Origin of the sequence: Pseudomonas sp. FSL W5-0299, assembly GCF_005930655.1 — a bacterium.
GTDB lineage: Bacteria > Pseudomonadota > Gammaproteobacteria > Pseudomonadales > Pseudomonadaceae > Aquipseudomonas > Aquipseudomonas mandelii.
This window is the reverse complement of sequence record NZ_RXHX01000011.1, coordinates 1-112320: the sequence shown is the minus strand read 5'-3', so window position 1 is coordinate 112320 and position 112320 is coordinate 1. Positions and strand designations below refer to the sequence as shown.

The 112320-nt window shown below is 59.2% G+C and carries 111 protein-coding genes, 1 tRNA gene and 2 pseudogenes (1 of these 114 only partly in view); 64 read left to right on the top strand and 50 right to left on the bottom strand.

The window, feature by feature from the left end; genetic code table 11:
• From aspS to nadA, 16 genes are all read left to right on the top strand, one after another.
• Positions 1-637: the final stretch of an aspartate--tRNA ligase gene (gene aspS / locus FHL16_RS16215; RefSeq protein WP_042932630.1), read on the top strand. 1139 nt of this gene lie to the left of the window's left edge; 637 of the gene's 1776 nt are visible here — the last part of the coding sequence; its start codon lies beyond the left edge, outside the window; its stop codon occupies positions 635-637.
• 120 nt (positions 638-757) lie between these two features.
• A complete protein-coding gene (locus FHL16_RS16210; protein ID WP_008072427.1) occupies positions 758-1504 on the top strand; it encodes a YebC/PmpR family DNA-binding transcriptional regulator in 747 nt (248 codons plus the stop codon).
• Between the two features lie 126 nt (positions 1505-1630).
• A complete protein-coding gene (gene ruvC / locus FHL16_RS16205; protein WP_008147379.1) occupies positions 1631-2155 on the top strand; it encodes a crossover junction endodeoxyribonuclease RuvC in 525 nt (174 codons plus the stop codon).
• Between the two features lie 115 nt (positions 2156-2270).
• Positions 2271-2885: a Holliday junction branch migration protein RuvA gene (gene ruvA, locus FHL16_RS16200; RefSeq protein WP_077748709.1), complete on the top strand. Its 615-nt coding sequence runs from the start codon at positions 2271-2273 to the stop codon at positions 2883-2885.
• On the top strand, positions 2886-3947 hold the full coding sequence (gene ruvB / locus FHL16_RS16195; RefSeq protein ID WP_008147374.1) for a Holliday junction branch migration DNA helicase RuvB: 1062 nt from the start codon (positions 2886-2888) through the stop codon (positions 3945-3947).
• Between the two features lie 126 nt (positions 3948-4073).
• Positions 4074-4541, top strand: a complete 468-nt coding sequence (gene ybgC / locus FHL16_RS16190; RefSeq protein ID WP_010457477.1) for a tol-pal system-associated acyl-CoA thioesterase — start codon at positions 4074-4076, stop codon at positions 4539-4541.
• On the top strand, positions 4531-5226 hold the full coding sequence (gene tolQ, locus FHL16_RS16185) for a protein TolQ (RefSeq protein ID WP_008147369.1): 696 nt from the start codon (positions 4531-4533) through the stop codon (positions 5224-5226). The genes ybgC and tolQ overlap by 11 nt, the downstream gene beginning before the upstream one ends.
• Before the next feature lie 23 nt (positions 5227-5249).
• Complete coding sequence (tolR, locus tag FHL16_RS16180) at positions 5250-5702, top strand: protein TolR (RefSeq protein WP_161807482.1); 453 nt, start codon at positions 5250-5252, stop codon at positions 5700-5702.
• Positions 5702-6781: a cell envelope integrity protein TolA gene (tolA, locus tag FHL16_RS16175; RefSeq protein WP_010457470.1), complete on the top strand. Its 1080-nt coding sequence runs from the start codon at positions 5702-5704 to the stop codon at positions 6779-6781. Before tolR ends, tolA begins: the two co-directional genes overlap by 1 nt.
• Positions 6782-6810: 29 nt before the next feature.
• Complete coding sequence (gene tolB / locus FHL16_RS16170; protein WP_187699818.1) at positions 6811-8079, top strand: Tol-Pal system beta propeller repeat protein TolB; 1269 nt, start codon at positions 6811-6813, stop codon at positions 8077-8079.
• A gap of 52 nt (positions 8080-8131) precedes the next feature.
• Positions 8132-8629, top strand: a complete 498-nt coding sequence (gene pal, locus FHL16_RS16165; protein WP_003178634.1) for a peptidoglycan-associated lipoprotein Pal — start codon at positions 8132-8134, stop codon at positions 8627-8629.
• A 6-nt stretch (positions 8630-8635) separates the two neighbouring features.
• Positions 8636-9475, top strand: a complete 840-nt coding sequence (ybgF, locus tag FHL16_RS16160; protein WP_077748707.1) for a tol-pal system protein YbgF — start codon at positions 8636-8638, stop codon at positions 9473-9475.
• 167 nt (positions 9476-9642) lie between these two features.
• Positions 9643-10290 carry a 7-carboxy-7-deazaguanine synthase QueE gene (queE, locus tag FHL16_RS16155; RefSeq protein ID WP_077748728.1) on the top strand — a complete coding sequence of 216 codons (648 nt, stop codon included), beginning with the start codon at positions 9643-9645 and terminating at the stop codon, positions 10288-10290.
• A gap of 1 nt (position 10291) precedes the next feature.
• Positions 10292-10984 carry a 7-cyano-7-deazaguanine synthase QueC gene (gene queC / locus FHL16_RS16150; RefSeq protein ID WP_010457444.1) on the top strand — a complete coding sequence of 231 codons (693 nt, stop codon included), beginning with the start codon at positions 10292-10294 and terminating at the stop codon, positions 10982-10984.
• A 63-nt stretch (positions 10985-11047) separates the two neighbouring features.
• A tRNA-Lys gene (locus FHL16_RS16145) sits at positions 11048-11123 on the top strand.
• Positions 11124-11395: 272 nt separating this feature from the next.
• Entirely contained in the window at positions 11396-12454 is a 1059-nt protein-coding gene (gene nadA / locus FHL16_RS16140; protein ID WP_077748706.1) for a quinolinate synthase NadA, read from the top strand.
• Between the two features lie 137 nt (positions 12455-12591).
• Here the strand turns inward: nadA and FHL16_RS16135 are convergent, their stop codons facing one another.
• The 12 genes from FHL16_RS16135 to arcD (FHL16_RS16080) all read right to left on the bottom strand — a co-directional run bounded on the left by FHL16_RS16135 (position 12592) and on the right by arcD (FHL16_RS16080) (position 27085).
• Entirely contained in the window at positions 12592-13080 is a 489-nt protein-coding gene (locus FHL16_RS16135) for an RDD family protein (RefSeq protein WP_077748705.1), read from the bottom strand.
• Positions 13081-13174: 94 nt separating this feature from the next.
• The gene (locus tag FHL16_RS16130; protein WP_003175786.1) at positions 13175-13387 is read right to left on the bottom strand and encodes a cold-shock protein; all 213 of its coding nucleotides are present in this window, start codon (positions 13385-13387) and stop codon (positions 13175-13177) included.
• A 404-nt stretch (positions 13388-13791) separates the two neighbouring features.
• Positions 13792-14916, bottom strand: a complete 1125-nt coding sequence (gene gcvT, locus FHL16_RS16125) for a glycine cleavage system aminomethyltransferase GcvT (protein WP_077748704.1) — start codon at positions 14914-14916, stop codon at positions 13792-13794.
• 38 nt (positions 14917-14954) lie between these two features.
• On the bottom strand, positions 14955-16331 hold the full coding sequence (locus tag FHL16_RS16120) for an L-serine ammonia-lyase (RefSeq protein ID WP_010457430.1): 1377 nt from the start codon (positions 16329-16331) through the stop codon (positions 14955-14957).
• A 103-nt stretch (positions 16332-16434) separates the two neighbouring features.
• Positions 16435-19287, bottom strand: a complete 2853-nt coding sequence (gene gcvP / locus FHL16_RS16115) for an aminomethyl-transferring glycine dehydrogenase (RefSeq protein WP_077748703.1) — start codon at positions 19285-19287, stop codon at positions 16435-16437.
• A gap of 11 nt (positions 19288-19298) precedes the next feature.
• Positions 19299-19682, bottom strand: coding sequence for a glycine cleavage system protein GcvH (gene gcvH, locus FHL16_RS16110; RefSeq protein WP_010457426.1), 384 nt, complete (start codon positions 19680-19682; stop codon positions 19299-19301).
• Between the two features lie 367 nt (positions 19683-20049).
• The gene (locus FHL16_RS16105; RefSeq protein ID WP_077748702.1) at positions 20050-21558 is read right to left on the bottom strand and encodes a sigma-54-dependent transcriptional regulator; all 1509 of its coding nucleotides are present in this window, start codon (positions 21556-21558) and stop codon (positions 20050-20052) included.
• A gap of 243 nt (positions 21559-21801) precedes the next feature.
• Entirely contained in the window at positions 21802-22164 is a 363-nt protein-coding gene (locus FHL16_RS16100) for a DUF5064 family protein (RefSeq protein ID WP_077748701.1), read from the bottom strand.
• A gap of 12 nt (positions 22165-22176) precedes the next feature.
• Entirely contained in the window at positions 22177-23106 is a 930-nt protein-coding gene (gene arcC / locus FHL16_RS16095) for a carbamate kinase (RefSeq protein ID WP_077748700.1), read from the bottom strand.
• A 179-nt stretch (positions 23107-23285) separates the two neighbouring features.
• On the bottom strand, positions 23286-24296 hold the full coding sequence (locus FHL16_RS16090; RefSeq protein WP_017340452.1) for an ornithine carbamoyltransferase: 1011 nt from the start codon (positions 24294-24296) through the stop codon (positions 23286-23288).
• Between the two features lie 69 nt (positions 24297-24365).
• Positions 24366-25622, bottom strand: coding sequence for an arginine deiminase (gene arcA, locus FHL16_RS16085; RefSeq protein ID WP_010457415.1), 1257 nt, complete (start codon positions 25620-25622; stop codon positions 24366-24368).
• 35 nt (positions 25623-25657) lie between these two features.
• The gene (gene arcD, locus FHL16_RS16080) at positions 25658-27085 is read right to left on the bottom strand and encodes an arginine-ornithine antiporter (protein ID WP_077748699.1); all 1428 of its coding nucleotides are present in this window, start codon (positions 27083-27085) and stop codon (positions 25658-25660) included.
• Positions 27086-27512: 427 nt separating this feature from the next.
• Here arcD (FHL16_RS16080) and arcD (FHL16_RS16075) point away from each other — a divergent pair, with 427 nt between their 5' ends.
• The gene (arcD, locus tag FHL16_RS16075; RefSeq protein WP_077748698.1) at positions 27513-28940 is read left to right on the top strand and encodes an arginine-ornithine antiporter; all 1428 of its coding nucleotides are present in this window, start codon (positions 27513-27515) and stop codon (positions 28938-28940) included.
• 128 nt (positions 28941-29068) lie between these two features.
• Here arcD (FHL16_RS16075) and FHL16_RS16070 read toward each other — a convergent pair whose 3' ends face one another.
• The 5 genes and pseudogenes from FHL16_RS16070 to gap form a co-directional block, all read right to left on the bottom strand.
• Positions 29069-30400: a CoA transferase gene (locus FHL16_RS16070; protein WP_077748697.1), complete on the bottom strand. Its 1332-nt coding sequence runs from the start codon at positions 30398-30400 to the stop codon at positions 29069-29071.
• A gap of 163 nt (positions 30401-30563) precedes the next feature.
• Positions 30564-31319, bottom strand: a complete 756-nt coding sequence (locus tag FHL16_RS35020; protein WP_370654441.1) for a methyl-accepting chemotaxis protein — start codon at positions 31317-31319, stop codon at positions 30564-30566.
• A 102-nt stretch (positions 31320-31421) separates the two neighbouring features.
• A pseudogene (locus FHL16_RS35015) lies at positions 31422-32429 on the bottom strand (PDC sensor domain-containing protein); the annotation flags it as partial.
• A 560-nt stretch (positions 32430-32989) separates the two neighbouring features.
• Positions 32990-33454, bottom strand: a complete 465-nt coding sequence (locus FHL16_RS16060; protein WP_077748695.1) for a methylglyoxal synthase — start codon at positions 33452-33454, stop codon at positions 32990-32992.
• A gap of 15 nt (positions 33455-33469) precedes the next feature.
• Positions 33470-34471 carry a type I glyceraldehyde-3-phosphate dehydrogenase gene (gap, locus tag FHL16_RS16055; RefSeq protein WP_077748694.1) on the bottom strand — a complete coding sequence of 334 codons (1002 nt, stop codon included), beginning with the start codon at positions 34469-34471 and terminating at the stop codon, positions 33470-33472.
• A gap of 220 nt (positions 34472-34691) precedes the next feature.
• Here gap and edd point away from each other — a divergent pair, with 220 nt between their 5' ends.
• The 11 genes from edd to FHL16_RS16000 all read left to right on the top strand — a co-directional run bounded on the left by edd (position 34692) and on the right by FHL16_RS16000 (position 48285).
• Complete coding sequence (edd, locus tag FHL16_RS16050) at positions 34692-36518, top strand: phosphogluconate dehydratase (protein WP_010457401.1); 1827 nt, start codon at positions 34692-34694, stop codon at positions 36516-36518.
• The gene (locus tag FHL16_RS16045) at positions 36515-37465 is read left to right on the top strand and encodes a glucokinase (RefSeq protein ID WP_077748693.1); all 951 of its coding nucleotides are present in this window, start codon (positions 36515-36517) and stop codon (positions 37463-37465) included. Before edd ends, FHL16_RS16045 begins: the two co-directional genes overlap by 4 nt.
• A gap of 183 nt (positions 37466-37648) precedes the next feature.
• Positions 37649-38380, top strand: coding sequence for a response regulator (locus tag FHL16_RS16040; RefSeq protein WP_010457397.1), 732 nt, complete (start codon positions 37649-37651; stop codon positions 38378-38380).
• Positions 38370-39839 carry an ATP-binding protein gene (locus FHL16_RS16035; protein ID WP_042932631.1) on the top strand — a complete coding sequence of 490 codons (1470 nt, stop codon included), beginning with the start codon at positions 38370-38372 and terminating at the stop codon, positions 39837-39839. The genes FHL16_RS16040 and FHL16_RS16035 overlap by 11 nt, the downstream gene beginning before the upstream one ends.
• 228 nt (positions 39840-40067) lie before the next feature.
• Positions 40068-41327, top strand: coding sequence for a D-mannose isomerase (locus FHL16_RS16030; RefSeq protein ID WP_077748692.1), 1260 nt, complete (start codon positions 40068-40070; stop codon positions 41325-41327).
• A gap of 117 nt (positions 41328-41444) precedes the next feature.
• Positions 41445-42746 carry an ABC transporter substrate-binding protein gene (locus FHL16_RS16025; RefSeq protein ID WP_010457391.1) on the top strand — a complete coding sequence of 434 codons (1302 nt, stop codon included), beginning with the start codon at positions 41445-41447 and terminating at the stop codon, positions 42744-42746.
• A 148-nt stretch (positions 42747-42894) separates the two neighbouring features.
• Positions 42895-43803 carry a carbohydrate ABC transporter permease gene (locus FHL16_RS16020; RefSeq protein ID WP_010457390.1) on the top strand — a complete coding sequence of 303 codons (909 nt, stop codon included), beginning with the start codon at positions 42895-42897 and terminating at the stop codon, positions 43801-43803.
• Positions 43796-44641: a carbohydrate ABC transporter permease gene (locus FHL16_RS16015; RefSeq protein WP_077748691.1), complete on the top strand. Its 846-nt coding sequence runs from the start codon at positions 43796-43798 to the stop codon at positions 44639-44641. Before FHL16_RS16020 ends, FHL16_RS16015 begins: the two co-directional genes overlap by 8 nt.
• A gap of 2 nt (positions 44642-44643) precedes the next feature.
• Entirely contained in the window at positions 44644-45804 is a 1161-nt protein-coding gene (locus tag FHL16_RS16010; RefSeq protein ID WP_010457386.1) for an ABC transporter ATP-binding protein, read from the top strand.
• Between the two features lie 172 nt (positions 45805-45976).
• Entirely contained in the window at positions 45977-47323 is a 1347-nt protein-coding gene (locus FHL16_RS16005) for a carbohydrate porin (protein WP_010457384.1), read from the top strand.
• 107 nt (positions 47324-47430) lie between these two features.
• Positions 47431-48285, top strand: a complete 855-nt coding sequence (locus FHL16_RS16000) for a D-hexose-6-phosphate mutarotase (protein WP_010457382.1) — start codon at positions 47431-47433, stop codon at positions 48283-48285.
• Positions 48286-48438: 153 nt separating this feature from the next.
• Here FHL16_RS16000 and FHL16_RS15995 read toward each other — a convergent pair whose 3' ends face one another.
• The gene (locus tag FHL16_RS15995; RefSeq protein ID WP_169858048.1) at positions 48439-49299 is read right to left on the bottom strand and encodes a MurR/RpiR family transcriptional regulator; all 861 of its coding nucleotides are present in this window, start codon (positions 49297-49299) and stop codon (positions 48439-48441) included.
• A 239-nt stretch (positions 49300-49538) separates the two neighbouring features.
• On the opposite strand from FHL16_RS15995, the gene zwf reads away from it, so the two are divergent.
• The 4 genes from zwf to FHL16_RS15975 all read left to right on the top strand — a co-directional run bounded on the left by zwf (position 49539) and on the right by FHL16_RS15975 (position 53299).
• Positions 49539-51008, top strand: coding sequence for a glucose-6-phosphate dehydrogenase (gene zwf / locus FHL16_RS15990; protein ID WP_010457378.1), 1470 nt, complete (start codon positions 49539-49541; stop codon positions 51006-51008).
• Positions 50995-51708, top strand: a complete 714-nt coding sequence (gene pgl / locus FHL16_RS15985; protein WP_077748690.1) for a 6-phosphogluconolactonase — start codon at positions 50995-50997, stop codon at positions 51706-51708. The genes zwf and pgl overlap by 14 nt, the downstream gene beginning before the upstream one ends.
• A gap of 17 nt (positions 51709-51725) precedes the next feature.
• The gene (locus tag FHL16_RS15980) at positions 51726-52391 is read left to right on the top strand and encodes a bifunctional 4-hydroxy-2-oxoglutarate aldolase/2-dehydro-3-deoxy-phosphogluconate aldolase (RefSeq protein WP_010457374.1); all 666 of its coding nucleotides are present in this window, start codon (positions 51726-51728) and stop codon (positions 52389-52391) included.
• A gap of 182 nt (positions 52392-52573) precedes the next feature.
• A complete protein-coding gene (locus FHL16_RS15975; RefSeq protein ID WP_077748689.1) occupies positions 52574-53299 on the top strand; it encodes an intradiol ring-cleavage dioxygenase in 726 nt (241 codons plus the stop codon).
• Between the two features lie 2 nt (positions 53300-53301).
• On the opposite strand, the gene FHL16_RS15970 is transcribed toward FHL16_RS15975, so the two are convergent.
• Both FHL16_RS15970 and FHL16_RS15965 read right to left on the bottom strand, forming a co-directional pair.
• A complete protein-coding gene (locus FHL16_RS15970) occupies positions 53302-54483 on the bottom strand; it encodes an aminotransferase class V-fold PLP-dependent enzyme (RefSeq protein WP_077748688.1) in 1182 nt (393 codons plus the stop codon).
• 28 nt (positions 54484-54511) lie between these two features.
• Complete coding sequence (locus FHL16_RS15965; RefSeq protein ID WP_010457368.1) at positions 54512-54748, bottom strand: DUF3820 family protein; 237 nt, start codon at positions 54746-54748, stop codon at positions 54512-54514.
• Between the two features lie 203 nt (positions 54749-54951).
• On the opposite strand from FHL16_RS15965, the gene FHL16_RS15960 reads away from it, so the two are divergent.
• The 4 genes from FHL16_RS15960 (at position 54952) to FHL16_RS15945 (ending at position 58627) form a co-directional block, all read left to right on the top strand.
• Complete coding sequence (locus FHL16_RS15960) at positions 54952-55419, top strand: ferritin-like domain-containing protein (RefSeq protein ID WP_010457366.1); 468 nt, start codon at positions 54952-54954, stop codon at positions 55417-55419.
• Between the two features lie 158 nt (positions 55420-55577).
• Complete coding sequence (locus tag FHL16_RS15955; RefSeq protein WP_077748687.1) at positions 55578-57566, top strand: FUSC family protein; 1989 nt, start codon at positions 55578-55580, stop codon at positions 57564-57566.
• Positions 57553-57759 (top strand): DUF1656 domain-containing protein, encoded by a 207-nt coding sequence (locus FHL16_RS15950; RefSeq protein ID WP_008151119.1) that lies wholly within the window; start codon positions 57553-57555, stop codon positions 57757-57759. Before FHL16_RS15955 ends, FHL16_RS15950 begins: the two co-directional genes overlap by 14 nt.
• Before the next feature lie 10 nt (positions 57760-57769).
• The gene (locus FHL16_RS15945) at positions 57770-58627 is read left to right on the top strand and encodes an efflux RND transporter periplasmic adaptor subunit (RefSeq protein WP_077748686.1); all 858 of its coding nucleotides are present in this window, start codon (positions 57770-57772) and stop codon (positions 58625-58627) included.
• Between the two features lie 195 nt (positions 58628-58822).
• Here FHL16_RS15945 and FHL16_RS15940 read toward each other — a convergent pair whose 3' ends face one another.
• Together FHL16_RS15940 and FHL16_RS15935 are read right to left on the bottom strand one after the other, a co-directional pair.
• A complete protein-coding gene (locus FHL16_RS15940) occupies positions 58823-59293 on the bottom strand; it encodes a MaoC family dehydratase (RefSeq protein WP_008151121.1) in 471 nt (156 codons plus the stop codon).
• A gap of 41 nt (positions 59294-59334) precedes the next feature.
• Positions 59335-60279, bottom strand: coding sequence for an alpha/beta hydrolase (locus tag FHL16_RS15935; RefSeq protein WP_010457358.1), 945 nt, complete (start codon positions 60277-60279; stop codon positions 59335-59337).
• A gap of 235 nt (positions 60280-60514) precedes the next feature.
• Here FHL16_RS15935 and fadD2 point away from each other — a divergent pair, with 235 nt between their 5' ends.
• Both fadD2 and fadD1 read left to right on the top strand, forming a co-directional pair.
• Entirely contained in the window at positions 60515-62203 is a 1689-nt protein-coding gene (gene fadD2 / locus FHL16_RS15930; protein ID WP_010457356.1) for a long-chain-fatty-acid--CoA ligase FadD2, read from the top strand.
• A 383-nt stretch (positions 62204-62586) separates the two neighbouring features.
• Positions 62587-64287, top strand: coding sequence for a long-chain-fatty-acid--CoA ligase FadD1 (fadD1, locus tag FHL16_RS15925; RefSeq protein WP_010457354.1), 1701 nt, complete (start codon positions 62587-62589; stop codon positions 64285-64287).
• Positions 64288-64492: 205 nt separating this feature from the next.
• On the opposite strand, the gene FHL16_RS15920 is transcribed toward fadD1, so the two are convergent.
• On the bottom strand, positions 64493-64870 hold the full coding sequence (locus tag FHL16_RS15920) for a hypothetical protein (RefSeq protein ID WP_010457352.1): 378 nt from the start codon (positions 64868-64870) through the stop codon (positions 64493-64495).
• 200 nt (positions 64871-65070) lie between these two features.
• Here FHL16_RS15920 and FHL16_RS15915 point away from each other — a divergent pair, with 200 nt between their 5' ends.
• From FHL16_RS15915 to def, 3 genes are all read left to right on the top strand, one after another.
• Complete coding sequence (locus tag FHL16_RS15915; protein WP_010457349.1) at positions 65071-65262, top strand: CsbD family protein; 192 nt, start codon at positions 65071-65073, stop codon at positions 65260-65262.
• Between the two features lie 171 nt (positions 65263-65433).
• On the top strand, positions 65434-66390 hold the full coding sequence (locus FHL16_RS15910) for a YihY/virulence factor BrkB family protein (protein WP_010457347.1): 957 nt from the start codon (positions 65434-65436) through the stop codon (positions 66388-66390).
• Positions 66387-66926: a peptide deformylase gene (gene def, locus FHL16_RS15905; protein ID WP_010457345.1), complete on the top strand. Its 540-nt coding sequence runs from the start codon at positions 66387-66389 to the stop codon at positions 66924-66926. Before FHL16_RS15910 ends, def begins: the two co-directional genes overlap by 4 nt.
• 54 nt (positions 66927-66980) lie before the next feature.
• Here def and FHL16_RS15900 read toward each other — a convergent pair whose 3' ends face one another.
• Positions 66981-67460 (bottom strand): GNAT family N-acetyltransferase, encoded by a 480-nt coding sequence (locus tag FHL16_RS15900; protein WP_077748685.1) that lies wholly within the window; start codon positions 67458-67460, stop codon positions 66981-66983.
• A gap of 824 nt (positions 67461-68284) precedes the next feature.
• On the opposite strand from FHL16_RS15900, the pseudogene FHL16_RS35010 reads away from it, so the two are divergent.
• Positions 68285-69052, top strand: a pseudogene (locus FHL16_RS35010) (PAS domain-containing protein); the annotation flags it as partial.
• Positions 69032-69604: a methyl-accepting chemotaxis protein gene (locus FHL16_RS35005; protein ID WP_238706180.1), complete on the top strand. Its 573-nt coding sequence runs from the start codon at positions 69032-69034 to the stop codon at positions 69602-69604. The pseudogene FHL16_RS35010 and the gene FHL16_RS35005, both read left to right, overlap by 21 nt.
• 70 nt (positions 69605-69674) lie before the next feature.
• Here the strand turns inward: FHL16_RS35005 and FHL16_RS15885 are convergent, their stop codons facing one another.
• The 3 genes from FHL16_RS15885 to FHL16_RS15875 all read right to left on the bottom strand — a co-directional run bounded on the left by FHL16_RS15885 (position 69675) and on the right by FHL16_RS15875 (position 71513).
• The gene (locus FHL16_RS15885) at positions 69675-70229 is read right to left on the bottom strand and encodes a hypothetical protein (RefSeq protein WP_077748727.1); all 555 of its coding nucleotides are present in this window, start codon (positions 70227-70229) and stop codon (positions 69675-69677) included.
• 162 nt (positions 70230-70391) lie between these two features.
• Positions 70392-71024: a glutathione S-transferase family protein gene (locus tag FHL16_RS15880; protein ID WP_010457337.1), complete on the bottom strand. Its 633-nt coding sequence runs from the start codon at positions 71022-71024 to the stop codon at positions 70392-70394.
• Positions 71025-71081: 57 nt separating this feature from the next.
• Positions 71082-71513 carry a PACE efflux transporter gene (locus FHL16_RS15875; protein ID WP_010457335.1) on the bottom strand — a complete coding sequence of 144 codons (432 nt, stop codon included), beginning with the start codon at positions 71511-71513 and terminating at the stop codon, positions 71082-71084.
• 121 nt (positions 71514-71634) lie between these two features.
• Between FHL16_RS15875 and FHL16_RS15870 the strand changes: the two genes are divergently transcribed.
• The gene (locus tag FHL16_RS15870) at positions 71635-72507 is read left to right on the top strand and encodes a LysR family transcriptional regulator (protein WP_077748683.1); all 873 of its coding nucleotides are present in this window, start codon (positions 71635-71637) and stop codon (positions 72505-72507) included.
• A 104-nt stretch (positions 72508-72611) separates the two neighbouring features.
• Here FHL16_RS15870 and FHL16_RS15865 read toward each other — a convergent pair whose 3' ends face one another.
• Positions 72612-73643 carry a LacI family DNA-binding transcriptional regulator gene (locus FHL16_RS15865; RefSeq protein WP_077748682.1) on the bottom strand — a complete coding sequence of 344 codons (1032 nt, stop codon included), beginning with the start codon at positions 73641-73643 and terminating at the stop codon, positions 72612-72614.
• A 215-nt stretch (positions 73644-73858) separates the two neighbouring features.
• Here FHL16_RS15865 and FHL16_RS15860 point away from each other — a divergent pair, with 215 nt between their 5' ends.
• Both FHL16_RS15860 and FHL16_RS15855 read left to right on the top strand, forming a co-directional pair.
• Positions 73859-74392 (top strand): gluconokinase, encoded by a 534-nt coding sequence (locus tag FHL16_RS15860; protein WP_010457327.1) that lies wholly within the window; start codon positions 73859-73861, stop codon positions 74390-74392.
• Between the two features lie 82 nt (positions 74393-74474).
• On the top strand, positions 74475-75827 hold the full coding sequence (locus FHL16_RS15855; protein WP_077748681.1) for a GntP family permease: 1353 nt from the start codon (positions 74475-74477) through the stop codon (positions 75825-75827).
• Between the two features lie 122 nt (positions 75828-75949).
• Here FHL16_RS15855 and alaC read toward each other — a convergent pair whose 3' ends face one another.
• A complete protein-coding gene (gene alaC, locus FHL16_RS15850) occupies positions 75950-77161 on the bottom strand; it encodes an alanine transaminase (protein WP_010457325.1) in 1212 nt (403 codons plus the stop codon).
• 138 nt (positions 77162-77299) lie between these two features.
• Between alaC and FHL16_RS15845 the strand changes: the two genes are divergently transcribed.
• From FHL16_RS15845 to FHL16_RS15835, 3 genes are all read left to right on the top strand, one after another.
• Positions 77300-77962 (top strand): LysE family translocator, encoded by a 663-nt coding sequence (locus tag FHL16_RS15845; RefSeq protein WP_077748680.1) that lies wholly within the window; start codon positions 77300-77302, stop codon positions 77960-77962.
• Positions 77963-78031: 69 nt separating this feature from the next.
• Positions 78032-78520 carry a GyrI-like domain-containing protein gene (locus FHL16_RS15840; RefSeq protein ID WP_010457321.1) on the top strand — a complete coding sequence of 163 codons (489 nt, stop codon included), beginning with the start codon at positions 78032-78034 and terminating at the stop codon, positions 78518-78520.
• A gap of 313 nt (positions 78521-78833) precedes the next feature.
• Positions 78834-79322, top strand: a complete 489-nt coding sequence (locus FHL16_RS15835) for a GNAT family N-acetyltransferase (protein ID WP_010457320.1) — start codon at positions 78834-78836, stop codon at positions 79320-79322.
• Positions 79323-79457: 135 nt separating this feature from the next.
• On the opposite strand, the gene FHL16_RS15825 is transcribed toward FHL16_RS15835, so the two are convergent.
• On the bottom strand, positions 79458-80063 hold the full coding sequence (locus tag FHL16_RS15825; RefSeq protein ID WP_077748678.1) for a pyridoxamine 5'-phosphate oxidase family protein: 606 nt from the start codon (positions 80061-80063) through the stop codon (positions 79458-79460).
• Positions 80064-80070: 7 nt separating this feature from the next.
• Entirely contained in the window at positions 80071-80556 is a 486-nt protein-coding gene (locus FHL16_RS15820) for a GNAT family N-acetyltransferase (RefSeq protein WP_077748677.1), read from the bottom strand.
• A gap of 140 nt (positions 80557-80696) precedes the next feature.
• Between FHL16_RS15820 and FHL16_RS15815 the strand changes: the two genes are divergently transcribed.
• The 4 genes from FHL16_RS15815 (at position 80697) to FHL16_RS15800 (ending at position 83302) form a co-directional block, all read left to right on the top strand.
• Positions 80697-81122, top strand: coding sequence for a YybH family protein (locus FHL16_RS15815; RefSeq protein WP_077748676.1), 426 nt, complete (start codon positions 80697-80699; stop codon positions 81120-81122).
• Between the two features lie 81 nt (positions 81123-81203).
• On the top strand, positions 81204-81548 hold the full coding sequence (locus tag FHL16_RS15810) for a YciI family protein (RefSeq protein WP_010457311.1): 345 nt from the start codon (positions 81204-81206) through the stop codon (positions 81546-81548).
• Positions 81549-81575: 27 nt separating this feature from the next.
• On the top strand, positions 81576-82067 hold the full coding sequence (locus FHL16_RS15805) for an SRPBCC family protein (protein ID WP_010457306.1): 492 nt from the start codon (positions 81576-81578) through the stop codon (positions 82065-82067).
• Positions 82067-83302, top strand: coding sequence for an RNA polymerase sigma factor (locus tag FHL16_RS15800; RefSeq protein ID WP_077748675.1), 1236 nt, complete (start codon positions 82067-82069; stop codon positions 83300-83302). Before FHL16_RS15805 ends, FHL16_RS15800 begins: the two co-directional genes overlap by 1 nt.
• 120 nt (positions 83303-83422) lie before the next feature.
• Here FHL16_RS15800 and FHL16_RS15795 read toward each other — a convergent pair whose 3' ends face one another.
• Positions 83423-84277, bottom strand: a complete 855-nt coding sequence (locus FHL16_RS15795) for a LysR family transcriptional regulator (protein WP_077748674.1) — start codon at positions 84275-84277, stop codon at positions 83423-83425.
• Positions 84278-84367: 90 nt separating this feature from the next.
• Between FHL16_RS15795 and FHL16_RS15790 the strand changes: the two genes are divergently transcribed.
• Positions 84368-84802: a multidrug/biocide efflux PACE transporter gene (locus tag FHL16_RS15790; RefSeq protein ID WP_042933029.1), complete on the top strand. Its 435-nt coding sequence runs from the start codon at positions 84368-84370 to the stop codon at positions 84800-84802.
• 154 nt (positions 84803-84956) lie between these two features.
• Here FHL16_RS15790 and FHL16_RS15785 read toward each other — a convergent pair whose 3' ends face one another.
• Positions 84957-85715: an SDR family NAD(P)-dependent oxidoreductase gene (locus FHL16_RS15785; RefSeq protein WP_010457302.1), complete on the bottom strand. Its 759-nt coding sequence runs from the start codon at positions 85713-85715 to the stop codon at positions 84957-84959.
• 121 nt (positions 85716-85836) lie between these two features.
• On the opposite strand from FHL16_RS15785, the gene FHL16_RS15780 reads away from it, so the two are divergent.
• Positions 85837-86733 carry a LysR family transcriptional regulator gene (locus FHL16_RS15780; protein WP_077748673.1) on the top strand — a complete coding sequence of 299 codons (897 nt, stop codon included), beginning with the start codon at positions 85837-85839 and terminating at the stop codon, positions 86731-86733.
• 129 nt (positions 86734-86862) lie between these two features.
• Here FHL16_RS15780 and FHL16_RS15775 read toward each other — a convergent pair whose 3' ends face one another.
• Both FHL16_RS15775 and FHL16_RS15770 read right to left on the bottom strand, forming a co-directional pair.
• Entirely contained in the window at positions 86863-88479 is a 1617-nt protein-coding gene (locus FHL16_RS15775) for an inorganic phosphate transporter (protein WP_077748672.1), read from the bottom strand.
• Positions 88480-88692: 213 nt separating this feature from the next.
• Positions 88693-89715 carry a transporter gene (locus FHL16_RS15770; protein ID WP_077748671.1) on the bottom strand — a complete coding sequence of 341 codons (1023 nt, stop codon included), beginning with the start codon at positions 89713-89715 and terminating at the stop codon, positions 88693-88695.
• Positions 89716-89990: 275 nt separating this feature from the next.
• Here FHL16_RS15770 and FHL16_RS15765 point away from each other — a divergent pair, with 275 nt between their 5' ends.
• Positions 89991-91613, top strand: a complete 1623-nt coding sequence (locus FHL16_RS15765; protein WP_077748670.1) for a methyl-accepting chemotaxis protein — start codon at positions 89991-89993, stop codon at positions 91611-91613.
• Positions 91614-91821: 208 nt separating this feature from the next.
• Positions 91822-92151: a hypothetical protein gene (locus FHL16_RS15760; RefSeq protein WP_077748669.1), complete on the top strand. Its 330-nt coding sequence runs from the start codon at positions 91822-91824 to the stop codon at positions 92149-92151.
• Here the strand turns inward: FHL16_RS15760 and FHL16_RS15755 are convergent.
• The 3 genes from FHL16_RS15755 to FHL16_RS15745 form a co-directional block, all read right to left on the bottom strand.
• A complete protein-coding gene (locus FHL16_RS15755; RefSeq protein ID WP_010457290.1) occupies positions 92148-93341 on the bottom strand; it encodes a GAF domain-containing sensor histidine kinase in 1194 nt (397 codons plus the stop codon). The genes FHL16_RS15760 and FHL16_RS15755 overlap by 4 nt on opposite strands.
• 137 nt (positions 93342-93478) lie before the next feature.
• Positions 93479-93784, bottom strand: coding sequence for a PepSY domain-containing protein (locus FHL16_RS15750; protein WP_077748668.1), 306 nt, complete (start codon positions 93782-93784; stop codon positions 93479-93481).
• Between the two features lie 155 nt (positions 93785-93939).
• Entirely contained in the window at positions 93940-95067 is a 1128-nt protein-coding gene (locus FHL16_RS15745; RefSeq protein ID WP_010457286.1) for a glycerophosphodiester phosphodiesterase, read from the bottom strand.
• Positions 95068-95302: 235 nt separating this feature from the next.
• Here FHL16_RS15745 and FHL16_RS15740 point away from each other — a divergent pair, with 235 nt between their 5' ends.
• The gene (locus tag FHL16_RS15740; protein ID WP_010457284.1) at positions 95303-95629 is read left to right on the top strand and encodes a DUF2025 family protein; all 327 of its coding nucleotides are present in this window, start codon (positions 95303-95305) and stop codon (positions 95627-95629) included.
• A 113-nt stretch (positions 95630-95742) separates the two neighbouring features.
• Here FHL16_RS15740 and FHL16_RS15735 read toward each other — a convergent pair whose 3' ends face one another.
• Entirely contained in the window at positions 95743-96072 is a 330-nt protein-coding gene (locus FHL16_RS15735) for an antibiotic biosynthesis monooxygenase family protein (RefSeq protein ID WP_077748667.1), read from the bottom strand.
• Positions 96069-96776 carry a CTP synthase C-terminal region-related (seleno)protein gene (locus tag FHL16_RS15730; protein WP_077748666.1) on the bottom strand — a complete coding sequence of 236 codons (708 nt, stop codon included), beginning with the start codon at positions 96774-96776 and terminating at the stop codon, positions 96069-96071. The genes FHL16_RS15735 and FHL16_RS15730 overlap by 4 nt, the downstream gene beginning before the upstream one ends.
• Before the next feature lie 15 nt (positions 96777-96791).
• Here FHL16_RS15730 and FHL16_RS15725 point away from each other — a divergent pair, with 15 nt between their 5' ends.
• Positions 96792-97733, top strand: coding sequence for a LysR family transcriptional regulator (locus tag FHL16_RS15725; RefSeq protein WP_077748665.1), 942 nt, complete (start codon positions 96792-96794; stop codon positions 97731-97733).
• A 7-nt stretch (positions 97734-97740) separates the two neighbouring features.
• On the opposite strand, the gene FHL16_RS15720 is transcribed toward FHL16_RS15725, so the two are convergent.
• Together FHL16_RS15720 and FHL16_RS15715 are read right to left on the bottom strand one after the other, a co-directional pair.
• Complete coding sequence (locus tag FHL16_RS15720; RefSeq protein WP_077748664.1) at positions 97741-98277, bottom strand: DUF1003 domain-containing protein; 537 nt, start codon at positions 98275-98277, stop codon at positions 97741-97743.
• 139 nt (positions 98278-98416) lie between these two features.
• On the bottom strand, positions 98417-99025 hold the full coding sequence (locus tag FHL16_RS15715; RefSeq protein ID WP_077748663.1) for a TetR/AcrR family transcriptional regulator: 609 nt from the start codon (positions 99023-99025) through the stop codon (positions 98417-98419).
• Positions 99026-99238: 213 nt separating this feature from the next.
• Between FHL16_RS15715 and FHL16_RS15710 the strand changes: the two genes are divergently transcribed.
• Entirely contained in the window at positions 99239-100315 is a 1077-nt protein-coding gene (locus FHL16_RS15710; protein ID WP_077748662.1) for an MBL fold metallo-hydrolase, read from the top strand.
• Positions 100316-100428: 113 nt separating this feature from the next.
• Positions 100429-101958, top strand: coding sequence for an amidase family protein (locus FHL16_RS15705; RefSeq protein ID WP_077748661.1), 1530 nt, complete (start codon positions 100429-100431; stop codon positions 101956-101958).
• A 101-nt stretch (positions 101959-102059) separates the two neighbouring features.
• Here FHL16_RS15705 and FHL16_RS15700 read toward each other — a convergent pair whose 3' ends face one another.
• From FHL16_RS15700 to FHL16_RS15690, 3 genes are all read right to left on the bottom strand, one after another.
• A complete protein-coding gene (locus tag FHL16_RS15700; protein ID WP_010457272.1) occupies positions 102060-102332 on the bottom strand; it encodes a hypothetical protein in 273 nt (90 codons plus the stop codon).
• An 11-nt stretch (positions 102333-102343) separates the two neighbouring features.
• On the bottom strand, positions 102344-102661 hold the full coding sequence (locus FHL16_RS15695) for a helix-turn-helix domain-containing protein (RefSeq protein ID WP_010457271.1): 318 nt from the start codon (positions 102659-102661) through the stop codon (positions 102344-102346).
• 93 nt (positions 102662-102754) lie between these two features.
• Positions 102755-103522: an AraC family transcriptional regulator gene (locus FHL16_RS15690; RefSeq protein WP_077748660.1), complete on the bottom strand. Its 768-nt coding sequence runs from the start codon at positions 103520-103522 to the stop codon at positions 102755-102757.
• A gap of 112 nt (positions 103523-103634) precedes the next feature.
• Here FHL16_RS15690 and FHL16_RS15685 point away from each other — a divergent pair, with 112 nt between their 5' ends.
• Together FHL16_RS15685 and FHL16_RS15680 are read left to right on the top strand one after the other, a co-directional pair.
• Positions 103635-104450: a sulfite exporter TauE/SafE family protein gene (locus FHL16_RS15685; protein WP_077748659.1), complete on the top strand. Its 816-nt coding sequence runs from the start codon at positions 103635-103637 to the stop codon at positions 104448-104450.
• A 110-nt stretch (positions 104451-104560) separates the two neighbouring features.
• Positions 104561-105724 carry a hypothetical protein gene (locus FHL16_RS15680; protein WP_077748658.1) on the top strand — a complete coding sequence of 388 codons (1164 nt, stop codon included), beginning with the start codon at positions 104561-104563 and terminating at the stop codon, positions 105722-105724.
• An 8-nt stretch (positions 105725-105732) separates the two neighbouring features.
• Here the strand turns inward: FHL16_RS15680 and FHL16_RS15675 are convergent, their stop codons facing one another.
• Positions 105733-106722, bottom strand: coding sequence for a hypothetical protein (locus FHL16_RS15675; protein ID WP_077748657.1), 990 nt, complete (start codon positions 106720-106722; stop codon positions 105733-105735).
• A gap of 347 nt (positions 106723-107069) precedes the next feature.
• Here FHL16_RS15675 and FHL16_RS15670 point away from each other — a divergent pair, with 347 nt between their 5' ends.
• A complete protein-coding gene (locus FHL16_RS15670; RefSeq protein ID WP_077748656.1) occupies positions 107070-108167 on the top strand; it encodes an HNH endonuclease in 1098 nt (365 codons plus the stop codon).
• 160 nt (positions 108168-108327) lie between these two features.
• Here FHL16_RS15670 and FHL16_RS15665 read toward each other — a convergent pair whose 3' ends face one another.
• From FHL16_RS15665 to FHL16_RS15650, 4 genes are all read right to left on the bottom strand, one after another.
• Entirely contained in the window at positions 108328-108861 is a 534-nt protein-coding gene (locus tag FHL16_RS15665; RefSeq protein WP_010457265.1) for a BRO-N domain-containing protein, read from the bottom strand.
• Between the two features lie 430 nt (positions 108862-109291).
• Positions 109292-110542 carry a ribonucleotide-diphosphate reductase subunit beta gene (locus tag FHL16_RS15660; protein WP_017340233.1) on the bottom strand — a complete coding sequence of 417 codons (1251 nt, stop codon included), beginning with the start codon at positions 110540-110542 and terminating at the stop codon, positions 109292-109294.
• A gap of 517 nt (positions 110543-111059) precedes the next feature.
• Positions 111060-111344, bottom strand: a complete 285-nt coding sequence (locus FHL16_RS15655) for a hypothetical protein (RefSeq protein ID WP_077748655.1) — start codon at positions 111342-111344, stop codon at positions 111060-111062.
• 188 nt (positions 111345-111532) lie between these two features.
• Positions 111533-111796, bottom strand: a complete 264-nt coding sequence (locus FHL16_RS15650; RefSeq protein ID WP_010457261.1) for a DUF2790 domain-containing protein — start codon at positions 111794-111796, stop codon at positions 111533-111535.
• Positions 111797-112320 lie beyond the last annotated feature (524 nt).

Below are 112320 nucleotides of genomic sequence, written 5' to 3'. Positions count from 1 at the left end.
CAACGTGATCCTCGATCGTGTTGGCGCGGTCGATGGCGACATCGTGTTCTTCGGCGCCGACAAAGCCAAGATCGTCAGCGAAGCCCTGGGCGCGCTGCGGATCAAGGTCGGCAACGACCTGGACCTGCTGACCTGCAAGTGGGCGCCGATGTGGGTTGTCGACTTCCCGATGTTCGAAGAGAACGACGACGGCAGCTTCACCGCGTTGCACCACCCGTTCACCGCGCCGAAGTGCACCCCGGAAGAACTGGAAGCCAACCCGGCGATCGCTCTGTCCCGTGCCTACGACATGGTTCTGAACGGCACCGAGCTGGGTGGCGGTTCGATCCGTATCCACCGCAAGGAAATGCAGCAGACCGTGTTCCGCCTGTTGGGTATCAATGAAGCGGAACAGGAAGAGAAGTTCGGCTTCCTGCTCGATGCCCTGAAATACGGCGCGCCGCCGCACGGTGGCCTGGCTTTCGGCCTGGACCGTCTGGTCATGTTGATGACCGGCGCCCAGTCGATTCGTGAAGTGATCGCTTTCCCGAAAACCCAGAGCGCGGCTGACGTCATGACTCAGGCACCGGGTGCTGTAGATGCCAAGGCATTGCGCGAACTGCACATTCGTCTGCGCGAAACACCAAAGGCTGAGTAAAGCTGACCGCAAAGGCGCATCCTTCCGGGATGCGCCTTTTCTTTAGGTCGAGATTTTTTGTTGCTGGCCGACACAACGTGCGCGGCGGGCGATGTTTCAAAGAGAAATTCGGAGCGAGATATGGCGGGTCATTCCAAGTGGGCGAACATCAAGCACCGCAAAGAACGTCAGGATGCCAAGAAGGGCAAGATTTTCACCAAGTGGATTCGTGAGCTGACCGTTGCGGCCCGTCAGGGCGGCGGTGATCCGGGTTCCAACCCGCGCCTGCGCCTGGCGCTGGACAAGGCGCTTGGTGCGAACATGAGTCGCGACATCATTGATCGCGCAGTCGCCCGCGGTGCCGGTGCAGCCGATACCGACGACATGGTCGAACTGACCTACGAAGGCTACGGCCCGGGTGGCGTGGCGGTGATGGTCGAGTGCATGACCGATAACCGTAACCGCACCGCAGCTGCTGTTCGCCATGCGTTCAGCAAGTGCGGTGGCAACCTGGGGACTGACGGTTCGGTGGCTTATCTGTTTGAGCGCAAGGGGCAGATTTCCTTCGCGCCAGGTGTCGATGAAGACGCGCTGATGGAAGCGGCCATGGAAGCTGACGCCGATGACGTGGTCACCCATGAAGACGGTTCGATTGACGTGTTCACCTCGTTCGCCGGCTTCTACTCCGTGCGTAACGCGCTGGAAGCGGCAGGTTTCAAAGGTGATGATGCGGAAATCGTGATGCTGCCGACCACCAGCGCTGAACTGGACCTGGAAGGCGCCGAGAAGGTGCTCAAGCTGATCGACATGCTTGAAGACCTGGATGACGTGCAGAACGTCTACTCCAACGCGGATATTCCAGAGTCGGTGGCCGCACAGCTGGGTTGATTGATCTGCAATACTCTTGAAGCCGGAAGTGCAGGCGGTGATGTTTTACCGCCAGGCATGTCCGGCTTCTGCCTTTACGCCGAGCAAGCAATTGCCGGCAGGCATCATTTTTGAGCTGCAGGCGTTATGACTTTAATTCTTGGTATCGACCCCGGTTCGCGCATCACCGGTTATGGCGTGGTACGCGATACCGGGCGTGGTTGCGTGTATGTGGCGTCGGGCTGCATTCGCACCGGGTCCGGCGAACTGCATGAGCGTCTGCAAATCGTTTATCGCGGTGTGCGTGAAGTCATCCAGACCTACGGCCCGGTGACCATGGGCATCGAAAAAGTCTTTATGGCGCGCAATGCCGACTCTGCCCTCAAGCTTGGTCAGGCCCGGGGCGCAGCGATCGTGGCGGGTGCCGAAGAAAGCCTGGAAATCGCTGAGTACACCGCAACCCAGGTCAAACAAGCAGTGACCGGCACCGGTGCCGCCAATAAAGAGCAAGTGCAGATGATGGTCATGCACATGCTGAAATTGACCAGCAAGCCGCAAATCGATGCTTCGGATGCCCTGGCCATTGCCATTTGCCACGCGCATACCCGTTCCAGCCTGTTGCCCCATGGCCTGGGAACGGCACGCAGTCGTGGCGGGCGCCTGCGTCTCTGATAGCATCAGCAATCATTTTTAGCGAATGAGGGTTTTGCGCCTGTGTTGTCGGCGCAAACCCCTTGTTCTGTCAGTCGCCAGTCATTGATCTGGCCAACGCTCAAGGATCTGAAACGTGATTGGACGCTTGCGCGGCACACTGGCTGAGAAACAGCCGCCGCACCTGATTCTGGATGTAAACGGTCTGGGGTATGAGCTGGAAGTGCCCATGACCACGCTCTATCGCTTGCCGTCGGTCGGTGAACCACTGACCTTGCACACCCATTTGGTCGTACGTGAAGACGCGCAGTTACTCTATGGCTTCTTCGGCAAGCGTGAGCGAGACTTTTTTCGCGAGTTGATCCGTCTCAATGGTGTGGGGCCGAAATTGGCCCTGGCATTGATGTCGAGCCTGGAAGTGGATGAACTGGTCCGTTGCGTGCAATCCCAGGACACCTCGGCGCTGACCAAGGTGCCGGGCGTGGGCAAAAAGACGGCCGAGCGTTTACTGGTGGAACTCAAGGACCGCTTCAAGGCTTGGGAAACCGTGCCGGCGATGTTCGCCTTGGTGCCGAACCAGCCGGGCGGGCCTGATGTGGCGCCGGTTGCCACCGCCGAAAATGACGCGGTCAGCGCGCTGATATCCCTGGGCTACAAGCCGCAGGAAGCCAGCAAGGCGATTTCCGCGATCAAGGAGAAAGGTTTGAGCAGTGAAGACATGATTCGTCGTGCCCTGAAGGGAATGATCTAAGTGATTGAAGCTGATCGTCTGATTGCCGCCACGCCCGGCCCTCGCGACCGCGAGGAAGTCCAGGACCGGGCGATTCGCCCCGTCAGCCTGGCCGAGTACATTGGCCAGCCGACCGTTCGCGAGCAAATGGAGTTGTTCATCCAGGCCGCACGCGGGCGTAACGAGTCCCTGGACCACACGCTGATTTTCGGCCCGCCGGGTCTGGGTAAAACCACCCTGGCCAACATCATCGCCCAGGAAATGGGCGTGTCGATCAAGAGCACTTCGGGCCCGGTGCTTGAGCGCCCGGGTGATCTGGCGGCGCTGTTGACCAACCTTGAACCCCACGACGTGCTGTTTATCGATGAAATCCATCGGCTCTCACCGATCGTCGAGGAAGTGCTGTACCCGGCCATGGAAGATTTCCAGCTCGACATCATGATTGGTGAAGGGCCGGCTGCGCGCTCGATCAAACTGGATCTGCCGCCGTTCACCCTGGTGGGGGCGACGACGCGGGCCGGCATGCTGACCAACCCGTTACGCGACCGCTTTGGCATCGTCCAGCGCCTGGAGTTCTACAACACCGCCGACCTGGCGACGATTGTCAGTCGTTCGGCGAACATCCTCGGCTTGCCGCTGGACCCGGAGGGCGCCTTTGAGATCGCCCGTCGTGCCCGTGGCACGCCGCGGATCGCCAACCGTTTGTTGCGCAGGGTTCGGGATTTCGCCGAAGTGCGTGCCAAGGGCCACATCACCAAACCGATCGCCGACCTGGCCTTGAACCTGCTGGACGTCGACGAGCGTGGCTTCGATCACCAGGACCGGCGCCTGCTGTTGACCATGATCGAGAAGTTCGACGGTGGGCCGGTGGGTGTGGACAGTCTGGCCGCGGCGATCAGCGAAGAGCGTCACACCATTGAAGACGTGCTGGAGCCATATTTGATCCAGCAGGGCTACATCATGCGCACGCCGCGGGGGCGAGTGGTCACTCGGCACGCGTATCTGCACTTCGGTTTAAACATTCCGTCACGATTGGGCGAGATGCCCGTTGTAGACGAGTTCCTCGATGCGGTAGACGATTAATCACCTTTCGGGCCGATTTATTCGGGATTTGCGCGGTCCTAGGACCGTGCTTTTGCCAGAAAGCCGCGAATCAATGAAAAACAGTTGCCTGGCCGGATTGGCAACCTGAGGAGTAAGCACTAGAGTATGCGCGCGCAAAACGGGCTTGAGCCTTTCGCACTTCGTTGTCGCGTTTATTACGAGGACACCGATGCGGGCGGCATCGTGTATTACGTCAATTACCTCAAGTTTATGGAACGGGCTCGAACCGAGCGGCTCCGGGATCTGGGCTTTGCCCAGTCCCAGCTGGCAGGAGAGGACCTGTTGTTTGTCGTGCATTCCAGCGAAGCGCGTTATCACGCGCCGGCGCGACTGGACGACGAACTTCTGGTAAGCGCTGAAGTAATCGAATTGAACCGTGTCAGCCTGCGCTTCAAACAGCAGGTCAGGCGAGCCACGGATAATGCGCTGCTCTGCGAAGGGCAGTTTCTGGTGGCCTGTGTGCGCACTGAAAGTTTAAAACCCCGGGCCATTCCCGAAGCTCTACGTGCGGCCTTTGCCGACGTGAGCGGCGCGGGTACACACTCAAAGCAGGAGATAAAGCGTGGAAGCTAACGTCGTCGACCATTCCTCCATGTGGAGCCTGGTCAGCAATGCCAGTATCGTGGTGCAACTGGTAATGCTGATCCTGGTAGCCGCATCGGTGACCTCATGGATCATGATCTTTCAGCGCAGCAACCTGCTGCGCGCTGGTCGACGTGCCCTGGAGAGCTTTGAAGAGCGCTTCTGGTCCGGCATCGACCTGTCCAAACTCTACCGTCAGGCCGGTAGCAACCCGGACCCGGATTCGGGCGTCGAGCAGATCTTCCGTGCCGGTTTCAAGGAATTCTCCCGTCTGCGTCAGCAGCCAGGCGTTGACCCGGAAGCGGTCATGGAAGGCGTGGCCCGTGCCATGCGCGTCGCCATTTCCCGCGAAGAAGAAAAGCTCGAACAGAGCCTGCCGTTCCTCGCTACCGTCGGTTCCGTCAGCCCGTACATCGGTCTGTTCGGTACGGTCTGGGGGATCATGAACTCCTTCCGTGGCCTGGCCACTGCCCAGCAAGCGACCCTGGCCACCGTGGCTCCGGGTATCGCCGAAGCACTGATTGCTACCGCGATCGGCCTGTTCGCAGCCATCCCGGCCGTTATCGCTTACAACCGTTTCGCTGCTCGCAGTGAAACCCTGCTGGGCCGTTACTACACCTTCGCCGATGAATTCCAGGCGATCCTGCACCGCAAAGTGCACACCAGCGAAGAATAAGCAGGTAATTTCCAATGGCTTTAATCGCTCGAGCTCGCAAAAAGCGCAAGCCGGTTGCCGAGATGAACGTGGTGCCTTACATCGACGTGATGCTGGTGCTGCTGGTCATCTTCATGGTGACCGCTCCGATGCTCAATCAGGGCGTGAAAGTTGATCTGCCCAAGGTTTCCAGCGAAGCCTTGCCGCAGGACAACAACACCCAGGTCCTGACCATTTCGATCAAGGCTGACAAGACCTACTACTGGAACCTTGGCAGCGAAGTCGACACTGAAAAGCAACAGGACAAGGCCATGACCTTGCCGCAGATGACTGACGCGGTTACCAAGATCATTCGCGCCGGTACTGAAGGCGGCAAGCGCACCCAGGTGTTCATCCGCGGTGACAAGACCGTCGATTACGGTTCCGTGATGGGCGCCATGGGCGGGTTGCAGAAAGCCGGGGTCGGTAATGTTGGCTTGATTACCGAGGCACCCTGATGCAGCAAATGCGAGAGCCGTCCGCCTCGGAAAGCTACTTCTGGCCTAGTGTCCTGGCGATTGTCTTGCACGTGCTGGTGTTCGGCATGCTGTTCGTCAGTTTCGCCTTCACACCGGAGTTGCCGCCGGCCAAGCCGATTGTCCAGGCGACCTTGTACCAACTGAAATCGAAAAGTCAGGCGACCACCCAGACCAATCAGAAGATTGCGGGTGAGGCGAAGAAATCCGCCGCGCGTCAGACCGAAGTCGAACAGATGGAACAGAAAAAGATCGAACAGGAAGCGATCAAGGCCGCGGAACAAAAGAAGGAAGATGCGGCTCAAAAAGCCGAAGAATCCAAGAAGGCCGACGAGACCAAGAAAGCGGAAGAGGCAAAAAAGGCTGATGAAGCCAAGAAAGCCGATGAAGCGAAGAAGACCGCCGAAGCCAAAAAGGCCGAAGAGAAACAATTGGCTGATATAGCCAAGAAGAAATCTGAAGAAGAAGCCAAGAAAGCGGCTGAAGAAGAGGCCAAGAAAGCGGCCGCTGAAGAAGCCAAGAAAAAGATTGTCGAAGACGCGAAGAAGAAAGCCGCGGAAGACGCCAAGAAGAAATCCGAAGCTGAAGAGGCGAAGAAGAAAGTCGCCGAAGACGCGAAGAAGAAAGCTGCTGCCGATGCTGCGAAGAAAAAATCGCAGGAAGCGGCGCGTAAATCCGTCGATGAGAAAAAAGCTCAGGCCCTGGCCGATCTGCTTTCCGACACGACGGAGCGTCAGCAGGCCTTGGCGGATGAAACGGGTGATGAAGTCGCGGGTAACTTCGACGATTTGATTCGCTCGCGTGCTTCCGAAGGTTGGGCGCAGCCACCGTCGGCCCGCAAGGGCATGAAAGTGATTCTGCAAATCAACATGCTGCCTGATGGAACAATCTCCGGCGTATCGGTTGCCAAGTCCAGCGGTGATGTACCGTTCGACAGTTCAGCGGTAGCGGCGGTAAAAAATATTGGTCGATTGACCGAAATGCAGGGTCTGAAGCCAGCTGATTTCGCACCCTATCGTTCATTCAAGATGACATTCACACCTGAGGATCTAGCCTTGTGAGAAACCTTCTTCGAGGACTGCTTGTCGTCATGTTCTGCTTTGCAGGACTGGCCACCGCAGATGAAAAAAATATCCTGGTCAGCAGTGGTAGCTCCCAGGCAACTCCAATTGCCGTAGTGCCATTCGGTTTCCAGGGCGGCACCGTGCTGCCGGATGACATGGCCGAAATCATCGGCAACGACCTGCGCAACTCGGGTTACTACGCGCCGATTCCAAAGCAGAACATGATCAGCCAGCCGAGCCAGGCCAGCGAAATCATTTTCCGTGACTGGAAGGCGATCAACGCTCAGTACATTATGGTCGGCAGCATCGTTCCAGCGGGCGGTCGCCTGCAGGTTCAATACGCTCTGTTCAACGTCGCCACCGAACAGCAAGTGCTGACCGGCAGCGTGTCGGGCAGCGTCGATCAACTGCGTGACATGGCGCACTACATCGCCGATCAGTCGTTCGAAAAACTCACCGGTATCAAAGGTGCGTTCTCGACACGCCTGCTGTACGTGACGGCCGAACGTTTCTCCGAGAAGAACACGCGCTACACGCTGCAACGCTCGGACTATGACGGTGCCCGCGCCGTGACTCTGCTGCAATCGCGCGAGCCGATCCTGTCGCCGCGTTTCGCACCGGACGGCAAGCGCATCGCTTACGTTTCGTTCGAGCAGAAGCGTCCGCGTATCTTCATGCAGAACATCGACACCGGTCGCCGTGAGCAGATCACCAACTTCGAAGGCCTCAATGGCGCGCCTGCCTGGTCGCCGGATGGCAATCGCCTGGCATTCGTACTCTCGAAAGACGGTAACCCGGACATCTACGTGATGAACCTGGGCTCGCGTCAGATCTCTCGCGTCACCAATGGTCCCGGCATCAACACCGAACCGTTCTGGGGCAAGGATGGTTCGACCATCTACTTCACCTCCGACCGTGGCGGCAAGCCACAGATCTACAAAACCAGCGTCGGTGGTGGCGGTGCGGAACGCGTGACCTTTATTGGTAACTACAACGCCAACCCTAAACTTTCGGCTGATGAAAAGACCCTGGTGATGATTCACCGCCAGGATGGCTTCACTAATTTCAAGGTGGCGGCCCAGGATTTGCAGCGCGGTAGTGTAAAGATCCTCACTGATAGCACTCTGGACGAGTCGCCTACTGTTGCGCCCAACGGCACCATGGTAATCTACGCCACCCGCCAGCAGGGCCGGGGAGTCTTGATGCTCGTGTCCATTAATGGACGCGTAAGGCTCCCGCTTCCTACCGCACAAGGCGAAGTCAGAGAACCTTCCTGGTCCCCTTACCTGAACTGACGCGGCGCTACACGTTTTACTTAACACACTGGGGTTCATTAGGAGTTTCACGATGGAAATGCTGAAGTTTGGTAAATTTGCTGCGCTGGCTCTGGCCATGGCTGTAGCTGTAGGTTGCTCGTCCAAAGGCGGCGACAATGCCGGTGAAGGCGCTGTTGATCCAAACGCTGGTTACGGCGCTAACACTGGTGCCGTTGATGGCTCCCTGAGCGAAGAAGCTGCTCTGCGCGCAATCACTACCTTCTACTTCGAATACGACAGCTCGGACCTGAAGCCAGAAGCCATGCGCGCTCTGGACGTTCACGCCAAAGACCTGAAAGCAAACGGCGCTCGCGTTGTTCTGGAAGGCAACACCGACGAACGTGGTACTCGTGAGTACAACATGGCACTGGGCGAGCGTCGTGCGAAAGCCGTTCAGCGTTACCTGGTACTGCAAGGTGTTTCCCCAGCTCAGCTGGAACTGGTTTCCTACGGCGAAGAGCGTCCAGTTGCTACCGGCAACGACGAGCAGTCCTGGGCTCAAAACCGTCGCGTCGAACTGCGTAAGTAATTCGTCATGCGAACGTGCCGTCGTGCTGTAACTGTTTTGGCTCTCAGCCTCGCACCGCTTGCGGTGTGGGCTGCGGTTCCTGTGGTCGATAACGACTCCGGCTATAACAATAGCGGGAGTAGCAATCCGCCTGCGGGTTACGGTACGAACGGCGCCTATGCCGGGGGAGGGGTTTCGACCCCTGTCTCGGCACAGGGCGAGCTGTTCAACCAATTGCAATCCATGCAGGAGCAGATTTCACGCCAACAGGGTGTGATCGAAGTTCTGCAGAATGATGTAGCGCGCATGAAGCAAGAGAGCCTGGAGCGATATCAGGATCTTGATCGGCGCATAGGAACCGGCGTTGCACCAGCCGCGACTCCTGATAATTCTTCCACCGGTGGCAGTTTGAATGCCCCCGGTGCCGCCGCTGGCGCAGGTGCAGGAGCGGCCGCCGCTCAAGCACCTGCTGCGGGTAGCGAACCGGCTGATCCGGCGAAGGAAAAACTGTATTACGATGCAGCCTTCGACCTGATCAAAGCCAAGGACTTCGACAAGGCCAGTCAGGCTTTTGCCGCATTCCTGCGCAAGTACCCGAACAGCCAGTACGCGGGCAATGCCCAATACTGGTTGGGCGAAGTCAATTTGGCCAAAGGCGATCTGCAAGGTGCAGGTCAGGCATTTGCCAAGGTTTCGCAGCTATACCCCAAGCACCCCAAAGTGCCTGATTCGCTGTACAAGCTGGCTGATGTAGAACGCCGCCTCGGTCACACCGACAAGGTCAAAGGCATTCTGCAACAGGTTGTGTCCCAGTATCCGGGCACTTCCGCTGCGCAGCTGGCCCAGCGTGATCTGCAAAAAATGTAAGGGCTGCTTGACCCGTTTTGAAGAAACCCGCGCCTATCGCGGGTTTTTTCGTTAGAATTCACGCCCTTTTTCTGAAACACGCTTTTTGGGATCTGCGCGTTGGCGGGGTTCCTTGAAGTGCCTGACGGAGGCGGACAGCCTGTTTAGCTGTTATGCCCGTGGCGACTATGCAAGACACATTGAGAATCACCGAAGTTTTCTACTCGTTGCAGGGTGAAACGCGGACTGCCGGGCTGCCCACAGTTTTTGTGCGCCTGACCGGTTGCCCATTGCGTTGCCAATACTGTGACAGCGCCTACGCGTTCACCGGCGGCACCATTCGCCCCCTCGACGACATCCTCGAGCAAGTGGCCGGTTTCCGTCCGCGTTACGTCTGTGTCACCGGTGGCGAGCCGCTGGCGCAACCCAATGCCATCCCATTGCTCAAGCAGTTGTGTGACGCCGGTTACGAAGTGTCGCTGGAGACCAGCGGCGCGCTCGACATCTCGGCGGTCGATCCACGGGTCAGTCGCGTTGTCGACCTGAAAACCCCAGGGTCGAAAGAAGCACACCGCAACCGCTACGAAAACATCGAACTGCTCACGCCCAATGACCAGGTGAAGTTTGTCATCTGCTCGCGGGAAGACTACGACTGGGCGGTGTCCAAGCTGATTCAGTACGGCCTGGACACGCGTGCGGGCGAAGTGCTGTTTTCGCCAAGCCACCATGACCTGAATGCGCGGGATCTGGCTGACTGGGTGGTGGCGGACAACCTGCCAGTGCGTTTGCAATTGCAGCTGCATAAATATCTTTGGAATGACGAGCCGGGGCGCTGAGATGACTGAACAACTGAACACTGCTGAAAAACGTGCGGTCATCCTGCTGTCCGGCGGTCTCGACTCCGCGACGGTCGTGGCCATGGCCCGCGCTGAAGGCTACAGCTGCTACACCATGAGCTTCGACTACGGTCAGCGGTCACAAGCAGAGTTGTACGCCGCAGAACGAGTTGCCCGCGACCTGGGCGTGGTCGAGCACAAGGTGATCGGCCTCAATTTGAACGGTATGGGCGGCTCGGCACTGACCGACAGCAGCATCGACATTCCTGAAGAGCTGGGGGAAGGCATTCCAGTCACTTATGTGCCGGCGCGCAATACGGTGTTTCTGTCTCTGGCGCTGGGTTGGGCTGAAGTGCTCGGCGCGCGCGACATCTTCATCGGCGTGAACGCGGTGGATTATTCCGGTTACCCGGACTGCCGTCCCGAATTCATCGAGTCCTTCGAGCGCATGGCCAATCTGGCGACAAAGGCCGGTGTAGAGGGCAATGGCTTCCGCATCCAGGCGCCACTGCAGAACCTCAGCAAGGCACAGATCGTCCAGGCAGGCGTGAAGCTGGGGGTCGATTACGGGCTGACCGTTTCCTGCTATCAGGCGGACGATAATGGTCGTGCGTGCGGTAAATGCGACAGCTGCCGACTGCGTGCAGAAGGCTTTGCAGCGGCCGGCGTGAGCGACCCAACACCTTATTTTTGATTTATTTCAAATTAGGTGTTGAATAGTCCTTAAAAATCAGTATTATACGCGCCACCACACAGCGGGTCGTTAGCTCAGTTGGTAGAGCAGTTGGCTTTTAACCAATTGGTCGTAGGTTCGAATCCCACACGACCCACCATTTTTATAGCAGTTTTAAAAGTCTGGAAGGCCCACGCAAGTGAGGATTTCCGGATTTTTTTTTGTCCGCGATTTGACCTCGGCTCAACGCGGGGTTGCACCGCGTGACGCAGGTCAGAATCATCTTTTGCATCCACGGGATATTCTGTAGCCTTGCGCAGCCTCAACGATGTCCGTGCCTGATGATACTCACTCTCCCGGCGGTACCCTGAAGGGTCCGGAGCCGGGTGTATACTCGACTTTCGCGCGAAAGCGCCTGCAGGTCTTGCGAACATGACGCAAATTTCCGAACGCCTTCTGGTTCAAGCCCACCTCGACGCCAAGCAGCCCAAGCCGCTGACCGTTGAGGAGGAAGCTTTTTACCGTGCCGCCATCGCTGCCGAGCTCAAGGCTCAGGACGCGGTGCTGGTTGCTCACTTCTATTGCGATCCGGTGATTCAGGCCCTGGCCGAAGAAACCGGTGGTTGCGTCTCCGACTCACTGGAGATGGCGCGCTTCGGCAGTGCTCACCCGGCCAAGACTGTGCTGGTCGCCGGTGTGAAGTTCATGGGCGAAACCGCGAAAATCCTCAATCCTGAAAAACGCATTCTCATGCCAACCCTGGAAGCGACCTGCTCGCTGGACCTGGGTTGCCCGGTGGATGAGTTCTCGGCGTTCTGCGATCAGCATCCGGAACGCACGGTGGTGGTGTATGCCAACACCTCGGCGGCGGTCAAAGCCCGGGCGGATTGGGTGGTAACGTCCAGCTGCGCGCTGGAGATCGTCGAAAGCCTGATGGATAACGGCGAAACCATCATCTGGGGCCCGGACAAGCATCTGGGCACTTATATCCAGCGCCAGACCGGTGCGGACATGCTGCTGTGGGACGGTGCCTGCATCGTTCACGAAGAGTTCAAGTCCAAGCAGCTCGAAGACATGAAGGCGCTGTACCCGGACGCCGCGATTCTGGTGCACCCGGAGTCGCCGACCTCGGTGATCGAGCTGGCGGACGCCGTCGGTTCCACCAGTCAGTTGATTGCGGCGGCACAGAGCCTGCCGAACAAGACCCTGATCGTCGCCACCGATCGCGGCATCTTCTACAAGATGCAGCAGCTGTGCCCGGACAAGGTCTTCATCGAAGCCCCAACGGCTGGTAACGGCGCAGCGTGCCGCAGTTGCGCACATTGCCCGTGGATGGCGATGAACACCCTTGAGCGCACGCTGAAGTGCTTGAAGGAGGGGACGAACGAGATCTTTGTGGATCCGGCGTTGATTCCGCAGGCGATTCGGCCGTTGAAGCGGATGCTCGACTTCACCCAGGCTGCTCGGATGAAACTGGCCGGTAACGCTTAAGTACGCGCAAAAACTGTGGGATAAAAACTGTGGGAGCGAGCCTGCTCGCGATGGCGGTCCGTCAGTCACATGTATGTTGACTGAGGCACCGCCATCGCGAGCAGGCTCGCTCCCACAGTGGTTTTTGCTTCCCGCAGCTACTTGTTCTTCTTCGGAATGCGCACGAGCTGCGTGTTCGAGTACATGTCATGCCAGCTGCGTTTCTGTTTATCGAACAGCGACCAGAAGAACCCAAGGCCAACGCACAACAGCGATGCGATCGACACGACAAACCGCAGCAGCGCCTGCCACAGGCTGATGGACGAACCATCCGCGTTCTGCACGCGAATGCACCACACCTGCATACCCAGCGTCTGACCGGACCAGGTCCAGAACTTGGCAAAAAAACCAAACAACACAAACAGCAACACCGTCGATAGCAGCGGATCACCGTCCAGCGCGCCGGATTCGGTCAATGTGCGCATTTTGTCTTCGCCGATGATCGCCATCTGGATCATCTTGTAAATGCCGCTGGTGACGATCAGCAGGGCGGTGCACAAGAGGAAGTCATAGAACATCGCTGCCAGGCGACGGCCCAGGGTGGCGGCGGGAAAGTCGCCCTGGGGGTTGAGCAGGTGTTTCGACATGACAGCCTCTGGACGGAAAAAAAGCTATTTTACGGATTTACGCGCACAAAAAAGCCCCTGATGTCAGCATCAGGGGCTTTTTCGTTACAGAAGATTAGGCTTCTGCTTGTACTTCGTCAGCCTGCATGCCTTTCTGGCCTTGCACAGCAACGAAAGTCACTTTCTGGCCTTCTTTCAGGCTTTTGAAGCCGTTGCCCTGAATAGCGCGGAAATGCACGAACAGATCCGGACCGCTTTCTGGAGTGATAAAACCAAAACCTTTCTCGTCGTTAAACCACTTGACGGTACCGCTCTGACGTTGGGACATTTCTTATTTCCTTTGACGCAAAAATTAATGACAGTCTCCTTCTCATGAAAGAGTACTGGGGCTGGTTGCAGGAGAGTAAGAAGACGTCGAACGGGATGTAGCTAACTTGTAGGCTACTGCCCAGGTCACGATTCCAAGCGACCCATGCAAACACAGTGAACAAACTCTACGCCAACTACGTGAGAAAAAACAAGCCCTGTGAGAGCCCCGGTTTTGCTCAGGTTGATGGCGATAGCGTGTCCACTAGTGCGGGCTTATTCGATCGGGTTGTTCAATTGTTTTCGAACGTTATAAGCAACGTTCATAAACGAAGCTTAGAGCCAAAGACATGCACTGTTTTATGGCGGTTGCGTTACACATTAGTGCACTGTTAACGCAACCGCGTTACTTATAGAAACAGTCAATCAGCCGCGATAGTAGCGTTGTGGAACAAATGGCATTTTGCTTACAAGCAAAGGCACCTTTTTCCCACGAACAATCGCCCATACGGGTGTATCAATAGCGATATAAGCGCTGTCGAGGTAGCCCATGGCTAAAGGTCCGCCCAGAGTCGGGCCGAAACCACCGCTGCACACAGCGCCGATGATGTCGCCTGCTTCGTTGACGATTTCCGCGCCTTCACGCACCGGTGTACGTTCCTGAGGCAACAGGCCCACACGCTTGCGGTTGACGCCGGCTTGTTGTTGCGCGAACACAGTCTCTGCGCCAGGGAAGCCGCCGGCCCGTGCGCCATCGGCGCGACGTGGCTTGGAGATGGCCCACAGCAGGCTGGCCTCGATCGGAGTGGTCTCGGTGTTCATGTCGTGGCCGTAGAGGCACAGGCCGGCTTCCAGGCGCAGGGAGTCGCGAGCGCCGAGGCCGATGGCCGCCACTTCAGGCTCAGCCAGCAGCGCGCGCGCCAAGACTTCGGCGTTGGCGGCCGGTACGGAGATTTCGAAGCCGTCTTCACCGGTGTAGCCCGAACGGCTGACAAAGCATTCGACACCCAGCAGTTTCACTCGGGTGAACTGCATGAAAGTCATCTTCGCGACTTCAGGCGCCAGACGAGCGAGCACGGTCACGGCAGCCGGGCCTTGCAGGGCCAGCAGCGCGCGTTCTTCGAACAGCGGTTCGATTGTGCACTGGTCGCCAATGTGCTTTTGCAGATGCGCAAGGTCCTGATCCTTGCAGGCGGCGTTGACCACCAGGAACAGTTCGTCGTTACCCAGGTTGGCGACCATCAGGTCGTCGAGGATTCCGCCGGTTTCATTGGTGAACATCGCGTAGCGCTGCATGCCCACCGGCAGGTCGATGATGTCCACCGGCACCAGGGTTTCCAGGGCCTTGGCGGCATTGGCGCCGGTCAGGCGGATCTGGCCCATGTGCGAGACATCGAACAGCCCGGCCTGATCACGGGTGTGCTGGTGTTCTTTCATCACGCCCAACGGGTATTGCACCGGCATGTCGTAGCCGGCGAACGGCACCATGCGCGCGCCGAGTTCGATGTGCAGTGCATGCAGCGGGGTTTTCAGCAATTGTTCGGTGGACATATTCAGCTCCTGAAAAAGTGTGCGGATGCGCGTGGGCATCAGCACTCGATAATGTTGACCGCCAAACCGCCACGGGCGGTTTCCTTGTATTTGCTTTTCATGTCGGCGCCGGTCTGGCGCATGGTGCGGATGACCTTGTCGAGGGAGACGAAGTGCTGACCGTCACCGCGCAGGGCCATGCGCACGGCATTGATGGCTTTCACCGAACCCATGGCGTTGCGCTCGATGCAAGGCACTTGCACCAGCCCGCCAATCGGGTCGCAGGTCAGGCCCAAGTTGTGTTCCATGCCGATTTCCGCCGCGTTTTCCACTTGCTGCACCGTGCCGCCAAGCACTTCGCACAGCGCGCCGGCTGCCATGGAACAGGCGACGCCGACTTCACCCTGACAACCGACTTCGGCGCCAGAGATCGAGGCGTTTTCTTTATAGAGAATGCCGATGGCGGCGGCGGTCAGCAGAAAGCGCACGACGCCGTCTTCGTTGGCGCCGGGGATGAAGCGCATGTAGTAATGCAGCACCGCCGGGACGATGCCCGCTGCTCCGTTGGTGGGCGCGGTGACGACGCGCCCGCCGTTGGCGTTTTCTTCGTTGACCGCTAAAGCGTAGAGGTTGACCCAGTCCAGCACCGACAGCGGATCACGTAGCGCCGATTCCGGGTTCTTGCACAGTTGCCGATGCAGCGCAGCGGCCCGACGTTTGACCTTCAAGCCACCGGGCAGAATTCCTTCATTGCGGCAACCGGCGGCGACGCAATCCTGCATCACTTGCCAGATGTTCAGGAGGCCGGCGCGGGTTTCCGCTTCCGGGCGCCAGGCACTTTCGTTGGTCAGCATCAACTGGCTGATGGACAAGCCGTACGTGGCGCAATGACTGAGCAGGTCCTTGGCGCTTTTGAACGGGAAGGTCAGCGGCGTGGCGTCTTCGACAATGCGGTCGGCGCCAGCGGCGTCTTCATCGACCACGAATCCGCCGCCGACCGAGTAGTACTCGCGGCTGCGGACCTGTAGGCCCGCCGCGTCGAACGCACGAAAGATCATGCCGTTGGGGTGATAGGGCAGCGGTTTGCGGATCATCGCCAGGTGTTCTTTCTCGTTGAACGCAATGCTGTGTTCGCCGAGCAGGTTCAAGCGACCATTGCCGCGAATATCTTGCAGACGGGCGGCGACGGTTTCGGTGTTCACGGTGTCCGGGTGTTCGCCTTCCAGGCCGAGCAACACGGCCTTGTCGCTGCCGTGGCCTTTACCGGTGGCGCCGAGCGAGCCGTAGAGCTCGACTTTGACGCAGGCGGTGGCAGTCAGCAGCCCTTCACGGCGCAAGCCTTCGGCAAAACGCGCAGCAGCGCGCATCGGGCCGACGGTGTGGGAGCTGGAAGGGCCGATGCCAATCTTGAACAGGTCGAACACGCTTAACGACATGGTTTGGCTCCGGGGTCGCAGTTGTCAGCAGCAAGCTACAAGCTGCAAGTAAGAGCCCGCAGGCTTTTAACTTGTAGCTTGAAGCTTAGAGCTTGCAGCTGCTTTAGGCATAAAGCTCGATTGACGGGCAAGCGCAAACCAGGTTGCGATCGCCAAACACGTTGTCGACGCGACCGACCGGTGGCCAGTACTTGCCTTCGATCAGCGACGCAACCGGGTATACCGCTTGCTCACGGCTGTACGGATGCGTCCACTCGCCAACGATTTCCGCAGCGGTGTGCGGGGCGTTTTTCAGCGGGTTGTCGTCCTTGTCCAGCGTACCGTTTTCCACCGCGCGGATTTCTTCGCGGATGCGGATCATGGCGTCGCAGAAGCGGTCCAGTTCTTCCTTGGATTCGCTTTCTGTCGGCTCGATCATCAGCGTGCCGGCGACCGGGAAGGACATGGTCGGGGCATGGAAACCGAAGTCGATCAGGCGCTTGGCGACGTCATCGACGCTGATGCCGCTGCTGTCTTTCAGCGGACGCAAATCGAGGATGCATTCGTGCGCCACCAGACCGTTGCTGCCGGTGTACAGCACTGGGTAGTGCTCTTCGAGGCGACGGGAAATGTAGTTGGCATTGAGGATCGCCAGCTGCGAAGCGCGCTTGAGGCCGGCGCCGCCCATCATCCGAATGTACATCCAGGTGATTGGCAGAATGCTCGCGCTGCCGAACGGTGCCGCGCAGACCGCACCTTCTTTACGCTCCATGGTGCCGTGACCCGGCAGGAACGGGGTCAGGTGCGATTTCACGCCAATCGGGCCAACGCCCGGGCCGCCACCACCGTGGGGAATGCAGAAGGTTTTGTGCAGGTTCAGGTGGGACACGTCGCCGCCGAACTTGCCCGGGGCGCAGAGGCCGACCATCGCGTTCATGTTGGCGCCGTCGATGTACACCTGGCCGCCGTGGTCATGAATGATGCCGCAGATTTCACGGATGCCTTCTTCGAACACGCCGTGGGTCGACGGGTAAGTGATCATCAATGCTGCGAGGTGTTCGCGGTGCTCGATGGCCTTGGCGCGCAGGTCTTCGATGTCGACGTTGCCGCGGGCATCGCACGCGGTGACGACTACGCGCATGCCGGCCATATTGGCGGTGGCCGGGTTGGTGCCGTGGGCAGAGGACGGGATCAGGCAGATGTCGCGACGGTCTTCGCCACGGCTCTGGTGATAGGCGCGAATTGCCAGCAGGCCGGCGTATTCACCCTGGGAACCGGCGTTCGGTTGCAGCGAGATCGCGTCGTAACCGGTGGCGGCGCAGAGCATCGCTTCCAGTTCGTCGGTCAGCTGTTGGTAACCGGCGCTTTGCTCGGCCGGGGCGAACGGGTGCAGGGCACCGAACTCGGCCCAGGTGACCGGGATCATTTCGCTGGCGGCGTTGAGTTTCATGGTGCACGAACCCAGCGGGATCATGGTGCGATCCAGGGCCAGGTCCTTGTCGGCCAGCTTGCGCAGGTAGCGCATCAGCTCGGTTTCCGAGTGATAACGGTTGAACACCGGGTGGCTGAGGATCGGAGATTGGCGAACCAGCGCGGCCGGGAGGGTGCTGACCACGGAACCGGCGAGGGCGGCGAAGTCTGGCAGCGCCTTAGCGTCGGCGAACAGGCCCCACAGGGTTTCCACGTCGGCTTGCGAAGTGGTTTCGTCGAGGGACAGGCCCAGACGCTCGGCATCCACGACGCGCAGGTTGATCTGCTGGGCGCGAGCCTTGTCGTGCAACGCGCCAGTGTTGGCGCCGGTTTTAATGGTCAACGTGTCGAAGAAGCTTTCTTGCTCGACCGTCAGCCCCAGTGCGCTCAAGCCCTTGGCCAGAATCGCGGTCAGGTGATGAATGCGGTTGGCGATCTGCGTCAGGCCTTTCGGGCCGTGGTACACGGCGTACATGCTGGCGATGTTGGCCAACAAAACCTGCGCGGTGCAGATGTTCGACGTGGCCTTCTCGCGGCGGATGTGTTGCTCGCGGGTTTGCATCGCCAGGCGCAGGGCCGGTTTGCCGAAACGGTCCACGGAGACACCGACCAGACGGCCCGGCATGTCGCGCTTGAACGCATCTTTCGTCGAGAAGTAAGCCGCGTGCGGGCCACCGAAGCCCAGCGGCACGCCGAAGCGTTGCGCGCTGCCGATGGCCACGTCGGCGCCGAACTCACCCGGAGGGGTCAGCACGGTCAGGGCCAACAGGTCGGCGGCGACGGCGACCAGCGCGTTGGCGGCGTGGAAGCGTTCGGTCAGTTCGCGGTAATCGAAGACGTCACCGTTGCTCGCCGGGTATTGCAGCAAGGCGCCGAAGAACGGTGTCACGTCAGTCAGTGCCTGCTCGTCACCAACGACCACGTCGATACCCAGCGGCTCGGCACGGGTGCGCAGCACGTCGAGGGTTTGCGGGTGGCAATGCACGGACGCGAAGAAGGCGTGGCTGCCCTTGTTCTTGCTCAGGCGTTTGCAAAAGGTCATCGCTTCGGCGGCGGCGGTGGCTTCGTCGAGCAAGGATGCGTTGGCGATCGGCAGGCCGGTCAGGTCGCTGATCAGGGTCTGGAAGTTCAGCAGCGCTTCGAGACGACCTTGGGAGATTTCTGGCTGGTACGGGGTGTACGCGGTGTACCAGGCCGGGTTTTCCAGCAGGTTGCGCAGGATCGGCGACGGCGTGTGGGTGCCGTAGTAACCCTGGCCGATGAAGGTCTTGAACAGCTGGTTTTTGCCGGCGATGGACTTGATCAAGGCCAGGGCATCGGCTTCGCTCAGGCCGTCTTCGAGACCGAGGACGCTGGTGCCTTTGATGCTTTCCGGGATGACGCTGGCGCTCAGGGCTTCCAGGGAGTCAAAACCGAGGCTGTTGAGCATGGCTTGCTCGTCGCCGGAACGCGGGCCGATGTGGCGGGCGATGAATTCGTTGGCGGTCGTCAGGTTGACTTGAGTCATGTCAGCGCTCCTCAGGCTTCGGCGTTGGCTTTGATCAGACGGTCGTAAGCGTCCTGATCCAGCAGTTTGGCGACAGCCGAAGCGTCGGTTGGCTGAAAGCGGAAGAACCAGCCTTCGCCCAGCGGATCTTCGTTGACCAGTTCAGGGCTGCTCTCGAGGGCCGGGTTGGTCTCGACCACTTCACCGTCCAAAGGCATGTACACGCCGCTGGCGGCTTTTACCGATTCCACGGTGGCGGCTTCGGCGCCTTTGTCGTAGGACTGCAGCTCAGGCAGTTGTACGAAAACCACGTCGCCCAAGGCGTTCTGTGCGAAGGCGGTGATGCCGACAGTGACGCTGCCGTCAGCTTCGGTGCGCAGCCATTCGTGATCTTCAGTAAAACGCAACTCGCTCATGGAAACTCCTAAGGGGGCCAGACTTGTCTGGTGGACGCGATGGAATGCTTGGGCTAAAGCCCTGCTTTATGGCGGGTTACTAAGCAATTTCGCGGCCAATGTTTCTTTATCGTTATAAATCAATAGCTTAGTTGATATTGCGATGCGCAACAGATTGATGGCTGTAGCGAAATCGCTACAGCAAGAGGCGAAGAAAAAAGCCTAGGTGGATCAAAGCCTTGCACAGCGGTGATCAGGGGAGGGTGTAGCGATATCGTTCCGCTGTAGCGCTTTCAGTACAGATGGAGGTCGTTTTTAAACAGGTCTTCAGGCCAGACACAAACCCCTACAGTTGTTTTGTGCCGGTTGGGAGATTGTATATCCGGCCTCACGGCTTATTGGGAATGCCGTACTTGCGCAGTCGATGGGCGATCGCCGTGTGGGAAGTTTGCAGGCGGCTGGCCAGTTGCCGGGTAGAGGGGTAGCTGACGTAGAGTTTTTCCAGCAGCGTCTTTTCGAACTCTTCCATCGCCTGCTCCAGGCTATCGACATCGCTGTCACTCTGGCGCGCCACCGAGGTGCCGGCGATGTCGAGGTCGCCGATGTCCACCAGGCTGCTTTCGCAAATCGCCGCCGCACGGAAGATCACGTTCTGCAATTGCCGCACGTTGCCCGGCCAGCGGTTACCCAGCAGTGCAGGATAAGTCCCGGGCGCCAGACGACAGACCGGGCGCTGGATCTGTGCGCAGGCCTGCTGCATGAAATAGCGCGCCAGCAGCAGGATGTCCTGACCGCGTTCACGCAGGGGCGGGACTTCGACATTCAGGACGTTGAGGCGATAGAACAAGTCTTCGCGGAACGAACCTTCGCTGACCATTTTTTCCAGGTTGCGGTGAGTTGCGCTGAGGATTCGCACATTGACCTTTACCTCGCGATCACCCCCGACTCGCCGGAAGCTGCCGTCGTTGAGGAACCTCAGCAACTTCGCCTGCAGGTACGGCGACATTTCACCGATTTCATCGAGAAACACCGTGCCCTGGTTGGCCAGTTCCATCAGCCCCGGTTTGCCGCCCCGTTGCGCACCGGTAAAGGCGCCAGGGGCGTAGCCGAACAGTTCGCTTTCGGCGAGGTTCTCCGGCAATGCGGCGCAGTTCAGCGCCAGGAACGGCGAACCGTGCCGGGCGCTGATGGCATGGCAGGCCCGCGCCACCAGTTCTTTGCCGGTTCCGGTTTCGCCCTGGATCAGCAACGGCGCATCCAGTGCTGCCACGCGCTGGGCGCGTGCCTTGAGGGTACGGATCGCCGGGGACTCGCCGAGCAACGCGTCGAAACCTTCGGCATGGTCGTGGTGCAGCGCCGAGAGGCGTTCGCCGATGCGGTTCGGTTGATACAAGGTCAGCAGGGCGCCGGCGTCGGTGATCGGGGTGGCGTCGAGCAGCAGGGTCTGGCCGTTGACGGTGATCTCGCGCAGCGGCAGGCGGAAGCCGTTTTCGAGTAATACGCCAAGCAGCGCCGGGTCGGCAAACAGATCGGCGACGCTTTCACCGGCCGGTTCGCGACCATACAACGCGATCAGCGCCGGGTTGGCCAGCAGCACTTTGCCGTCACTGTCCAGGGCCAGCACCGGGTCGGTCATGGCGGCGAGCAGCGCATCGAGCTGCAAGTGCCGCCGTTGCCCCGGAAGGATGTCGACCACCGTCATCGCTTGCACGCCACGCACGCTGAGCAACGCATCGCGCAGCTCTTCGAGCACTTCCGGGCTCAGGGTCGGAGCGTCGATGTACACGTTGGGCGGGACCATTTCCACCGCATCCAGATTGAGATTACGCCCACCGAGCAGGGCCAGGACTTCCTGGGTAATGCCGACGCGGTCGATGAAGCTGACGTGGATACGCATGGGGCGGTTTTCAATCTGGCAAGCGGAGGGGGGCAAGTATGCCTTGGGGCGGGTCTCAGGTGAAATGCACGTGTTCAACCTGCAGGAGCGAGGCTTGCCCGCGAAGAGGCCATCAAGACCGCTAAAAGCTTCGCGGGCAAGCCTCGCTCCTACAGGTCGTGGGGCCGCAGTCTTTCAGTCGGCATCCATAGCGAATGAAAGTCCGTCATCGCGAGCAGGCCCGCTCCCACAAGGGGACGCAGGCTACTCAAAGTTTTTGAGATCTACCGGGTCGCCGGATTTCATATCCAGCTTCTTCCGAATGTCTTCAAATACCTCGTCGTAATTTTTGTGAACCGAGCCGATCTGGCTGTGTGTCCTTGGAATACCGTACTTCTCGGCGATATTCGTTATGTTGTTGGCGAAGTTGTAGGCCTCAACCTTGGGTAGAAAGAAGGTTTCGCTCATATCCTTTCCCTGAATGCTGCCATGCATGGTGAACTGGATGCCTTTTTCCCCTTTGTCGTTATTGCTGACCTCATAGTCGAAGTGCAGGTTGTAGCTGACATCATCCGAGGTCAGCGCGTGGCGCTCGATGTGCAAGTGACCGGGGGCGAACGTTGCCATTGACGTTTCTCCTTATAAATAAGTAATGCCAGGTGTCGCCGTGCTGATGCGCGTGCCGGCCTTGCCCTGGACGATTGCTTCGATGTCCGAGAGTGAACCGATCACCGCGGTTTTTCCAGTATGGCGGGCAAACTCGCAGGCGGCCTGCACCTTCGGTCCCATGGAGCCGGCGGCGAAGCCGAGTTTTTCCATTTCGTCGGGGTGGGCCTGGGCGATGGCTTTCTGGGTAGGTTTGCCAAAGTCGATGCAGGCGGCGTTGACGTCGGTGGCGATCACCAGCAGATCGCTTTCCAGCTGTTCGGCCAGCAGCGCCGAGCACAGATCTTTATCGATGACCGCTTCCACGCCTTGCAGTTTGCCGCTGGCGCCGTACATCGTCGGGATGCCGCCACCGCCCGCGCAGATCACGATGCTGCCTTTTTCCAGCAGCCATTTGATCGGGCGGATTTCGAAGATGCGTTTGGGTCTGGGGCTGGCCACCACGCGACGGTATTTGTCGCCGTCCGGGGCAATCGCCCAGCCTTTTTCGGCGGCAAGTTTTTCCGCTTCAGCCTTGGCGTAGACCGGGCCGATGGGTTTGGTGGGGTTCTGGAACGCCGGGTCGTTGGCGTCGACTTCGACCTGGGTCAGCAAGGTGGCGAAGGGCACTTCGAAGTCCAGCAGGTTGCCCAGTTCCTGTTCGATGATGTAGCCGATCATGCCTTCGGTTTCGGCGCCGAGTACGTCCAGCGGATAAGGCGAAACCGAGGTGTAAGCGGCGGCCTGCAACGACAGCAACCCGACTTGCGGGCCATTGCCGTGAGCGATCACCAGTTCGTTGCCAGCATAAATCTTGGCGATCTGTTCAGTGGCGATCCGGATGTTGGCGCGTTGATTGTCCGCGGTCATGGGTTCACCACGGCGGAGCAGGGCGTTACCGCCCAGAGCAACGACGATACGCATAATGCAGTCCTTCTAAATGGGGTGACTCGGTCTCCCTGGTGAAACCCGATCAGTGTGGGAGTGAGCGTGCTCGCGATGACTATTTAACACTCAACAGAGACGTTGACTGTTACTCCGCTATCGCGAGCAGGCTCGCTCCCGCAGGGGCTTTGTTCCAGCCGGGAGAGCCGGGTGGGCCGTTAGATATCCGCCAACGCCGACACCAGGATCGCCTTGATGGTGTGCATGCGGTTTTCCGCTTGCTCGAAGGCGATGTTGGCCGGCGATTCGAAGACTTCTTCAGTCACCTCCACGCCGTTGGCCAGGTGCGGATAGCGTGCGGCGATGTCCTTGCCGACCTTGGTTTCGCTGTTGTGGAACGCCGGCAGGCAGTGCATGAATTTCACCCGCGGGTTGCCGGAGGCTTTCATCATCGCGGCGTTGACCTGGTACGGCAGCAGTTGCTCGATGCGCTCGTCCCACGCTTCTACCGGCTCACCCATCGACACCCAGATGTCGGTGTGGATGAAGTCCACGCCCTTGACCGCTGCTTTCGGGTCTTCGGTGATGGTGATGCGCGCGCCGCTTTCTTCGGCGAAGGCTTTGCACTGGGCGATGAAATCAGCGTGTGGCCAGAGCGCTTTCGGCGCGGCGATGCGCACGTCCATGCCGAGTTTGGCGCCGATCATCAGCAGCGAGTTGCCCATGTTGTAACGGGCGTCGCCAAGGTAGGCGTAGCTGATGTCGTGCAGCGGCTTGTCGCTGTGCTCACGCATGGTCAGGGTGTCGGCGATCATTTGTGTCGGGTGGAATTCAGCGGTCAGGCCGTTGAACACCGGTACGCCGGCGAACTTGGCCAGCTCTTCGACGATTTCCTGTTCGAAGCCCCGGTACTCGATGGCGTCGAACATCCGCCCCAGCACGCGGGCGGTGTCTTTCATGCTTTCCTTGTGGCCGATCTGCGACGACACCGGGTCGATGTAGGTGACGTGGGCGCCCTGGTCATGGGCCGCGACTTCGAAGGCGCAACGGGTGCGGGTCGAGGTTTTTTCGAAGATCAGCGCGATGTTTTTGCCTTGCAGGTGCGGACGCTCGGTGCCGGTATATTTGGCGCGCTTGAGGTCGCGGGACAGGTCTAGCAGGTAGTTGAGCTCGCGAGTGGTGTGGTGCATCAGCGAGAGCAGGCTGCGGTTGCGCATATTGAAAGCCATTTTGGATCTCCTTGGGTTTCGGTTATCCGCCTGCTTCGCGCTTTATGAGCGCGAAGCAGGGCATAAAAATTAATAGTCGATAGGGTCGCGAATGATCGGGCAGGTCATGCAGTGGCCGCCGCCACGGCCGCGCCCCAGTTCGCCAGCGCTGATGGTGATGACTTCTACACCGGCCTTGCGCAGCAGGGTGTTGGTGTAGGTGTTGCGGTCATAACCGATCACCACGCCGGGCTCCACGGCCACCACGTTGTTGCCGTCGTCCCATTGCTCGCGTTCGGCAGCGAAGCTGTTGCCGCCGGTTTCCACCACGCGCAGCGCCTTGAGGTTGAGGGCCTTGGCGACGGTGTCGAGGAAGTTGGTTTCTTCGCGGCGGATGTCGATGCCGCCCGGCTTGCTGTCGTCAGGGCGCAGGGTGAAGGCGACGATCTGGTTTACCACTTCCGGGAAAATCGTCACCAGGTCGCGGTCGCAGAAGCTGAATACGGTGTCCAGGTGCATCGCTGCGCGGGACTTCGGCAGGCCGGCGACGATGACTTTCTCCACGGCGTTGTGCTTGAACAGGTTCACCGCCAGTTGGCCGATGGCCTGTCGTGACGAACGTTCGCCCATGCCGATCAACACCACACCGTTGCCGATGGGCATCACGTCGCCGCCTTCCAGGGTGGCGCTGCCGTGATCCTGGTCCGGGTCGCCGTACCAGATTTCAAAATCGGCGTTGGTGAACTGTGGGTGGAATTTGTAAATGGCGGTGGTCAGCAGGGTTTCCTGACGTCGCGCCGGCCAGTACATCGGGTTCAGCGTCACGCCACCGTAGATCCAGCAGGTGGTGTCGCGGGTGAACTGGGTGTTGGGCAGCGGCGGCAGAATGAAGCTGGAGTGGCCGAGGAAGTCGCGGAACATCTGGATGGTCTTGCCGCCGAAGCTGTCCGGCAGGTCATCGGCGGAGACACCGCCAATCAGGAACTCGGCGATATGCCGCGGTTCCAGGCTACGCAGCCACGAACCCACTTCGTTGATCAGGCCGAGGCCGACCGAGTTGGCGGTGACCTTGCGTTCCAGAATCCAGTCGAGGGCTTCGGGGATGGCGACGATGTCGGTCAGCAGGTTGTGCATTTCCAGCACATCGACGTTGCGTTCGCGCATCTTGGTGACGAAGTCGAAATGGTCACGCTTGGCCTGGGCCACCCACAGCACATCATCGAAAAGCAGTTCGTCACAGTTGTTCGGAGTCAGCCGCTGGTGGGCCAGGCCTGGGGAGCAAACCATGACTTTGCGCAGTTTGCCGGCTTCGGAATGGACGCCGTACTTAACTTTTTCGGTGGTCATTACAGTGATCCTCCAGATGACAAATGAGTCGAGTGTTACAGGGTCAGGAAGCCGTCATACAGGCCGTAGGCCGCCACCAGGGCGCCGACGACAACAGCGGCGAAAATCAGCTTCTCGACGTTGGTGAAAACCGGTTTGTTGAGCTCCATCTTGGCCTTGGCGAACAGGATCGCGCCGGGGGCATAGAGCAGGGCAGAGAGCAGCAGGTATTTGACGCCGCCGGCATAGATCAGCCAGACCGCGTAAATCAACGCGACGGCACCGATGAACAGGTCTTTGCGACGTTCAGCCGCAGCGTTTTCATAGCTCTCGCCACGCACCGCCAGCAGCAGGGCATAAGCCGCGGACCACAGATACGGCACCAGAATCATCGAGGTGGCAAGGTAGATCAGCGACAGGTAAGTGCTGGCCGAAAACAGGGTGATGACCAGGAACAGCTGCACCATTGCGTTGGTCAGCCACAAGGCGTTGACCGGTACCTGTTTGGCGTTTTCCTTGCGCAGGAACGCCGGCATGGTGTGGTCCTTGGCGGCGGCGAACATGATCTCCGCACACAACAGCACCCACGACAGCAGCGCCCCGAGCAGCGAGATGATCAGGCCGACGCTGATCAGCACGGCGCCCCATGGACCGACGACGTGTTCCAGCACCGCGGCCATCGACGGGTTCTGCAGTTTGGCCAGTTCCGGTTGGGTCATGATGCCCAGCGACAGCACGTTCACCAGCACCAGAAACAGCAACACGGTGATAAAACCGATCACGGTGGCCTTGCCGACGTCGCTGCGTTTTTCTGCCCGGGCCGAGAAAATGCTCGCGCCTTCAATGCCGATGAACACCCACACGGTGACCAGCATCATGTTGCGCACCTGGTTCATCACACTGCCCAGGTCCGGGTTTTTCAGGCCCCAGATGTCGGCGGTGAAGATGTCCAGTTTGAAGGCGAAAATCGCGATCAGCACAAACAGCACCAGTGGCACGACCTTGGCGACGGTGGTCACCAGGTTGATGAACGCCGCTTCCTTGATCCCGCGCAACACGAGGAAATGCACGCCCCAGAGCAGCACCGACGCGCCGATCACCGCAGCGACGGTGTTGCCTTCGCCGAAGATCGGGAAGAAATAGCCGAGGGTGCTGAACAGCAACACGAAATAACCGACGTTGCCCAGCCACGCACTGATCCAGTAACCCCAGGCAGACGAGAAACCCATGTAGTCGCCGAAACCGGCCTTGGCGTAGGCGTAGACACCGCCGTCCAGGTCAGGCTTGCGGTTGGCGAGGGTCTGGAACACGAAGGCCAGGGTCAGCATGCCGACCGCGGTAATCGCCCAACCGATCAGCACGGCACCGACATCGGCACTGGCGGCCATGTTTTGCGGTAAAGAGAAGATCCCGCCACCAATCATTGAGCCGACAACCAGCGCCACAAGTGCGCCGAGTTTCAGTTTACCGGGGGATTCAGACATTGCATGACCTCCAATGCAGGAGAAAAGAGACAGCAGATTAATGCTGTTAGCTATTCAGACATCTGACATAGATCAGTACATCGACACATTCCATTGTTAATGAAAGACTTATGAAACTTTTACGGGCATAAGGATATCGCTGGAAAAGCCCTTTCCAGAGGCTTCGGCCAGTTCAGGCGTGAATGATGCATAGCACTTTTGAATTTTGACCTTAGTCCGGTTTTGGCTTTCTGCCAATTTTGTCATCTGTTTTCGGTGTGGAATGGATTTATCAAAATTGACATACAAAACTGTTACACACCGATCCCATAGAATTATCGGCTATAAATAGAAGGCGTTATTTTCCGTTAGTTAATAAACGCTTAAACCCGTTATCCATTTAGTTAAAGTTATGCCTCAATGGCCATGCCGTAAAAAGGGACGCAAGATGGTGCAAACGACGCAAAAGCTTCGCCTCAGTGCGCTGATCGCCCTGGTCGTCGGTTCTATGATCGGCGGCGGGATTTTTTCCTTGCCGCAAAACATGGCGGCGCGTGCCGATGCCGGGGCGATATTGATTGGTTGGGCGATCACTGCGGTCGGCATGCTGACCCTGGCCTTCGTGTTCCAGACCCTGGCCAATCGCAAACCCGAACTGGATTCCGGGGTGTACGCCTACGCCAAGGCCGGGTTCGGCGATTACATGGGGTTTTCATCCGCCTGGGGTTACTGGATCAGCGCCTGGCTGGGCAACGTCGGGTATTTTGTGTTGCTTTTCAGCACCCTCGGTTATTTCTTTCCGGTATTTGGCCAGGGCAACACGCCGATCGCCATCGGTTGCGCCTCGGTGCTGCTGTGGGCCGTGCATTTTCTGGTGCTGCGCGGGATCAAGGAGGCGACGTTCATCAACCAGCTGACCACCGTGGCCAAGATCGTGCCGCTGATCATGTTCATCGTCATCGCCGCCGTGGCCTTCAAGGCGGACGTCTTCACCCGCGATATCTGGGGAAGCAGCAACCCGAATTTCGGCGGCGTCATGGAGCAGGTGCGCAACATGATGCTGGTCACCGTGTTCGTGTTCATTGGCATTGAAGGCGCCAGTGTGTACTCGGCCAGGGCGGAGAAACGCTCGGACGTCGGCCGGGCAACGGTGATCGGTTTTCTCGGCGTGTTGGCGTTATTGGTGCTGGTGAATGTGTTGTCCCTGGGGATCATGAGCCAGCCGGAATTGGCCACCCTGCAAAACCCGTCACTGGCGGCGGTGCTGGAGCACATTGTCGGTCCTTGGGGTGCGCTGCTGATCAGCATCGGCCTGGCGATTTCGCTGTTGGGTGCATTGTTGTCCTGGGCGCTGCTTTGCGCCGAAATCCTTTTCGCCACGGCTAAAGACAAGACCATGCCGGCCTTTCTGACCAAGGAAAATGCCAACCATGTACCGGTCAATGCGCTGTGGCTGACCAACGTGATGATCCAGATTTTTCTGCTGATCACGCTGTTTTCGGCAGGCACTTACACCAGCCTGATCTACCTCGCGTCGTCGATGATCCTGGTGCCGTATCTGTGGTCGGCGGCGTATGCGGTGCTGTTGAGCGGACGCGGCGAAACCTACGAGCACGCGTCGGCCGAGCGGACCAAGGACCTGATGATCGGCGGCATCGCCCTGGGTTACGCAGTGTGGTTGTTGTATGCGGGCGGGGTGAAATATCTGCTGCTGTCGGCGTTGTTGTATGCGCCGGGGGTGATCTTGTTTGCCAAGGCCAAGCGAGAGCAAGGCGAGCCGCTGTTTACCCATATCGAGAAAGGCATTTTCACCTGCGTCATCAGCGGGGCGGGGCTGGCGGCGTATGGGTTGTACAGCGGGTTGCTGTCGTTGTGAGGTGGCGGCTGGCACCGGTTTTGTATTGAGTGTTCTGGCCCCATCGCGAGCAAGCTCGCTGCCACAGGTTTTGTGTTCGACGCAGATCCAATGTGGGAGCGAGCCTGCTCGCGATAGCTATCTGACGGTCACCACCACTGCGCGCGATGGGCACCCAATTCCGAAGCTGGAAGTGCCCATTGCAATGGAGTGCCGGTGATTTTCAAAGGCACATGAAGCCGATGCGCCGGCCCCCAAGGCGTTTGCTCGATCAACATCCCCTGATCATTTTCATCTTCAGCTCGTAGCGCCTCATCCGTCCCTGCACCGTTTTCAATCAACAATTTCGCCGTTCGCGCCAACGACAACCTGGCCGACCCACCCCGTCCCAATAACGTGATCGCCGCAGCCGCCATCAAATACCCGGTCGCATGATCCAGCGCCTGAACGGGCAGCGGCGTCGGTTTGTCCGCTTTCTTCCACTGCCAGCCCGCGTCGGCAATGCCGCTGCTCATCTGTACCAGGCTGTCGAAGCCACGGCGGTTGCGCCACGGGCCGCTCCAACCGTAGGCGTTGAGGCACACATCAATCAGGCCCGGCGACAGTTTTTCCCGCTCGGCGACACCGTAACCCAACTTTTCCAGTGCGTCGGCGCGGTAGCCGTGGAGCACGATATCGGCGTCCTTGAGCAGGCTTTCGAACACCGCTCGATCGTCGTTGTTGTGCAGGTCCAGCCGTGCGCAGCGTTTGCCCAACGTGACTTCGGGCACCACGCCGGGTTCGTTCCAGGTCGGTGGGTCGATGCGCAATACATCGGCGCCGAGGCCGGCGAGAAAACGACTGGCGACGGGGCCGGCCAACACGCGGGTCAAGTCCAGCACCTTGATGCCTGCCAACGGTTGCGCCACAGAACCTGTCCAGGTTTTCGCGTGTTGACCGCTGCCGGCGCTGAACTGAATCAACGGCTCGGCGTTCACCGCCAGACCTTGGGGATGCGCCTGCCATTGTGCCCAGCTGCGCATCTCGGCGGCGCAGCCGCCGGCATCGACTACGGCCTGTTCCAGATCGGTTTTCGCCCATTGCGCAACCTTGCTCGCCATCGCCGCACGGTCGGCACAAGTGCCGAGCACGCTTTCGGCGGCGGCGCGGTGATGCGGCGCGTTGGTGTGCAAGCGGATCCAGCCGTCCTGGGTCGCGTAGTCACCGGCCATCGGGTCCCACAGCGGCGGAACGCTCCAGCCCACGGGGCGGATCGAGGTGGCGAACCAGAAAGAGGCCAGGCGGCGGTCGACTTCAAGGCTGGGGAAGCGACCGGTGTGTTGTTGCAGTAATTCGCTGACTGCCTGGCCGGCGGCGGCGATGCTGGCACAGGCCAGATCAGTGACGGCAAACGCCGAGGGCAGGGCGCCGCTCGACGTAAAGGGAATTGGCGTGTGAGGCAAGCCAAGCGCGGCTTGAATGGACGTGAGTAAACCAGTCATCGAAGGCCCTCCGGAACGAGAGCCCGAGCATAGATCAAACAGGTGATGAAGCGGATGAAACCTGTAGGAGCGAGGCTTGCCCGCGAAGAACGATAATGCGGTCTATCTGAAAACCGCAGCGCTCCCTTCGCAGGCAAGCCTCGCTCCTACAGGGCTGTGGCTGTTACACCCGGAACTGATCCATCAATTTCATCTGGTGGGTGGTCAGCGAGTTGAGTTGGCTGCTGATCTGCGCCGATTCGGTGGCCTGGCCGGTCAGGGTTTCGGTGACGGTGCGGATCGCCGAGACGTTACGGTTGACCTCTTCGGCCACCGCGCTTTGCTGTTCGGCGGCGCTGGCGATTTGCAGGTTCATGTCGCTGATCACGGTGACCGCGTCGCTGATTTTGCCCAAGGCCTGGACCGCTTGCTGGATCTGTCCGGCGTTGCTGTGGGCCTGGGTCTGGCTCGAATGCATGGTGGCCACCACGCCGCGTGTGCCGGTCTGGATGCGCTCGATCACGACGCGGATTTCTTCCACCGAGTCCTGGGTGCGTTTGGCCAGGTTGCGCACTTCGTCGGCCACCACGGCAAACCCGCGACCGCTTTCTCCGGCACGGGCCGCTTCGATCGCCGCGTTGAGGGCGAGCAAGTTGGTTTGTTCGGCAATGCTGCGGATCACTTCCAGCACCGAACCAATCTGCTCGCTGTTCACCGCCAGCGCCTCGACTTCGGTCACAGCCTTGCTGACTTCGTCTGCCAGTTGATTGATGTCACGGGTGCTGCGCTCGATGATCGACATGCCATCGCGCGCCGATTGATCCGCACCTTTGGCCGCATTGGCCGCGTTCGACGCACTGTTGGCGACTTCGTGGGCGGTGGCGCTCATTTCGTTTGACGCTGTGGCGACCTGGTCGATTTCGCGGAACTGCACCTGCATGCCTTCGCTGGTCTGACGGGCGATTTCCGAGGATTGGTCGGCGGTGCCACGAGCGTCGGTGATGCTTTGTTTGATCTGCGCGATGGTCGGTTGCAGCTTGTCGAGGAAGCGGTTGAACCAGCTGACCAGTTCGCCCAGTTCATCTTTTTTGCTGTAGTGCAGGCGTTGGGTCAGGTCGCCGTCGCCGCTGGCAATCGCCTTGAGCATCTCGGCGACGCCGTTGATCGGCCGGGTCACGCCGGACGCGGTGAGCCAGATCAGCAACAGACCGACCAGGCCGGCCGCGACAGCCACCAGCACCGCTTTGATCGTGCCGCTTTGCTGGGCGTCATCGAGCACCGCTTGCAGCTTGACCGAATCGGCCAGCAGCACTTGCTTGGGCAGGTCAATCACCACGCCCCAGGCTTTGGAGTCGCTGATCGGGCTCACCGGGTACACCGCACGAATCACATCGCCTTGTTCGAGGATCTTCGGCGTGCCGCCGCTGAGCAGTTGCAGGATGTCCTTGCCGTCAGCGCCGAGGGTCGCATCAATGCTTTTGCCGACCTTGCTCGCATCGACGCTGTAGCCGGCCAATACACCGCTGCCGGAGACAATCAGCATGTGCCCGGCGCTGTTGAACAGGTCACGCTGGGAATCGACCGCGGCCGCTTGCAGGGCGTCGAGGGCGATGTCGATACCGACCACGCCGATGGATTTGCCGTCCACCAGCAACGGCACGGAAATGGTGGTCATCAGCATTTCCTTGCCGCCGACGGTGTCGGCATACGGGTCCAGCAAGCAGGTGCGTTTGCTGTCGCGAGGGCAGGTGTACCAGCTGTTGTACGGCGTGCCGCTGAGGCTCAGGGTGGTTTTGGTCATGTCGTCTTCGACCATGATCGTGTTGATCCCGGCCCCACCGGCACGGCTCCAGTAACTGGCAAAACGCCCGGATTCGTTGGACTGGCGGGCCGCATCGTTGGCGAACTCTCTGTCCTTGCCGTCCAGGCCGTTGGGCTCGAACGCCAACCAGATCCCCAGCACTTTGCTGTTGCGCTCAAACGCGGTTTTCAGGCTCTGGTTCAACTCCTCACGCAGGGCCCCGGCCTCAAGCGAACGCTTGGCGGCCATGGCGCGCATGTCCTTGATCTGATCGGCCAGGGCAGTCACCACCAACAGGCTTTCACCGAATGTCTTCTGCACCCGCACCGCTTGCTCGGCGGCCTTGGCCTGGAGCAGGTCCTGCACGCTGGTGGTGAGCATCTTGCGGCTGGAGGCGCTGACCAGCTCATCGTTCTGGTTGGTCTGGTAGAAGTTCATACCGACGATCAACGCGACCACGCCCAGCAGGCACAGGCCGGACAGCAAGACGATTTTCAGACGGATAGAGAGAGAGTCGAACATAGGGCGAACTCGCGAAGGGATGAAGTGTTGGCTGTGGGCCGATGTCGACCCGGTTCGCCAAGTCCATTCAGCGCCATTCAATGCACATCGGCGTGGGACGAGGATGCATGATGGTGGCCCCGACGAACGGTAGGGGTTGAACGTTTGCGCGGAAAAATCTGCCGAAAACAGGGCTTAAAACGGGGAAATCGCGGGGAGATTCTGAGGCTGGCGTACCTGATCCTTCTTGAACGGACGATGATGTCCATTATCCGTTCAAGGGGGTCAGTGATGGATCCGAAAGCGGTTCAGGCGCGACCCAACAGATAGGTCGCGTAATCGGGGATGCGGTGGGCGTGAGCCTGCTCCATCATCGGGCTGCTGAGCAGGTAGTCGGCGCTGCATTCGTTGCACGCCACCGGAATGTTCCAGACCGCCGCGACCCGCAGCAACGCCTTGATGTCCGGGTCATGGGGTTGCGGTTCGAACGGGTCCCAGAAAAACACCAGCATGTCGACCCGCTGCTCGGCAATGCGCGCACCGAGTTGCTGGTCGCCGCCCAAGGGGCCGCTGATCATGCTTTCCACCGGCAGCTCCAGGCGTTGTTGCAACAACAGCCCGGTGGTGCCGGTGGCGACCAGTTCATGTTGCGCAAGCTTGTCCTTCTGCCGCTCGGCCCAGTCCAGCAAAAATACCTTGCAGTGGTCATGGGCGACCAAGGCGATACGCTTGCGCGCCGCCATGGTCTTTTGCGTGAAGCTGATACCGATCATCGGTTTAGCTCCCCGTTACTCAGCGTTGCACAGCGCCAGGCAGTTATCGAGCATGCGGTTGGAGAAGCCCCATTCGTTGTCGTACCACGCCAGTACCTTGAGCAGCTTGCCGCTGGACTTGGTGTGGTTGGCGTCGAAGATCGACGACAGCGGGTTGTGATTGAAGTCGCTGGAGACCAGCGGCAGGGTGTTGTAGCCGAGAATCTTCGAGTGCTGGGCGGCTTCTTTGAGCAGTGCATTCACTTCATCGGCCGACGCTTCGCGCTTGAGCTGCACGGTCAGGTCCACCAGCGACACGTTGATCACCGGAACACGTACCGCCATGCCGGTCAGTTTGCCGGCCAGTTCCGGCAGCACCAGGCCGACCGCTTCAGCGGCGCCGGTCTTGCTCGGGATCATGTTCTGGGTGGCCGAACGGGCGCGGTACGGGTCGGTGTGGTAGACGTCGGTCAGGTTCTGGTCGTTGGTGTAGGCGTGGATCGTGGTCATCAGACCGCTTTCGATGCCCAGTTCGCGGTGCAGCACCTGCGCCACCGGGGCCAGGCAATTAGTGGTGCACGACGCGTTGGAAATGATCTGGTGCGATTGGCGCAGAATGTCGTGGTTGACCCCGTAGACAACGGTGGCGTCGGCGCCTTTGGCCGGGGCCGAGATAATCACTTTGCGCGCGCCGGCCGTAATATGCGCGGCGGCTTTGGCACGGTCGGTGAACAGACCGGTGCACTCGAACACCACATCAATTTTTTCCGCGGCCCAAGGCAACTCGGCCGGGTTGCGAATGGCACTGACGGCAATACGGTCACCGTTGACGGTCAGGCTTTCCTGATCGTGCTGGACATCGGCGTCGAACGTGCCGTGAACGGTGTCGTACTTGAGCAGATGAGCGTTCATCGCGCTGTCGCCAAGGTCATTGATGGCAACGATCTGCAGATCCTGGCGATAGCCTTGGGTATACAGTGCGCGCAGGACGTTGCGGCCAATTCGGCCAAAACCATTGATTGCGATTCGAAGAGTCATTTAACAGGGCCGCCGTCGTTTTGTTGTTGGAATTACAAGATTATTCGCATAAAAATAGAAAACAAGCCTTTTTAATGGCAATATTTTGTTCAATCTACAACGAGTGACCTGAATCAACTGGTCCGACCGATCAAGAAAACCGTCTGTCATCCCATCGACACCGGCTCTTGCTCAGCATAGACAATCAGGTCGCCACATCCGTTAGCCTGGAGTTCTACACATGCATCCCCGCGTCCTTGAGGTCACCGAACGGCTTATCGCCCGTAGCCGCGCAACCCGTGAGGCTTACCTTGCGCTTATTCGCGATGCAGCCAGCGACGGTCCGATGCGCGGCAAGCTGCAATGCGCCAACTTCGCCCACGGCGTGGCCGGTTGCGGCACTGAAGACAAGCACAGTCTGCGGATGATGAACTCCGCCAACATTGCGATTGTTTCGTCATATAACGACATGCTCTCGGCGCATCAGCCTTACGAAGTCTTTCCTGAACAGATCAAAAAAGCCCTGCGCGAGATCGGCTCCGTCGGCCAGTTCGCCGGCGGCACCCCGGCCATGTGCGATGGCGTGACCCAAGGCGAGCCGGGCATGGAGCTGAGCCTGCCGAGCCGTGAGGTGATCGCGCTGTCCACCGCCGTGGCGCTGTCCCACAACATGTTCGATGGCGCGCTGATGCTCGGCATCTGCGACAAGATCGTCCCGGGCCTGATGATGGGCGCACTGCGTTTTGGTCATCTGCCGACGATCTTCGTCCCGGGTGGGCCGATGGTCTCGGGCATTTCCAACAAGCAGAAAGCCGATGTGCGTCAGCGTTATGCCGAAGGCAAGGCCAGCCGCGAAGAGCTGCTGGAATCGGAAATGAAGTCCTACCACAGCCCGGGTACCTGCACTTTTTACGGCACCGCCAACACCAACCAGTTGCTGATGGAAGTCATGGGCCTGCACTTGCCGGGCGCCTCGTTCGTCAACCCGAACACCCCGTTGCGCGATGCCCTGACCCGCGAAGCGGCGCATCAGGTGACGCGTCTGACCAAGCAGAACGGTGACTTTATGCCGATCGGCGAAATCGTCGACGAGCGTTCGCTGGTCAACTCCATCGTAGCGCTGCACGCCACCGGCGGATCGACCAACCACACCTTGCACATGCCCGCCATCGCCATGGCGGCCGGCATTCAACTGACCTGGCAGGACATGGCCGACCTCTCCGAAGTCGTGCCGACCCTGAGCCACGTCTACCCGAACGGCAAAGCCGACATCAACCATTTCCAGGCGGCGGGCGGCATGTCATTCCTGATCCGCGAACTGCTGGAAGCCGGGCTGCTGCACGAAAACGTCAACACGGTGCTGGGCCACGGCTTGAGCCGTTACACCATGGAGCCGTTCCTCGAAAACGGCGAGCTGGTCTGGCGCGAAGGCCCGATCGAAAGCCTCGACGAAACCATTCTTCGCCCGGTCGCGCGTGCGTTCTCGCCTGAGGGCGGCTTGCGGGTGATGGAAGGCAACCTCGGACGTGGCGTGATGAAAGTCTCCGCCGTTGCCTTGGAAAACCAGATCGTCGAAGCGCCAGCCATGGTGTTCCAGGATCAGCAGGACCTGGCCGACGCGTTCAAGGCCGGTTTGCTGGAGAAGGATTTTGTCGCGGTGATGCGCTTCCAGGGCCCGCGCTCCAATGGCATGCCGGAGCTGCACAAAATGACGCCGTTCCTCGGCGTGCTGCAGGATCGCGGCTTCAAAGTCGCGCTGGTGACCGACGGGCGCATGTCCGGCGCGTCGGGGAAAATCCCGGCAGCGATTCATGTCAGTCCCGAAGCTTATGTCGGCGGCGCTCTTGCGCGGGTGCAAGAGGGCGATATCATCCGCGTCGATGGCGTCAAAGGCACCCTGGAGCTTAAGGTGGACGCCGAAGAATTTGCAGCGCGCACCCCGGCCAAGGGCCTGTTGGGCAACAACATTGGCAGCGGTCGCGAACTGTTTGGTTTCATGCGCATGGCCTTCAGCTCCGCAGAGCAGGGCGCCAGCGCCTTTACTTCTGCCCTGGAGACGCTTAATTGAAACTGGCTTTGGTCGGTGACATCGGTGGGACCAACGCACGTTTCGCGTTGTGGAAAAACCAGCAACTGGAAGCGATCCAGGTGCTGGCAACGGCCGACCACGCCAGCCCGGAAGAGGCGATTTCCCTCTATCTGGGCGGGCTTGGCCTGGCGCCGGGTTCGATCGGCTCGGTATGCCTGTCGGTGGCCGGCCCGGTGAGCGGTGATGAATTCAAGTTCACCAATAATCACTGGCGGCTCAGTCGCAAAGATTTTTGCAAGGCATTGCAGGTCGATCAGTTGTTGCTGGTCAATGATTTTTCGGCGATGGCGCTGGGCATGACCCGTTTGCAGCCGGGTGAGTTTCGGGTGGTCTGCGAAGGCACGCCTGAGCCGCTGCGGCCTGCCGTGGTGATCGGTCCGGGCACGGGGCTGGGTGTCGGCACCTTGCTGGACCTGGGCGAAGGCCGTTTTGCTGCCTTGCCAGGGGAGGGCGGTCACGTTGATCTGCCCTTGAGCAGTCTGCGTGAAACCCAACTGTGGCAACACATCTTCAATGAGATCGGGCATGTCAGCGCTGAAACGGCGTTGAGCGGCAGCGGTTTGCCGCGGGTCTACCGGGCGATTTGTGCGGTGGACGGTCATGAGCCGGTGCTCGATACTCCGGAATCGATAACCGCTGCCGGTCTGGCGGGTGACCCGATTGCGCTGGAAGTGCTGGAGCAGTTCTGCTGCTGGCTCGGTCGTGTCGCCGGCAACAACGTGCTGACCACGGGGGCTCGCGGTGGCGTGTATATCGTCGGCGGAGTGATTCCGCGGTTTGCCGATTTCTTCGTTGAAAGCGGCTTTGCCCGGTGCTTCGCCGACAAGGGCTGCATGAGCGATTACTTCAAAGGCATCCCTGTGTGGCTGGTGACGGCGCCGTATTCCGGGTTGATGGGTGCGGGTGTGGCGCTCGATCAGGCCTAACACCGAGTCGCGCCCTTCGCGGGCAAGCCTCGCTCCTACAGGTTTTATGTCGTTCACGGAATTCGCGAACGGCTCTGACCTTGCAGGAGCGAGGCTTGCCCGCGAAGGCGTCCGTACAGGCACCAACGATTTACCCGCGATCAGGCATAATCCGCCCAATTCAAACAACAAGGACGCCGCCCCGTGAGCTCAGTCAACAAGTCGATTTTGTTGGTCGATGATGATCAAGAGATACGCGAGTTGCTGGACACCTACCTGACCCGCGCCGGTTTCCAGGTCCGCACCACGCCCGATGGCGCGGGCTTTCGCCAAGCGATGAACGAAGCGCCGAGCGATCTGGTGATCCTCGACGTGATGCTGCCCGACGAAGACGGTTTCAGCCTTTGCCGCTGGATCCGCCAACACCCGCGTCAGGCGCAGGTGCCGATCATCATGCTCACCGCCAGCTCCGACGAGGCCGACCGCGTCATTGGCCTGGAGCTGGGCGCCGACGACTACCTCGGTAAACCGTTCAGCCCCCGTGAATTGCAGGCGCGCATCAAGGCTTTGTTGCGCCGCGCGCAGTTCGGTCAGGAGCGTTCCGGCGGTGAAGTGCTGGCGTTCGACGACTGGCGGCTGGACATGGTCAGCCACCGGCTGTTCCACATCGACGGCGAAGAAGTGATTCTCTCCGGCGCCGATTTTGCGCTGCTGAAACTGTTCCTCGATCATCCGCAGGAAATCCTCGACCGCGACACCATCGGCAACGCCACCCGTGGCCGCGATCTGATGCCGCTGGATCGCATCGTCGACATGGCGGTCAGCCGTTTGCGTCAGCGCCTGCGTGATACCGAAAAACCGCCGCGATTGATCCGTACCGTGCGTGGCAGCGGCTACCAACTGGCCGCCAATGTGGTTGCCAGCAATGGCCACTGAGTGGTTGCGCAAGCTCGCCGCCCGCGTGCCGATGCCGCGTTCGCTGCTCGGGCGCATGTTGCTGCTGACCCTGTTGGCGGTGCTGTTCGCGCAGACCTTGTCGAGCGTGATCTGGGTGTCGCAACTGCGTGCCACCCAACTTGAAGGCCTGGTCACCAGTGCCCGCAGCCTGGCCCACTCGATGACGGCCAGCGTCAGTTATTTTCGTTCGCTGCCGGTGGCGTTTCGTCCCTTGGTGCTCGACCAATTGCGCAGCATGGGCGGCACCCGTTTCGTGGTGACCCTCAACGACAAGCCGCTGGGCATGGAAGTGTTGCCGATCACCCCGCGCAAGGAAGCCGTGCTCAAGGCCGTGGATCAGGTGTTGCGCGAGTCCCTCGGCCAAGACACGGATATCTCGGTGACCTTCGTCAGCCCCGAAGACCTGCGGATCTTCAACAGCGGGCTGAAACTCGATGAGTTGCCGCGCTCATGGGCGCATTACGCGCTGACGCTGGAGCCGGTGAACCCGCCGGTGCTGGTCACGCAAATCCAGATGGCGCCGGGCGAGTGGTTGTACATCGCCTCGCTGTTGCCCGAGCCCTACACCAGCCTTGAAGAACAGGGCCTGCCGGCGCAGCAGGTCTGGTTCATCGTGCTCACCAGTGGCTTTTTGCTGTTGTTCATCGGCCTGTTGGTGCACTGGCAGAGTCGTCCGCTCAAACGCCTGGCGCGGGCGGCGCGGGACATGTCCCTCGGTGCCGAAGTCGAACCGGTGGCCGAAGGCGGCGGCAGTGAAGTGGTCGAAGTGGGCCGCGCTTTCAATGCGATGCGCGAGCGCATCAGCCGTTACCTGACCGAGCGCAGCCAGTTGTTCAGCGCGATTTCCCATGATCTGCGCACGCCGATTACCCGGTTAAGGCTGCGGGTCGAATTGCTTGAAGACGAACAGCTGCAAGCCAAGTTCGGCCGCGATCTGGATGAGCTGGAATTGCTGGTCAAGGGCGCGCTGCAATGCGTGAAAGACACCGATATTCACGAAAACATCGAGCCGGTGGATCTGAACCATGTGCTCGATTGTCTGGTGGAACCGTACCTGGCGCCCAACGGCAATGGTCGCGTCACCCAGCAGGGCCGGGCGCTGGCGGCGTACCCGGGCAAACCGCTGGCGCTCAAGCGCTGCATCGGCAACCTGATCGACAACGCATTGAAGTATGGGCAGAACGCGCATTTGCATATCGATGACGACGAGAGCGCCTTCATCCTGCATGTCGATGACGAAGGGCCAGGCGTGCCGGAGCAACGGATGGAGCAGGTGTTCGAACCGCACTTCCGGTTGGCCGGGCAGCAGCAGGGATATGGCTTGGGGTTGGGGATTGCGCGCAACATTGCCCATAGCCATGGCGGTGAAGTCAGCCTGCAAAACCTGCGTGAAGGCGGGTTGCGGGTGACGTTGCAGTTGCCGCGCAGTGTTGACTAGATTGACCGCGTTATCGTTCTTCGCGAGCAGGCTCGCTCCCACAGGGAATTTGTGTGCACCGCAGAACCCATGTGGGAGCGAGCCTGCTCGCGAAGGCGTCAGACCATTAAACAAATCTCTCAAGCTAAATGTCACAAACCGGTGACATAACTCGCCCCCTTCGTTACAAGCCCGCCCCCGCCCGTTGTTTAGACTGCCCTCAGTCAAAACAACAAAAAAAGGCACCCCATGGACACCTTCCAACCTGCATTCAGCAGTTGGCTCAACGCACCTGCCCATCAGCAATGGCTCGCGGCCGAAGGCTTGCGCCTGTTGGCATTTGCCAAGGCTTCAAAGCTTGCCGAAGGCTTCGGTAATCTCGATGAAAAGGGCCGTCTCCCGGCCAACGCCCACGCCGAAACCATGAACACCGCCCGCATGACCCACAGCTTCGCCATGGCGCATATTCAGGGTTTGCCGGGGTTTGCCGAGCTGGTCGATCACGGCATTCAGGCGCTCAGCGGTCCGTTGCGTGATGCCGAACACGGCGGCTGGTTTGCCGCTGCCCATCATCACGATGACAACACCGACAAGGCCGCTTACCTGCATGCCTTCGTGGCCCTCGCGGCCAGTTCGGCGGTCGTCGCCCAGCGCCCCGGTGCACAGGCGTTGCTCGACGATGCGATCAACATCATCGACACGCATTTCTGGAGCGAGGAGGAGGGCGCAATGCGCGAATCCTTCGAGCGCGACTGGAGCGGAGAAGAAGCCTACCGCGGCGCCAACAGCAACATGCACGCCACCGAAGCCTTTCTCGCCCTGGCCGATGTCACCGACGACCACCGCTGGCTGGTCCGCGCTCAGCGCATCGTCGAGCGCGTCATTCATGGTCACGCCGCTGCCAACGACTACCTGGTGGTCGAGCATTTCGATCGCGATTGGCAGCCGCTGCGCGAGTACAACCACGACAACCCGGCCGACGGTTTCCGCCCTTACGGCACCACGCCGGGCCACGGTTTCGAATGGGCGCGGCTGTTGCTGCACCTCGAAGCGGCACGCGTGCAAGCCGGCATGCTCACGCCGGGTTGGCTGGCCACCGACGCGCAAAAACTCTTCGATCACAACTGCCGTCACGGCTGGGATGTCGACGGGCTGCCCGGGATTGTCTACACCCTCGACTGGGACAATCGCGCGGTGGTTCGCCATCGCTTGCACTGGACCCATTGCGAAGCCAGTGCCGCCGCCAGCGCGTTGCTTAAACGCACTGGGGATACGCAATACGAAACCTGGTACCGGCTGTTCTGGGAATTCTGTGACAGTCATTTCATCGACCGCTGCGATGGCAGTTGGCACCATGAGCTCGACCCGCAAAACCGTCCAAGTGCCGATATCTGGGCCGGTAAACCGGATCTGTATCACGCCTGGCAAGCCGTCCTGATCCCGCGCCTGCCACTGGCGCCGAGCATGGCCACGGCCTTGGGGCAGTTGTCCCAGAGCGCTCCTGTGTAACCATGTGGTGACATTCAAGCGTCCCTTCGTTACCTGCGAGGGGATAACTCCTGTTTAAAATCCTATGCAGCGCAAGCACCAGACTTGCATGCATAACAACAAGAAAGGTAATTCTAGATGAATGCGATTTCTCGCCTCGCTACTGTCATTTCTCTTGCCTCATTGCTCCCTATCTCTGCATTCCCTGTCAGTGCGCTTGCCGCCGATTCCAAAGGTTCGGTAGAAGTCGTTCACTGGTGGACCTCCGGTGGCGAAAAAGCGGCCGTTGATGTCCTCAAGGCCCAAGTCGAAAAAGACGGTTTCACCTGGAAGGACGGCGCCGTTGCCGGTGGTGGCGGTGCGACCGCCATGACCGTGCTGAAGAGCCGCGCCGTTGCAGGCAACCCACCTGGCGTCGCACAGATCAAAGGCCCGGACATCCAGGAATGGGCGTCTACCGGTCTGCTCGACACCGACGTCTTGAAAGACGCGGCCAAAACCGAGAAGTGGGACAGTCTGCTCGACAAGAAAGTCTCCGATACCGTGAAGTACGAAGGTGACTACGTGGCCGTGCCGGTGAACATTCACCGCGTTAACTGGCTGTGGATCAACCCGGAAGTCTTCAAGAAAGCCGGCATCGAAAAAGCGCCAACCACCCTTCAGGAATTCTACGCAGCCGGTGACAAGCTCAAGGCAGCGGGCTTCATTGCGCTTGCCCACGGCGGCCAGCCTTGGCAGGACAGCACCGTGTTCGAAGCGGTGGTCCTGTCGGTCATGGGCGTCGACGGCTACAAGAAAGCCCTGGTCGACCTGGACAACGCAGCACTCACCGGTCCTGAAATGGTCAAGGCGCTGACCGAGCTGAAAAAAGTCGCGACCTACATGGACGCCGACGGCAAAGGCCAGGACTGGAACCTGGAAGCGGCCAAGGTCATCAACGGCAAGGCCGGTATGCAGATCATGGGCGACTGGGCCAAGAGCGAGTGGACAGCCGCCAAGAAAGTCGCCGGCAAGGACTACGAGTGCGTAGCGTTCCCGGGCACCGACAAGGCGTTCACCTACAACATCGACTCCCTGGCTGTGTTCAAGCAGAAAGACAAAGGCACTGCTGCTGCTCAACAGGACATTGCCAAGGTCGTGCTGGGTGAGAACTTCCAGAAAGTCTTCAGCATCAACAAGGGCTCGATCCCGGTTCGAATCGACATGCTGAACGACATGGGCAAGTACGGTTTCGACTCCTGCGCCCAGACCGCTGCCAAGGACTTCCTGGTGGACGCCAAGTCCGGCGGCCTGCAGCCGAGCATGGCGCACAACATGGCGACCACGCTGGCGGTCCAGGGCGCGTTCTTTGATGTGGTGACCAACTTCATCAACGACCCGAAAGCCGATCCGGCGACTGCCGCCAAGCAATTGGGCACGGCCGTCAAAGCTGCCAAGTAATGCTTGGCCCCTGTAGGAGCGAGCCTGCTCGCGATAGCGGTGTATCAGTTGATACATCCAGAGTCTGACACTCAGCTATCGCAAGCAGTCTCACGCCTGCAAGGGTCAGCATTTCCAACGTAAATTTTCTCTCGTACGGGATCTTCCCATGAGTTCTGTTGCTGTGTTCAGCAAGGCCTCGCCGTTCGATGCACTGCAGCGCTGGCTACCGAAACTGGTGCTGGCGCCGAGCATGTTCATCGTCCTGGTGGGCTTCTATGGCTATATCCTGTGGACGTTCATCCTGTCGTTCACCACATCGACCTTCCTGCCGACTTACAAATGGGCGGGCCTGGCGCAGTACCAGCGGCTGTTCGACAACGACCGTTGGTGGGTAGCGAGCAAGAACCTGGCGGTGTTCGGCGGCATGTTCATCGGCATCACCTTGGTGATCGGTGTGCTGCTGGCGGTGTTTCTTGACCAGCGGATTCGTCGCGAAGGTTTCATTCGCACCATTTACCTGTACCCGATGGCGCTCTCGATGATCGTCACCGGTACCGCGTGGAAGTGGCTGCTCAACCCGGGCATGGGCCTGGACAAATTGCTGCGTGACTGGGGTTGGGAAGGCTTTCGCCTGGACTGGCTGATCGACCCGGATCGCGTCGTGTATTGCCTGGTGATCGCGGCGGTCTGGCAAGCCTCGGGCTTCATCATGGCGATGTTCCTCGCCGGCCTGCGTGGCGTGGATCAATCGATCATCCGTGCTGCCCAGATCGATGGCGCGAGCATGCCGCGCATTTACCTGAAAGTGGTGTTGCCGAGCCTGCGCCCGGTGTTCTTCAGCGCGGTCATGATCCTGGCCCACATCGCGATCAAGAGTTTCGACCTGGTGGCGGCAATGACTGCCGGTGGCCCGGGTTATTCCTCTGACCTGCCTGCGATGTTCATGTATTCCTTCACCTTCAGTCGCGGCCAGATGGGCATGGGCTCGGCCAGTGCGATTCTGATGCTCGGTGCGATTCTCGCAATCATCGTGCCTTACCTGTACTCCGAGCTGAGGACCAAGCGTCATGACTAATTTCGCTGCCAAACCATCCATCAGCCTGAGTCGCATCGCCATCTACGGCGTGCTGATCCTGGCGGTATTCCTTTATCTGATACCGCTGGTGGTCATGCTGTTGACCAGTTTCAAGACGCCGGAAGACATCAACTCCGGCAACCTGCTGAGCTGGCCGACCGTGGTCAGCGGCATTGGCTGGGTCAAGGCCTGGGGCACGGTTGACGGGTACTTCTGGAACTCGATCAAGATCACCGTTCCGGCGGTACTGATCTCCACCGCCATCGGTGCACTGAACGGCTATGTGCTGTCGATGTGGCGCTTTCGTGGCTCGCAACTGTTCTTCGGTCTGCTGCTGTTCGGTTGCTTCCTGCCGTTCCAGACCGTCCTGCTGCCGGCCTCGTTCACCCTCGGCAAGATGGGCCTGGCCAGCACCACCACCGGCCTGGTGTTTGTGCACGTGGTCTACGGCCTGGCGTTCACCACGCTGTTCTTCCGTAACTACTACGTCAGCGTTCCCGATGCGCTGGTGAAGGCGGCGCGGCTCGATGGCGCGGGTTTCTTCACCATCTTCCGCTTGATCATCCTGCCGATGTCCACCCCGATCATCATGGTCTGCCTGATCTGGCAGTTCACCCAGATCTGGAACGACTTCCTGTTCGGCGTGGTGTTCTCCAGCGGTGATTCGCAACCCATTACGGTGGCGTTGAACAACTTGGTCAACACCAGTACCGGGGCCAAGGAATACAACGTTGATATGGCGGCGGCGATGATCGCCGGGCTGCCGACCCTGCTGGTCTATGTGGTCGCAGGCAAGTATTTCGTGCGCGGGCTGACGGCCGGCGCAGTCAAGGGGTAATCATGGCTACGCTCGAACTTCGCAATGTAAACAAGACCTATGGTCCCGGCCTGCCGGACACCCTCAAGAACATCGAACTGTCGATCAAGGACGGTGAGTTCCTGATTCTGGTCGGACCTTCGGGTTGCGGTAAATCGACCCTGATGAATTGCATCGCCGGACTGGAAACCATCACCGGCGGCGCGATCATGATCGGTGATCAGGACGTCAGCGGCATGAGCCCGAAAGACCGCGACATCGCCATGGTGTTCCAGTCCTACGCGCTGTACCCGACCATGAGCGTGCGCGAGAACATCGCTTTCGGCTTGAAGATCCGCAAAATGCCCGCCGCCGACATCGAAGCGGAAGTGGCGCGGGTATCCAAGCTGTTGCAGATCGAACACTTGCTCAACCGCAAGCCCGGTCAGCTCTCCGGTGGTCAGCAACAGCGGGTGGCCATGGGCCGTGCCCTGGCGCGTCGGCCGAAGATTTATCTGTTCGACGAACCGCTGTCCAACCTCGACGCCAAGCTGCGCGTCGAGATGCGCACTGAAATGAAACTGATGCACCAGCGCCTGAAAACCACCACGGTCTACGTGACCCACGACCAGATCGAAGCGATGACCCTGGGCGACAAAGTTGCGGTGATGAAGGACGGGATCATTCAGCAGTTCGGTACGCCGAAGGACATCTACAACAACCCGGCCAACCTGTTCGTGGCGAGCTTCATCGGCTCGCCGCCGATGAACTTCATTCCGCTGCGTTTGCAGCGCAAGGACGGTCGTCTGGTGGCGCTGCTCGACAGCGGCCAGGCGCGTTGCGAATTGCCGATGGGCATGCAGGACGCCGGTCTGGAAGACCGTGAAGTGATCCTCGGCCTGCGCCCGGAGCAGATCGTTCTGGCGGGCAGTGAGCCGAACGGTTTGCCGACCATTCGCGCCGAAGTCCAGGTCACCGAACCGACCGGTCCCGACACCCTGGTGTTCGTCAATCTCAACGACACCAAAGTCTGCTGCCGCCTGGCGCCGGACGTCGCGCCGAACGTGGGCGAGACCCTGACCCTGCAATTCGATCCATCGAAAGTGCTGTTGTTCGATGCCAAGACCGGAGAGCGCCTGGGGGTGGCCGGTCAACCAAAAGCCGAGAGCCACGGCGCCAACGTCGCCCAATTCAAAGGCCGCTGAAGATTAAAACTGTAGGAACCAGGCTTGCCGACGAAGGCGATTTCAGGGTCGCCTTCGCCGGCAAAACTGGCTCCTGCAGGGGGGATATGCGGTGAGCGGCCTGTCGCTCTCCGCACCTGATGTAACCGCGTTAAATAAAAACAGCTAATAACAATAAAACGAGGATGTAGGGATGAAGAAGAACAACAACGCTCAGCTTATCTGCCAGTTGTCCGCGGTTGCGGCCATGATGCTGGCCGGTAGTGTGCACGCGGCTGACGCGTTCAGCGCCGATTCCGAATGGATGACCGGCGATTGGGGTGGCGAGCGGACCAAGCTGATCGAGCGGGGCATCGACATCAAGATGGACTACGTCGGTGAAGTCGGTGGCAACCTTCACGGTGGCTACAACAACGACAAGACCGCGCGTTACGCCGACCAGTTTGGCCTGGGCGTGGCGCTGGACCTGCAAAAGCTGTGGGGCTGGGATAACACCCAGGCCAAGGTCCAGCTCACCAACCGTAACGGTGAGAACATCTCCAATGACCGTGTCGGCGATCCGCGTGCCGGCACCTTGAGTTCCTCCCAGGAAGTCTACGGCCGTGGCCACATGGTTCGCCTGACCCAACTGTGGATCAAGCACCAGTTCCTCGATGGCAAACTGGACGTCAAGGCCGGTTACTTCGGCGAAGGCGAAGACTTCAACACCTTCCCGTGCGAGTTCCAGAACCTGGCGTTCTGCGGTTCCCAAGCGGGTAACTGGGCGACCAACATCTGGTACAACTGGCCGGTCATGCAGGCTGCGGTTCGCGTGAAGTACAACATCTCGCCTGAGTGGTATGCGCAGATCGGCGCGTACAACCAGAACCCGTCGCAACTGGAGCACGGTAACGGCTTCAAGCTGAGCGGCAGTGGTACCAAGGGCACCGTGTTGCCGGTCGAACTGGTCTGGTTGCCTAACCCTGGCAACCTGCCGGGCGAATACCGTGTCGGTTACTACAAAAGTACGGCCAAGGCCGATGACGTTCGTGAAGACGACAACGGTAATGACGCCGCAACCAGCGGTAACGCCTATCGCAGCCACAGCAGCAAGTCCGGCTACTGGTTCGTTGCGCAGCAACAACTCACCACCCACAACGGTGACGCTTCCCGCGGTCTGAACATTGCTGCCAACGCTACCTTCCACGACAAGGACACCAACTTCGTCGATAACTACCAGTCGCTGATGCTGGTGTACAAAGGCCCGTTCGACGCACGGCCGAAGGATGACTTCGGTATCGGTGCCGCCCGTATCCATGTCAACGATGACGTTAAGAAAAACTCAGAGTTGGTCAACGCCTCCAACAATGTCACTGACTATCAGGACCCGTTGTTCGCGCCGCTGCGTAACACTGAGTACAACTACGAGATCAACTACGGCTTCCACGTCACCAACTGGCTGACCGTGCGTCCTAACCTGCAATACATCACTCACCCGGGCGGTGTGGATGAAGTCGACAACGCGCTGGTGGCCGGCCTGAAAATTCAGTCGGTGTTCTAACGCTGTTGCGATAAGCTCCTCTCTATGTGCGCATTTTTGCGGACAGCCTTGGCTGTCCGCTTTTTTTTGGGGCGGCGCACCCCGAATGATTTTCAGGACCGTGGCACATGCATGAGCATCCGCTACAACGCTTCTTCAAATCCTTGCGCGAACGTCCGGTGTTTGCGTGGGAGCGCTATCAGAAGCGCGATGTGCTGGTGATTGATCACCCGCTGTGTCAGGCGGTGTTCAGCCGGCAGGGCGCGCAGTTGCTGCACTTCCAGCCCAAGGGCCAGAAGCCCTGGCTCTGGTGCGCGGCGAAGTGGCCACAAGTCGGCGCGATTCGTGGCGGTGTGCCGGTATGCTGGCCGTGGTATGGCCGTCATCCAAGCGAAAACGCCTGGCCTTCCCATGGCTGGGCACGGTTGATCGACTGGAAACTGCTCGACAGCAGCCATGACGACGATGGCGTGCGCCTGCATTGGCAACTTCAGCTGTGTGACTGGCAAGTGGACCTGCACGCACACTTGGGCGAGCGCATGGATCTGCGCCTGAGCACCGAGCATCAGGACAGCCTGCCGTGCCAATTGAGCCAGGCGTTGCATGCCTATTGGCGTATTGGTGATGTCGGTGAGATAGCGCTGTCCGGGCTCGATGGCGCCCACGGTTACGACCAGTTGAACCGCCAGGTTTGCCAGCAGGAAGGCGAGTTGAGAGTCGACGGTGGGTGTCAGCGGGTGTTCCAGCATGACGGTGAATTGCAGCTCAAGGACCACGCCTGGCAGCGCGAGTTGTGCATCGACACCGGTGACCATGCGGACACTGTGGTCTGGCATCCGGGGGCGCGACCGTTGCTGGGGGTGAGCTGGAACGAGATTTCAGAATTTGTGTGTGTCGAGGCGGCGAGTGGCGGGACCGACAGTTTGAGCCTGGCGCCGGGGCAGAAAGCGCATTTGAGTTTGCAGGCGCGGGTGGGGGTTTAGTTCCAGAATCTTTGCGCCTGGGCTGGCCCTTTCGCGAGCAGGCTCGCTTCCACAGTGGACCTGCTTTGAATACAAATACAGTGTCCACCGAAGATCTAATGTGGGCGCGAGCCTGCTCGCGATGAGGCCAGGACAGGCAATGAAGATATTGACCTAGTTAAACTCATCCCCAACCGGATACCGACTGGCATTGAGGCTCTCTTTGATCTTGCGCAAATGCGGCTGGAAGTCCACGCCACGGCGCAAGGTCATGCCGGTGGCCAGCACATCCAGCACGGTCAGCTGGATGATCCGCGACGTCATCGGCATATAGATGTCGGTGTCTTCCGGCAACGGAATGTTCAGGCTCAAGGTGCTGGCCTTGGCCAAAGGCGACCCCTCGGCCGTCAGCCCCAGCACTGAAGCGCCGTTCTCCCGGGCGATACGCGCCACTTCCACCAGTTCGCGGGTGCGGCCGGTGTAGGAAATGATCACGAACAACTCGCCGGTATGCGCCACCGACGCAATCATGCGCTGCATCAGCACGTCGGCATGGGCGGTGACCGCCAGGTTGAAGCGGAAGAACTTGTGCTGCGCGTCCAGCGCCACCGGGGCCGAGGCACCAAGGCCGAAGAAGTGGATCTGCCGGGCCTGGATCAACAGGTCGACGGCGCGGCTGATCAGGTTCGGGTCCAGTGCCTGCAAGGCACTGTCCAGCGACGCAATGGCGCTGCCGAAAATCTTCTTGGTGTACGCCTCGGGATTGTCATCGGCCTCGACTGCACGGCTGACATACGCCGCGCCGCTGGCCAGGCTCTGGGCCAGTTGAAGCTTGAGCTCCGGGTAGCCACTGACGCCGAACGAACGGCAGAAACGGTTGACCGTCGGCTCGCTGACCTTAGAGGCCTGGGCGAGGGCGGCAATGCTGAACCGGGTGGCCAGCTCAGGGTTGAGCAGGATCACTTCGGCGACTTTGCGTTCCGCCTTGTTCAGGTCTTCAAGGCGATTCTGGATCTGTTCCAGTAAATTTCGCACGCGGTCCATATATGTTCCTTAGCTCCGCAAACAAGAGAGCAATGCAAATAAGGGCCCCGGCTATGCAAATTGGGACTTTGATCGGGCCCGTCACGGTGGCCTATCCTACTGATGGCTCCGACCGACCACCACTCGGAATCTGTATTTTGCGAAAATGTTGTGGTTATTACTACATTTTCCCTTGAGTGATGCCTTGAAAAAAGGTATTTGTAGCTTAACTTGATAAAAGAACAAACATCATGCCTTCGATTACGGTTGAACCGTGCACCTTTGCCTTGTTCGGCGCCCTCGGTGACTTGGCCCTGCGCAAACTGTTTCCTGCCCTTTATCAACTCGATGGCGCAGGCCTGCTGCACGAGGAAACGCGGATTATCGCGCTGGCCCGTGAGCCAGGCAGCGAGCAGGAACACCTGGCGTTCATCGCCTCCGAACTGCGCCGTTATGTAGGTGCCAAAGAGCTGGACGAAGCTGTGGTCGAACGCTTCCTGGCCCGTTTGAGCTACCTGCATGTCGACTTCCTCAAGGCCGACGATTACGTCGCCCTGGCCGAAATGGCCGGCAGCGCGCAGCGTGTGATTGCCTACTTCGCCACGCCGGCCGCCGTTTACGGCGCGATCTGCGAGAACCTGTCGAAGGTCGGCCTGACTGAAAACACCCGCGTGGTGCTGGAAAAGCCCATCGGTTCGGACCTGGAATCCTCGCGCAAGGTCAACGACGCCGTGGCGCAGTTCTTCCCGGAGAACCGCACCTACCGCATCGATCACTACCTGGGCAAAGAGACCGTCCAGAACCTGATCGCCCTGCGTTTCGCCAACAGCCTGTTCGAAACCCAGTGGAACCAAAATTATATCTCCCACGTGGAAATCACCGTGGCCGAGAAGGTCGGCATCGAAGGCCGCTGGGGTTACTTCGACAAGGCTGGTCAGCTGCGGGACATGATCCAGAATCACCTGCTGCAACTGCTCTGCCTGATCGCCATGGACCCGCCGGCCGACCTGTCCGCCGACAGCATCCGTGACGAGAAAGTCAAAGTGCTCAAGGCCTTGGCGCCTATCAGCCCGGAAGGCCTGACTACACAAGTGGTGCGCGGCCAGTACATCGCCGGGTACAGCGAAGGCAAACCGGTTCCGGGGTATCTGGAAGAACCGAATTCGAACACCCAAAGCGACACCGAAACCTTCGTCGCCCTGCGTGCGGACATCCGCAACTGGCGCTGGGCCGGCGTGCCGTTTTACCTGCGCACCGGCAAGCGCATGCCGCAGAAGCTGTCGCAGATTGTCATCCACTTCAAGGAACCGTCGCACTACATCTTCGCCCCCGAGCAGCGCCTGCAAATCAGCAACAAGCTGATTATCCGCCTGCAACCGGATGAAGGCATTTCCTTGCGTGTGATGACCAAAGAACAAGGCCTGGACAAGGGTATGCAGTTGCGCAGCGGTCCGTTGCAGCTGAATTTTTCCGACACTTATCGCAGCGCACGGATTCCCGATGCCTACGAGCGGTTGTTGCTGGAAGTGATGCGCGGCAATCAGAACCTGTTTGTCCGTAAAGATGAAATCGAAGCCGCGTGGAAGTGGTGTGACCAGTTGATCGCCGGGTGGAAAAAATCCGGTGATGCGCCCAAGCCGTATGCGGCCGGGTCCTGGGGACCGATGAGCTCCATTGCTCTGATCACGCGGGATGGGAGGTCGTGGTATGGCGATATCTGAATTGAAACTGCCTCAGGGCGTCAGCGCCCATGAGTTCAAAAGCCCGGTGTTGCTGGCCGATGGTCTGGCGCTGAATGTGGCCAAGCAACTGAGTGACGCCATCGACGCTCGCGGCAGCGCGACGCTGGTGGTGTCCGGTGGCCGCAGCCCGGTGGCTTTTTTCCAGAACCTGGCGAAGCAGAAACTCGACTGGTCCAAGGTCGTGGTCACCCTGGCCGACGAGCGTTGGGTGCCGGTCGAGCATGCCGACAGCAATGCCGGTCTGCTCAAGCGTTACCTGTTGCAAGGCCCGGCAGCCAAGGCTCAGTTTCTGAGCCTCTACAGCGCCACCGCGAACCTTGAACTGGCGGCCGAGCAGGCCGACCGTTTGCTCGCCGAATTGCCGCCGATCGACGTGTTGATCCTCGGCATGGGCGATGACGGTCACACCGCTTCGTTGTTCCCCAACAGCCCGAACCTGATCGATGCCTTGAAAGTCGACGGCACCCGTCGGTGCTATCCGATGCTGGCGCCGACCGTGCCGCATCAGCGACTGACCATGAGCCGCGCGCTGCTGGCCTCGGCCAAGACCACCGTTCTATCGATTTCCGGTCAGTCCAAACTGACCACTTTGAGTGCCGCATTGGCCGGTGACGATGTCGCCGCCATGCCGATTCGCGCGTTTCTGCAACCTACGTTAGAGATTTACTGGTGCCCATGAGCCAAGGATCAGCCGCTATGACAATCACATCCCCGACCGTTTCCATGGCGGACAAAATTGCCCTGATCGACAGCCTCTGCGCCAAGGCGCGGATCCTGCCGGTGATCACCATCGCCCGCGAACAGGACGTCCTGCCGCTGGCCGATGCCCTGGCCGCCGGTGGCCTGACTGCCCTGGAAGTGACCCTGCGTTCGCAGTTCGGCCTCAAGGCCATCCAGATTCTGCGTGAGCAGCGTCCGGAGCTGGTGACCGGTGCGGGTACTGTGCTGGATCGCACGATGCTCGCCGCTGCCGAAGCGGCCGGCTCGCAGTTCATCGTCACCCCGGGTATCACCCGTGACCTGCTCGAAGCCAGCGTCGATAGCCCGATCCCGCTGTTGCCAGGCATCAGCAACGCTTCCGGCATCATGGAAGGCTATGGGTTGGGTTATCGCCGCTTCAAGCTGTTCCCGGCGGAAGTCAGCGGTGGCGTTGCCGCCATCAAGGCCCTTGGCGGCCCGTTCGGTGAAGTGAAATTCTGCCCGACCGGCGGCGTCAGCCCGGCCAACATCAAGAGCTACATGGCGTTGAAAAACGTGATGTGCGTGGGCGGTAGCTGGATGCTGGATCCCGAGTGGATCAAGAACGGCGACTGGGCCCGCATTCAGGAATGCACCGCCGAGGCCTTGGCGCTGCTGGACTGATCGGCTTTTACCAAACACTTCGTTGTGTGTTCTACGGCTTTACGGTGCGCTTGGTCGGTGCACCGTTTTTTTTTGCCTGATGAAATACCGCTCCTGCAAGGGAAATGAGGCGATACATAGTTACCGCCTCTCGCCGCCCATCCAGCGTTAACCTGCGTTCATCTTATGGAAGAGAGAACGTCATGGACGACACCACCTCCGCAACACCCGCACCCTCCGTTTACCTGCTGTCTCCCGAGCAAATTGCCGGCCCGTATTTCCGCAATCCGAAACTGATCAGGCGCAACATCAGCGAGAGCGCCGATGGCATTCCCCTGGTGCTGCGACTGTCGATTGTCGATGCCATGACGGGGGAGCCGGTGACCGGAGCCCTGGTCGATATCTGGCATTGCAATGCGCGCGGTGCGTATTCGGGCTGGAGCAAGGTCAATCCGGACCAGGAAGTCGATGTCGGGGACATCGGCTCCATCCCGCGCACGGACGACGACACCTATCTGCGTGGCGGACAATTCACCGACAAAAAGGGCATTGTGCGGTTTACCACCATCTACCCGGGGTTCTATGCCGGCCGTACCTTGCACATTCATGTCGCCGTGCGCATTACGTCCGGCAACAATTACCTCGACGAACGACACGTCGCCTGGGTCGGTCAGCTCTACTTCCCCGAACCCGCTTCACGTTCGGTGCTAAACGCCCGGGACTACAGCGGCCGATCGGTCTCGCCGTTGAGCAACAATGAAGACACTTATTACCGCGAGCAGGCTGGCGAGGCTTCGACATTGACGGTCCACACCCTCGGTCGAGACTCGAACGAGGATGGCTTTTTCGGGCATACGACCATCGGTATCGACACGTTCGCCGCTTCGACGCAAATCAAGCCGGAGGACTTCGACAAATACACGGTCTGACGTCAGCGCAACTCGCTCAGCGCCCTGGCCAGCAGATCCATGTCGGCAGCGGTGGTGGTGAGCCCTGGTGTAATGCGAATGCAGGGCCCGCTCGCCGCGCCACTGCGGACCACGGTGAACAGGTTGTAATCGCTGAGCAGCCGCTCGACCATCGCCTGTTGATCGGTATGCCGGGTAAAGCGCATCGAGGTAATGCCGCAATACAGTCGCGGGTCATCGGGTGTCATGATCTCGATCCCCGGTAACTCGCGAACTGCATTGACCCACCGGTTGCGCAGGTAATTGAGCCGTGTGCTCTTGGCAGCGGCCCCGCCCATGGCCAGGTGCTCCTCGAACACCAGCGGCAGCGTCAGCAGGGCCGGGATGTTCGGTGTGCTGTAGGGCGTGCGGGCGCGGATATCGGTGACCGGGAAGTGCATCTCGCCCATGTCCGGGTCGATGTCGGCCAAACGCTCGGGGTCTATATAGATAAAGCCCAGCGTCAGGGGCGCGCCAATCCACTTGTGCAGGTTGAAGCCGGCGAAAGAAACGCCCAGCTCATCCAGATTGAACTCGATCTGGCCGAGGGCGTGCGCGCCGTCAAGGATCACGTCGATGCCGTATTCTTTGGCGGCAGCAGCAATGGCCTGCACGGGCATGACCAATCCGGTGCGATGGGTGACATGGGTCAGGGCCATCAATTTGAGCTTTGGATAACGCGCAAAAGCGTCGCGATAAGTCGCCAGCAAGCTGTCAAACGTTGCGGGGTGCGCGTGGTCGATTTCGATCACTTCCACGCCGCGATGCCGCGCCAGCCAACGCATCGCGCCTTTGACCGTGTCGTACTCCAGATCGCAAATCAGCACCTGATCGCCCGGCTGAAGGCGATTGTAATTGCGGATCAACGATTGCAGGCCGTCCGACGCGTTGCGGGTGAGGGCCACGGTGTCGACTGGAACGTCGATCAGGCGGGCGAGCTGCGCCCGGATCTCGAGACTTTCGATCTGTTCGAAACGCTGGCGTACATGCACCGAGTTGCTGCGGTTGATCAGCTCGATATTGCGCTCGTACTCCTCGACCACGGTGCGCGACATCCGTCCGAAGTAACCGTTTTCAAGGTTGATGGGCCCGGGTTCGACCGAGTAGCGGTCGGCAAAGGTTTTCCAGAAATGTTCATCACGGGCGCGACGGGTGTTATCGGGCATGAGCTACTCGGCTTTTTTGATGACGATGTCAGTGGCGCGGGGCAGGTTTGCCGTGTTTGGCGCGCAGCGGTTCGAGCAGGTCCGACAGACCGTTGTGGTCGATCTCCTGCATCAGGGCCAGCAATCCGCCCAGCTCACCGTGCGGGAATCCTTCACGGGCGAACCAGTTCAGGTATTGGCCGGGCAGGTCGGCAATGATGCGACCCTTGTATTTGCCGAAGGGCATTTCACGGGTGATCAACAGTTCGAGCTTTTCAGGGTTCATCTATCGGTCGTCTTGATTCGTCAGGCTGGAAAATACAGGCATTCTGCATGCAGGCCAATTGACAGTTCATGCAAAAAAAGCGGATACAGATTTGGTCGCTATAACTAACTTGTTGAAATATAACGCATAAATTCTCGGTTCGAAGCTGGCATGCAGGGTGCAATAGCTATTGCATCTTTCATCAACCCGCAAGGAATTGAAAAATGACCGACATGAATAAAGAAGCGATCTCTGTACTCAACGACCTGATTGAAACCAGCAAAGACGGTCAGGAAGGGTTCAAGACTTGCGCTGAAGACATCAAACACCCTGAACTCAAAACCCTGTTCGTGCAACGCTCCGCCGACTGCGCCACCGCCGCTGCCGAACTTCAGAGTGCCGTGCGTTCGATGGGCGGCGATCCGGAAACGTCCACCAGCGTCAGCGGTGATCTGCACCGTCGTTGGGTCGACGTCAAAGCGATGTTCACCGGCAAGGATGAAGAAGCCGTGCTGAACGAAGCCGAACGCGGTGAAGACCATGCACTGAAGGCATACAAAGAAGCCCTCGAAAAAATCAACAAGCACAATCTGGTGGGCATTCGTGACCTGGTTGAACGTCAGTACCACGGCGTGCAACGCAATCACGATCAGGTAAAAGCCCTGCGCAACCAGGCTCGCGCACGCTCTTAAGCGTTCGTAGCCTGTCAAAAACGCCAGCCAGTCTGGCGTTTTTTTGTGTCTGGGATTTAACGCTGGACGGAATATAGATAGCTCGCTAATAATTTGTTTTTCAAGTGACTTCAGTGAACCCGACTATCGTTAAAAACGTCCTTTCAAGAGTCTTTTACGTGCCTATCACTTTGCAGGCTTTGTTTGCGCCTGACCGCCGCGCCCTACAGTTCGCAATCAAAACCTTGATCGGTGGCGGTCTGGCCCTGTGGCTGGCATTGCGCTGGGGGCTTGAGCAACCCGCCTGGGCATTGATGACGGCGTTCATCGTCGCTCAGCCATTGTCTGGAATGGTGGTGCAGAAGGGGCTGGCACGGCTGCTGGGCACGCTGGTCGGCACGATTATGTCGGTGGTATTCATGGGCTTGTTCGCCCAGACGCCTTGGCTGTTTTTGCTGGCCTTGGCGTTGTGGCTCGGGTTGTGTACGGCGAGTTCAACGTTGCTGCGCAGTGCCTGGTCCTATTCATTTGTGCTGGCCGGTTACACGGTAGCGATCATCGCGTTGCCGGCCATTACCCATCCACTGACGGTGTTCGACCAGGCCGTGGCGCGCTGCACGGAAATCTGTCTGGGCATCCTGTGCGCCACGGCGGCCAGCGCGTTGCTGTGGCCGATGCGCGTCGAGCGACAACTGGCGGATCAGGCGCGAGCCGCCTGGAACAGCGGGATGAATGCTGCGCGTGCAACGCTGGCCGGCGATGCTCAGGCCCGTAAGGGGTTGCTGGAAATCCTCGGGCGAATCGTCGCGGTCGATGCCCAGCGCGAACATGCCTGGTTTGAAGGTGGCCTGGGTCGGCAGCGGGCACGAGCCATCAGCGGCTTGAGCCAGAAGCTCTTGATGCTGCTGCGCATCGCCCGTTCGGTGCGCCGTCAGTGGAAGCAGCTGGAACCACAGGAAGCCGAGCAACTGTCGCCGTGGATGACCGAGGTTCAGGTTGCGCTCAGCGGCGACGATACGGCGACCCTGCAAGCGTTGCGGCCGAGGTTGCTCGATGCGTCCCATGACCCGCACATCAGCTCCGCGCAGAGTTATTGCCTGGCCCGTTTCACCTTGTTGCTCGATACCGCGATGGCGGCCACTGCGGCGATGAAAGCGGTGGAGGAGGGGCGCGAAACGGTCGATCCGCCACGCACCCTGGCGCCGCACCGCGACCTGTCATTGGCGCTGGTGTTTGGCGCGCGTAGTGCCCTGGCGTTTCTGGTGGTGTCGTGCTTCTGGCTGGCGACGGCCTGGCCCGCCGCGTCGGGCGCCCTGGTGCTGACGTGCGTGGTGTGCAGCCTGTTCGCCAGTCGCGAGAACGGTGCGCAGATCGGCATGAGTTTTATGCGAGGCATTTTCCTGGCGATTCCGGCGGCGTTTTTCGTCGGGCAGATTCTGCTGCCGCAATGGAGCGGATTTGCCTTGCTCTGCATGGGCATGGGCGTGCCGTTGTTTTTCGGTGCGCTGGGCATGGCCAAGCCGCAGATTGGGGCCACGGCGACTTCGTTCTGTCTGCATTTCATCGTGCTGGTGTCGCCGCTGAACGCGATGAAATTCGACGTCGCCACGTTCTTCAACAGCGCCCAGGCGATGGTGGTCGGTGTCGGCGCGGCGGTGCTGGCGTTTCATTTGCTGATCCTGCGTAACCCGGCGTGGCATGGCCGCCGCTTGCTGGCAGCGACGCTCGACGATCTGGTGCGGCTGACCCGACGTAACCTGCGGGGTGCCGAAAGCTGGTTTGGCGGACGCATGGCCGACCGCTTGCTGCAACTGGCGCGGCACTATCCCGAGTTGCCGGAACCGGCGCGCAGTCGCTGGGATGACGGCTTGCTCGGCCTCGATATCGGCGATGAATTGTTGCATCTGCGGTTGAGCCTGGCGGTGGCGCAAGTGCCGGTCAGCGCACCGCAGCGGCGTTATCTCGAGCAGTTGGAAAAAGTCCTTGAGCAGGGCCCTGCGGGCAACCGCGCCGATGCGCTGGAACGACCCAGCGCAGATTTCTTGAAGACCTTGTACGCGTTGCCACCCAGCGACGCGGTGAAACTGGCTCAGGGCGCGGTGCTGCAATTGCAGAGCAGTTGGCGCGCCTGGTGCCGTCAACAGGAGCAAAGCCATGGGCTTGCGTGAGTGGTCGGTGGGCGGCGTGCTGCTCAGTCCGTTTTTGATTTATGTGCTGCTGGCACTGCTGGTCACCGGAGCCTTGCGCATGCTGTTGCGCCTGACACCGGTCGGCCGCTGGATCTGGCACGAAGCACTGTTTGATTGCGCCTTGTACGTCTGTGTATTGACCTTGATCACCGTCGTCCTCGGACCTTTATAAGGAGTTGAACATGCGTACCCCCGTACGTGTCGCGGTAACCTTGAGCCTGGTGGCGGTGGCGATCTTTGCCGGCTTCCATTTGTGGCAGTACTACATGCTTACGCCCTGGACCCGGGATGCGCGGATCCGCGCCGACGTGGTGGTCATCGCCCCGGACGTCTCGGGGTGGGTGCGTGAGCTCAAGGCGTTCGATAACCAGCCGGTCAAGGCGGGCGACCTGTTGCTGAGCATCGATCGTGACCGGTTCGAAGCGGCGCTGGAGAAGGCCCAGGCGGTGGTGCAGACCCGCCAGCAACAACTCAATCTGCGCGAACGCGAAGCCAGTCGCCGCGCCAGCCTCGGGCCGCAAGCCATCAGTGCCGAACTGCGCGAGAACGCACAAATCAACGCCGGTATCGCCCGGGGTGAATTGCGTGAAGCTCAGGCGGAAGCCAAGGTTGCCGAACTCAATCTGGCGCGCAGTCAGGTCCATGCGCCTCGCAGCGGCCACATCACCAACCTGCGCCTGGCCCAAGGCAATTATGTGAACGCCGGGCAGCCGGTGATGGCATTGATCGATGATTCGACCTTCTATGTGCAGGCGTATTTCGAGGAAACCAAGTTGTCGCGGATTCGGGTGGGCGATCCGGTGAAGATCTGGTTGATGAGCGCGGGCGAAGCGCTGGACGGGCATGTGGAAAGCATCAGTCGCGGGATTACCGATCGCAACACCACGCCAGATGGGCAGTTGTTGGCGGAGGTAGAACCGACGTTTAACTGGGTGAGGCTGGCACAGCGGATTCCGGTGCGGATCAAGATTGATAAATTGCCGGAGGGCATGAATCTGAGTTCGGGGATGACGGCGAGTGTGCAGGTAAGCGAACGCTAAATACGCTGCGCCGCAATCATTGTGGCGAGGGAGCTTGTCGGAACGCCGCACCGTCCCGCTCGGCTGCGAAGCAGTCTAAAAAACTCACGCCGCAGTTGATCAGATCAAACGCGGCGCCTGATTTGGGGGCGCTGCGCCCCCCAACGGGACGGTGCGGCGTTCCGACAAGCTCCCTCGCCACAGGTGAGAGGTGAATCAGCCGATGCTGATCGCCGGCAGGGTAGGCAGCGTCACCGTCTGCTGCTTGCGCGGCGCCAGAATCTCGGCCTCGCCATCCACTACCAATTCATCGCGCTGGTTAAACACCCGCGTGGCGATCCGCACACGAAACTTCGGCAGTTTCTCGAGAATTTCCAGGCGCACGGTCAGGGTGTCGCCAATCTTCACCGGCTTCTGAAAGCTCATCTGCTGACCGATATAAATAGTCCCCGGCCCAGGCAACTCGCAAGCCACGGCCGCGCTGATCAGCGCACCGCTGAACATGCCGTGAGCGATGCGCTCTTTGAACATGGTGCCGGCGGCGAATTCCGCGTCCAGGTGCACCGGGTTGTGATCACCCGACATCGCGGCGAACAACTGAATGTCGCGCTCTTCGACCGTCTTGCTGTAGCTGGCGGTCTGGCCGACTTCGAGGGCTTCGTATGGGGTGTTGGTAACCTGGGTCATCTGTTTCAATTCCTGTGACGAATAAAAAATCCACAAAAAAACTATTCCGATCTGGGTGGCCGGCGGTGGCTCAGCGCCTGGGCGATCCAGTTCAACACGTCATTGATCACTTCATCGCGGTTGCTCTCGTTGAACAGTTCATGCCGTGCCTGCGGGTAAATAGTCAGTTGCAGGTTTTGGCTGCCGGCCGCGCGTAGTGCATCGGCCAGATCTTTCAGACGTTTGCCTTCGCTCACCGGATCACATTCACCGCCAATCACCAGCAACGGCAGGCCCGGATCAATCTGAGCGAGATTGGACGCTTTGCTGATTTGCTGCAACCCACCGAGCAAATCGATCCACAGCTGATTGGTGCAACGAAAGCCGCAGAGCGGGTCGTTGGCGTACCGATCGACTTCCGCCGGATCGCGGCTTAGCCAGTCGAAACGCGTGCGCACCGGTTTGAATTTTTTGTTGAACGAGCCAAACGACAGCCACTCGATCAGCGCACTGCGGCCCTTGGGCCCCTGACGCAGTTTTTCGACACGGGCAATCTGACGTGCCGCGCGATAGAGCGCGATGGGCTGGAAGTTCGAACCGCTGAGCACCGCACCGTGCAGGCTGGCGCTGTGATGCAGCAGGTAGGCCTGGGCGATGTAGCTGCCCATGCTGTGGCCGAGTAGCACGATCGGCACGCCAGGATGTTGCTGGCCGATGTGCTGGTTGAGGCTCGCCAGATCGCCAACCACTTTGCACCAGCCATCGTCATCGGCGAAATGGCCGAGCGTCCCGTTTTCGGCAGTTTTGCCATGTCCACGCAGGTCCGGCGCGTAGACACCGTAACCCTGCGCGCAGAGTTTTTCCGCCAGGCGGGCGTAGCGACCGCTGTGTTCCGCCATGCCATGGGCCAGCAGAATCACGGCTTTCAAAGGCGGATCGGGCAGCCACTGGTTGACGAAGAGGCGGCTGCGGTCACTCGCGGTCAGCCAGAAAGTGTCGTGGATCATGGCGATTCCTTTGCATGGGGCTGCCGGGTATGAAAATAGCCTCGATGCATTGTATAGCGCATCCAGCGCTTGCCGTCTGATCAGGCCACGCCGCTGCAGCAAGATTCACGCGGTCAATGACGCCCATTGGCATATTTGCCTGATTCGCCATAGCTGCTAGTGTCCGTGAAGCCCCGCTTTTACAAAAGTGACAGAAAAGCGGCCCGGATAGGCTCAGGTAAAGAGGACAAGAACAATGCAACCTGATTTCTGGAATGACAAACGCCCGGCCGGCGTGCCCCTGGACATTGACCTTGGGGCCTATAAGTCGGTGCTTGAGGTGTTCGAGCGTTCCTGCAAGAAATTCGCTGATCGCCCCGCCTTCAGCAACATGGGCGTGACCCTGACCTACGCCGAACTGGAACGCTACAGCCTGGCGTTCGCCGGTTACCTGCAAGCCCACACCGACTTGGTGCCGGGGGATCGCATCGCGGTGCAGATGCCCAACGTTTTGCATTACCCGATTGCCGTGTTCGGTGCCTTGCGCGCCGGGCTGATCGTGGTCAACACCAACCCGCTGTACACCGCGCGGGAGATGCGTCATCAGTTCAAGGACTCCGGTGCCCGGGCGTTGGTGTACCTGAACATGTTCGGGGCCAAGGTCCAGGAAGTGCTGCCCGACACCGACATCCAGTACCTGATCGAAGCAAAGATGGGCGACCTGATGCCTGCCGCCAAGGGTTGGCTGGTCAACACGATGGTGAGCAAGGTCAAGAAAATGGTCCCGGACTATTCCTTGCCCCAGGCGATTTCCTTCAAGAGCGCGCTGCGTCTGGGCCGGGGCCTGGGCATCAAGCCGCTGAACGTCAGCCTCGACGACATCGCGGTGTTGCAATACACCGGCGGCACCACCGGCCTGGCCAAGGGCGCGATGCTGACCCACGGCAACCTGGTGGCGAACATGCAACAGGCGCGGGCATGCCTCGGACAGTTCGGCAGCGACGGTCAGCCATTGCTGCGCGAAGGTCAGGAAGTGATGATCGCGCCGCTGCCGCTGTACCACATCTATGCCTTCACGGCGAACTGCATGTGCATGATGGTGACCGGCAACCACAACGTGCTGATCACCAATCCACGCGACATCGGCGCCTTCATCAAGGAGCTGAAGAACTGGCGGTTCTCGGCACTGCTGGGGCTTAACACGCTGTTCGTTGCATTGATGGATCACCCAGACTTCAAGACCCTGGATTTCTCCAGCCTCAAACTCACCAACTCCGGCGGCACCGCGCTGGTCAAGGCCACCGCCGAGCGCTGGGAACAGCTCACCGGCTGCCGCATCACCGAGGGTTATGGCCTGACCGAAACCTCACCGGTGGCCTGCACCAACCCCTACGGCGACAAATCGCGGATCGGCACGGTCGGCCTGCCGGTGCCGGGCACCACCCTGAAAGTAATCAACGATGAAGGCGTCGAGCAGCCGCTGGGCGAGCGAGGCGAACTGTGCATCAAGGGCCCGCAGATCATGAAGGGCTACTGGCAGAAACCGGAAGCCACCGCCGAGGTGCTGGATGCCGAAGGCTGGTTCAAGTCCGGCGATATCGCGGTGATCGACCCGGACGGTTTTGTGCGCATCGTCGATCGCAAGAAAGACATGATCATCGTCTCGGGCTTCAACGTGTACCCGAACGAGATCGAAGACATCGTGATGGCTCACCCGAAAGTCGCCAACTGCGCGGTGATCGGCGTGCCGGACGAGCGTTCGGGGGAGGCGGTGAAGCTATTTGTGGTGGCCCGCGAATCAGGGGTCAGCCTTGAAGAGCTGAAGGCGTACTGCAAGGAAAACTTCACGGCGTACAAAGTGCCCAAGCACATTGTGTTGCGGGAGTCGTTGCCGATGACGCCGGTGGGCAAGATCCTGCGGCGGGAGTTGCGGGATATCGCGTAGTCGGTGAATGGCCGCGCTTCGCGCGTTCGCGGGCAAGCCTCGCTCCTGCAGGTTCGTGTCGTTCGTTAAGTCAGCGAACGATGCGAGCCTGCAGGAACGAGGCTTGCCCGCGAAGCTTTTAAACATCTGAAGCCCCCGGTTTCACAGGCTTTTCAGGGGTGTATAGAATTTTTGCTCTAAAATGACCGCTAGCAATTCTTGAGTCACAATTGTGACCGTAGAGGCCGCTTTTGGCTCTAGTCGACCCTTGGCAAAGCTGCTACTCTCGGCGCGCTTTGTGACGTCTCGGGCTTATGAAAGCGCTAGATTCACCGACAAACACACACCAATAATAATCGCATCAAATGCGGTGCTGAATTCGCGTTGCTGAGGAGTGGGCTTCCATGAACGAAGACTTTTGGAAGGATAAGTACCCTGCCGGGATTGCTGCCGAGATCAATCCAGACGAGTATCCGAATATTCAGGCAGTGTTGAAACGTTCCTGCCAGCGCTTCGCCGACAAACCGGCATTCAGCAACCTGGGCAAGACAATCACCTACGGTGAACTGTACGAATTGTCCGGTGCCTTTGCCGCTTACCTGCAACAGCATACCGACTTGCAGCCGGGCGATCGAATCGCCGTGCAACTGCCCAACGTGTTGCAGTACCCGGTCGCCGTGTTCGGTGCCATTCGCGCCGGGCTGATCGTGGTCAACACCAACCCGCTGTACACCGCGCGGGAAATGGAACACCAATTCAACGATTCCGGTGCCAAAGCCCTGGTCTGCCTGGCCAACATGGCGCATCTGGCCGAAATCGTCGTGCCGAAAACCGGCGTCAAGCACGTGATCGTCACCGAAGTGGCCGACCTGCTGCCACCGCTCAAGCGCCTGCTGGTCAACAGCGTCATCAAGTACGTGAAGAAGATGGTCCCGGCGTATCACTTGCCCAAGGCGATCAAGTTCAACGACGTGCTGAGCAAGGGCCACGGCCAGCCAGTGGCTGAAGCCAACCCGGCCAGCAGCGACGTTGCCGTCCTGCAATACACTGGCGGCACCACCGGCGTAGCCAAGGGCGCGATGCTGACCCATCGCAACCTCGTGGCGAACATGTTGCAGTGCAAGGCGCTGATGGGTTCCAACCTCAACGAAGGCTGCGAGATCCTGATCACGCCGCTGCCGCTGTACCACATCTATGCCTTCACCTTTCATTGCATGGCGATGATGCTGATCGGCAACCACAACATCCTGATCAGCAACCCGCGCGATTTGACGGCGATGGTCAAAGAACTGTCGAAGTGGAAGTTCAGCGGCTTCGTCGGCCTCAACACCCTGTTCGTGGCGCTGTGCAACAACGAAGCGTTCCGCAAGCTGGACTTCTCGGCGCTGAAAGTCACCCTGTCCGGCGGCATGGCCCTGCAACTGGCGGCAGCCGAGCGCTGGAAAGCGGTCACCGGTTGCGCCATCTGCGAAGGTTACGGGATGACCGAAACCAGCCCGGTCGCCACCGTGAACCCGATCCAGCACATCCAGATCGGCACCATCGGTATTCCGGTTCCATCGACCGTGTGCAAGGTCATCGACGATGCCGGCGTTGAACAGCCGCTGGGCGAAATCGGCGAACTGTGTGTGAAAGGTCCGCAAGTGATGAAGGGCTACTGGCAGCGTCAGGACGCCACCGATGAAATGCTCGACAGCGAAGGCTGGTTGAAGACCGGTGACATCGCGCTGATCCAGCCGGACGGCTACATGCGAATTGTCGATCGCAAGAAAGACATGATTCTGGTCTCCGGTTTCAACGTTTACCCGAACGAGCTTGAAGATGTGCTGGCGACCCTGCCGGGCGTGCTGCAATGCGCGGCCATCGGCGTGCCGGACGAGAAGTCGGGCGAGGCGATCAAGATCTTCATCGTCGCCAAACCGGGCGTGACGTTGACCAAGGAGCAGGTGATGGAGCACATGCGTGCGAACGTCACCGGTTACAAGGTCCCGCGCGCCGTGGAGTTCCGCGATGCGCTGCCGACCACCAACGTCGGCAAGATCCTGCGCCGCGAATTGCGCGACGAAGAGCTGAAGAAGCTCAACGCCAGGAAAGTCGGCGCGTAACAAACAAGAAGCCCCGCAGATGCGGGGCTTTTTGTTTGCAGCGATATCAGAACTGCTTTTGTGGCGAGGGAGCTTGCTCCCGCTCGGCTGCGCAGCAGTCGTCACCCAGTCGATGGAGTTACACCAAAAATACCGCAGCGTCTGTTTTGGGGTCGCTTCGCGGCCCAGCGGGAGCAAGCTCCCTCGCCACAGGGGATGTGTAAAGTTACAGGCGAAACGGCGCGAAATTGACGTTGGTGCCCGCCGGACGCATGTCCTGGAGGTACGAGTCCTTGTCGGCGCTCAGTTCCAGGCTCAAGGCGGCCTTGCGCTTGCCTTCGTTGCGCACCACCAGGCCTTCAAGCTTCTCGCGCAGGAATACCGTCGGCACTTTCAAGTGCAGCAGTTCGTCGGTTTCCGGCGTGTGCATCAGCAGGTGAACCCATTCGTACTGACCAATGGCCAGGCGCGCCACCGGGATATCGAACCACCAGATGTTGCGGTTGCGGTTCAGTTCGGTGAAATGGCAGTTGTTGACGCCAAGCACAGCACCGCCGAGTTCCTGGTTTCTGCGGGCAATGGCCTGCTTTTTATCGAGTTTCATAACATTCCTACGGGATTGGATCTTCAGCGCCATGGCCTGAATACGTTGCGCATTCTCGGGGGTTGGTCGGCAAACATAAAGCCCAACCTGCACTGAACGATGAAATGTCGCCGTGAAAATAAATGAAACTCCGTGCAAATGCTCCCGGTCAATCTTTGTGTAACGACTTTTTCCGTTGAATTGTTCACAGGAGAAACACCATGAGCAGCACTGGCGATAAAGTAAAAGGCATGGCCAACGAAGCCGCCGGCAACGTCAAGCAAGGCGTCGGCAAGGCCACCGGTAATGACAAAATGCGCGCAGAAGGCGTCGTGCAGGAAAGAAAAGGCGAGGCCCAGCAAGCGGTCGGCAAAGCCAAGGACGCGATTAAGAAAGGCGTCGACAAGGCTTGATTCGGCCTTTGATGAACAACATGAACGGCCATCCACGGATGGCCGTTTTTGTGTCAGCCTGAACTTGCGCACGGAAATTGTTTCAAAGTCGCCAAGTAGGCTACTTTGATGTAGAAAACGGCCCCTGAGTCGCCTCGACTTCAACCCAACCTGCGGCGAAAGGAGACGCTAATGTTTTTCCCCCACATGAAAGGCCTGCGCCTGCACCGTGTCATGATGCGCACGGTCACCGAGTTCGTCGACGATGAGATGTCGACCTATGCCTCGGCGCTGGCTTATCAAATGCTGTTTTCGCTATTTCCCTTCATCCTGTTCCTGATCGCTCTGATCGGTTTCCTGCACCTGCCGGACTTCTTCTCGTGGCTGCGTCTGCAATCGGAACTGGTCCTGCCGCCCCAGGCGCTGGAACAGGTGAACCCGGTGATCGACCAACTCCAGCAGTCCAAGGGTGGCTTGCTGTCGATTGGTATCGTGATTGCCCTGTGGACCGCATCCGCTGGCGTGCGGCTGATGATGAGCGCGATGAACGCCGCCTACGACGTGGTCGAAGGCCGGCCCGCGTGGAAGCGTTTTCCGCTGTCGATCATCTACACCGTTGGCATCGCCGGCATGCTGCTGATCGCCGCCGCGTTGATGGTGCTCGGGCCGCAACTGATGGGCTGGATTGCCGCGCAAGTCGGCATGGAAGACTTCATCGTGACCCTGTGGACCATCGTGCGCTGGCCCGTGGTGGTGATTTTGCTGATGGTGGCCGTGGCGCTGATTTATTACGTCATGCCGGACGTTAAACAAGAGTTTCGTTTTATCACCCCAGGTTCGGTGCTGGCGGTGGTGGTGTGGATCCTTGCCTCCGTGGGCTTTGGCCTGTACGTCAAGGAGTTCGCCAACTACAACGCCATGTATGGCAGTATCGGCGCGATCATCGTGTTGCTGCTCTATTTTTATATTTCCGCCGCGGTGCTGTTGCTGGGCGCGGAGATGAATGCAGTGATCGAGCACATGTCGACCGAAGGCAAGAATGACGGTGAAAAAGTCCCCGGTGAGCTCGATCACGAACCCAAACACCACGTTTCCGGACTGGGTCGGGATCACTCGATCAAGCCGCACACTGACGAAACCATAAAATGATCCGTGAAATCCTGAAAATGGGCGATGAACGCCTGCTGCGCATTGCTCCGCCGGTGCCGGCCGAGATGTTCGACAGCCCTGAGTTGTGGCAACTGATCGACGACATGTTCCAGACCATGGAAAGCGTCGGTGGCGTCGGCCTGGCTGCGCCGCAGATCGGCGTCGATCTGCAACTGGTGATCTTTGGGTTCGAACACAGCGAACGCTACCCGGACGCTGAAGCGGTGCCGCAGACCATTCTGATCAACCCGCTGATCACACCTTTGAACTCGCTGATGGAAGAGGGCTTTGAAGGTTGCCTGTCAGTGCCCGGCCTGCGCGGCGCGGTAGACCGTTATCAGCAGATTCGCTACGAAGGCTTCGATCCCAAGGGCCAGCCTATCTTGCGGATCGCCGAGGGATTCCATGCGCGGGTGGTGCAGCATGAATGCGATCACCTGATCGGCCGGTTGTACCCGTCACGGATTACCGACTTCAGCCAATTCGGCTTTACCGAAGTGATGTTCCCCGACCTCGACCCTGACGCCGACGACTGAGCCGAAAACACCACAAACCACGGTGGGAGCGAGCCTGCTCGCGAAGGCGGCGGGTCATTCACCGATGATGTCGAATGACACGCCGCCTTCGCGAGCAGGCTCGCTCCTACATGTCGAACTCACAGACGGTTCCAGGCCCATGGCGATCATCGGTTTGCTGCGGGCATAACGGCTCAACCGTTCGGTCATGGCGTAGGGCATTGGCGGATCGAAGGAAAACCCTCGGCGTTCATAAAAGCCCCGCAAGTCCGGGTGGCAGAACAGCCAGACCGGTTGGTCGAGACCGCGCACCGCTTCGGCGATCAACGCCGCCGCGATGCCCTGTTCGCGACAGGCCGGATCGACGAACAACCCCGTCAACCAATGCCCGCCCGAGACCGGCCGCAAACACAGCGCGCCAATGATCTCCTCGCGTCTGGCGACCCACAGCTGAGCGTCGCGAACCGCTTTCATCGACGATTGGTGGGTGCGATAAAACTTGTTCATCAACGGCCATAACGGCTCGGCGAGCAGGGTGTACTGGGTGTCGGGCATGGGTTCGATCTGTCGGTGCGCAAAGCGGGTGATTATAAAAGAACGCGCGGCCGGCGATAGGTGTATACCTGATCTCACATCCCGTATGAGTGGAGTACGTATCATGGCCAAAGGCATGGATTCAAAAAAAGCGGCAAAGAAGAAACCGGCGAAAACCGCCGATGAAAAGCGCGCAGACAAGAAGGCCAAGAAGGTGGATGTGTTCGGTCATTGATCTCGCCACAAGGGAGCCCGGTCTTCGGGCTCCTGCTGCATGCCTAAAGAAATAACCCAATAATCTGCAAGATTTCCCTGCGCCATTGCACAGAGGGGGACGAGTCCCCGATCTGAGCAACGCCATGCCCCATTACTTCGATGCCGCCCACGGGCAGACATTGCGAGTTCGTTTGATGCGCTGCAGCGCTACAGGCATTCCTGATTTGCCTCGCTGAACCGATTTTGTCCTCAATACTGGCCGACTAGTGGCCTTGCGCCCCTCTATCGACTGTCTACGCTCACTTCTAACTACCCATGTCGCTCGCCATATGAAAGATGGCGCAGCAAGAGTGCCCAACCCAAGGCGCCGACAGGGAGTAACAAGGAGCTGGCCGGTAAAGGGAATTACTTATGAAACCGTTAGGGCTGGCCCGGTCCCGGGCTATCAAGAGAAGGATGTCTTGATGAGTGCGTTGCTGCATGGACACTCCGATTGAACATCATTGATCACCTGACACTTCCTCCCGTGGAGGAACGCGTGTGCCTGTTCCATAGAACGTTGTGGTGGATCCGTTGAAAGACCAAAGACCTTTCATCAATCAAAAGAACGCGCTGAAGGTGATACGACCATGTTTAACCTACATCACAAGGCTGACCTGCTGGAAATCGAGCGCTATAGCTGCGCGTTGAGCGAAGCCAACGCCAAGTTGGCGGCGGTCAGTCGATCAATGGCGATGATCGAGTTCACGCCGGACGGCATCGTGCTGGATGCCAACGACAACTTTTGCAGTGTCATGGGGTACAGCGCCGACGAAGTGCGCGGCAAACATCATCGGATCTTTTGCGAGGAAGCTTTTTATCGCAGCGAGGCTTACGCGAAGTTGTGGCGCGACCTGGCCCGTGGCGAACCGGTGGGCGGGAGCTTCTTGCGCTTGAACAAGCGCGGCAAGGAGGTCTGGCTCGAAGCCAGTTACATGCCGGTGTTCGGTCCCGACCGTCAGGTTAAAAGCGTGATTAAAGTTGCCACTGACATCTCCGCCAGGGTTTACAAGGAACACGAAGAAGAAAGCATGCTCGCCGCCATAGGTCGTTCCATGGCGGTGATCGAGTTCACCCCCGAGGGAAACGTCATCACGGCCAACGATAACTTTCTGAAGACGATGCATTACTCGCTCAACGAAGTGGTGGGGAAACACCACAGCCTGTTTTGCCACCGCGCCGAATCCGAGTCGTCGGCTTACAAAGCGTTCTGGGCATCACTCAATCGCGGCGAGTATCACTCTCATCGTTTTGAACGCAAAGATAAACACGGCCATACCGTGTTTCTCGAAGCGTCCTACAACCCTTTGTTCGACGCCAAGGGCCGGCTCTACAAAGTGGTGAAGTTTGCCAGCGACATCACCCGGCAAATCGCCACGTTGCAAACCGCTGCGGAGTCGGCGCACAGCACGTCGGTGCAAAACGACGCTTGTGCACAGAAAGGTTCTCAGGTGGTGCAGCAAACGGTGCAGATCATCCAGGACATTTCCCGGGATTTGAACGAAGCCGCGCTCAGTATTGATGCCGTCAGCAAACAGTCCGACATCATCGGCACCATCGTGCAGACGATTCGCGGCATTGCCGACCAGACCAACTTGCTGGCGCTCAATGCAGCCATCGAAGCGGCCCGGGCCGGCGAGCATGGGCGGGGTTTTGCGGTGGTCGCCGATGAAGTACGCAGCCTCGCGGCACGCACGAGTCAGGCGACGCTGGAGATCGTCGACGTGGTGCGCAAGAACCATGACCTGTCGTTGAGCGCGGTGACCAGCATGCAGTCGAGCTTGAGTCGAACCGGACTTGGGGTGGAACTGGCGAACGAGGCGGGGGAAGTGATCCTGGAGATTCAGCAGGGATCGCGGCATGTGGTGGATGCGATCAGTCAGTTCAACGAAACGTTGCAGTTGAACTGACTGATCGCGTCGCGTCTCTTGTAGCAGCCGGCTGTGTCGGTTGCTGCATGAAGTGCAGGGTTCCCTGCCGTTAAAGCGAAGCGAGGAACTTGTCGACCACCTGGCTACTGCCTTTCTCACTGTTGGCGTTTTCTTTCTCGACCTGCGCCAGTTTGACCTTGTCCTCCGTGCGCTCGGCGATCTCTTTGGCGATCGCCTGTTGTTTCTCCGGTGGCATGGCTTGTACTTCTTCTTCAGTCAGCCCCATCTCTTGCAGAATGCTGTCGCGCAGGCGCTGCTCCGGCGTTTTGCTCATGTAGTCCTTGAAGTCGCTCATGGCGGCGCTGTCCGTGACCCTGGCTTTAACATCGGCCGGCAGTTGGAGAGACTCGAGCGCTTGCAATTGCACGCGGGTTTTGGCGAACGCTTCATCCACGTTATCGCTGATTTTGCTCGCCTCGCTGACTTGCCGGGTGGCGTCCCGGGTGGCGGAAGTCTGCACCTGCGCGGTTTGCGCCTGAACGTTGCTTTGCAACGTTTGCAGCATCGCCCCCTGAAGGCCGGCAGCGGCTTCAGCCGCAGGATCATCGCCGGGCTTCTTGGAGAGCGGGATCATTAACGTTTGTTGTTTGGCACTGACCAACATGATGAATAGACCTTGCAGGTAGTTGTGGTGCGGTGCTTTGAGCAAATAGTATGCCTATAAGCAAAAACCACTATAAATCAACCAGTTAGTGAGTGCTGGCCGAGGGGGTGACGTGGGTTCTGCGGTTAGTCTTTGCCGCTTGGCGGCAAACAAGGCAGGGCATCAAGGCAGGCCATTGCAGCCGAACTTGAGGAACCCCGGACGTTGTGCCAGTCGCTGAAAATACTCGTCGATGGCCGGGTAATCGGGCCGCTCCATCGGGGTCATCAGCCAGCGGTTGACGGACAGCCCGATGACAATGTCGGCGAGGGTGAAGCGTGGCCCGGCGACGTAAGCTTTGGTCGCCGCGAGCTGGTGTTCGAGGATGCCCATCTTCTGGTTCCAGCCACGTACACCGGCAGCAATGTGATGCGGGTCCTGGAACTCCGGATCTTTGCGCACCAATGCCGTGAACGCATAGCTCCATGAGGCATTGAGTTCAGTGGCTTGCCAATCCATCCATTGCTCGACCCGAGCGCGCGCGGCCGGTTCGTGGGGGAGCAGATCGGTGTTCTGGTGTTTGCCGGCCAGATAACGGCAGATGGTGTTGGACTCCCACAGCACTCCAGCGTCGTCGATGATCACCGGCACCAGCGCGTTGGGATTGAGCCGCAGAAACTCCGGTGTGTGGGTTGAGGCATAACCGCTACCCCAATCCTCGCGTTCGTAGGCAACGCCCAGTTCTTCACAGGTCCACAGGACCTTTCTGACATTGATGGACGACGCCTTACCCAAAATCTTCAGTGCATGTTCCATTGAGCTACTCCGTTAGCGATTCGACGCTTCAGGAATCTGACAGACATTGCGCGGTTTTCAAACCGGATCCGGCAACGCCGAGGCGGGCAAACCAAACGTGCGATCAAACAGCCAGTTGAACGCGAAGGTGTAGCACGGGATGAAAATGATCAGCGCCAAGTCCAGCAGGAAAGCCTGCACCAGGCTGATGTTCATCCACCAGGCGATCAGCGGGATGAGAAACACTATCAAGGTTAGTTGAAATCCCACGGCATGGGCGATGCGCCGTTTAACGGTGCGGGTGCGCGATGGCTGACGACGTTCCCAGCGCTCGAACACTGTGGTGTAGATGAAATTCCAGGTCACTGCGATGGTGGTGATGATGACGGCCAACGGCCCGGTGCTGCCAGGCGAGGTGCCGGACAGCAATGCCAGGCCCAGCGTCGAGAAGGTCATGCCAAAGACTTCGAACAGCGACACGTAGACCAGTTTTCGTTTAACGCCTTGCATGGAGTTTTGCCTCTTTCTCGCGAACTTGAAGCCAGCAGCACTGGCGAAGGCGACGAAAGATAGCTTCAATAGTACTGACAGAAAAAGTCAGAAGCTTTCAGTTTTATTGATAGGACGAGGAATGAATTTTAACAGCGACAGCATCGAGTTGTTCCTGGCCGTGATCGAGCGCGGTTCGTTTTCGGCGGCGGCGCGTGCGCTGGGCAAAGTGCCGTCGGCGGTGAGCATGGGCATTGCCAACCTGGAAGCCGAGCTCGGATATCCGCTGTTCGATCGCAGCCATCGCGAACCGGTGCCGACGGCGATGGCCAGTGCGTTGGTGCCGCACGCGCGGTTGATCGCCGAACAGCTCAAGCAGCTGCAGGTGCATGCGATCGAGCTGTCGCTGGGGCTGGAAAGCAAGTTGTCCATTGGCGTCGTGGCAGACCTCGACAAGCGCCATTTGCTGGCCGCGATCAAGGTCATCGCCCAGCGTCATCCGCTCCTGGAGATAGAACTGCTCAGCGCGCCCCAGGACGATGTGCTGGCGATGCTCCACAGCGGTCGCGTCAGCGTTTGCCTGGCCTTCGCGGGGTTGAGCATGAACGTACTGGAGCGATTCCAGTTCGTCGGCACCGAGCGCGTGATCGCCACGCTGGCAGCGGACAATCCGCTGTTTCAGGGCGAGGATTTGTTTCTGGAGGATCTGGTTCACGTGCGGCAAATCATCGTTGCCAGTCGCGACCTGCCGATCAGCGAAACCCGGCCTTTGGTGGGCGAATCCTATTGGCGCACCGACACCCTCGCCATGGCGCTGGAAATGGTCGAAGCCGGATTGGGCTGGGGCAATTTTCCGTTGTCGGTGGTCCAACCGTTGCTCGATGCCGGAAGACTCAAGCGCCTGAGTTTCCGCAACATCGAGAACGGTCTGGTGCTGCCGGTGCACGCGGTATGGCTCAAGAGCCAGCCGTTGCAGAAAGGCGCAATGGCGTTCGTCGAACTGATGGGTCGCTGAGGCAATCCCTTGTGGGAGTGAGCCTGCTCGCGATGAGGACCTGACGGTCAACATTGATGGTGACTGACCCACCGCCATCGCGAGCAGGCTCGTGCCAACCTGGGTCAGGTACTTTCGCGCACCTTCAACTCAAACCCCATGTCCTGCACCGGTTTCGCCACGGTGTTGCCCGCCAGCAAGGTCAACATCAACTCCGCCGAACGTCGGCCAATCGCCTCGCGCGGGGTACTGATGCTGCTCAGGCGCGGGACCATGTGCGCCGAGGCGGGCAGGTCGTTGAAACCGAGGATCGCCACTTGTTCGGGGATTTTGATCCCGCAACGCATCGCTTCAAGCAGGGCGCCCTGGGCCAGGTCGTCGTTGCCGAAGAAAATGGCATCGACATCAGGATGATTGGCGAGCAGTTGCAGGAACAGTTCGCCCCCCAGGCCGACGGAGGAGGCGCGCGGCGTCAGCACTTCCAGGTCCGGGTCATACAAACCGGCCTTTTGCAGGGCTTTGCGGAAACCTTCGCCGCGCAGCAAGGTGCGTTGATCCAGCTGCGCGCCGATGTAGGCCAGGCGCTTGCGCCCACGTGACAGCAAATGGTGCGCCGCCGTTTCACCCGCCGCGAGTTGCGAGAAACCCACGCAATTGAGCCCGGCGGCGCTGTCCAGTTCCATCATGTACACGCACGGAATGTTGCTCGCCTCGATCATCCGTCGCGAACTTTCGGTGCGGTCGAAACCGGTCAGCAGCAAACCGCGAGGCTGATACGCCATGTAATTGCGCAGCAGGTTTTCTTCTTCATCGCGCGAATAATGGAAGTTGCCGATGAGCACTTCGAAGCCCTTGGGGCGCAAAACCTGATGAATGGCTTCCAGCGTATCGATGAACAGCAGGTTGGACAGCGAAGGCACCAAAACCACCACCGAATGGCTCTGGGCCGAGGCTAAGGCGCGGGCGGCAGGGTTGACCACGTAGTTGAGTTCAAGGGCCGCTTTCTGCACTTTTTCCACCAGTTCGGTGGCCACCGTGCTGACGCCGCGCAAGGCGCGGGAGGCGGTGATCGGGCTGACACCGGCCAGGCGTGCCACTTCGTTCAGGGTAGGGCGGCCAGTGGTGCGCGTATTCTTATCGTTTTTAGGGGAGATCATCGGACGGCTTGCCAAACAAAATTCGAGGCACTAAGGTAGCGCTGTCTCGATGCAGCTGCAAATGCGTGAGCGGGGTTTGCCTGATCCCCGCTTTTTGGCATTGGGAACGAACATGCTGCAACCCACAAAAATGACAAGAAGGCGTCGGCAACTTCTGCTTTTGCTCAAGCGTCATAACTGGCAAAGGTAGCGCTGTCTGCGCGCTGAGGTGTTACATGAATCATTCCATCACCGCCCTGGTCATCATGGGCGTTGCCGGTTGCGGCAAGACTTGCGTCAGCGAGGCCTTGTGCCAACTCAGCGGCGCGACCGCCATTGAAGGCGACACTTTCCACCCTGCCGCCAATATCGAAAAGATGAGCGCGGGCATCCCCCTGAACGACGAAGACCGTGCCGGCTGGCTCGACAGCCTGTGCGATGAATTGCGCCGCGTCGACGCTCAAGGCCAGCGCCCGGTGCTGACCTGCTCGGCCCTCAAACACAGTTACCGCGAACGTCTGCGCAGCGCCTTGCCGGGCCTGGGCTTCGTGTTCCTTGAGCTGACCCCTGAAGTCGCCGCTGATCGTGTCTCCCACCGGCCGGGCCACTTCATGCCTTCGACCCTGATCGACAGTCAGTTCGCCACCCTTGAATCCCCCGTTGGCGAGCCCTTGACCCTGGCGCTGGACGCTTCGAACCACAGCGTCGAGCAACTGGCGAAGCAAGCGCATGTCTGGTGGCAGGCCCATGGCCTGAAACAGGCCGTATGAGTTTTTTTCGAAGAGATAGCGCTGTCCTGATGGCGTGCGAGTTACCCGCTTTAATAACAACAACAACCAGGAGACACCCCTAATGTTTGGCATGTCCCACGAGACGTTCCTGCTGCTCGATGCAGTGGTCACGGTGATCGGGCTTATCGTCCTGATCACCAAGTTCAAGTTCCACCCGTTCATTGCCCTGATCATCGCCGCAGCCTTTCTCGGGCTGACCTCCGGCATGCCGATCGGCACCATCATCAAGGCGTTCCAGGACGGCTTCGGTGGGGTGCTCGGTTTTGTCGGGATCATCCTCGCGCTGGGCACGATGCTCGGCAAAATGATGGCCGAGTCGGGCGGGGCGGATCAGATTGCCCAAACCCTGATTCGTGCATTCGGCAAGGACAAGGTGCAGTGGGCGATGATGTTCGCCGCGTTCCTGGTCGGCATTCCGCTGTTCTTCGAAATCGGCTTCGTGCTGCTGATCCCGCTGGTGTTCATCGTCGCCCGACGTACCGGCGTGTCGATCATCAAGATCGGTATCCCGCTGCTGGCCGGTCTGTCCGCCGTGCACGGCCTGGTTCCGCCGCACCCGGGTCCGTTGCTGGCCATCGGCGTGTTTGGCGCTGACATCGGTAAAACCATTCTTTACGGTCTGATCGTTGCGCTGCCGACGGCCATCATTGCCGGTCCGATCTACGGCACGTTCATCGCCAAATACATCCCCGGCCATCCTAACCAGGAACTGGTGGATCAACTGGCACGTGAAAACGAATCTGCCGATCTTCCGAGTTTCTCCATCACCTTGATCACCGTGCTGTCGCCGGTTTTCCTGATGTTGCTCAAAACCTTTGCCGATGTGGTGCTGCCGGACGGTAACTTCTTCCGCACCTTCATGGACCTGATCGGTCACCCTATCTCGGCCCTCCTGCTGGCGTTGCTGCTGTCGCTATATACCTTCGGCTACAAGCAAGGCATTAGCTCCAACCAGATGCTCAAATGGCTGGACGCGAGCCTTGCGCCGACCGCTGCGATCATTCTGATCATCGGTGCCGGTGGTGGCTTCAAGCAGATGCTGGTGACCAGCGGCGTTGGCAATGTCATCGGCAACATGGCGGTGGCCGCGCAGATCTCGCCAATCCTTCTGGCGTGGCTGGTGGCGGCGGTGATTCGTATCGCGACCGGTTCTGCAACCGTGGCGACCATTACTGGCGCAGGCATCGTGGTGCCGGTGGTGGGGATGATTCCGGGTGTGAACCGTGAGCTGCTGGTGCTGGCCACCGGTGCCGGTTCGTTGATTCTGTCTCACGTCAACGACGCGGGTTTCTGGCTGGTGAAGCAGTATTTCAACATGACCGTGGCGGAAACCTTCAAGACCTGGACCGCGATGGAAACCATCCTGTCCATCGTTGCGCTGGGCTTTATCCTGTTGCTGTCGATGTTCGTCTAAACACTGCAAAACAAATGTGGGAGCGAGCCTGCTCGCGAAAGCGGACTGACATTCAACCTCTTCTTTGAATGTGATGTCCTCTTCGCGAGCAGGCTCGCTCCCACAATGTCATGTGTCAGTCGTCAAGATTTGTTGACTAACCCATCCGCCCGAAACATCCCGCGAATCCCACGCACGGCCTGACGAATCCGGTCTTGGTTTTCGATCAGCGCAAAGCGCACATGATCATCCCCATACTCACCAAACCCGACGCCTGGCGAGACGCAGACCTTGGCCTCGGCGAGCAATTTCTTGGCGAACTCCAGCGAGCCCAAGTGCGCATAGGCTTCGGGGATCTTGGCCCAGACATACATCGCCGCTTTCGGATTCTCGACCATCCAGCCCAGTTCGTGCAGGCCTTTGACCAGCACGTTGCGACGCTGCCGATACTGCTCGGCGATGTCCTTGACGCACTGCTGATCGCCTTCCAGCGCCGCAATCGCCGCGACCTGCAGCGGGGTGAAGGTGCCGTAGTCGTGGTAACTCTTGATCCGCGCCAGAGCGTTGACCAGTTCAGCGTTGCCGACCATGAAGCCGATGCGCCAGCCCGCCATGTTGTAGCTCTTGGACAGGGTGAAAAATTCCACCGCGATGTCCTTGGCGCCCGGCACCTGCATGATCGACGGGGCTTTCCAGCCGTCATAGACGATGTCGGCGTAAGCCAGGTCGTGCACCACCAAAACGTCATACTGCTTGGCGAGGGCGATCACCCGCTCGAAGAAGTCCAGTTCCACGCATTGGGCGGTGGGGTTCGACGGGAAGCCGAGAATCATCATTTTCGGTTTCGGGATCGAGCCGCGAATCGCGCTTTCCAGTTCAGCGAAGAAGTCCACGCCCGGGATCAGCGGCACCGAACGCACCTGGGCGCCGGCAATCACGGCACCGTAGATGTGAATCGGATAACTGGGGTTCGGCACCAGCACGGTGTCGCCCTGGTCGAGGGTGGCCAGCATCAGATGCGCCAGGCCTTCCTTGGAGCCGATGGTGACAATGGCTTCGGTTTCCGGGTCGATATCGACCTCGTAGCGATCCTTGTACCAATTGGAAATGGCTCGGCGCAGACGCGGGATGCCCTTGGACGTCGAGTAGCCGTGGGTGTCTTCGCGCTGGGCGACGGTGACCAGTTTTTCGACGATGTGTGGCGGAGTAGGGCCATCAGGGTTGCCCATGCTGAAGTCGATGATGTCTTCGCCACGACGACGGGCGGCCATCTTCAGCTCGGCAGTGATGTTGAATACGTAAGGGGGGAGTCGATCTATGCGCGCAAAGCGGCGCGGCGAACCTGGGTTAGCCATTGTTGCCTCGGTAACGTGAGCGCCCGGAACCGTCCGAGCGACGCTGGCCACTGCGGTGGCCTGTGGCGGAATGTAAGGGCTGTTGTGGCACACTGTCCAGCGACTCTGTAAACAAATTTGTCCGAAGGAACCCGGTTGATGGAATTTACCAGCGGCTTTCTGCTGAGCCTTTCGCTGTGCCTGGATATCGGCGTGGCCAACATCGCGATGATCACCCTGGCCATGCAGCGCGGCTATTTTCAAGGCTTTGCCCTGGGCTTGGGCACTTGCGTCGGTGACCTGATTTACGCGGTGCTGGCGTTGGCGGGCATGACCGTTTTGCTGCAATACGAAACCGTGCGTTGGGTGCTGTGGATCGGCGGTTCAGCGTTGCTGGTTTATTTCGCGGCGAAGATGATCTATTCGGCGATTCACCATGAAGCGGTGTTGGCGCAGTCCGCCGAGGTGGGGCAGAACTCTCACCGCAAGGAGTTTTTCCGCGGGATTTTCCTGGCCATGTCGTCACCCAGCGCCATTCTCTGGTTTGCGGCCGTGGGCGGTACGCTGATCGCGCGCTCCGGTGGCGGTGACGCCGTCAGCTCGGCGCTGTTTCTCGGCGGTTTTCTGTGCGCCGGAGTGTTCTGGTGCGTCGCGTTGTGCTTCGCCGCGAGCCACGGCGGCAAGTTGCTGGGCGACAAACTGCTGCGTTACTCCTACATGGCATCGGCGGCGATCTTCTGCTATTTCGCGGTGTACGTGATTCTATCGGGCTATAACGAGTTTGTTGGTGCGGGCGCCGTCGAGCAGTTGCACGCCCTGTAATTAGGCGAATCGGGTTTGGCTTCTATACTCCCAGCCGAACCCATTTTTTTTGCAGCAAGGAGTTGAGTCATGGATGAGCAAACAGGCGTGAAACCGGCCGAGCCACGCTTCGAACATGGGCATTTTCTGCTCATTGCAGGGCTGGGTGGTCGATTTACCCAGCAGACCACACAAGGCATTCCCGAGCTCTGGGAAAAATTCATTCCCGAGATGGGCAAGATACCCGGCCAAAAAGGTGAAGTGACCTACGGTATTTGCTGCAATCCCGATGGCAAAGGCGGGTTTGAGTACATCGCCGGCGTCGAAATCGCCAAACTCGACGACCTGCCCGAGAAGTACCGCTGGGTCGAGGTTCTACCCCAGCATTACGCGGTGTTCGAACACAAAGGCACACTGGACCAGTTGCCCGCGACCTTTCAGTACATCTGGAAAACCTGGCTGCCGCAGTCCGGCCATCAGGCGGCGGACGCGCCAGAGTTCGAACGCTACAGCGAAGACTTCAACCCGAAGCTCAACACCGGCGTGCTGGAAATCTGGCTGCCGCTGAAAGACAAATGACCGCATCAAGAGGCGGACCCACGTCCGCCTCTTGATCGTTACTTGCTCCGCTTCATCCGCCGCGACCGCATCACGTCAATCGACAACGTCACAAAGCCAAACGTGCTGATGCCCAACAGCAAGAGAAGTCCGATCTGAACGCTGCTCATGGTGTGTTCCCCCTATCGATGATCAGAGACAGGCAACACCAATAATCCGATCCGATCGGCAATGAAAGCGCCTATACGAAGGCTTTACGACATCAGCAGTGATCGATATGAACACCTTATTAATTTATGATCCCCAGCCTTTCCCACGCTGAATCCGAGCTGCCATGAACACCGTCATCCGCCACGTCACTCCCGCCGACCTGGACCGCTGCTTCGCCATCGAAACCGTTGCCTACGAAGGCGACGAAGCCGCCACACGGGAAAAAATCGCCACGCGCATCGCCACCTGGCCCGACGGTTTCATCGTCGCCGAAGTAGACGGCGTTGTAGCCGGTTTCATCAATTCCGGTGCGGCGTTTCAGGTGGAAATGTCAGACGAAGCGTTCAAGGAGCTGATTGGCCACGACCCGGCCGGGCCGCACGTCGTGATCATGTCGGTGGTGGTGCACCCGGATTTTCAGGGGCAGGGGCTGGCGAAGCGTTTGATGGGCGAATTCATCGAGCGCATGCGGGCGATGGGCAAGACCCACATCCATCTGATGTGCAAGGAACGGCATATTCCGCTGTACGCCGGATTCGGCTTTGCCTACATCAAGCCGTCGGCCTCCGACCACGGCGGAATGGCGTGGCATGAGATGGTTCTGGCGCTGTAACCAACATATATCAAGCACCGAAGATCCCCTGTGGGAGTGAGCCTGCTCGCGATGGCGGTCTGACAGTCGACACTTCTGTTGAAGGTTATGCCGTCATCGCGAGCAGGCTCGCTCCCACATTGGTTAGGGGGCGTGTCAGTAAAGACTGTCCCGCACCCGCGCCGGCGCTTCCCGGTCATATGTTTCGGCATCGAACTGCCCGTCATTCAAGCGCTTGTGAAAAGCCCCCGCCGTTGGCAGTGCCGAGCGCTCCAGATGCTTCTCGGGGTTCCACAAATCCGAACGCACAATCGCTTTCGAGCAATGGAAGTACGCCGCGTCCACGGTCACCAGCATCACTGTGCGCGCCGGTTTGCCGTTCACCGCAAAGCTCTCCAGCAACGTCGGTTCCGCGCTGATCTGCGCCGTGCCGTTGACCCGTAACGTCTCGCCGATGCCGGGGATGATGAACAGCAGCGACACCCGCGAATCGAGCACCACATTGCGCAGCGTGTCGATGCGGTTGTTGCCCGGACGGTCCGGGATCGCCAGGGTCTTCGGGTCGATGATCCGCACGAATCCCGGCGTGTCGCCACGAGGCGAACCGTCCAGGCCATCAGGCCCGGCCGAGCTGATGATGACCAGCGGCGAGGCGCGGACCATGGCCTGATAGTCCTCGTTCAGAAAGGCAATCTGTTTGCGCACGGCGCGGTCGTGGGGTTGGCCGTAGATTGCTTCCAGTGCTTCGATACTGTCGAGCATAACCACCTCAGAAAACCAGACTCATGCGCCGTTCATAACCGATCCGGCCCTTGTACGCCTCGCCGCTGTCGACCCAGCCAAATTTTGCATAGAGCGCAATGGCGGCCTCATTGTCCGCGTCCACCGAGAGTTCCAGCGCTTTGATTTCCGGAAACGCCAGCCGGGCCACGTCGGGCAAAGCTTGCAGGCAAGCCTTCCCATAACCTTTGCCTTGAGCGCGGTGATCGACTTGCAACGCATGCAAGGTCGCGCTGTGTTCATCGGCCCAGGCCGGCAACACGGGCGGGCGTTTGAGCAGCAGGAAGGCCACGGGAACCTCCTCGGCCAGTAGCGCAAATCCCTTGACGCCGGGACCGGGTTTGGACAGCAAGGTGTGCAATGCACCGTGGATGTCGCCGGAGAATTTAATCTGCTCTTTATGCACTTCGATGGCCTCGATCTGCTGGCGCTGGCGCGCGTTCAGGCGTTCGTAAGGCACGAGTCGGATTGTCACTGGAGTGTCCTTTTTCCAACAAAATAGGCGTTGGATTCTAACGAGTTTGCATTCATGGATTATTTTTATTTCGACTGTCGATTTGGCGGTGCGCCAGACGACTAAGGGTGTCTTCACAACAAAAACCACGGAGAACCACCATGAACGCAACCCAAGAAATCCAGGCCCTGATCGACACCTATCGTGAGGCGGTCATCGCCAAGGACGTCAAAAAACTCATGCAGCTGTATGCCGACGACATCGTCTCCTACGACGCGGTCAAGGCCTTGCAGTTTCGCGGCAAGGCGGCTTACCGCGCGCATTGGGAGGAGTGCATGGAAATGTGCCAGGGCGCGCACACGTTCGACTTCGCCCACTCGAACATCGTCGCGGACGAGCACGTCGCCTTCGCTCACTGGCTGGCCCATTGCGGCGGCACCAACGAACAAGGTGAAACCCAGGCCTGCTGGATGCGTGTGACCGCCTGCTATCGGCGCGATGCCGGGCAATGGCGCATCGTCCATGAACACTGGTCGGCCCCGTTCGACATGACCAGCGGCACGGCGCTGTTCAACCTTGAACCCTGATCACCGGGCTGTTTATCGGGAAGCAGCGCCAAAACGCCAATCAGCAGCCATAGTTGATCAGTTCGATCCGGGAGAGCCCACATGAAGTACCTATGCCTGGTCTACAGCAACGAACAGGAGTTGCACTCGCTGCCCGACAGTCCCCATGACGCCGAGTGCATGGCCTACGCCGAGGCGATCCAGGGCAGCGGCCGGATGATCGCGGCCGAGGCGCTGGAATCGGTGCAGACCGCGACCACCGTGCGCATGCGCAACGGCAAGATGTCGATCACCGATGGCCCGTTCGCCGAAACCAAGGAGCAGTTGGCCGGCTTCTACCTGATCGATGCCAAGGACCTCAATGAAGCGATCCAGGTCGCCGGCAACATCCCGGCGGCCCGGGTCGGCAGCGTCGAGGTGCGGCCCGTTCGCCAATTGAATCCCTGAATAACAAGCACAAGACAGGAGATCCCCATGAGTCCACAACCCTATAAGCATCAGCCTGCCGAATTCGAGCTGTCCATCAGTCGTCTGATCGACGCGCCGCGCCGCAAGCTCTTCCGCGCCTGGACCGAGCCGGCCTTGCTCACTCAATGGTGGGGACCGCATGGCATGACCACGCCGGAGTGCGAAATGGATCTGTGGGTCGGCGGCCAGTTTCGCACCCTGATGCGCGCACCGGACGGGACTGAGTATCCGACCATGGGAGTCTTCCTGGAAATCGTCGCGCCTGAACGCCTGGTGTTCACCGACGCGTTCACTCCCGGGTGGATTCCTTCGGGCAAACCCTTCATGTCGGCCGAAGTGACCCTCGAAGACAAGGACGGCAAAACCCTCTACACCGCCCGGGCCATGCACTGGTCCGAAGAAGATCGTCAGGCCCACGAGGCCATGGGGTTTTACGATGGCTGGGGACAAAGCCTCGATCGCTTGGTGATGCTGGTGACTGAAGGCATGCCGGACTGATGACTGACGCTTCGGTCACGGCTCGGGTCGAGCAGGTCTACCGCGAAGACTCGCGGCGGATTCTGGCGACGCTGATCCGTTTGCTTGGCGATTTCGACCTCGCCGAAGAGGCCCTGCACGAGGCATTTTTCGTCGCGGTCGAGCGTTGGCAGCGTGACGGCGTGCCGGATAACCCGCGCACGTGGCTGGTGTCCACCGGGCGCTTCAAGGCCATTGATGTGTTGCGTCGGCGGGCACGTTTTGCCGCGTCCCGGCCGATGTTGATTGCTCAACTGGAGGAGCTGGAACAGGCCGACTGGAGTGATGAGGACGTGGAAGACGATCGTTTGCGGTTGATCTTCACCTGTTGTCACCCGGCCCTCGCGTCGGATGCCCAGGTGCCGTTGACCCTGCGCGAAGTGTGTGACCTGACCACGGAGGAAATTGCCCGCGCCTTTCTCTCGGCACCGGCGACCATCGCCCAGCGCATCGTGCGCGCCAAAGCGAAAATCCGTGACGCGAAAATCCCTTATCAAGTGCCGACACTGGCGGAACTGCCCGAGCGTCTCGACAGTGTGCTGAGGGTGATTTACCTGGTGTTCAACGAAGGTTACTCGGCGTCGGTCGGCGCGGAATTGACCCGCGAGGACCTGACCCGCGAAGCGATCCGGCTCGGGCGGCTGTTGATGGAGTTGCTGCCGGAATCGGAAGTGATAGGGCTGCTGGCGTTGATGCTGTTGCATGAATCACGACGCCCGGCCCGCACGTCGGCGAGCGGTGAACTGATCGTGCTGGATGAACAGGACCGCTCGTTGTGGGATGCCGGGATGATTGCCGAAGGTTGCGCGCTGGTGGAGGCGGCGCTGACCACCGGACGGTTCGGGCCTTATTGCCTGCAAGCGGCGATTGCGGCGGTGCACGCCGAAGCGCCCACGGCGGGGGAGACCGACTGGCAGCAGATTGTGGGTTTGTATGACGTGCTGCTGGCGGCGGTGCCTTCACCGGTGATTGAGTTGAACCGTGCAGCGGCGATCTCCAGGCGAGACGGACCGTTGGCGGGGCTGGTGTTGGTGGACGGGATTCTGGGTCGGGGTGATCTGCTGGATTACCACTTGGCGCATTCGGCGCGGGCGGAGTTTTGTCGGCAGTTGGGGAGGCGTGAAGAGGCGCGGGCGGCGTATGAACGGGCGCTGGAATTGACGCAGCAGGTGCCGGAGCGGCGGTTTATCGAGGCGCGGATCAAGGCGCTGAGGTGATGTGAACTGACGGGCCCCATCGCGAGCAGGCTCGCTCCTACGGAGGGGCGTACACAAATTTTGTGATCACCGCGATCCACTGTGGGAGCGAGCCTGCTCGCGATAAGGTCCGCAGGACTTTCATTCCAGCAGCTTGCCGAGCAACCAGCTCCCTGCCGGCCCCGGCGGATGCAGCCGCGACCACAAGGCATCGACAAACACCGGTTTCGGCCAGCCCCGCACGTCCAGCTCCTGCAATGTCCCCGGGCCAAACCGCTCCACCAGCCATCGCGGCAACGGTGCCCAGCCAAACCCGCCCTGGGCCATTTCCAGCAGCATCAGGTAACTCGGCGCCGACCAGACGCGTCCCTTCGCACGGCTTTCATACGGATTGACGATCGTCGCCAGTCGCAACTCCCGATGCTTTTGCAACACGTCTTGATCAACGAGGCCCAGCGCTGCCAATGGATGCTCGCGGGACACGAACAGGGCAATCTCCGTGCGTTCATCCACGGTCGAGCTGACCAGGTCCGGCGGGTAACTGTCCTGCTTTTCGGCAAAGGCCACATGCGCCCGGCCGCTTTGCACCAAGGCCACCAGGTCATCGCATTCCGCGATCAGGCATTCGAGTTCAAGGTCCGGATAACGCTGATCGAACGCGCTCAACGCCGCTTCGAAACGGTCGGACTGATAAGTGTCGGAAATCGCCACCGTCAACTTCGGCTCAACCCCTTGGGACAGCAGACTGGCGGTCATTGCCAGGCGGCTGGTGGCGGCCAGGATCTCCTCGGCCCGCTGCAGCATCACGTGCCCGGCCGGGGTCAGGCTCGGCTTGCGGCTGCTGCGGTCGAACAGGACCAGGTTCAGATCGATTTCAAGGCTGGCAACCGCTGCACTGATGGTCGACTGGCTGCGGCCGAGTTTGCGTGCTGCCGCAGAAAACGAACCTTGCGTCGCCGCCTGGACAAACGCTTGCAACACTTCCTGAGAAGCCATGAACTATCGCCTTTGTCGATGGTTATTGGTTAGGAAGTATCGACGCAGGGCTGGATGATGGCAACCACAGTCACTCAGAGATTCCTGATCATGAGCGTCAACAAATCCATCACTGAACGTATTTTCCAGGCCATCGCTTTCGAAGTGCTGGCCATCCTGATCTGTACGCCGCTCCTGGCGTGGATCATGGACAAACCGATGCTCGAGATGGGCATCGTCACGTTGGTCATCGCCGCCCTGGCGCTGGCCTGGAACGTGGTCTTCAACGGGCTGTTCGACCGTTTGCTCAAACGCTACGGCATCGTGCACAACGCCTGGGTACGGGTTGTCCATGCGCTGTTGTTCGAAGGCGGGCTGGTGGCGATGGGGGTGCCGCTGATTGCGTGGTGGCTGAACGTCAGCCTGTGGCAGGCGTTCCTGCTGGATATCGGCGTGTTGCTGTTTTTCCTGCCATACACCTACGTGTATCACTGGGCGTATGACGTGGTGCGTGAGCGCATGTTGATGGTGTCTACTGCTCGCTAATCCAGAGTGAACCGCTTTTGTGGCGAGGGAGCTTGTCGGATCGCCGCACCGTCCCGCTTGAGTGCGAAGCGCTCGCAAAATCTTCGACAGTTACCGAGATTTTGGGGCTGCTTCGCAACCCAGCGGGAGCGAGCTCCCTCGCCACAGGTTTCAGTTACAAAAACATCCCGCCGGATGCTTCAACGCGCTGGCCGTTGATCCACTGGCTACCCGGCGCCAGCAGTAAAGCAATCGCAGCGCCGATGTCATCCGGCTGACCCACCCGACCCAACGCGGTATTGCCGGCAATGTAGCTGTTCACGTCGCTGTTATCGCGCACGGTGCCACCGCCGAAATCGGTTTCGATGGCGCCCGGTGCCAGGGTGTTCACGGAAATGCCGCGGGCACCGAGTTCCTTGGCCTGATAGCGGGTCAGCACTTCCATCGCGCCTTTCATCGCGGCGTAAGCACCGTAACCCGGCAAACTGAAACGGGTCAGACCGCTGGATACGTTGAGGATGCGCCCACCGTCCGCCATCAGCGGCAGCAGGTTCTGGGTGAGGAAGAACGGCCCTTTCAGGTGGATGTTCATCAGCAGATCGAACTGGGCGACGGTGGTGTCGACGAAGTTCGCGGTCAGGCCAATGCCGGCGTTGTTGAGCAAGAAGTCGAAGTGCTGGCGATCAAAACGGCTGTGCAACACATCGGCGACCTGGGTGGCGAAGGCTTCGAAGCGTTCGCTTTGGCTCACATCGAGTTGCAGCATCACCGCCCGAGCGCCGAGGCGTTCGATGTCGGCGACCAGTTCTTGCGCCTCATCGGCCTTGCTGTTGTAGGTGCCGATTATGTCGACGCCTTGGGCGGCCAGATGCAGGGCTGCGTTTTTGCCGAGGCCGCGGCTGGCGCCAGTGATCAGTGCGATTTTACGGTTCATGGGACTTCCTCAAGGGTGGTGAGTGACGGTGTGGAGGAAGTTTATTTATCCGCCCTGAAGTGATAAACAGGATGAAATCGGAATCACTGATCGGTTAATCCGAACAATACAGGGGCGGCTCATGAACAAGCTGGAACTGCTGCGCACCTTCGTTCGCGTCAGCGAAATGTCGAGTTTTACTCTGGCGGGGGAAAGCCTGGGCCTGCCCCGGTCCACGGTGTCCGATCACGTTCAAGCCCTGGAAACGCTGCTGGGGACACGCTTGCTTCAACGCACTACGCGCCGGGTCCAGGCGACTCAGGACGGGCTGGTGCTGTACGAACGCAGCAAGGATTTGTTGTCGCACATGGACGACATCGAGGGCCTGTTTCGCCAGGACCCGGCCTCGTTGGTCGGGCGGATTCGCATCGACATGCCGAACTTTCTGGCCCGCCAGGTGGTGATGCCGCAACTGCCGGAATTCATGGCGCGCCACCCCCACCTGGAACTGGAAATCAGCACCACTGACCGGCGAGTCGATCTGCTTCGGGAGGGTTTTGATTGCGTGTTGCGCGTGGGGTCGCAGCCGGACCAGTCGGTGGTCGCTCGTCGCGTGTGTGATTTCGCCATGGTCAACTGCGCGAGCCCGGCGTACTTGGCGCGCTACGGGATTCCCGAAACACTCGAAGACCTGGCGCAGCACCGGATGGTGCATTACGTCGGCGTATTGGGTTCGCGGTCGGACGGGTTTCTCTACGAGGTGGAAGGCAAGCCCCGGCAACTGCCGATGGCGGGCAGCGTGACGGTCAACAGCACCGATGCTTATGAGCTGGCGTGCGTGGGGGGATTCGGACTGATTCAGGCGCCGGTCAAGGGCATGCAATCGCACTTGAGCAGTGGTGATCTGGTGGCGGTGCTGCCGCAGTTCAGCGCACCCTCGATGGAGGTCTCGCTGCTCTACGCCCGGCAACGGCATTTGCCGCTGCGGGTGAGGGCGTTCATGGACTGGCTGGCCAATGTCATCCAGTCCACAACCTAACCGCCCCCTGTAGGAGCGAGGCTTGCCCGCGAAGAACGATAACGCGGTCTGACCGAATGACCGGGTTATCGCTCTTCGTGGGCAAGTCGGATTGCCGCACCACTCGCGCCTACAGGGTTATGTGTGGGGCTAGAAGAATTGGGTGAACAACCAATACAGGCTGCCTGACAGCACAATCGCCGCCGGCAAGGTCAGCACCCACGCCATCAGCAGGTTGCGGATGGTCTTCATCTGCAAGCCACCGCCGTTGGCGACCATGCTCCCGGCCACGCCCGAGGACAACACGTGAGTGGTCGACACCGGCAAGCCGAACATGTCCGCTGCGCCGATGGTCAGCATGGCCACGGTTTCCGCCGAGGCGCCTTGCGCGTAGGTCAGGTGGGTCTTGCCGATCTTTTCGCCGACCGTCACCACGATGCGCTTCCAGCCGACCATGGTGCCCAGCCCGAGCGCAATCGCCACCGCGATCTTCACCCACAGCGGAATAAAGCGCGTCGAGTTGTCGATCTGTTGCTTGAACAGTTGCAGCTTGCCGGTGGTGTCGGCGTCGAAGTGGCCGACTTTGTTCTTGTCCATCAGGCGAATGGTTTCGCTGGTCAGGTACATGTCGTTACGCACGTTGCCCACGGCTTCGGCCGGTACTTTGGACAGCGAGCCATAACCCTTGACCTCTGCGCCGATACTGCCCGTAAGGGCGGCGAGGGCCGGGATCAGTTGCGGTGTGGCTTCCTTGCTGCGCACGTATTCAGAGAGGATCGGGCGCGGATCGGCGGGGGCCGGCATCGGCACGCTTTTGACCAGCGCTTGCTGGGTGACTTCGGCGACGGCGGCGAACTGCAGCGCCTGATCGGCCGGCATGGTGCGGTTCAGCGCATAGGCCATCGGCAGCGTGCCGACCAGAATCAGCATGATCAGGCCCATGCCTTTTTGGCCGTCGTTGGAACCGTGGGCGAACGAGACCCCGGTGCAGGTCACAATCAACATGCCGCGAATCCACCACGGCGGTGGCGTGTTGCCGACGGGCGCCTTGTACAGCGCGCGGTTCTTCACGAACGCACGCAAGGCCAGCAGCAACAGCGCGGCAAAACCGAAGCCGACCAGCGGCGACAACAGTAACGCATAGCCGATCTTGGTCGCTTGAGCCCAGTCCACGCCGCTGGTGCCGTCGTGGCCGTGCATCAGGGCGTTGGCCACGCCGACGCCGATGATCGAACCGATCAAGGTGTGCGACGACGAGGCCGGCAAGCCCAGCCACCACGTGCCGAGGTTCCACAGGATCGCCGCGATCAACAGGGCGAAGATCATCGCGAAGCCGGCGGAGGACCCGACTTGCAGAATCAGTTCCACGGGCAGCAGGGCGATGATGCCGAACGCCACCGCGCCACTCGACAGCAGCACCCCGAGGAAGTTGAAGAACCCGGACCAGGCCACCGCGAAATTCGGCGGCATCGAGTTGGTGTAAATCACCGTGGCCACGGCGTTGGCGGTGTCGTGGAAACCGTTGACGAACTCAAAGCCCAGGGCGATCAGCAGCGCCACGCCCAACAGCAGAAACGGCGTCCAGGTGGTGACCTCCGTGCCGAGTTCGCTCATGTCGTGCATCAGGCTGTAGGCGGTGAACAACAACCCGCTGGCCAGCACTCCGAAAAACACCACGAGGGTGAGCAGGCTGGGTTTTTTATCGAGTTGAGGCCTGGCACTGCGGGCGGGAGCCTGGGTTTGGGCGGTGTAGGAGGGCGTAGCCATGACAGACAATCCTGAGGAAGGAAGGAGTGTCTGTCATGATCGTTGCCAAATGTTACAGAGAAACTGCCCTAGATCAGGGTTTGGTTTTTTTGCTGATCCGTTAATCAGAATTCTCCCGGTCCCTGTAGGCGCGAGGCTTGCTCGCGAAAGCGATGTATCAGGTAAAACGCCTTCGCGGGCAAGCCTCGCTCCTACAGGGGATGGGGTGAAGGCTCAATAATCCTGGCGTTTGCGAAACGCCCAACGCCCCGCAATCACGGTAAACGTCGCCACCAGTGCCACCAGAATCCAGAACCCCTCCGGATCCCCCGACAACGGCACCCCACCCACATTCATGCCAAAAAAACCGGCAATGATGTTGATCGGCAGCGCCAGCACCGTCACCACGGTCAGGGTGAACAGCGTGCGGTTGCTCTGTTCGTTCAGGTTGGCCGCGATCTCTTCCTGCAACAGCTTGATCCGCTCACCCAGCGCCGTGAGGTCGTTGATGATCAGCGCAAATTCCTCGGTGGACTTGCGCAACTCCTTCACGTCTTCCTTCTGCAACCAGTGCGGCGGCCGGTTGAGCAATCGCAACAACGAACCGGGCTCCAGCGCCAGCAGCCGTTGCAGGCGCACCAGCACCCGGCGATTGGCACCCAGTTCCGCACGGTTGGTCGACAGCCGCGAGGACAGCAATTCATCTTCGATCTGATCGACACTGAGGCTGGTCTTTCGCACGATCTGGGTCAGGACCTCGCCCTGATCGCGGAGCAAATGCACCAGCAATTCCAGCGGTGAACGAAAGCACTCGCCGGCCTTCACCGACGAGCGCAACTTGTCCACCGAGTGCAGCGGTTGCAGGCGGGCGCTGATGATCAGCCGGCTGCGGGCGCACACCCACAGCGTCGACACATCCGACGACACCATGCTGCTGAGGTTGAACACCACATCGTTGACCACCGCCAGCAACGCCGAATCCACATGCTCGATGCGCGTGGATCGAGACCCTTCGTGCAAGGCTTCGAAAAACTCGTCCGGCAATGCCAGATGGCTTTTCATCCAGCGCTCGCACGCGGCATGCGCCAGGTTCAGGTGCAGCCACAGGAATTCATCGCTCTCGTCCGGCTGTTGCAGGCATTGCAGCGCTTTCGCCGAATCAATCTCCCGACCCCGCTCACCGGGGCGAAAACTGAAACCGTAGAGCAGACCGAACAGGTCCGGGTCGCGATGGCTTTGGTCGATGCTGTGGTTCATTGGGGCTCGCAAGGGGAGGCGCCTGTCGCAGGTTTTACAGGTTCACTTGAGCCGCATCATCGCAACTGTGGATGACGTTTTTGTGACGAAAAAATAACCGCAAACGATTGCATTGCCGGTGGTCGGAATGGATTCAAGAACCGCTCTGGCCCGCCGATCCTGCTTAAGTTACCTTGCGCGGCTTCGGCCATGAGCCAAGTTTCAGACAGGGATGTCCGGACACCTTTCACGCTGTGTTTGCCGCGTGTCTCACCCCCTGTCATGAGTATCACTCGATGCTGCAAAAATCCCTGAGAGCACAAATTCTCGCCCTGTTGAGCGGCAGCCTGTTGGCGGTACTGTTGATCGCCCTGGCTTGCTTTCACTTTCTGTCCGGCGGCGTTCAGAGCTACGCCAACCTGATTGAAGGCCCGCTGCACACCTCGCAGTTGATCGATGAAGCCAACCTGCAATTCAAGGTGCAGGTCCAGGAATGGAAAAACGTCCTGCTGCGTGGCAAGCAACCGGCCGACCTGGACAAGTATTGGAAACAGTTCGAAAACCGTCAGCGCGATGTGCAGAGCATTCTCGGTGAGCTGGCCGTGCAAAAAGGTATCGATCCGCAACTGAAAACCCGCATCGAACGCCTGCGTGACGAACACCGTTTGCTGGGCGCTGCCTATCAGAAGGGCCGTGACGCCTACGTGGCGGCGGGCGCCGACCCGACGGCAGGCGACGCGGCGGTCAAAGGTGTCGACCGTGCGACCAGCGAACAGATGACCGAGTTGGTCAGCGAATTGCGCAAGCAGGGTGTCGAGCAGTCGAAGCAAATCAGCGCCGAAGCCGATCGCACCGTGTTGCTGGGGCTCATTGTGATGCTCGTCTCGGGGCTGTTGATCGGGCTCTTGAGCCTGTGGCTGGTCAACCGCAACCTGATTGAACCGATTCGCAAACTGATCGAGTACGTCGCGCAACTCAGCCAGGGCAAGTTTGCCGACCGCGTGGCCAGCACCCGTCAGGATGAGCTGGGTAAATTGGCGGTTGCGGCCAACACTTTGCGTGATTTCCTCGCCGAAACGTTCAGCCGTTTGCAGCGCAGCGCCAAGGACCTGGACAGCGCCAGCAGTGAGCTGAACTCGATCGCCAGCCTCATGACCAGCGGCACCAATGAGCAGTTCAACCGCACCGATCAGGTGGCCACGGCGATGAACGAAATGTCGGCCACCGCACAGGAAGTCGCCCGTCACGCCGCCGATGCCGCACGCGCCGCCGACGATGCCGACCAGTCTGCCCAGCACGGCGAAAAAGTCATGCAGGGCACCATTCACACCATCACCCGGATGCGCGGCGAAATCGCCAACACCGCCACGGTCATCCGCCAACTGGAAACGGATAGCGGACGCATCGGCAAGGTGCTCGAAGTGATTCGCGGTATCGCCGAACAAACCAACCTGCTGGCGCTCAACGCGGCGATCGAAGCGGCCCGTGCCGGTGAAGCCGGGCGCGGTTTTGCGGTGGTGGCCGATGAAGTGCGCAGCCTGGCCCAGCGCACGGCGGCGTCGATCATCGAGATCAACCAGATCATCCAGACCGTGCAAACCGGTGCGGTGGACGCGGCTCAGGCGATTGAAAGCGGCCAGTCGCGCAGTGAGGAAAGCGTCGAGCAAGTGACCCAGGCCGGCGCCATGCTGGAGCGGATCACCCATGCCGTGGAAGCCATCCGCGACATGAACCGCCAGATCGCCACCGCCGCCGAAGAACAGACCTCGGTGGCCGAGGACATTTCACGCAACCTCACTGAAATCACCAGCATCGCCAGCACCAACCTGGACAACGTGCAGCGCACCGAAGCGGCTGGCCGTCATTTGCATGGGTTGTCGGGGCAGTTGAATGAAGTGACGGCGCGTCTGAGCGCGTAACGGAAACGGCGGCGTATCAGGTCGGTTACCGAGTCGGTACGCCCGTCGCTCTCGGATCCATAAGGGTTACGCCGCTGGTCGGGCGCCTGGCATTTTGGTTCGGTTTTACGGGGCACCTGTTAGTTCTGACAGTAGACGATTGCCGTGCACGAGCGTTTGATAACGCTGTCAGCGCAGTGGCGCTGCTGTATTCACAAGGAGCGTTTTTATGTCTATGGATCTGCAATTAAGTCGTTTGAAAGTAGAAGGGGGTGACGATGGCGAACTCACCGAACCGGTAGGCGAAAATGGTTTGCGGGCGCTAGTCGAAGGCAACCAGAACTACAAAAAAGGGGACAAGCTTGAAGTGATCTGGAATGACGTGTCGGTGTTCACGCATACAATCACGGTGGTTGAAGAGGTGGCAGGTGTGCACTTTTACATTGAAAAACAGTTCATTAAGCTTGGTCCCGTGAAGGCGAATTACACGCTAGCCGACGACTCTGGAAATGTCGCTGTATCGCCCGTTTCTAACTTCAACGTCATTGCTGCGACTTAAGCTTTTCCCGGAACTGTCTGCACCGGAAAGCTGAAAACAAACTGCGTGCCTTCCTTCGTTGTCGAGCGCACTTCCAGCTTTCCACCATGGGACTGCGCAATCTGACTGGCGATGTACAACCCCAACCCGAGACCGGTCTGCGGTGTTCCGCGGGCCGGTCGCGCGTAGGGGCGAAACAGATGGGGCAACGCGTCCTCGGCGATGAGCCCCTGATTCGTCACGCTCAGCACGAACTGCCCGTCGTGGATCTGCGCGCTCACGTCTACCGAGCCCTCGGGATCGCCGTGGGCAACGGCGTTCGCCACCAGATTGGAAAGCAATTGCGCGACCCGCTCGCGATCGCACTGAATGCCGTGCAGCTCGCCAATGGACATGCGAAGGGTGCGTTGGGGATAGATGTTCTGGACTTCTGAAATCACGTGCCGCAAGGCGTCGCCCAGGTCCGGGCACGGTGCGATGTCCACCGGAATACCACTGCCCAACGAACCACGAGCGAAATCCAGCACATCATCGACCAGTCGGGTCGCGCGCCGGGCACTGGTCAGAATGTGCCGGGCCCGTTGCTGATTCGCCGGGTCGGGAAGCTTGCGCAAGAGCATTTCGGCGCCGGCGCTGATCGCGAACAACGGGTTGCGCAGGTCATGGCCGAGCACGGCGATGAACTGTTCGCGCAACGCGGTGTTTTTGCGTTCCGCCATCAATGCCGCTTCGGTTTTTTGCAGGTTCTCTTCCGCCTCGATCTGCAACGCCAGCATTCGCGCAAAGGATTCCATGGTGCTCTGGATCGTGCTGGATTTGAGCGATGCAGGATTGGGATCAAGGGCGCAGATGGTGCCGAAAAAGCGTCCGTCGGGGCGAAAGATCGGCACCGAAATATAGCTTTCGAATTGATAGAGGCGAGGGGTGTGGTGATCGCGGTAAAGCGGGTCTTCACTGGCCTTGTCGATCACCACCGACTGATGCGCCTGGCGAATTTCGTGGCACAAGGTGGTGACCACCTCCAGCTCGCCGCCGACCTGCAAGCCGAAGTCCAGCTGATCGAGTACGGCGCAAGCGGTCCATGAGTCTTCAGTGACACGCGCCACCGCAGCGAAGCGCAGCCCTGTCAATTCACGGATCACTTGAAGAATCGCCGGCACCGCGCTGATCCGGCCGATCGTGGCGATGTCTGCTGCCGCTGTTTGCCCCATCTCAATCCATCTCTGTGTAATCACCGTTGAGGGATTCTAGCGGGCTACCGCCGAGTTGGCGCGTGTTGATTATGCGAATCCGGCATGCAAAAAAGCCGCACGATCCGAAGATCGTGCGGCTTTGTTTGATACGGGTATCAGGTGTCTTGTTTGTCGCTCAGGACTTTGCCGGTGGTGGCATCGAAGTCCACGTCGAATTCTTTGCCGTCAGCGGTTTTCAGTTCCACTTCGTACTCGTAGTTGTTGAAGTGGTTGTCCAGATCCGTGTCGGTGATGGTCGAGCCTGGGTGCCGTTTCAGAGCCTCCTGGTTCATTTCTTCCAGTGGCTTGATCTTGCCGCTCTTGACCAGCTCAGGGATCTGGTCGACACGAACGTCAGCCTGAGCCAGGCCAGCGGTGAGGGTCAGGGCAGCAGCGGTGAACAGGGCAGTCAGGGTTTTCATGGGTTCATTCCTTGGGGTGATCTGTTTAAGTGAGTCCAGATTAACTGTGGCAACTTAATTCACCCTTAATTCCAATCACCGTGTCGTTTGGAAGATTTCGCGGGCAAGTCGGCTTGCCCGCGAAGAAGACGACGCGGTGTCGTGTCAGCTAGCGATCAGTACCCGTTGTTCTGCAGTAACTGCGCCACCGTCCCGGCCGCCGGGCGCTTATAGAACTTCAGCAATTCACTGGCGCGGTTGGTGAAGATGCCATCGACGCCGGCGTCCATGACTTTCTGGTAATCAACCGCTTCGTCGATGGTGTAGACGTGCACCAGCAGGCCTTGATCGTGGGTGTACTGGTTCATCCACGGTTTCACCAGGTCCGAATAGCTCTGATCGCCACCCTTGGTCAACGCGGCCGAAGGACCGGTGCCGATTGCACCCTGGGCCTTGGCGTACTCGACCCATTGCTGGAATTCGGCTTTGTCTTTCGGTTCCTGTTTGGCGTAGTAGGTGGCCTTGTCCTTGTCGCCGGACTCGGCAAACGTCACTTTGGACTTAGGCTCGATACTGCCTTCGCCGACCCACAGCAGCAGGATCTTCGGCACTTGCGGCATTTCCTTCTCTAGCAGTTCGAGGCTGCTCTTCTCGAAGGTTTGCAGCACGACCTTGCCCTTGCCCTGGCCGACCGCCAGATTGCTTTTCGCCAGTTTGGAACCGGCCGGGCTCAGCCAGCCGCGATCCTGCAATTTGTCCTTGAGGTCGCGTTCGAGGCCGGGGAATTGCTTTGGTTCTTTGGTTTCAATGTACAGGCCGGGCTTGTGCAGCGGATTGCCCTGGGCGATGTCGATGATTTCGTCGAGGGTCAGGATCTTCAGGCCGACGAAGGACGGACGTGCGCGATCCGGGTACGCGGCGTTGAACCAGCTGCCGGCATCCAGGGTTTTCAGTTCGGCGAGGGTGAACGCGTTGGCCGGGCTGTCCTTGCGATCGGGGAATTTGGTGGCAACGTCGGTGGTGCGTTGCAGGTTGTTGTCGTGCAGGGCGAACAGCACGCCGTCCTTGCTGCGTTGCAGGTCCAGTTCCAGGTAATCGGCGCCCAGATCACGGGCCAGTCTGTAAGACGCCGCCGTGGATTCCGGTGCATCGTAGGATGCGCCGCGGTGGGCGATGACCGCCGGGTGCGGGATGCCCAAACGGGTGGCCAGTGCAGTCGGGCTGGGCTCGTTGGCGGCCTGTGCCTGGCCGAAGCCCAGCAGCATGCTCAGCAGCAGGGCGCTTTTGGTGAAGGTAACAGGCATGGTCGAGGTCCTTTCGCGTTGAATTTTCAAAGACGTCTCTTTTAACAACTGAGCGCCGCCAGCGCTATCGCCAGACCGACATAAACGTGTTTAAAGCAGATTTTTTCAGCGCTTTTGTGCGGTTCTTTGCAGTACTCTTGGCCCCGGCGTTTCCCCGGCAGAGGGAAATCCGAATGCCTGTCCTTGCGTGTAAACCATCGTTCACCGGTCGTTAACGACCTTTTGTGAGGTTTATATGCGCATCACTTCCGAGCTTATCTGCCAGGCCGCCGACCAACTCAAAGGCTTCGTCGGCCTCAATCGCAAAACTGGCCACTACATTGTGCGTTTCAGCGAAGACTCGTTTGGTATGGACGTGGCGGATGACGGGATCATTCCCACCAGTGAATTTGTCTGGGCGCCGGGGCCTGGGCAGGCCATGACGCTCAAGCGTGAGTTGATTCAATTGTTGCTGGATCAGAATATTGATGACCGGATCAATGTGACCGAGCCGTTGCGGGTTTACATGAATCGGCGGGAAGTGCCGGAGATTTCGGCGGTGCGGAGTCTGGTTCGGGGCTGAAGTTTTGCTGTGTCTGGACTGGCCTCTTCGCGGGCAAGCCTCGCTCCTACAGAGGGCACCGACAACCTGTAGGCGCGAGGCTTGCCCGCGAAGGCGGCCAGAAGAACACCGCATCATTTTACGGCCTTGAACCCATACGCCCGCTCAACCTTGCACACCCGCGTATGACACGTCGAATACCACGTCGACCGGCCCCGCTCACGGATCGCACGGTGCTCAGGATGATGTTTCCACGCCAGAATCGCCGCCTCGCTGGCCCAGTACGACACCGTAATCCCCAACCCATCCTCACCCCGAGCCGACTCCACACCGAGAAACCCCGGCTGCTCACGGGCCAGTTCCAGCATGCGTTCGGCAGCTTCGGCGTAGCCTTGATCACCGTCGGTGCGCAGCGAGGTAAAAATCACCGCGTAGTACGGCGCTGATGGCGTATCGGCAATCATGGCTGTTGCCTTTTGCAGGCTTCGACCAACGCCCGGGCCAGCGGCGGTAGCGTGCCGTTGAGCGCGGCGCGTTCGGGCTGGAACAGGGTGGCGACGAAAAACGGATGACCCTGGAGCTCCACCGCCCGCAGGTCGCCGGTCGAGTCATGGCCAACGGCGCACAACTGTTGGCTCAATAACTCACGCTCGAACGCCGGGTTCACGCCATAGCGGCAGCGATATCCCTCAACGATCTCGGCGCTTTCGTACACGTTGGCGATCAACGAGCCTTCAACCAGGTGAATGCTGTCCGTTGCTTCCACCAATGAGCAGGTCAGCGGCGTGAGTAATGCGCGTGCTGCACCGGGATGGGTTTCGCCGTGCTCGGCGTCTTCCCAACCCAATACGTTCCGAGCGAACTCAAGCACCGCGTGTTGAAAACCGCCGCAGGTGCCGAGGAACGGTCGCTGCTGCTCACGGGCAAAACGGATCGCCCGCAACGCGCCGTCCATGTCGCGGTAAGGGCTGGCGGGCACGCACCAGAAGCCGTCGAAGTGGTGTAACGGGGTGGCGGCGTTTATGTGATCGGTGGCCAGCCACTGAAATTGCACATCCACGCTCAGTTGTTCGGCAGCCATGCCGAGCGCCACGGGAATGGCTTGGTGGGCGGTGACCTGTGGGTCGTAGTCACCGATCAGGGCGATGCGCAGGGCGGTGTTTTCCATGAGTGATCTCGACGCTTGTTGATTCCTGGCACCCACTATAGATTGGCGCTCACGCATTCAATATTGGCGTTATCCCAAGTGATCAATGCAGCGACGCACTATCGACTCGACTATCCAGACCTGGCGCTGATCCTCGCCTTGGTGCGCGGCGGCTCTCTGGCCCGGGCATCGGCGTTATTGAAGGTCGACGTGTCGACGGTGTTTCGCGCGGTTCGCCGACTGGAAGCCGCGCTGGGCCAGCAACTGTTCGAAAAAAGCCGCGCCGGTTACCTGCCGACCACACTCGCCCAGACCCTGGCCGAGCAAGCCGAGCGCGCGGAACAAGCGCTGGACGCGGCGCGCATTGGCGTGGAGCAGGGCGGTGAAGTCATCAGCGGCACGGTGCGGCTGACCTGCACCGATTCTGTCCTGCAAGGGTTGCTGCTGCCGGCGCTGGCGAAGTTCATGCCGTCCTACCCGGCGCTGACCCTCGAACTGAGCACCTCCAACGACTTCGCCAACCTCAGCCGACGGGATGCCGATATCGCCTTGCGCCTGACTCGCGCACCGCCCGAGCATCTGGTTGGTCGACGTCTGGCGGATATTTCCTATCGGGTCTGTGCCAGTGCGGCGTACCTGAAATCAGTCGATCCTGAAGACCTGGCCTCGCTGACCTGGATCGCGCCGGATGACTTCCTTCCCGACCACCCCACCGTTGCATGGCGGCGCCAGCAACTGCCCGGCGTCACGCCTGGTTATCGCTGCAACAGCATGCTGTCGGTGACCGAGTTGGTGCGTGCCGGGCTGGGCGTTGCGGCGTTACCGGACTTTTTGATCGGAGATGAACTGCAACCACTGACCGGCCCGCTGCACGGTTACGACACCGCGCTCTGGTTGCTGACCCGTCCGGACTGCCGCGCGTTGCGCTCGGTGGTGACGTTGTTCGATGAGCTGGGGCGGGCGCTTCGACTGCCGTGACCGGGTGCTAATCCTTCGGATGATCATTCACTAAATGCTGATGCATTTCCGAGGTCAGGCTTTCAATGCGTTCGGTCAGGTTCTTGGTCATTTCCGTAAGCCGGGTGTTCAGTTCAAGCAGTTCGAGCAGTTGCGCGGTGTTCTGCGCCGCTTGTGCCTGGCGTTCGCTGTTGGCCACGGCGATGGATTCGCGGTGCAGGGCATCGGCATCGGTCTGGGCTTTGTCCCGCGCCGCCTGACGGGTCTGGGCCAACAGGATCAGGGGAGCGGCATACGCCGCCTGCAGGCTGAACGCCAGGTTGAGCAGGATGAACGGATAAACGTCGAACTGGGTCACGCCAGAGACGTTAAGGCAGATCCAGATCGCCACGATTAGCGTTTGGGCGCCCAGGAAGGTCGGCGTGCCGAAGAACCGTGCAAAGGCCTCGGCGCGCAGGGCGAACTTGTCGTTGCCGAACGTTGGCTCCAAGTGAGCATGGGGGCGGTGAAAGCGCAGATGGTCGACGGCAGCGGCGGGTTTGGTTTCGTGGGTCGGCGTGGTCATGATGATCTCTGCATGGCGCTGGGACTGACGTTCACTATAGCCCCAGCGCCATTTTCATTTTGAAACACATTGCCGCGTTTTATTCAGCGCGCGCTGTGATCGGTGTTTCGGCAGAGATTGTCATTTATGGCAGCTCGATTCAGCGCTGATAACAGGCCAGGAACATGTCCAGTGCTGACTCCACCACGGTGCGTTGCATCTCATCTGACAGCGGGGGCAGCCCCATGGAAATCTGCGGCCAGAACGCAAAGGATTTAAGCATTCCCTGGATCTGCTGCGCGGCAAATTCGGGGGCGACCGGCTTCAACCGACCGTCCGCCTGGGCGGCGCGGATCCACACAGTCAGGCCTTCTTCACGCTCGCCCATCCGGGCCACCATGTTCTGCGCGCGCTCGGGAGAATGGATGGTGGCGGCGATCGCCACCCGCGCCAGGTCGAGAAAGTTGTCATCGCCCAGCATCTGCAATTTCGCCTGCAACATCAGGCGCATTTGCTCGCGCAGGGGCAGGTCAGGACGGTAGGACGTTTCCTGTTCGGCGGTCACCCGCGCCCACAGTTGATTGAGGATTTCGGCGAACAATTCTTCCTTGCTGGGGAAGTGGTTGTACACCGTGCGCTTCGACACCCCAGCGGTGGCGGCGATCTTGTCCATGCTGGTGATGTCGAAACCGTTGGCACGGAATTCGGCAATCGCCGCCTGGATGATGGCTTCGCGTTTTCGGTCGGTGAGGCGCTGTGGAGCTGTCATAAGTACGCTTCGGCAGTCGGCAGAGAAGAATTACACTCGGCAGTTTACTTGTGATCCGCTTTGATGCAACCTAGAAACTACACTGTGCAGTGTAATGTTTCGTTAATCCTGTGCAGTGAATACTAGAATCTCCGGCTGATGCGTGCGTGCTTTGGCCAATTATCGTCCCACCGTGAAATCCGCGCTTTGCGGTTTTTCTGGAGTTACTCAGACATGGCCGACTCAATTTCCCCTGCGGACAATGCCTCCACACCCGAAGCTTCCCGTCAGGCACAAGGGCTGTTCCAGAATCATGTGCCTGTGCAACGTGAAGGCGTGCGAAAAATGCTGCGCATCATGTGGAACATGATTTTCAACAAACCGCGCGACACTCGCCCAACTGCGCCCGTCCCGGTGCAATCCCTGAGCCACGCCGCGTTGATTGCCGCGCCCAACCACAGCGTCTACCGCCTCGGCCACTCCACCGTGCTGCTGAAACTGCGGGACAAATTCTGGATCACCGACCCGGTCTTCGCCGAGCGCGCTTCACCCGTGCAATGGGCCGGCCCCAAGCGTTTCCACCAGCCACCGATCAGCCTCGATGACTTGCCGCCGATAGAGGCGGTGATCCTGTCGCACGACCACTACGACCACCTCGATTATCAAACGGTGCTCACACTGGCGGACAAGGCCAACTACTTCCTGACGCCACTGGGCGTCGGCGACACCCTGGTCAAGTGGGGCGTCGATGCCAGCAAAGTGCGCCAACTCGATTGGTGGCAGGGCACGGAAGTCGATGGCATCCAGTTCATCGCCACACCGTCGCAGCACTTTTCCGGGCGCGGCCTGTTCGATGGCAACAGCACGCTCTGGGCGTCGTGGGTGATGATCGATGGCGACACGCGGATCTTCTTCAGCGGCGACAGCGGTTATTTCGATGGCTTCAAACGCATCGGCGAACAGCACGGCCCGTTTGACCTGACCCTCATGGAAACCGGCGCCTACAACGTCGAGTGGCCGCACATTCACATGCAGCCGGAAGAAACCCTGCAAGCGCACATCGACCTCAAGGGCCGCTGGTTATTGCCCATCCACAACGGCACTTTCGATTTGTCGATGCACGCCTGGTTCGAGCCCTTCGACCGGATCCTCGCCTTGGCCTGGGAACGCAATGTGTCGATCACCACGCCGCAAATGGGCGAGGCGTTCAATGTCATGTACCCACAGCGAGGGGCCGCATGGTGGTCGGAAATGGAAAGTACAGTGAAGGAAGAAGGGCGTTTGGCTTGTAGCGGCTACAAGTCTGGATGATGTTTCCTACATTGACAGCTCCTTGTGACTGACAGCCGTTTCCTACGGTTTCGGTAGGCTGTGCGGCGGGTGAAATGACTCACCCGCGATTAGCCATATCAAGGATGCTGTAAATGAAGGACGTTTTAAAAAGCCGCATGACGGCACTGGCGCAGATCATTCTGTTATCGGTCACCGGACCTGCATTCGCAGACAGCAACGCCTCCGTCACTGCCCAGTCGCTCGAATATGCGAGCGTCAGCGAGCTTACCGAGCGGATGGCGCGCAACGAACTCACCTCCGTCACACTGGTGGAGTATTTGCAGGCGCGCATCCACACGCTGGACAAGCAAGGGCCGACGATCAACGCGATTATCGAGCTCAACCCACAGGCCATCGACATTGCCACCGCTTTGGACCAGGAGCGTCAGGACGGAAAAGTGCGTGGTCCGCTGCACGGCATTCCTGTTCTGCTCAAGGACAACATCGACACGGCGGACCAGATGCAAACGAGCGCGGGTTCTTTGGCCATGGTCGGTCAGCCTGCTGTGAACGACGCGTTTGTGGTCCAACAGCTGCGTGACGCAGGTGCCGTCATTCTCGGCAAAACCAACATGAGCGAATGGGCTTACGTCCGGGAAATGGGCTTGCCCCACGGTTGGAGTGGCCGAGGTGGCCAGGGTAAAAACCCCCACGTGTTAAATGGCGAAATCTGTGGTTCCAGCTCGGGTTCAGCCGCCGGTGTTGCCGCCGGTTTCGCACCGTTGGCCATGGGGACCGAAACCAACGGTTCCATCGCGTGCCCTGCTTCGGCCAATGGCGTGGTGGGCGTCAAGCCTACGCTGGGTCTGTTCAGCCGATCGGGCATCATTCCCATCACCCGTCTGCAAGATACGCCGGGTACCCTGACGCGCACCGTTCGTGACGCCGCGCTGATGTTCAACGCCCTGCAAGGCGTTGACGCCCGTGACCCTGTCACCAGCGATGCACCAGTGGGCGTTGACTACACCGCGCTGCTCAACACGGATGCACTGCAAGGCAAAAGAATCGGTTATCCGACCGAATACGTCGGCACCAACGGCACTGTGCTTCGACCCGGTTTTGAATTCCTGATGGCATTGGCCACACTGGAAGAGCAAGGCGCTACCCTGGTGCCGTTGAGCGTCCGACTGCCGGATATCGATGGCTACTTCAACACCCTCATGGCAGGCATGAAACATGAACTGCCCGAGTACCTGGCCAGCCGCTCAGGGTTGCCGATTCAGACGCTTCAACAGTTGATCGATTTCAACGAGCTGAATCCGGGTGCCGAAGGTTACGGGCAGCAAATGCTGAACGACATCAACCAACTGGACATGACCCACGCGCAGGCAACCGAGATGTTCGGCGTGCTCAGTGCCAGCTTCAAGGCTGCCATTGATGAGCAAATGGCTGAACATGATCTGGATGCGATGTTCGCCGATGCCGATGGCTACTCGCAATTCAGTGCCGCAGTCGCTGGCTACCCAGCCATTACCGTCCCGTCGGGCATGAACAGCGATGAACTGCCAACGTCTGTGTTCTTTTTCGGCCAGCGCTGGAGTGAACCCCAACTGCTGGCGCTGGCTTACAGCTATGAACAAGCGTCGTTAGAGCGTCAGAATCCGGCGTTTCGGGAGCAGTAAGGTCCAAGACCAAGGCAGGTGATGGTGGGCGTTAAAGGCCGTGACTGCTCCACCTGCGAGGAAAGCCATGAGCCTTCCTGAAAGGGCGATCCAGTCACGCCTCAGAACGCCTGATCTTCTGCCGTCGGGCCGCTCGCCATGGAGCGGCCCGCGATCTTCGCCACCGTCAGGTCGCAAACATTCCCGTCGAGAATTTCATCCATTTCCCCCGCTGACAGTCCAAGCCTCTGCGCCGCTTCCAGCTTGCCCAACTGACCGGTGTCGAGCAGCATGCCGATCTTCATCAGGTATTCGGCCTTGGCCCTCATTTCCCCCGCATCGGCAGCACCCGAAGACGGATGACCAAGCCTGTCGCATTCATCGATTCCATTCATCTGCTGACTCCTCACTCAACCATCGCGTAGTCCGCCCGACCCACCGGATCAGGCGTCGACCCTCTCACATTCATCCCCCGACCCGGCGCAAATCCGGGGAAGAACACCAGGCCTTCCGATTCAAACCGATACGCCAACGCCAACCGGGTGACATCCAGCACATCGCGTTCGGCCTCGAATCGCACAATGGCGTCCACGGAGACACCGGATTCCTCCGAGAGCTCTTCCACGCTCCAACCCAGCATCGCTCGGGCCTGGGCACAGTGGGCCGGGGTGAATTGGAAAAGGGCGATACGTTCCAGGGTGATTTTCATCGCAAGAGAGGCCATGGTGTTCTCCGGGCTCGAGAGTGCTAATCCAAAAAGTACTGTTGTTTTGTACAGTTGTTTTGCGCCCGGATCAAACTCATTTTTTGATTTTTTCTATGTCGCCCCCTCCATCCAGACGGACGGTGCCTGCCCCAATACGCGGCGAAACATGGTCGAGAATGCCGCCGGGCTGTCATAACCGAAATCCAGCGCAATGCGCGTCACCGGCGTCCCCGCCGCCAACCGCGCCAGGGCCAGCATCACGCAGGCCCGCTGGCGCCATTGGCTGAAACTCAGCCCTGTCTGCTGACGGAACAGCCGATTGAACGTGCGCAAGCTGATGTGCAATTGATCGGCCCATTGCTGCGGCGATTGATGCGCGTCGGGCCGCTGCAAAAAGCCTTGGCACAACCCCAGCAACCGTGCATCGACCGGTAACGGAATGTGCAACGGCAAGTGAGCACTACGCGCCAGTTCATGCAACAGCAAGTCGATCAGCGCGCCATCGCGCCCGGCCTCGTCGTACACCAGCGGGATCTCCACCGCCTCCATCAACAAGTGCCGCATCAACGGCGACACACTGATCACCTGGCAACGATCCCCCAGATCAACCGCATCAGGTTCGATGTACAAACTGCGCGTGCTCACCCCCAGCATCAGCACCTCATGCGCCACCCCCGCCGGAATCCACACCGCTCGCTGCGGCGGCACCACCCAATTGCCATCGTGCGTGCTGACCTGCATCACCCCCGTCGCGCCGTACAGCAGTTGTGCCCGCCGATGCGTATGACGGGGCAACACATGACCGTGGGAATAATCCGTACCGATCGCCACCACCGAGCGGGGCGTGTCATCCAGCAGATTGATCGAAACATTGCGCATTGAGCGGATTCTCGCGGTTGGCGTAAACGCGAACATTATTGGCTGACTTGCTGAAGCAGGCCAAGGCGCATCGCTCTATCGTCGACCGCTCTCAACCAACGGACGACGCGCAATGTTCTATCTCCTGCTGGCATTTTTCGGGTGCGTGACTGGCGTCACTGCGGTGTTGTTCGGTTTCGGCGGCGGCTTCGTTGTGGTGCCATTGCTTTATCGCATGCTCATGGCAAGCCATGGTGCCGATGACCCCGTCAGCCAATCGGCAATGCACATTGCCGTGGCGACTTCGACCTGCGTGATGATCGTCAACGCACTGATCGCCACCGGCAAACACCGTCGCGCCGGCAATCTCATTCGTCATTATCTGTGGCCGCTGGGCGGGTTCATCGGCCTGGGCGCAATCCTCGGAGCGGTCGCCGCGATGTGGGTGAGTGGTGAGGTGATTCGTTATGCCTTTATCGCGTACCTGGGCGTGACCATTGTGGATTGCCTGTTCCGACGTGGTTTTCTGACAGCGTCCGACACCACAATCCCACGACGGTTGGGGAGGGCGGAAGTGTCTGGCGGTGGTGTAGGAATCGGCGCGATCGCGACGTTTCTCGGCGTAGGCGGCAGCGTCATGACCGTGCCGTTGTTGCGACGGTGCGGGTTGAGCATGAGTCAGGCGACGTCCATGGCTAATCCGTTAAGCCTGCCGGTGGCGTTGGCCGGGACGCTGACTTACATGGCGATGGCGGGGTTCACCGAGTTTGATCTGGGGCCGTGGTTTATCGGCTATGTGGATCTGCTGGCGTTTGGAGTGTTGACGATGGGATCGTTGGTGGGGATTCGGCTGGCTACGCCGTGGATTGGGCGGATACCGGATCGTATTCATGCGCGGGTTTATGTCGGTTTGCTGGTGTTGGTGATGCTCAGCATGATGATGAGTTAAAGCGTGCAATGCCGCTCGATTACCCTAAGTAACCTCGCCATAATCCGCCTCGCTTAACTTGCGCCGCGAATCCTCTCCGGTGCCGCTCCGACTCATTTAGGGATTGATCGATGCTCAAAGGATTGATATGCCTGGCGCCAGTGGCCACGCTGTTACTCATGCTGTGTTCCACCGCGCAGGCTGACGATGGACGACGCCTCTTCAGCGGCATGCTGGGCAAGATGCCAATCGTTATGGAAGTGGAAACGTCTAACGCCGAAAACATAAGCGGTCGCTACTTCTATCAAAAGTATCGTAAGGACATAGTTCTCAGTGGCATCAAAAACGGAGAGATGCTGGTACTCGATGAGGGTGAAAACCCTTACGGAGAGAAAAAGCCTCGGCCGCAAATTCATCTGAATATCGAGTCCAATAGGGTGTGGGGAGATTGGAGCAACGACGAAGGCAAAACGTTGAAGATAGAACTGGTGGAAGCCAAGCCGCCAGTAATCCCTACCGGGACTCCTCCTTACCTCGCCAAGCTCCGTGACACCGAACCTTACGAATATCTGCGTCTGCAAGGTCTGACGCTCAAACAAGGAAAGACGGAAACGTTCGATGGCTACTCTTTGCAATGGTGGAGCGAGCCGCAAACAAAGGTGACGTTCTTTGAAATTGTTTCGGGCTACACCCCCGAGGCGCGTGATCGCATCAATCAGTTGTTGATGGGACGTTTATGGCAGGAAGTGGTGGGATATTACGAATGTCTCGCCGGCGGTGGCGTGAACTTCTATTTCCAAACCGTCAAACCGTTGTTGATTACACCAACGGTCATCAGCGTGAGCGTCGGTACTGAGGCCAGCTGTGGCGGCGCGCATCCGGATTACAGCGAGATTGCAATCAATCTGAATGCCAAGACCGGTCAGTCTCTGACTCTTGAAGATGTGCTCTGGGTAGGGCAGGGCAAACCGCTGCATTACGAAGAGCCTAATAACGAACAGTCCTCCGACACATTCACGGCGTATTCCGATTACCGCAACAAAGAATTCGCACCTTGGTTGGTTGGACAGTTGCGTGAGCTTTACCCTGATCAGATGCCTGGCAGCGACGAAAACTGTGCGTACGGCGAAGAAGACCGTTGGCCGTTTCCCACTTGGTATTTCACTGAAAAAGGAATCAAGGTAGGCCCGTACTTCTCCCACGCAGAAGCCCCGTGTGCATTTGTAGACTGGAGCGTTCTGCCTTATAGCCTCGTTAAACAACATCCTGGCGGTGTAGCGGTGCAGCTGCCCTGAAACCGGCATTACTTATCCGATAACCCCGGCGCCTCACGAATAATAAAGTGATCCAGGTTCTCGATATTCGCACTGAACACCCCGAACGTCTGCTCGGGGTTTTTCTTGCTTGGCACCTGCTTCAACTCCGGCGTCACGCCATAAAAGAAGCAATACAACTGCGCTTCACTGTCGATGGCGTGCTTGATCTCTTCCAGAAACGCTTTGCGCTTGCGGTAGTTCTCGATCAACTTCTTGCTCAGGTAAACGTTGACTGAATACGGCTTCTTCTTCGCCTCGTCCGCCTGCTTGAACCAGACCTTCTGCTCGAAATCGATGCGAAAGCTCTGCGTGTAATCCTTGATCTCCTTGATCTTGCCCCAGTAAATCAGCCCCTTGTTATCCGTCAGGTATTCAATCTTCTTGAAGAACGACCCATAAGGCGCCGTGTGCTCGCCAATCTTCAGCGGCATGCGCTTGAGCAGGTCCTTGTCCTCGAAGTTCGACACAAAACACTCCACCGGATGGGCGAAGACACTGGTCTTGTCCGGCGCTGTTTCATGGCTCGGGTGTTCTGTGTTGCTAGCCTCAGTGGTTGGCGTCGGATCGTCCCGCACCACATCCGCCGCCACCGCCGGGTTTGACGGCTTACGCACATACTCACGCCGAGTCAGCAACAACTCCGACGGAAAATGCTCCTCGCGGCTGTCATCCGTTTCCGTACCGTCCGCGTCCACACCTGACGCCGACGCCTTGAGACTGACATAAGGACAATCCGCCACATGCCGGGTGCTGGGCGTGTTCTTGAAGTGCGGGGTGCGAACGTAGTTCACGTTTTTGGCGTTGAACGTCGTCAGTACATTCGCCGCATCGAAGGCCAAACGACAGGCGTCGTTGGGGCATTGGAAGTGTTCCTTGGCGGAGTCGAACTCCATGGTTTCGTCGAAATTGAGATCGCGCACGTCATAGATCGACAGCTTGTCGTCGAGGCTGAGGCAGTAAGCGAGGTCGAATTTCATTGAGGGCTCGGATCCTTGAGTGGGGAAGGGTATTAATAGCGGGAGGCGGGGCGGGTTGCACTGAATGTTTTCATATTCCCACAAAACTCGCATTTATCTGCCGGGGCAGTAGGAGCGAGCATGTTCGCGAAAAAAATTGAGCACCACTCAATATTTGTTCTACGCACCATCATTCACAACCTTTCGCGGCACTCTGCCAAGAGCAGGCTCGCCAAACGGTCGGCTTCAGCTAGTGTGGCCAACTCTAGAAATAGTGGCTATTCGCCCCTGTTACGTAGTGAAACCCTTTGTTACTTTGACAGCTGTAGGAATTTTCCTACGGCGATTGTCGATAAAGGGCTGCGCTCGTGGTTATCAAAGCGGTTTCGAAGGAACGGATAGACAAAGCGTTGCTGGAGTTTGATCGTAAATTTCGGAGTAAACGCGAGTGGCAGGGCTGGGAAAATAACCTAGCTCACCGTTACGCCGTTCACGAGGGCGGTGAACTATATCCGGCGAAAAAAATTGTCTCGTTGGCTACTGGCATTGCCGTAGGAGACTTCTCTGGCGGGCACCCCACTAACAGGTACCTTGAAAAGCGAGGCTTTACTATTGTGGAGTTACCGCGTGGGGAGGGCGTGCCCGTATTGCAGTTCACGCCGGGGGCTGTTTACGACCGGAAAACCGAAATCAATGGACCGTTCGGGGGGAGCCTGCAAAGCGGCATAGCACCGTCTGCTACCTACCCTGCAATATTTTTATTCACTGGCGACAGTGGGGCGCAATTTGGGTATACCGACGATTGGGACAACGGCGCCTATCTTTATACCGGTGAGGGACAAAGCGGACCGATGACTTTGACCCGAGGTAACCGAGCTATTGCTGAGCACGCCGAGGATGGCCGAGCGCTGCACTTGTTTAAGTCCCTTGGCAAAGGTAAAGGCAACGCTTACGTGGGCGAGTTTTCTTGCGCCGACATGTTTGAGCGGACCCAGCCGGATGTTAGTGGCCAGGATCGGACTGCGATTGTTTTTCGGTTAGTCCCTGTGGGCATTCCTGGTGAAATCATTGAAGCTGAAGAACAGGATGAAGATGAGGCTGACTTTTCCGGGTCTCTGGCTGCTGCGCGGTTGGCTGCGCTTGCTGCATGTAAGCCTAGCAGCGATGATTTGGGGCAATCTGCTCCTCGTAAGATCTACCAACGCAGCCGTAAGGTTGCGCACTATGTGTTGATGCGCGCCGAGGGTGAATGTGAGAGCTGTGAGAAGCCGGCTCCTTTTATGAGAAAGGATGGCACGCCCTACTTAGAGCCCCATCACGTAAACCGACTCTCAGATGGTGGGTTAGATCATCCACGCTATGTGGGGGCTGTATGCCCAAGTTGCCATAGGGAAATTCATTCTGGAGTGCACGGGTCGTTGGTGAATGAGAGGCTGAAGCAGCGGCTGGAAGTCATTGAACGCTGATTGAGCGATGCGCCAAGGCTATTGAACCTAATCTGAAGGGCGCTCCAGTCGCTTTCTTATAACAACTCCGAGGGTTGAACCCTCGGAGGATACAGAGTGAACTGTCTGCGAGAAATCCTACGGCACACTGCGATGCTTATTTCTGTCGATCCTACAAGGTCTAACCGACTGAATGCTTTGAAGAGTGAAACGCCTCAAAGACCTTACGCCACCATGGCTTAACTACTGGAACGCGCCTTCGCGTTCGATTCAATAATAGATAAGGCATGTCCCGCAGCCGAATCCAACCTTCATCCTGCCAATGCAACAGACTCAACGACATCTCCGGCCAATCCAACAAACTCAACATCGGTCGATCCGCATTCTTCGACGGCCCCGCGTCGCGCAACGCCGGCACCACTTGATGAGTCAGCCACTCGCGCAACAAGCGATTCCCCGGTGCGTAGTGATAGACCAGCAGCGCATAGACGCCGGACTCGCTGAGCATCAATCGTTTTTCTGGTTGCCCGTGGTAGTCGATCAGCAACGTGTGCCGCTGATCTTCATCCAGTTTGCTGACTACGCGATCGTTCAGGTGGAAACCCATCAGTCGACCAATATCGCGGGCGCAGAACCAGGGTTGGTTTTCCAGGAGGAGGGCGTGGAGGACTAGGTTGTGGCGTGAGAAGGCCATTACCGAAAAGGGATCAGACATAGCTGATCTCCAGAATTGCGAGAGTGTTGGGTCGATCATGTTTAGGCATATCCATTACCTCTACGTTTAGATTTTGGAGGGCCTGAACCCAACGTAGAGTGGACTTAAGAAATCCCAACGAGCAAAGCCATCACACACCCGAACGACAAATCACCTAAAGGTGATTGCGGATATGAATGAATGGCCAAGCTTTCTACGTTGGGCGTTTCTTAGGCACCTGTAATGGAGCTTAGAGGTGCTTTGAATGGGCATCAATGAGGAAGCCGCTGTAAGTTCTGTAGGAGTTTTAGCGTTGTCGTGTAGGGACGAAAAATGGTTATTCACTTCCCAATAAAAAAGCCCCAATCAGATCGTTCGATCAGATTGGGGCTTTTGCTTATTCGATTTGCCGATTCAAATAACCATCATCAAATCGTGGCAAGCGCGGAAATCAATCCCAGCTAAGCGCACCACCGGTTTGGTACTCAATAACCCGCGTCTCAAAGAAATTCTTCTCTTTCTTCAAGTCCATAATCTCGCTCATCCAAGGGAACGGGTTAGTCGTCCCTGGGTACTCTTCCTTCAACCCAATCTGCGACAAACGACGGTTAGCGATGAACTTCAGGTAGTCCTCCATCATCGCCGCGTTCATGCCCAACACGCCGCGAGGCATGGTGTCGCGAGCGTATTCGATCTCCAGCTGAGTGCCCTGCAGAATCATCTGCGAAGCTTCTTCCTTCATCTCGGCATCCCACAGGTGTGGGTTTTCGATTTTGATCTGGTTGATCACGTCGATGCCGAAGTTCAGGTGCATGGATTCGTCGCGCAGGATGTACTGGAACTGCTCGGCGACGCCGGTCATTTTGTTGCGGCGGCCCATGGAGAGGATCTGGGTGAAGCCGCAATAGAAGAAGATGCCTTCCAGAACGCAGTAGTAGGCGATCAGGTTGCGCAGCAGTTCTTTGTCGGTTTCGACGGTGCCGGTTTCGAACTTCGGATCGGAGATCGAACGGGTGTATTTGAGGCCCCAAGTGGCTTTTTTCGCGACCGATGGGATCTCGTGGTACATGTTGAAGATCTCGCCTTCATCCATGGCCAACGATTCGATGCAGTACTGGTAGGCGTGGGTGTGGATCGCCTCTTCGAAAGCCTGGCGCAGGATGTACTGGCGGCATTCCGGGTTGGTGATCAGGCGGTACACGGCCAGGACCAGGTTGTTGGCAACCAGGGAGTCGGCGGTGGAGAAGAAGCCGAGGTTGCGCATCACGATGCGGCGCTCGTCGTCGGTCAGGCCTTCCGGGTCTTTCCAGAGGGCGATGTCGGCGGTCATGTTGACTTCTTGCGGCATCCAGTGGTTTGCGCAGCCGTCCAGGTATTTCTGCCAGGCCCAGTCGTACTTGAACGGTACGAGTTGGTTGAGGTCGGCGCGGCAGTTGATCATGCGCTTTTCGTCGACAGCGACGCGGGCGGAGGCGCCTTCGAGTTCGGCGAGGCCTTCAGCGATGTCGAGGTTGTCCAGGGCTGCTTTGGCACGGGCGATGGCGGCAGAGTCGTTCGCGGTAACGGCGCGAGCTTCTTGAGCGGCGACACCACCAGCGGTGTCGAGTCGGTCCATGTTGGCTTCAGTCGCGTGGCCGGCGTTGGCGCCTTTTACCACGGTCTCGCCGCTGTCTTCTTTGTCGAATTCGTCCCAGCTCAGCATGACGTGTCGTCTCCTGCGTGAGGGCCAGATGCCCGTGTGAAAACTGATCGGTTGTTTTTCACACGGCCGTACTGGCCGCGTTGGATAGCGTTTTTTGCAGCGGTACACGCAGGCAAATAAACATAAATTTTTACGGGGTTCCGAGAGCCTCTGAGGGGCGCAGAAATCGGTGAGGACGTCGGCGTGGGCTTCAGACTGGCTGTTATCCCTGTAAGGGAATATTGCAGGCCCGTTTAAGCCGGCATTATAGGGAAATTTTTGCGGCCGTGGTGGGGCGAATCCGCGCATGGAGCGGTCGAGAAGGCGGGTTTTTCGGTCGGAGCGAGGGTTTACAGGGCTTTGGCTGGAGATCGCGGGTTAAGATTTTTTTTCATAAATTTTGATGCGCTACTTTTTTGTTCAAAAAATAGGCAAAAAAACCGGTTTTTCACTACATGTTGTGTTTTGAATCGGTTTTCGGTGGTTCAAGACACAACTAAGCCCGACCGAAGCCGGGCTGTAAAGTCACGCTCGATGATCAGCTCAGGCGTGCCGCACCGACGTGATCGGCGCCATCGGCAGCGAGTTTGGCCGCACCGGTGTGATCGAAGCCGTCAGCGGCGACTTTGGCGGCACCGGTGTGATCAAAGCCATCCGAAGCCAGTTTGGCTGCACCGACGTGATCAGCACCATCGGCGGCAAAGGAAGCCGTACCGGTACGGTCGTAGCCGTCAGAAGCGACAGTGCGGTCGAAACCGTCAGCAGCGAAGGTGTTGGCGGCCAGAACAGAAAGGGTCAGGGCGAGGATCAGTTTGGTTTTCATGGTAGTGCTCCAGGTTCGTTGGCGTTTTGTGCCTTGGGTATGGAGTGAATGCTACGCCAACTAATTTGATTAAAAAGCGCAAATAAATACTTAAAATAATCGTATTAATCGATATATACGGTTCGGCGCTGCATCAGCCTTGAAAGGGCGGGGCGGATGGGTCGAACCGTTAAGAGGCGGGCGGGTGATCAGCCGTTAGTGCAGCCGTTGCCCATGATGCTGTAGCGCAGGATGTGGCGTTGACCTTGGGAGTCGTCGTATTCCATTTTCACCGGAACAACTTCGCACACATTAGGAACTTCACTCATGGAGATAACTTTGGCGATGTCCAGGTGAGTCGAGTAAGTGTATTCCTCGATGGCGGGTTTCTGCTGTGCGACATCAGTCGGGACCTCGTCTGCCATGGCGGTTGCGCACAGGCTGCTGAGGGCCAGAACTAATAAAGCTTTCATTTCAGATTTACCTTTTAGAGGTCGAATGGGGTCACGCAACCTTTTTGGGGTTGCGTGTGGAGCTTGATTAAAGAGTCTTGGATTAACGGCCTTCGTGGGGGCTGCAACTTGGTTAATCACGTTGCCTTGTTGGCGGGCTGATTTTAGGCGTGGGGGGGGCATTCATATAGGTGGGGTTTTGATAAACACCTTTGACAGATTTCGTAACAATCACCAATTAAGGTGGTAGAAACCGAACAATTGGCGATCTCGGTGATGTGGTTTTCAGGTGGGCCGCGTTATCGTTCTTCGCGGGCAAGCCTCGCTCCCACAGGGGGGTGGTGTGCTTTTAGCGGCGCATTCCAGGCTTATCACGGTAATTTGTAGGGGCTTGTTACTACCATCGTCGAATGGTTCTATAGGCCCGGCCCGGCTACAACTGGGGCCATACAAAAACAACTATTCCACCGAGGTAAGAAAGATGAGTGCGGCTTCTCTGTATCCCGTTCGTCCCGAGGTTCTGGCCAATACGCTGACTGACGAGG

Excerpts from the sequence above, each read along its gene's own strand:
- FHL16_RS15975 (WP_077748689.1), top strand. The coding sequence starts at position 52,574 with ATGGACGACACCACCTCCGCAACACCCGCACCCTCCGTTTACCTGCTG.
- FHL16_RS15650 (WP_010457261.1), bottom strand. The coding sequence starts at position 111,796 with ATGAAAGCTTTATTAGTTCTGGCCCTCAGCAGCCTGTGCGCAACCGCC.
- tolA (WP_010457470.1), top strand. The coding sequence starts at position 5,702 with ATGCAGCAAATGCGAGAGCCGTCCGCCTCGGAAAGCTACTTCTGGCCT.
- FHL16_RS15760 (WP_077748669.1), top strand. The coding sequence starts at position 91,822 with ATGTCTATGGATCTGCAATTAAGTCGTTTGAAAGTAGAAGGGGGTGAC.
- FHL16_RS15745 (WP_010457286.1), bottom strand. The coding sequence starts at position 95,067 with ATGCCTGTTACCTTCACCAAAAGCGCCCTGCTGCTGAGCATGCTGCTG.
- FHL16_RS15765 (WP_077748670.1), top strand. The coding sequence starts at position 89,991 with ATGCTGCAAAAATCCCTGAGAGCACAAATTCTCGCCCTGTTGAGCGGC.
- FHL16_RS16070 (WP_077748697.1), bottom strand. The coding sequence starts at position 30,400 with ATGACTGGTTTACTCACGTCCATTCAAGCCGCGCTTGGCTTGCCTCAC.
- arcA (WP_010457415.1), bottom strand. The coding sequence starts at position 25,622 with ATGACCACCGAAAAAGTTAAGTACGGCGTCCATTCCGAAGCCGGCAAA.
- FHL16_RS15660 (WP_017340233.1), bottom strand. The coding sequence starts at position 110,542 with ATGCTGAGCTGGGACGAATTCGACAAAGAAGACAGCGGCGAGACCGTG.
- FHL16_RS15790 (WP_042933029.1), top strand. The coding sequence starts at position 84,368 with ATGAGCGTCAACAAATCCATCACTGAACGTATTTTCCAGGCCATCGCT.
- ruvC (WP_008147379.1), top strand. The coding sequence starts at position 1,631 with ATGACTTTAATTCTTGGTATCGACCCCGGTTCGCGCATCACCGGTTAT.
- tolB (WP_187699818.1), top strand. The coding sequence starts at position 6,811 with ATGTTCTGCTTTGCAGGACTGGCCACCGCAGATGAAAAAAATATCCTG.
- FHL16_RS15690 (WP_077748660.1), bottom strand. The coding sequence starts at position 103,522 with ATGCGCAATGTTTCGATCAATCTGCTGGATGACACGCCCCGCTCGGTG.
- FHL16_RS15920 (WP_010457352.1), bottom strand. The coding sequence starts at position 64,870 with ATGAAACTCGATAAAAAGCAGGCCATTGCCCGCAGAAACCAGGAACTC.
- FHL16_RS15680 (WP_077748658.1), top strand. The coding sequence starts at position 104,561 with ATGCTCAAAGGATTGATATGCCTGGCGCCAGTGGCCACGCTGTTACTC.
- FHL16_RS16025 (WP_010457391.1), top strand. The coding sequence starts at position 41,445 with ATGAATGCGATTTCTCGCCTCGCTACTGTCATTTCTCTTGCCTCATTG.
- FHL16_RS16010 (WP_010457386.1), top strand. The coding sequence starts at position 44,644 with ATGGCTACGCTCGAACTTCGCAATGTAAACAAGACCTATGGTCCCGGC.
- FHL16_RS15965 (WP_010457368.1), bottom strand. The coding sequence starts at position 54,748 with ATGAACCCTGAAAAGCTCGAACTGTTGATCACCCGTGAAATGCCCTTC.
- FHL16_RS16100 (WP_077748701.1), bottom strand. The coding sequence starts at position 22,164 with ATGGCAACGTTCGCCCCCGGTCACTTGCACATCGAGCGCCACGCGCTG.
- FHL16_RS15845 (WP_077748680.1), top strand. The coding sequence starts at position 77,300 with ATGGAATTTACCAGCGGCTTTCTGCTGAGCCTTTCGCTGTGCCTGGAT.
- FHL16_RS16035 (WP_042932631.1), top strand. The coding sequence starts at position 38,370 with ATGGCCACTGAGTGGTTGCGCAAGCTCGCCGCCCGCGTGCCGATGCCG.
- fadD1 (WP_010457354.1), top strand. The coding sequence starts at position 62,587 with ATGAACGAAGACTTTTGGAAGGATAAGTACCCTGCCGGGATTGCTGCC.
- FHL16_RS15815 (WP_077748676.1), top strand. The coding sequence starts at position 80,697 with ATGAACGCAACCCAAGAAATCCAGGCCCTGATCGACACCTATCGTGAG.
- FHL16_RS15980 (WP_010457374.1), top strand. The coding sequence starts at position 51,726 with ATGACAATCACATCCCCGACCGTTTCCATGGCGGACAAAATTGCCCTG.
- arcC (WP_077748700.1), bottom strand. The coding sequence starts at position 23,106 with ATGCGTATCGTCGTTGCTCTGGGCGGTAACGCCCTGCTCCGCCGTGGT.
- FHL16_RS16090 (WP_017340452.1), bottom strand. The coding sequence starts at position 24,296 with ATGGCTTTCAATATGCGCAACCGCAGCCTGCTCTCGCTGATGCACCAC.
- FHL16_RS15960 (WP_010457366.1), top strand. The coding sequence starts at position 54,952 with ATGACCGACATGAATAAAGAAGCGATCTCTGTACTCAACGACCTGATT.
- FHL16_RS15900 (WP_077748685.1), bottom strand. The coding sequence starts at position 67,460 with ATGCCCGACACCCAGTACACCCTGCTCGCCGAGCCGTTATGGCCGTTG.
- FHL16_RS15860 (WP_010457327.1), top strand. The coding sequence starts at position 73,859 with ATGAATCATTCCATCACCGCCCTGGTCATCATGGGCGTTGCCGGTTGC.
- FHL16_RS15810 (WP_010457311.1), top strand. The coding sequence starts at position 81,204 with ATGAAGTACCTATGCCTGGTCTACAGCAACGAACAGGAGTTGCACTCG.
- FHL16_RS15740 (WP_010457284.1), top strand. The coding sequence starts at position 95,303 with ATGCGCATCACTTCCGAGCTTATCTGCCAGGCCGCCGACCAACTCAAA.
- FHL16_RS15720 (WP_077748664.1), bottom strand. The coding sequence starts at position 98,277 with ATGACCACGCCGACCCACGAAACCAAACCCGCCGCTGCCGTCGACCAT.
- FHL16_RS15800 (WP_077748675.1), top strand. The coding sequence starts at position 82,067 with ATGACTGACGCTTCGGTCACGGCTCGGGTCGAGCAGGTCTACCGCGAA.
- FHL16_RS15665 (WP_010457265.1), bottom strand. The coding sequence starts at position 108,861 with ATGTCTGATCCCTTTTCGGTAATGGCCTTCTCACGCCACAACCTAGTC.
- FHL16_RS15685 (WP_077748659.1), top strand. The coding sequence starts at position 103,635 with ATGTTCTATCTCCTGCTGGCATTTTTCGGGTGCGTGACTGGCGTCACT.
- FHL16_RS15910 (WP_010457347.1), top strand. The coding sequence starts at position 65,434 with ATGTTTTTCCCCCACATGAAAGGCCTGCGCCTGCACCGTGTCATGATG.
- nadA (WP_077748706.1), top strand. The coding sequence starts at position 11,396 with ATGACGCAAATTTCCGAACGCCTTCTGGTTCAAGCCCACCTCGACGCC.
- FHL16_RS15770 (WP_077748671.1), bottom strand. The coding sequence starts at position 89,715 with ATGAACCACAGCATCGACCAAAGCCATCGCGACCCGGACCTGTTCGGT.
- FHL16_RS15940 (WP_008151121.1), bottom strand. The coding sequence starts at position 59,293 with ATGACCCAGGTTACCAACACCCCATACGAAGCCCTCGAAGTCGGCCAG.
- FHL16_RS15785 (WP_010457302.1), bottom strand. The coding sequence starts at position 85,715 with ATGAACCGTAAAATCGCACTGATCACTGGCGCCAGCCGCGGCCTCGGC.
- FHL16_RS15675 (WP_077748657.1), bottom strand. The coding sequence starts at position 106,722 with ATGAAATTCGACCTCGCTTACTGCCTCAGCCTCGACGACAAGCTGTCG.
- FHL16_RS16105 (WP_077748702.1), bottom strand. The coding sequence starts at position 21,558 with ATGCGTATCCACGTCAGCTTCATCGACCGCGTCGGCATTACCCAGGAA.
- FHL16_RS15710 (WP_077748662.1), top strand. The coding sequence starts at position 99,239 with ATGGCCGACTCAATTTCCCCTGCGGACAATGCCTCCACACCCGAAGCT.
- alaC (WP_010457325.1), bottom strand. The coding sequence starts at position 77,161 with ATGGCTAACCCAGGTTCGCCGCGCCGCTTTGCGCGCATAGATCGACTC.
- FHL16_RS15775 (WP_077748672.1), bottom strand. The coding sequence starts at position 88,479 with ATGGCTACGCCCTCCTACACCGCCCAAACCCAGGCTCCCGCCCGCAGT.
- FHL16_RS15840 (WP_010457321.1), top strand. The coding sequence starts at position 78,032 with ATGGATGAGCAAACAGGCGTGAAACCGGCCGAGCCACGCTTCGAACAT.
- FHL16_RS15915 (WP_010457349.1), top strand. The coding sequence starts at position 65,071 with ATGAGCAGCACTGGCGATAAAGTAAAAGGCATGGCCAACGAAGCCGCC.
- ybgF (WP_077748707.1), top strand. The coding sequence starts at position 8,636 with ATGCGAACGTGCCGTCGTGCTGTAACTGTTTTGGCTCTCAGCCTCGCA.
- FHL16_RS15715 (WP_077748663.1), bottom strand. The coding sequence starts at position 99,025 with ATGACAGCTCCACAGCGCCTCACCGACCGAAAACGCGAAGCCATCATC.
- FHL16_RS15865 (WP_077748682.1), bottom strand. The coding sequence starts at position 73,643 with ATGATCTCCCCTAAAAACGATAAGAATACGCGCACCACTGGCCGCCCT.
- FHL16_RS15825 (WP_077748678.1), bottom strand. The coding sequence starts at position 80,063 with ATGCTCGACAGTATCGAAGCACTGGAAGCAATCTACGGCCAACCCCAC.
- FHL16_RS16005 (WP_010457384.1), top strand. The coding sequence starts at position 45,977 with ATGAAGAAGAACAACAACGCTCAGCTTATCTGCCAGTTGTCCGCGGTT.
- FHL16_RS16030 (WP_077748692.1), top strand. The coding sequence starts at position 40,068 with ATGGACACCTTCCAACCTGCATTCAGCAGTTGGCTCAACGCACCTGCC.
- ybgC (WP_010457477.1), top strand. The coding sequence starts at position 4,074 with ATGCGCGCGCAAAACGGGCTTGAGCCTTTCGCACTTCGTTGTCGCGTT.
- zwf (WP_010457378.1), top strand. The coding sequence starts at position 49,539 with ATGCCTTCGATTACGGTTGAACCGTGCACCTTTGCCTTGTTCGGCGCC.
- gcvT (WP_077748704.1), bottom strand. The coding sequence starts at position 14,916 with ATGTCCACCGAACAATTGCTGAAAACCCCGCTGCATGCACTGCACATC.
- arcD (WP_077748698.1), top strand. The coding sequence starts at position 27,513 with ATGGTGCAAACGACGCAAAAGCTTCGCCTCAGTGCGCTGATCGCCCTG.
- FHL16_RS16135 (WP_077748705.1), bottom strand. The coding sequence starts at position 13,080 with ATGTCGAAACACCTGCTCAACCCCCAGGGCGACTTTCCCGCCGCCACC.
- gap (WP_077748694.1), bottom strand. The coding sequence starts at position 34,471 with ATGACTCTTCGAATCGCAATCAATGGTTTTGGCCGAATTGGCCGCAAC.
- FHL16_RS16060 (WP_077748695.1), bottom strand. The coding sequence starts at position 33,454 with ATGATCGGTATCAGCTTCACGCAAAAGACCATGGCGGCGCGCAAGCGT.
- FHL16_RS15735 (WP_077748667.1), bottom strand. The coding sequence starts at position 96,072 with ATGATTGCCGATACGCCATCAGCGCCGTACTACGCGGTGATTTTTACC.
- queE (WP_077748728.1), top strand. The coding sequence starts at position 9,643 with ATGCAAGACACATTGAGAATCACCGAAGTTTTCTACTCGTTGCAGGGT.
- FHL16_RS16210 (WP_008072427.1), top strand. The coding sequence starts at position 758 with ATGGCGGGTCATTCCAAGTGGGCGAACATCAAGCACCGCAAAGAACGT.
- FHL16_RS15885 (WP_077748727.1), bottom strand. The coding sequence starts at position 70,229 with ATGTTGGTCAGTGCCAAACAACAAACGTTAATGATCCCGCTCTCCAAG.
- FHL16_RS15755 (WP_010457290.1), bottom strand. The coding sequence starts at position 93,341 with ATGGGGCAAACAGCGGCAGCAGACATCGCCACGATCGGCCGGATCAGC.
- FHL16_RS15855 (WP_077748681.1), top strand. The coding sequence starts at position 74,475 with ATGTTTGGCATGTCCCACGAGACGTTCCTGCTGCTCGATGCAGTGGTC.
- FHL16_RS35020 (WP_370654441.1), bottom strand. The coding sequence starts at position 31,319 with ATGCAGGTGCAGTTCCGCGAAATCGACCAGGTCGCCACAGCGTCAAAC.
- FHL16_RS15750 (WP_077748668.1), bottom strand. The coding sequence starts at position 93,784 with ATGAAAACCCTGACTGCCCTGTTCACCGCTGCTGCCCTGACCCTCACC.
- arcD (WP_077748699.1), bottom strand. The coding sequence starts at position 27,085 with ATGTCTGAATCCCCCGGTAAACTGAAACTCGGCGCACTTGTGGCGCTG.
- queC (WP_010457444.1), top strand. The coding sequence starts at position 10,292 with ATGACTGAACAACTGAACACTGCTGAAAAACGTGCGGTCATCCTGCTG.
- FHL16_RS15805 (WP_010457306.1), top strand. The coding sequence starts at position 81,576 with ATGAGTCCACAACCCTATAAGCATCAGCCTGCCGAATTCGAGCTGTCC.
- FHL16_RS16130 (WP_003175786.1), bottom strand. The coding sequence starts at position 13,387 with ATGTCCCAACGTCAGAGCGGTACCGTCAAGTGGTTTAACGACGAGAAA.
- FHL16_RS15780 (WP_077748673.1), top strand. The coding sequence starts at position 85,837 with ATGAACAAGCTGGAACTGCTGCGCACCTTCGTTCGCGTCAGCGAAATG.
- FHL16_RS15655 (WP_077748655.1), bottom strand. The coding sequence starts at position 111,344 with ATGAAAACCAAACTGATCCTCGCCCTGACCCTTTCTGTTCTGGCCGCC.
- FHL16_RS15700 (WP_010457272.1), bottom strand. The coding sequence starts at position 102,332 with ATGAATGGAATCGATGAATGCGACAGGCTTGGTCATCCGTCTTCGGGT.
- FHL16_RS16000 (WP_010457382.1), top strand. The coding sequence starts at position 47,431 with ATGCATGAGCATCCGCTACAACGCTTCTTCAAATCCTTGCGCGAACGT.
- FHL16_RS15730 (WP_077748666.1), bottom strand. The coding sequence starts at position 96,776 with ATGGAAAACACCGCCCTGCGCATCGCCCTGATCGGTGACTACGACCCA.
- FHL16_RS15950 (WP_008151119.1), top strand. The coding sequence starts at position 57,553 with ATGGGCTTGCGTGAGTGGTCGGTGGGCGGCGTGCTGCTCAGTCCGTTT.
- gcvH (WP_010457426.1), bottom strand. The coding sequence starts at position 19,682 with ATGAGCGAGTTGCGTTTTACTGAAGATCACGAATGGCTGCGCACCGAA.
- fadD2 (WP_010457356.1), top strand. The coding sequence starts at position 60,515 with ATGCAACCTGATTTCTGGAATGACAAACGCCCGGCCGGCGTGCCCCTG.
- pal (WP_003178634.1), top strand. The coding sequence starts at position 8,132 with ATGGAAATGCTGAAGTTTGGTAAATTTGCTGCGCTGGCTCTGGCCATG.
- FHL16_RS15705 (WP_077748661.1), top strand. The coding sequence starts at position 100,429 with ATGAAGGACGTTTTAAAAAGCCGCATGACGGCACTGGCGCAGATCATT.
- pgl (WP_077748690.1), top strand. The coding sequence starts at position 50,995 with ATGGCGATATCTGAATTGAAACTGCCTCAGGGCGTCAGCGCCCATGAG.
- FHL16_RS15695 (WP_010457271.1), bottom strand. The coding sequence starts at position 102,661 with ATGGCCTCTCTTGCGATGAAAATCACCCTGGAACGTATCGCCCTTTTC.
- FHL16_RS16015 (WP_077748691.1), top strand. The coding sequence starts at position 43,796 with ATGACTAATTTCGCTGCCAAACCATCCATCAGCCTGAGTCGCATCGCC.
- FHL16_RS15875 (WP_010457335.1), bottom strand. The coding sequence starts at position 71,513 with ATGCAAGGCGTTAAACGAAAACTGGTCTACGTGTCGCTGTTCGAAGTC.
- FHL16_RS15935 (WP_010457358.1), bottom strand. The coding sequence starts at position 60,279 with ATGATCCACGACACTTTCTGGCTGACCGCGAGTGACCGCAGCCGCCTC.
- edd (WP_010457401.1), top strand. The coding sequence starts at position 34,692 with ATGCATCCCCGCGTCCTTGAGGTCACCGAACGGCTTATCGCCCGTAGC.
- FHL16_RS15835 (WP_010457320.1), top strand. The coding sequence starts at position 78,834 with ATGAACACCGTCATCCGCCACGTCACTCCCGCCGACCTGGACCGCTGC.
- FHL16_RS16020 (WP_010457390.1), top strand. The coding sequence starts at position 42,895 with ATGAGTTCTGTTGCTGTGTTCAGCAAGGCCTCGCCGTTCGATGCACTG.
- FHL16_RS16120 (WP_010457430.1), bottom strand. The coding sequence starts at position 16,331 with ATGTCGTTAAGCGTGTTCGACCTGTTCAAGATTGGCATCGGCCCTTCC.
- FHL16_RS15870 (WP_077748683.1), top strand. The coding sequence starts at position 71,635 with ATGAATTTTAACAGCGACAGCATCGAGTTGTTCCTGGCCGTGATCGAG.
- FHL16_RS15880 (WP_010457337.1), bottom strand. The coding sequence starts at position 71,024 with ATGGAACATGCACTGAAGATTTTGGGTAAGGCGTCGTCCATCAATGTC.
- def (WP_010457345.1), top strand. The coding sequence starts at position 66,387 with ATGATCCGTGAAATCCTGAAAATGGGCGATGAACGCCTGCTGCGCATT.
- gcvP (WP_077748703.1), bottom strand. The coding sequence starts at position 19,287 with ATGACTCAAGTCAACCTGACGACCGCCAACGAATTCATCGCCCGCCAC.
- FHL16_RS15795 (WP_077748674.1), bottom strand. The coding sequence starts at position 84,277 with ATGGCTTCTCAGGAAGTGTTGCAAGCGTTTGTCCAGGCGGCGACGCAA.
- FHL16_RS15945 (WP_077748686.1), top strand. The coding sequence starts at position 57,770 with ATGCGTACCCCCGTACGTGTCGCGGTAACCTTGAGCCTGGTGGCGGTG.
- FHL16_RS15970 (WP_077748688.1), bottom strand. The coding sequence starts at position 54,483 with ATGCCCGATAACACCCGTCGCGCCCGTGATGAACATTTCTGGAAAACC.